General features: G+C 46.1%; 96 protein-coding genes, 2 tRNA genes and 2 pseudogenes (1 of these 100 only partly in view). 68 read left to right on the top strand and 32 right to left on the bottom strand.

The annotated features are described in order from the left end of the window. Positions 1 to 1092: the 3' portion of a glutamine--tRNA ligase gene (gene glnS, locus VCHENC03_RS06115; protein WP_009707217.1), read on the top strand. It extends 579 nt beyond the left edge of the window; the window shows 1092 of its 1671 coding nt (coding positions 580-1671); the start codon falls outside the window, past its left edge; its stop codon occupies positions 1090 to 1092. A gap of 53 nt (positions 1093 to 1145) precedes the next feature. On the opposite strand, the gene VCHENC03_RS06120 is transcribed toward glnS, so the two are convergent. Together VCHENC03_RS06120 and fcrX are read right to left on the bottom strand one after the other, a co-directional pair. Beyond that, positions 1146 to 1733, bottom strand: a complete 588-nt coding sequence (locus tag VCHENC03_RS06120) for a type II secretion system protein (RefSeq protein ID WP_009707216.1) — start codon at positions 1731 to 1733, stop codon at positions 1146 to 1148. 72 nt (positions 1734 to 1805) lie between these two features. Beyond that, the gene (gene fcrX / locus VCHENC03_RS06125) at positions 1806 to 2255 is read right to left on the bottom strand and encodes a ferric iron uptake transcriptional regulator FcrX (protein ID WP_005436964.1); all 450 of its coding nucleotides are present in this window, start codon (positions 2253 to 2255) and stop codon (positions 1806 to 1808) included. 199 nt (positions 2256 to 2454) lie between these two features. Between fcrX and VCHENC03_RS06130 the strand changes: the two genes are divergently transcribed. Beyond that, a complete protein-coding gene (locus VCHENC03_RS06130) occupies positions 2455 to 2958 on the top strand; it encodes a DUF4442 domain-containing protein (protein ID WP_009707215.1) in 504 nt (167 codons plus the stop codon). Positions 2959 to 3012: 54 nt separating this feature from the next. Here the strand turns inward: VCHENC03_RS06130 and fldA are convergent, their stop codons facing one another. The 3 genes from fldA to VCHENC03_RS06145 form a co-directional block, all read right to left on the bottom strand. Beyond that, positions 3013 to 3546 (bottom strand): flavodoxin FldA, encoded by a 534-nt coding sequence (gene fldA, locus VCHENC03_RS06135; RefSeq protein WP_005436966.1) that lies wholly within the window; start codon positions 3544 to 3546, stop codon positions 3013 to 3015. Positions 3547 to 3594: 48 nt separating this feature from the next. Beyond that, entirely contained in the window at positions 3595 to 3816 is a 222-nt protein-coding gene (locus tag VCHENC03_RS06140) for a DUF2788 domain-containing protein (protein ID WP_005446406.1), read from the bottom strand. A gap of 112 nt (positions 3817 to 3928) precedes the next feature. Beyond that, positions 3929 to 4696, bottom strand: coding sequence for an alpha/beta fold hydrolase (locus tag VCHENC03_RS06145; RefSeq protein WP_009707214.1), 768 nt, complete (start codon positions 4694 to 4696; stop codon positions 3929 to 3931). A 92-nt stretch (positions 4697 to 4788) separates the two neighbouring features. Between VCHENC03_RS06145 and seqA the strand changes: the two genes are divergently transcribed. Further along, entirely contained in the window at positions 4789 to 5331 is a 543-nt protein-coding gene (gene seqA, locus VCHENC03_RS06150) for a replication initiation negative regulator SeqA (RefSeq protein WP_005436968.1), read from the top strand. Positions 5332 to 5423: 92 nt separating this feature from the next. After that, a complete protein-coding gene (gene pgm / locus VCHENC03_RS06155) occupies positions 5424 to 7070 on the top strand; it encodes a phosphoglucomutase (alpha-D-glucose-1,6-bisphosphate-dependent) (protein WP_009707213.1) in 1647 nt (548 codons plus the stop codon). Between the two features lie 266 nt (positions 7071 to 7336). On the opposite strand, the gene VCHENC03_RS06160 is transcribed toward pgm, so the two are convergent. Beyond that, the gene (locus VCHENC03_RS06160; RefSeq protein WP_009707212.1) at positions 7337 to 8089 is read right to left on the bottom strand and encodes a DUF1853 family protein; all 753 of its coding nucleotides are present in this window, start codon (positions 8087 to 8089) and stop codon (positions 7337 to 7339) included. A gap of 132 nt (positions 8090 to 8221) precedes the next feature. On the opposite strand from VCHENC03_RS06160, the gene VCHENC03_RS06165 reads away from it, so the two are divergent. Beyond that, positions 8222 to 8980: a Nif3-like dinuclear metal center hexameric protein gene (locus tag VCHENC03_RS06165; RefSeq protein WP_009707211.1), complete on the top strand. Its 759-nt coding sequence runs from the start codon at positions 8222 to 8224 to the stop codon at positions 8978 to 8980. Between the two features lie 175 nt (positions 8981 to 9155). Here the strand turns inward: VCHENC03_RS06165 and VCHENC03_RS06170 are convergent, their stop codons facing one another. Beyond that, on the bottom strand, positions 9156 to 10445 hold the full coding sequence (locus VCHENC03_RS06170) for a citrate synthase (RefSeq protein WP_005436975.1): 1290 nt from the start codon (positions 10443 to 10445) through the stop codon (positions 9156 to 9158). A 395-nt stretch (positions 10446 to 10840) separates the two neighbouring features. On the opposite strand from VCHENC03_RS06170, the gene sdhC reads away from it, so the two are divergent. From sdhC to sucD, 8 genes are all read left to right on the top strand, one after another. After that, the gene (sdhC, locus tag VCHENC03_RS0126150) at positions 10841 to 11233 is read left to right on the top strand and encodes a succinate dehydrogenase cytochrome b556 subunit (RefSeq protein WP_005446421.1); all 393 of its coding nucleotides are present in this window, start codon (positions 10841 to 10843) and stop codon (positions 11231 to 11233) included. Beyond that, complete coding sequence (gene sdhD, locus VCHENC03_RS06175) at positions 11227 to 11571, top strand: succinate dehydrogenase, hydrophobic membrane anchor protein (protein ID WP_005426689.1); 345 nt, start codon at positions 11227 to 11229, stop codon at positions 11569 to 11571. The genes sdhC and sdhD overlap by 7 nt, the downstream gene beginning before the upstream one ends. After that, positions 11572 to 13338, top strand: coding sequence for a succinate dehydrogenase flavoprotein subunit (gene sdhA, locus VCHENC03_RS06180; RefSeq protein ID WP_009707209.1), 1767 nt, complete (start codon positions 11572 to 11574; stop codon positions 13336 to 13338). Positions 13339 to 13356: 18 nt separating this feature from the next. Next, on the top strand, positions 13357 to 14067 hold the full coding sequence (locus VCHENC03_RS06185; protein WP_009707208.1) for a succinate dehydrogenase iron-sulfur subunit: 711 nt from the start codon (positions 13357 to 13359) through the stop codon (positions 14065 to 14067). A 92-nt stretch (positions 14068 to 14159) separates the two neighbouring features. Further along, positions 14160 to 16985, top strand: a complete 2826-nt coding sequence (gene sucA, locus VCHENC03_RS06190; protein WP_009707207.1) for a 2-oxoglutarate dehydrogenase E1 component — start codon at positions 14160 to 14162, stop codon at positions 16983 to 16985. A 28-nt stretch (positions 16986 to 17013) separates the two neighbouring features. After that, a complete protein-coding gene (gene odhB, locus VCHENC03_RS06195; RefSeq protein WP_005436986.1) occupies positions 17014 to 18222 on the top strand; it encodes a 2-oxoglutarate dehydrogenase complex dihydrolipoyllysine-residue succinyltransferase in 1209 nt (402 codons plus the stop codon). 202 nt (positions 18223 to 18424) lie between these two features. Next, a complete protein-coding gene (gene sucC / locus VCHENC03_RS06200) occupies positions 18425 to 19591 on the top strand; it encodes an ADP-forming succinate--CoA ligase subunit beta (RefSeq protein ID WP_005426700.1) in 1167 nt (388 codons plus the stop codon). After that, complete coding sequence (gene sucD / locus VCHENC03_RS06205; RefSeq protein WP_005436989.1) at positions 19591 to 20463, top strand: succinate--CoA ligase subunit alpha; 873 nt, start codon at positions 19591 to 19593, stop codon at positions 20461 to 20463. The genes sucC and sucD overlap by 1 nt, the downstream gene beginning before the upstream one ends. Positions 20464 to 20590: 127 nt before the next feature. Here the strand turns inward: sucD and znuB are convergent, their stop codons facing one another. Both znuB and znuC read right to left on the bottom strand, forming a co-directional pair. Beyond that, entirely contained in the window at positions 20591 to 21376 is a 786-nt protein-coding gene (gene znuB / locus VCHENC03_RS06210; protein ID WP_009707206.1) for a zinc ABC transporter permease subunit ZnuB, read from the bottom strand. Then, positions 21369 to 22157 (bottom strand): zinc ABC transporter ATP-binding protein ZnuC, encoded by a 789-nt coding sequence (gene znuC / locus VCHENC03_RS06215; RefSeq protein ID WP_005436991.1) that lies wholly within the window; start codon positions 22155 to 22157, stop codon positions 21369 to 21371. Before znuC ends, znuB begins: the two co-directional genes overlap by 8 nt. 78 nt (positions 22158 to 22235) lie before the next feature. On the opposite strand from znuC, the gene znuA reads away from it, so the two are divergent. The 5 genes from znuA to VCHENC03_RS06235 all read left to right on the top strand — a co-directional run bounded on the left by znuA (position 22236) and on the right by VCHENC03_RS06235 (position 30235). After that, positions 22236 to 23114 (top strand): zinc ABC transporter substrate-binding protein ZnuA, encoded by an 879-nt coding sequence (znuA, locus tag VCHENC03_RS06220; protein WP_032802955.1) that lies wholly within the window; start codon positions 22236 to 22238, stop codon positions 23112 to 23114. A 212-nt stretch (positions 23115 to 23326) separates the two neighbouring features. Further along, positions 23327 to 26704: an AraC family transcriptional regulator gene (locus VCHENC03_RS06225; RefSeq protein ID WP_009707204.1), complete on the top strand. Its 3378-nt coding sequence runs from the start codon at positions 23327 to 23329 to the stop codon at positions 26702 to 26704. Between the two features lie 800 nt (positions 26705 to 27504). Next, complete coding sequence (locus tag VCHENC03_RS0126145) at positions 27505 to 27732, top strand: FeoA family protein (RefSeq protein WP_032802953.1); 228 nt, start codon at positions 27505 to 27507, stop codon at positions 27730 to 27732. Continuing rightward, positions 27732 to 30008 carry a Fe(2+) transporter permease subunit FeoB gene (gene feoB / locus VCHENC03_RS06230; protein WP_009707202.1) on the top strand — a complete coding sequence of 759 codons (2277 nt, stop codon included), beginning with the start codon at positions 27732 to 27734 and terminating at the stop codon, positions 30006 to 30008. The genes VCHENC03_RS0126145 and feoB overlap by 1 nt, the downstream gene beginning before the upstream one ends. Then, the gene (locus tag VCHENC03_RS06235) at positions 30005 to 30235 is read left to right on the top strand and encodes a FeoC-like transcriptional regulator (protein ID WP_005426709.1); all 231 of its coding nucleotides are present in this window, start codon (positions 30005 to 30007) and stop codon (positions 30233 to 30235) included. Before feoB ends, VCHENC03_RS06235 begins: the two co-directional genes overlap by 4 nt. 111 nt (positions 30236 to 30346) lie before the next feature. On the opposite strand, the gene VCHENC03_RS06240 is transcribed toward VCHENC03_RS06235, so the two are convergent. Then, the gene (locus VCHENC03_RS06240; RefSeq protein WP_005446436.1) at positions 30347 to 30775 is read right to left on the bottom strand and encodes an HIT family protein; all 429 of its coding nucleotides are present in this window, start codon (positions 30773 to 30775) and stop codon (positions 30347 to 30349) included. 139 nt (positions 30776 to 30914) lie between these two features. After that, on the bottom strand, positions 30915 to 32648 hold the full coding sequence (argS, locus tag VCHENC03_RS06245; RefSeq protein ID WP_005446437.1) for an arginine--tRNA ligase: 1734 nt from the start codon (positions 32646 to 32648) through the stop codon (positions 30915 to 30917). Between the two features lie 220 nt (positions 32649 to 32868). Between argS and VCHENC03_RS06250 the strand changes: the two genes are divergently transcribed. Continuing rightward, complete coding sequence (locus VCHENC03_RS06250; RefSeq protein WP_009707201.1) at positions 32869 to 33465, top strand: VOC family protein; 597 nt, start codon at positions 32869 to 32871, stop codon at positions 33463 to 33465. Between the two features lie 314 nt (positions 33466 to 33779). On the opposite strand, the gene purU is transcribed toward VCHENC03_RS06250, so the two are convergent. Further along, positions 33780 to 34613 carry a formyltetrahydrofolate deformylase gene (gene purU, locus VCHENC03_RS06255; protein ID WP_005428723.1) on the bottom strand — a complete coding sequence of 278 codons (834 nt, stop codon included), beginning with the start codon at positions 34611 to 34613 and terminating at the stop codon, positions 33780 to 33782. Between the two features lie 217 nt (positions 34614 to 34830). Here purU and VCHENC03_RS06260 point away from each other — a divergent pair, with 217 nt between their 5' ends. From VCHENC03_RS06260 to rnd, 7 genes are all read left to right on the top strand, one after another. Beyond that, positions 34831 to 36756: an ATP-dependent DNA helicase gene (locus VCHENC03_RS06260; protein ID WP_009707200.1), complete on the top strand. Its 1926-nt coding sequence runs from the start codon at positions 34831 to 34833 to the stop codon at positions 36754 to 36756. Positions 36757 to 36801: 45 nt separating this feature from the next. Then, positions 36802 to 37503, top strand: coding sequence for a tRNA (adenosine(37)-N6)-threonylcarbamoyltransferase complex dimerization subunit type 1 TsaB (gene tsaB / locus VCHENC03_RS06265; RefSeq protein WP_009707199.1), 702 nt, complete (start codon positions 36802 to 36804; stop codon positions 37501 to 37503). A gap of 60 nt (positions 37504 to 37563) precedes the next feature. Next, entirely contained in the window at positions 37564 to 37869 is a 306-nt protein-coding gene (locus VCHENC03_RS06270; protein ID WP_005437006.1) for a hypothetical protein, read from the top strand. Positions 37870 to 37894: 25 nt separating this feature from the next. Further along, positions 37895 to 38452 (top strand): Slp family lipoprotein, encoded by a 558-nt coding sequence (locus VCHENC03_RS06275; protein ID WP_009707198.1) that lies wholly within the window; start codon positions 37895 to 37897, stop codon positions 38450 to 38452. 6 nt (positions 38453 to 38458) lie between these two features. Further along, a complete protein-coding gene (locus tag VCHENC03_RS06280; RefSeq protein ID WP_032802952.1) occupies positions 38459 to 39313 on the top strand; it encodes an alpha/beta fold hydrolase in 855 nt (284 codons plus the stop codon). Between the two features lie 106 nt (positions 39314 to 39419). Continuing rightward, on the top strand, positions 39420 to 41111 hold the full coding sequence (gene fadD, locus VCHENC03_RS06285) for a long-chain-fatty-acid--CoA ligase FadD (protein WP_005437015.1): 1692 nt from the start codon (positions 39420 to 39422) through the stop codon (positions 41109 to 41111). Between the two features lie 87 nt (positions 41112 to 41198). Beyond that, complete coding sequence (gene rnd, locus VCHENC03_RS06290; RefSeq protein WP_005437016.1) at positions 41199 to 42317, top strand: ribonuclease D; 1119 nt, start codon at positions 41199 to 41201, stop codon at positions 42315 to 42317. 110 nt (positions 42318 to 42427) lie between these two features. Here the strand turns inward: rnd and minE are convergent, their stop codons facing one another. Genes minE through minC form a run of 3 tightly spaced genes read right to left on the bottom strand, consistent with a single transcriptional unit; the run spans position 42428 to position 44186 of the window. Next, positions 42428 to 42691, bottom strand: a complete 264-nt coding sequence (gene minE, locus VCHENC03_RS06295; protein WP_005437690.1) for a cell division topological specificity factor MinE — start codon at positions 42689 to 42691, stop codon at positions 42428 to 42430. A 2-nt stretch (positions 42692 to 42693) separates the two neighbouring features. Beyond that, a complete protein-coding gene (gene minD / locus VCHENC03_RS06300) occupies positions 42694 to 43506 on the bottom strand; it encodes a septum site-determining protein MinD (RefSeq protein WP_005437688.1) in 813 nt (270 codons plus the stop codon). A 17-nt stretch (positions 43507 to 43523) separates the two neighbouring features. Then, complete coding sequence (minC, locus tag VCHENC03_RS06305; RefSeq protein WP_005437686.1) at positions 43524 to 44186, bottom strand: septum site-determining protein MinC; 663 nt, start codon at positions 44184 to 44186, stop codon at positions 43524 to 43526. 197 nt (positions 44187 to 44383) lie between these two features. On the opposite strand from minC, the gene VCHENC03_RS0126140 reads away from it, so the two are divergent. From VCHENC03_RS0126140 to VCHENC03_RS06320, 4 genes are all read left to right on the top strand, one after another. Continuing rightward, complete coding sequence (locus VCHENC03_RS0126140) at positions 44384 to 44665, top strand: YcgL domain-containing protein (RefSeq protein WP_012127285.1); 282 nt, start codon at positions 44384 to 44386, stop codon at positions 44663 to 44665. Positions 44666 to 44713: 48 nt separating this feature from the next. Further along, the gene (locus VCHENC03_RS06310) at positions 44714 to 45685 is read left to right on the top strand and encodes a lytic murein transglycosylase (RefSeq protein WP_005430863.1); all 972 of its coding nucleotides are present in this window, start codon (positions 44714 to 44716) and stop codon (positions 45683 to 45685) included. A gap of 71 nt (positions 45686 to 45756) precedes the next feature. After that, positions 45757 to 46701, top strand: coding sequence for a LysR family transcriptional regulator (locus tag VCHENC03_RS06315; protein ID WP_009707196.1), 945 nt, complete (start codon positions 45757 to 45759; stop codon positions 46699 to 46701). Positions 46702 to 46937: 236 nt separating this feature from the next. Then, entirely contained in the window at positions 46938 to 48137 is a 1200-nt protein-coding gene (locus VCHENC03_RS06320; RefSeq protein WP_009707195.1) for a NupC/NupG family nucleoside CNT transporter, read from the top strand. A 203-nt stretch (positions 48138 to 48340) separates the two neighbouring features. Here the strand turns inward: VCHENC03_RS06320 and folD are convergent, their stop codons facing one another. Next, on the bottom strand, positions 48341 to 49201 hold the full coding sequence (folD, locus tag VCHENC03_RS06325; RefSeq protein ID WP_009707194.1) for a bifunctional methylenetetrahydrofolate dehydrogenase/methenyltetrahydrofolate cyclohydrolase FolD: 861 nt from the start codon (positions 49199 to 49201) through the stop codon (positions 48341 to 48343). Positions 49202 to 49405: 204 nt separating this feature from the next. Here folD and VCHENC03_RS06330 point away from each other — a divergent pair. The 4 genes and pseudogenes from VCHENC03_RS06330 to VCHENC03_RS06345 all read left to right on the top strand — a co-directional run bounded on the left by VCHENC03_RS06330 (position 49406) and on the right by VCHENC03_RS06345 (position 52308). Further along, positions 49406 to 49482, top strand: a tRNA-Arg gene (locus tag VCHENC03_RS06330). Between the two features lie 160 nt (positions 49483 to 49642). Next, positions 49643 to 50227, top strand: a pseudogene (locus VCHENC03_RS06335) (class I SAM-dependent methyltransferase); the annotation flags it as partial. A gap of 20 nt (positions 50228 to 50247) precedes the next feature. Beyond that, a complete protein-coding gene (locus VCHENC03_RS06340; RefSeq protein WP_009707192.1) occupies positions 50248 to 51375 on the top strand; it encodes an HNH endonuclease in 1128 nt (375 codons plus the stop codon). A 210-nt stretch (positions 51376 to 51585) separates the two neighbouring features. Next, positions 51586 to 52308 (top strand): transglycosylase SLT domain-containing protein, encoded by a 723-nt coding sequence (locus tag VCHENC03_RS06345; RefSeq protein ID WP_009707191.1) that lies wholly within the window; start codon positions 51586 to 51588, stop codon positions 52306 to 52308. A gap of 23 nt (positions 52309 to 52331) precedes the next feature. On the opposite strand, the gene VCHENC03_RS06350 is transcribed toward VCHENC03_RS06345, so the two are convergent. Then, a complete protein-coding gene (locus tag VCHENC03_RS06350) occupies positions 52332 to 53123 on the bottom strand; it encodes a 2,3-dihydro-2,3-dihydroxybenzoate dehydrogenase (RefSeq protein WP_009707190.1) in 792 nt (263 codons plus the stop codon). A 92-nt stretch (positions 53124 to 53215) separates the two neighbouring features. Here VCHENC03_RS06350 and VCHENC03_RS06355 point away from each other — a divergent pair, with 92 nt between their 5' ends. The 6 genes from VCHENC03_RS06355 (at position 53216) to VCHENC03_RS06380 (ending at position 63332) form a co-directional block, all read left to right on the top strand. Beyond that, positions 53216 to 54322, top strand: a complete 1107-nt coding sequence (locus VCHENC03_RS06355; protein ID WP_032802951.1) for a hypothetical protein — start codon at positions 53216 to 53218, stop codon at positions 54320 to 54322. A 290-nt stretch (positions 54323 to 54612) separates the two neighbouring features. Continuing rightward, entirely contained in the window at positions 54613 to 55833 is a 1221-nt protein-coding gene (locus tag VCHENC03_RS06360; protein ID WP_050554388.1) for an isochorismate synthase, read from the top strand. Then, positions 55830 to 57449, top strand: a complete 1620-nt coding sequence (locus tag VCHENC03_RS06365) for a (2,3-dihydroxybenzoyl)adenylate synthase (protein ID WP_009707187.1) — start codon at positions 55830 to 55832, stop codon at positions 57447 to 57449. The genes VCHENC03_RS06360 and VCHENC03_RS06365 overlap by 4 nt, the downstream gene beginning before the upstream one ends. A gap of 68 nt (positions 57450 to 57517) precedes the next feature. Beyond that, positions 57518 to 58408 (top strand): isochorismatase family protein, encoded by an 891-nt coding sequence (locus VCHENC03_RS06370; RefSeq protein ID WP_009707186.1) that lies wholly within the window; start codon positions 57518 to 57520, stop codon positions 58406 to 58408. A 33-nt stretch (positions 58409 to 58441) separates the two neighbouring features. Beyond that, positions 58442 to 62389: an enterobactin synthase subunit F gene (locus tag VCHENC03_RS06375; RefSeq protein WP_009707185.1), complete on the top strand. Its 3948-nt coding sequence runs from the start codon at positions 58442 to 58444 to the stop codon at positions 62387 to 62389. Further along, the gene (locus VCHENC03_RS06380; RefSeq protein ID WP_009707184.1) at positions 62382 to 63332 is read left to right on the top strand and encodes a hypothetical protein; all 951 of its coding nucleotides are present in this window, start codon (positions 62382 to 62384) and stop codon (positions 63330 to 63332) included. The genes VCHENC03_RS06375 and VCHENC03_RS06380 overlap by 8 nt, the downstream gene beginning before the upstream one ends. Positions 63333 to 63338: 6 nt before the next feature. On the opposite strand, the gene VCHENC03_RS06385 is transcribed toward VCHENC03_RS06380, so the two are convergent. Then, positions 63339 to 63974, bottom strand: a complete 636-nt coding sequence (locus VCHENC03_RS06385; protein ID WP_009707183.1) for a 4'-phosphopantetheinyl transferase family protein — start codon at positions 63972 to 63974, stop codon at positions 63339 to 63341. A 227-nt stretch (positions 63975 to 64201) separates the two neighbouring features. Here VCHENC03_RS06385 and VCHENC03_RS06390 point away from each other — a divergent pair, with 227 nt between their 5' ends. Then, positions 64202 to 66163: a TonB-dependent receptor domain-containing protein gene (locus VCHENC03_RS06390; protein WP_009707182.1), complete on the top strand. Its 1962-nt coding sequence runs from the start codon at positions 64202 to 64204 to the stop codon at positions 66161 to 66163. 74 nt (positions 66164 to 66237) lie between these two features. On the opposite strand, the gene VCHENC03_RS06395 is transcribed toward VCHENC03_RS06390, so the two are convergent. Beyond that, positions 66238 to 67563, bottom strand: a complete 1326-nt coding sequence (locus tag VCHENC03_RS06395; RefSeq protein ID WP_032802962.1) for a hemolysin family protein — start codon at positions 67561 to 67563, stop codon at positions 66238 to 66240. A gap of 183 nt (positions 67564 to 67746) precedes the next feature. Here VCHENC03_RS06395 and VCHENC03_RS06400 point away from each other — a divergent pair, with 183 nt between their 5' ends. Continuing rightward, a complete protein-coding gene (locus tag VCHENC03_RS06400; protein WP_009707180.1) occupies positions 67747 to 68982 on the top strand; it encodes a DEAD/DEAH box helicase in 1236 nt (411 codons plus the stop codon). A gap of 97 nt (positions 68983 to 69079) precedes the next feature. Here VCHENC03_RS06400 and VCHENC03_RS06405 read toward each other — a convergent pair whose 3' ends face one another. Next, on the bottom strand, positions 69080 to 70687 hold the full coding sequence (locus VCHENC03_RS06405) for a BCCT family transporter (protein ID WP_009707179.1): 1608 nt from the start codon (positions 70685 to 70687) through the stop codon (positions 69080 to 69082). A gap of 412 nt (positions 70688 to 71099) precedes the next feature. On the opposite strand from VCHENC03_RS06405, the gene VCHENC03_RS06410 reads away from it, so the two are divergent. The 8 genes from VCHENC03_RS06410 to VCHENC03_RS06445 all read left to right on the top strand — a co-directional run bounded on the left by VCHENC03_RS06410 (position 71100) and on the right by VCHENC03_RS06445 (position 82385). After that, positions 71100 to 71762 (top strand): potassium channel family protein, encoded by a 663-nt coding sequence (locus tag VCHENC03_RS06410; protein ID WP_005437626.1) that lies wholly within the window; start codon positions 71100 to 71102, stop codon positions 71760 to 71762. After that, positions 71759 to 73126 (top strand): TrkH family potassium uptake protein, encoded by a 1368-nt coding sequence (locus VCHENC03_RS06415; RefSeq protein ID WP_005437625.1) that lies wholly within the window; start codon positions 71759 to 71761, stop codon positions 73124 to 73126. Before VCHENC03_RS06410 ends, VCHENC03_RS06415 begins: the two co-directional genes overlap by 4 nt. A 228-nt stretch (positions 73127 to 73354) precedes the next feature. Continuing rightward, on the top strand, positions 73355 to 76345 hold the full coding sequence (locus tag VCHENC03_RS06420) for a M6 family metalloprotease domain-containing protein (RefSeq protein WP_009707178.1): 2991 nt from the start codon (positions 73355 to 73357) through the stop codon (positions 76343 to 76345). Positions 76346 to 76529: 184 nt separating this feature from the next. After that, the gene (locus VCHENC03_RS06425; RefSeq protein WP_009707177.1) at positions 76530 to 77345 is read left to right on the top strand and encodes a hypothetical protein; all 816 of its coding nucleotides are present in this window, start codon (positions 76530 to 76532) and stop codon (positions 77343 to 77345) included. Between the two features lie 183 nt (positions 77346 to 77528). Further along, complete coding sequence (locus tag VCHENC03_RS06430; protein ID WP_009707176.1) at positions 77529 to 78998, top strand: protein adenylyltransferase SelO; 1470 nt, start codon at positions 77529 to 77531, stop codon at positions 78996 to 78998. Between the two features lie 236 nt (positions 78999 to 79234). Beyond that, positions 79235 to 80230, top strand: coding sequence for a TRAP transporter substrate-binding protein (locus VCHENC03_RS06435; RefSeq protein WP_009707175.1), 996 nt, complete (start codon positions 79235 to 79237; stop codon positions 80228 to 80230). A 118-nt stretch (positions 80231 to 80348) separates the two neighbouring features. Next, a complete protein-coding gene (locus tag VCHENC03_RS06440; protein WP_009707174.1) occupies positions 80349 to 81020 on the top strand; it encodes a TRAP transporter small permease in 672 nt (223 codons plus the stop codon). A 3-nt stretch (positions 81021 to 81023) separates the two neighbouring features. Continuing rightward, entirely contained in the window at positions 81024 to 82385 is a 1362-nt protein-coding gene (locus VCHENC03_RS06445) for a TRAP transporter large permease (RefSeq protein ID WP_005437607.1), read from the top strand. Between the two features lie 57 nt (positions 82386 to 82442). Here VCHENC03_RS06445 and VCHENC03_RS28040 read toward each other — a convergent pair whose 3' ends face one another. The 3 genes from VCHENC03_RS28040 to VCHENC03_RS06455 all read right to left on the bottom strand — a co-directional run bounded on the left by VCHENC03_RS28040 (position 82443) and on the right by VCHENC03_RS06455 (position 85850). After that, positions 82443 to 82625, bottom strand: coding sequence for a hypothetical protein (locus tag VCHENC03_RS28040; protein ID WP_020196008.1), 183 nt, complete (start codon positions 82623 to 82625; stop codon positions 82443 to 82445). A 77-nt stretch (positions 82626 to 82702) separates the two neighbouring features. After that, positions 82703 to 84040, bottom strand: coding sequence for a sigma-54-dependent transcriptional regulator (locus VCHENC03_RS06450; RefSeq protein ID WP_009707173.1), 1338 nt, complete (start codon positions 84038 to 84040; stop codon positions 82703 to 82705). 4 nt (positions 84041 to 84044) lie between these two features. After that, complete coding sequence (locus tag VCHENC03_RS06455) at positions 84045 to 85850, bottom strand: sensor histidine kinase (RefSeq protein ID WP_009707172.1); 1806 nt, start codon at positions 85848 to 85850, stop codon at positions 84045 to 84047. 41 nt (positions 85851 to 85891) lie between these two features. On the opposite strand from VCHENC03_RS06455, the pseudogene VCHENC03_RS28175 reads away from it, so the two are divergent. The 8 genes and pseudogenes from VCHENC03_RS28175 (at position 85892) to VCHENC03_RS06490 (ending at position 95234) form a co-directional block, all read left to right on the top strand. After that, positions 85892 to 86104 (top strand): annotated as a pseudogene (locus VCHENC03_RS28175) (hypothetical protein). A 274-nt stretch (positions 86105 to 86378) separates the two neighbouring features. Beyond that, positions 86379 to 87683, top strand: coding sequence for a trigger factor (tig, locus tag VCHENC03_RS06460; RefSeq protein WP_005437602.1), 1305 nt, complete (start codon positions 86379 to 86381; stop codon positions 87681 to 87683). Positions 87684 to 87788: 105 nt separating this feature from the next. Then, on the top strand, positions 87789 to 88415 hold the full coding sequence (gene clpP / locus VCHENC03_RS06465) for an ATP-dependent Clp endopeptidase proteolytic subunit ClpP (RefSeq protein WP_005430931.1): 627 nt from the start codon (positions 87789 to 87791) through the stop codon (positions 88413 to 88415). 71 nt (positions 88416 to 88486) lie between these two features. Further along, on the top strand, positions 88487 to 89767 hold the full coding sequence (gene clpX / locus VCHENC03_RS06470; protein WP_005430932.1) for an ATP-dependent protease ATP-binding subunit ClpX: 1281 nt from the start codon (positions 88487 to 88489) through the stop codon (positions 89765 to 89767). Positions 89768 to 89897: 130 nt separating this feature from the next. Next, complete coding sequence (lon, locus tag VCHENC03_RS06475; RefSeq protein WP_005437599.1) at positions 89898 to 92249, top strand: endopeptidase La; 2352 nt, start codon at positions 89898 to 89900, stop codon at positions 92247 to 92249. Between the two features lie 191 nt (positions 92250 to 92440). After that, positions 92441 to 92713, top strand: a complete 273-nt coding sequence (locus VCHENC03_RS06480; RefSeq protein ID WP_005430934.1) for an HU family DNA-binding protein — start codon at positions 92441 to 92443, stop codon at positions 92711 to 92713. A gap of 215 nt (positions 92714 to 92928) precedes the next feature. Beyond that, on the top strand, positions 92929 to 94788 hold the full coding sequence (gene ppiD / locus VCHENC03_RS06485; protein WP_009707171.1) for a peptidylprolyl isomerase: 1860 nt from the start codon (positions 92929 to 92931) through the stop codon (positions 94786 to 94788). A 146-nt stretch (positions 94789 to 94934) separates the two neighbouring features. Next, the gene (locus VCHENC03_RS06490) at positions 94935 to 95234 is read left to right on the top strand and encodes a ComEA family DNA-binding protein (protein ID WP_009707170.1); all 300 of its coding nucleotides are present in this window, start codon (positions 94935 to 94937) and stop codon (positions 95232 to 95234) included. Positions 95235 to 95356: 122 nt separating this feature from the next. Here the strand turns inward: VCHENC03_RS06490 and rrtA are convergent, their stop codons facing one another. Continuing rightward, positions 95357 to 95908, bottom strand: a complete 552-nt coding sequence (gene rrtA, locus VCHENC03_RS06495; protein WP_009707169.1) for a rhombosortase — start codon at positions 95906 to 95908, stop codon at positions 95357 to 95359. A 3-nt stretch (positions 95909 to 95911) separates the two neighbouring features. On the opposite strand from rrtA, the gene VCHENC03_RS06500 reads away from it, so the two are divergent. Then, complete coding sequence (locus tag VCHENC03_RS06500; RefSeq protein WP_009707168.1) at positions 95912 to 96529, top strand: tRNA-uridine aminocarboxypropyltransferase; 618 nt, start codon at positions 95912 to 95914, stop codon at positions 96527 to 96529. Between the two features lie 20 nt (positions 96530 to 96549). Here VCHENC03_RS06500 and VCHENC03_RS06505 read toward each other — a convergent pair whose 3' ends face one another. The 3 genes from VCHENC03_RS06505 to VCHENC03_RS06515 all read right to left on the bottom strand — a co-directional run bounded on the left by VCHENC03_RS06505 (position 96550) and on the right by VCHENC03_RS06515 (position 99770). Further along, positions 96550 to 97884, bottom strand: a complete 1335-nt coding sequence (locus VCHENC03_RS06505) for an anti-phage deoxyguanosine triphosphatase (protein ID WP_198158293.1) — start codon at positions 97882 to 97884, stop codon at positions 96550 to 96552. A 3-nt stretch (positions 97885 to 97887) separates the two neighbouring features. Further along, positions 97888 to 98472 carry a 5'-deoxynucleotidase gene (gene yfbR, locus VCHENC03_RS06510; protein WP_009707166.1) on the bottom strand — a complete coding sequence of 195 codons (585 nt, stop codon included), beginning with the start codon at positions 98470 to 98472 and terminating at the stop codon, positions 97888 to 97890. 83 nt (positions 98473 to 98555) lie between these two features. Then, positions 98556 to 99770 carry a pyridoxal phosphate-dependent aminotransferase gene (locus tag VCHENC03_RS06515; protein WP_005437583.1) on the bottom strand — a complete coding sequence of 405 codons (1215 nt, stop codon included), beginning with the start codon at positions 99768 to 99770 and terminating at the stop codon, positions 98556 to 98558. A gap of 217 nt (positions 99771 to 99987) precedes the next feature. Here VCHENC03_RS06515 and VCHENC03_RS06520 point away from each other — a divergent pair, with 217 nt between their 5' ends. From VCHENC03_RS06520 to menE, 6 genes are all read left to right on the top strand, one after another. Continuing rightward, the gene (locus tag VCHENC03_RS06520; protein WP_005437582.1) at positions 99988 to 101295 is read left to right on the top strand and encodes an isochorismate synthase; all 1308 of its coding nucleotides are present in this window, start codon (positions 99988 to 99990) and stop codon (positions 101293 to 101295) included. Further along, on the top strand, positions 101292 to 103010 hold the full coding sequence (gene menD / locus VCHENC03_RS06525; RefSeq protein ID WP_009707165.1) for a 2-succinyl-5-enolpyruvyl-6-hydroxy-3-cyclohexene-1-carboxylic-acid synthase: 1719 nt from the start codon (positions 101292 to 101294) through the stop codon (positions 103008 to 103010). Before VCHENC03_RS06520 ends, menD begins: the two co-directional genes overlap by 4 nt. Beyond that, on the top strand, positions 102997 to 103791 hold the full coding sequence (gene menH / locus VCHENC03_RS06530; protein WP_009707164.1) for a 2-succinyl-6-hydroxy-2,4-cyclohexadiene-1-carboxylate synthase: 795 nt from the start codon (positions 102997 to 102999) through the stop codon (positions 103789 to 103791). Before menD ends, menH begins: the two co-directional genes overlap by 14 nt. Positions 103792 to 103817: 26 nt before the next feature. Then, positions 103818 to 104684, top strand: coding sequence for a 1,4-dihydroxy-2-naphthoyl-CoA synthase (gene menB / locus VCHENC03_RS06535; RefSeq protein ID WP_009707163.1), 867 nt, complete (start codon positions 103818 to 103820; stop codon positions 104682 to 104684). Positions 104685 to 104813: 129 nt separating this feature from the next. Continuing rightward, complete coding sequence (gene menC, locus VCHENC03_RS06540; RefSeq protein ID WP_009707162.1) at positions 104814 to 105803, top strand: o-succinylbenzoate synthase; 990 nt, start codon at positions 104814 to 104816, stop codon at positions 105801 to 105803. Next, positions 105788 to 107221 carry an o-succinylbenzoate--CoA ligase gene (menE, locus tag VCHENC03_RS06545; RefSeq protein WP_009707161.1) on the top strand — a complete coding sequence of 478 codons (1434 nt, stop codon included), beginning with the start codon at positions 105788 to 105790 and terminating at the stop codon, positions 107219 to 107221. The genes menC and menE overlap by 16 nt, the downstream gene beginning before the upstream one ends. A gap of 50 nt (positions 107222 to 107271) precedes the next feature. On the opposite strand, the gene nagE is transcribed toward menE, so the two are convergent. Beyond that, entirely contained in the window at positions 107272 to 108726 is a 1455-nt protein-coding gene (gene nagE, locus VCHENC03_RS06550) for an N-acetylglucosamine-specific PTS transporter subunit IIBC (RefSeq protein WP_009707160.1), read from the bottom strand. A 156-nt stretch (positions 108727 to 108882) separates the two neighbouring features. Here nagE and VCHENC03_RS06555 point away from each other — a divergent pair, with 156 nt between their 5' ends. Further along, positions 108883 to 109764 carry a LysR substrate-binding domain-containing protein gene (locus VCHENC03_RS06555; RefSeq protein ID WP_009707159.1) on the top strand — a complete coding sequence of 294 codons (882 nt, stop codon included), beginning with the start codon at positions 108883 to 108885 and terminating at the stop codon, positions 109762 to 109764. A 96-nt stretch (positions 109765 to 109860) separates the two neighbouring features. Continuing rightward, on the top strand, positions 109861 to 110061 hold the full coding sequence (locus VCHENC03_RS06560; RefSeq protein WP_032802948.1) for a hypothetical protein: 201 nt from the start codon (positions 109861 to 109863) through the stop codon (positions 110059 to 110061). On the opposite strand, the gene VCHENC03_RS06565 is transcribed toward VCHENC03_RS06560, so the two are convergent. The 3 genes from VCHENC03_RS06565 to VCHENC03_RS06575 all read right to left on the bottom strand — a co-directional run bounded on the left by VCHENC03_RS06565 (position 110047) and on the right by VCHENC03_RS06575 (position 113592). Then, complete coding sequence (locus VCHENC03_RS06565; RefSeq protein WP_009707157.1) at positions 110047 to 110952, bottom strand: YeiH family protein; 906 nt, start codon at positions 110950 to 110952, stop codon at positions 110047 to 110049. The two genes, VCHENC03_RS06560 and VCHENC03_RS06565, sit on opposite strands and share 15 nt — an antisense overlap. A 161-nt stretch (positions 110953 to 111113) precedes the next feature. After that, entirely contained in the window at positions 111114 to 112988 is a 1875-nt protein-coding gene (locus VCHENC03_RS06570; RefSeq protein ID WP_009707156.1) for an MFS transporter, read from the bottom strand. A 13-nt stretch (positions 112989 to 113001) separates the two neighbouring features. Then, the gene (locus VCHENC03_RS06575) at positions 113002 to 113592 is read right to left on the bottom strand and encodes a TetR/AcrR family transcriptional regulator (protein WP_005437561.1); all 591 of its coding nucleotides are present in this window, start codon (positions 113590 to 113592) and stop codon (positions 113002 to 113004) included. A gap of 256 nt (positions 113593 to 113848) precedes the next feature. On the opposite strand from VCHENC03_RS06575, the gene VCHENC03_RS06580 reads away from it, so the two are divergent. After that, positions 113849 to 114724 carry a Tim44 domain-containing protein gene (locus VCHENC03_RS06580; protein WP_009707155.1) on the top strand — a complete coding sequence of 292 codons (876 nt, stop codon included), beginning with the start codon at positions 113849 to 113851 and terminating at the stop codon, positions 114722 to 114724. Positions 114725 to 115131: 407 nt separating this feature from the next. Here the strand turns inward: VCHENC03_RS06580 and VCHENC03_RS06585 are convergent. Continuing rightward, positions 115132 to 115216 (bottom strand) — tRNA-Tyr (locus tag VCHENC03_RS06585). Positions 115217 to 115343 lie beyond the last annotated feature (127 nt).

The following is a 115343-nucleotide window of genomic DNA, read 5'->3' as shown; positions in this document are numbered from 1 at the left end:
GTACGTTTTGCGACTCACCACCAGACTGGTGATAAGTGGTGCATTTACCCAATGTACGACTTCACACACTGTATCTCTGATGCGCTAGAGGGAATTACGCACTCTATCTGTACTCTAGAGTTCATGGATAACCGTCGTCTGTACGACTGGGTTCTAGACAACATCACGATTGATTGTCGTCCACACCAGTACGAATTCAGCCGCCTAAACCTTGAATACACAGTGATGTCTAAGCGTAAGCTAAACCAACTAGTGACTGAGAAATTGGTTGATGGTTGGGATGACCCACGTATGCCAACAGTTTCTGGTCTGCGTCGTCGTGGCTTCACATCAGCATCTATTCGTGAATTCTGTAAGCGTATCGGTGTAACGAAGCAAGAGAACATGATTGAGTTCGGTTCACTAGAATCTTGTATTCGTGATGATCTAAACGAAAACGCACCACGTGCGATGGCCGTTCTAGATCCAGTTAAGATCGTTATCGAGAACTTCGAAGAAGGCGCGGTAGAGACGCTGACTGTTGCTAACCATCCAAACAAACCTGAGATGGGTGAGCGTGAAGTGCCATTCACTCGTGAAGTTTGGATCGAGCGTGAAGACTTCCGTGAAGAAGCAAACAAGAAATACAAGCGTCTTGTTCTAGGTAAAGAAGTACGTCTACGTGGCGCATACGTGATCAAGGCTGAGCGCATCGAGAAAGACGCAGACGGCAACATCACAACAATCTTTTGTACTTACGATGCTGAAACGCTAGGTAAGAACCCAGCAGATGGCCGTAAAGTGAAAGGCGTAATTCACTGGGTATCAGCAGACAAAGCATTGCCTGCAGAAATCCGCATGTACGATCGTTTGTTCACAGTACCAAACCCAGCGGCTGCGGATGACTTTGCTGCGACAATCAACCCTGAATCACTAGTGGTTCTAAACGGTTTTGTTGAGCCAAGCCTAGCAACGGCAGAAGCAGAAACAGGTTACCAGTTTGAGCGTATGGGTTACTTCTGTGCAGATTCAAAAGATTCTTCAGCAGATAACCTAGTATTCAACCGTACGGTTGGTCTACGTGATACTTGGGCGAAAATCGAGAACCAATAATCTCTATTCTTCGCTAACAAAAATGCCAGCATCATTGCTGGCATTTTTTATGATTAATCTAATCGAGTCGGTTTGGATGTAGTGACACTACCAGTTTTTGAGTCGTACCATATAACGAAGGTTGAACGCTCAGGATCTCGTTCGTAACCTTTCTTGGTATACGTGTAGTAGCAAACAGATTGATGAGAGTCTTTGTCTTGAACTCGACGAGTAATAAAGTCAAATTGATCGTTAGCGTTACGATTATTTGATAGAGAGTATTCATTTCCAATCAGAGCTTGCCATACTGCAATGCAACCTGCATTTCCCTGTCCTATATTGTAGGGATTGCCAATGACGCCATTACGGTTACCTTTGTCAGTGCCAAGTGGAAAGCCAAACTCATTTACATCCAATTCTCCACCACCATAACCGTCAATGTTTTGCTGTGCCTCAGGTGTGCCACCATTCACTAGCCATTGACTTTGTGTAAACCGAACAGCTGTTTCAAATTGGTCTGCGATCGCTTCCATTTTTGCTTCGTAGGCGTCATCCTGAAGGTTTAGGAATCGCGGTGCGGCTACAACAGCAAGTATCCCAAGAATAACAATCGCAATAATCAGCTCAAGTAGGGTAAAGCCTTTAGAATTCCTTTTCTTCATCGTTTTTCTCCATAAAAAAACGCCAGCCTTAGCTGACGTTTTACTATGTTTATGAGTAAAAAGAAATACTTCTTACTTTGTTGGCTTGTGTGCGTTTGGGTTGTCTTTACAAGAACTGTCCGTGCATTTGCCGTATAGGTACAAGCTGTGGTTAGTTAACGTCACGTTGTACTTAGCTGCGATTTCTTTTTGACGTTGTTCAATCACATCGTCAGAGAATTCAATCACTTCACCACAGTCTAGACACACTAGGTGATCGTGGTGGTGTTGAGTAGACAGTTCAAATACTGACTTACCACCTTCGAAGTGGTGGCGAGTTACAATACCAGCATCATCGAACTGGTTTAGTACACGATAAACGGTTGCTAGACCGATCTCTTCACCTAGATCAATCAGCTTTTTGTACAAATCTTCAGCACTGATGTGCTGGCAGTCTGGCTGCTGAAGTACTTCTAGAATTTTTAGCCTTGGAAGGGTTACTTTTAAGCCCGCATCCTTCAGCGCCTGATTATTATCTGACATATACTTTCCCGTTGGATCATCTGCAGCGATTTAACAGAATTCAATATTCCTACCATTATAGGCGAAGCGTACTGAACATTAAACCACGAACTTCAAAGGGTTAATAGATTCTTTTTGTAAATTGGAAACAGGTCGATTATATTACAGATCAGACCAGTTACAAATTGATAACATTAGAACGCAAAGACTACGGATAGTTATGAATAAGCGACTTGCTAAGATATATAAACCGGGATTTGTGAAGTTTGCGCTCAATATTTGGCCGCCATTTTGGGGCGCAGGTATCAAAATCTTACATATTTCTGAAGATTTTCGAACGGTTAAAGTCCGCTTGAAGCTTCGCTGGTGGAACAAAAATGCCAATCGAACCCAATATGGTGGCAGCATTTTCTCGTTGACCGACCCGATCTACTCACTGATGTTGATGGGGATTCTGCGTGAGGAATATTACGTCTGGGACAAAGAAGCCAGCATCAATTTCATTAAACCTGGGCAGAGTGATTTGTTTGCTGAGTTTGAAGTAACCGAAGGCATGTTAGACGATATTTACCAAATGACTCGTAATGGTGAAAAGTGCTTTCCGGAGTTTATTACTCACGTGAAAGACAAAGACGGCAATGTTGTGTCCGAAGTGCAGCGCAAGTTGTATGTGAGGAAGAAACCTCAATACAGAGAGGAAGAGGTAGCAACGGAAGCTTCCTGATAGACAGATACAAAAAGACCTCCAATTAGGAGGTCTTTTTTAATGAATGCGTTATTAGCCTTCAAGCTCTGCTAGGCACATCTCTTCGTAGATTTGCTTAACCCAGTTTTCAACGCGCTCGTCAGTCAATTCTGGTTGGCGGTCTTCGTCAATACATAGACCAACAAACTGGCTATCATCACCTTCTACTAGAGCTTTAGACGCTTCGAACTCGTAACCTTCAGTTGAAGTGTGGCCCAGGATAGTGCCGCCTTTTGCTTCAACGATGTCACGTACTGTGCCCATTGCGTCACAGAAGTACTCTGCGTAATCTTCTTGGTCACCACAACCGAAGATAGCAACAAGCTTCGTAGAGAAGTCTACTTGCTCAAGCTCTGGGAAGAAATCGTCCCAATCACATTGTGCTTCACCGTAGTACCAAGTTGGGATACCTAGAAGTAGAAGATCAAAGTTATCAATGTCTTCTTTGCTGCTTTTTGCGATGTCTTGAACGTGAACTAGTTGTTTACCTAGTTGCTTTTGAATCATCTTTGCAACGGCTTCAGTATTACCTGTGTCGCTACCGAAGAAGATACCTACACTTGCCATAGAGTCTATACCTTTACATTGTTTGTTACTGGCGATGGGGAGAGGAGCTTAACCTAGCCCTGTGCCTTCCCAACTGAGCTGAATCAGGCCTTTAGCGATGAAACCAGCACAGCCTAGGAAAAGAACTAACCATACAATACGACGACCAAAAACAGGTACATTGCCTTGCTTTAGTACATCTTTTATCGCCATCCCGATGAAAAAGAAGATAGCAGCAAAAAGAAGATCGAGCCCGATCGACTCGAGCATGTCCATATAGTCGTATAGCATTGTCGTCCTTCATGCCAAAAATTCTTGGGCGCACTATACCACTGTTAAACGGTAAAGTTAATGCACAACAAGAAGGGTTATTTCAATAATCTGGCGTTGTTTTTCGAATTTGTTAACTCGAAATATATTTCCTGATCACCCGCATGACTTCTGCTGGTTTTTCAGCGTGTAGCCAGTGTCCTGTATTAGCAATAATGTGCGCTTTCGCATTGTTAAACTGTCGCTTAACGGCTGGCTGGTGCTCAGGCATCAAGTAATCAGAATCACCACCTTTGACAAATAAAGTTGGGATGTCTGTTGGTGTAATTTCTTGCCAACCAATGATGTTGTCGTAGTTGTTGAGCAAGCTAGCAACGTTGAAGCGCCAATCCATTTTATCGCCGTTTTTGTATAACGATTTCGATAAGAATTGTCTTACACCATCCATTTCAATATGTTGAGCAAGAATGTCCATGGTTTGTTGGCGGTTAGTTGGTTGTTCTTTTACTACGGCTTGCAGACCATTAAAGACGTTGTCATGGCGATTAGTCTGGTAAGCCACTGGCGCCATATCTAAGACAATAAGTTGTTTTACGAATTCAGGAGCGATATCTGCCAGTTTCATCGCAACTTTTCCACCCATAGAGTGGCCGATGACAAGTGCTGGCTCGGTGCTTAAATAGCGAAGTAAATCAGCAACATCTTGTGCCATCACTTCGTAATTGTGTGTGTCTGAATGAAAAGAGAGGCCATGATTTCGTAGATCAATACTGATCACACAGTGATCTTGAACGAGGTCGCGAGCCAGTAAACCTAGATTACTGAAACTGCCAAACAATCCATGAATCAAAACAACCGTTTGGCCTTGCCCTTCCTGCTTATAGTTGAGTAATGCTGACATTTTATCTTATTCGTGATGGGTTTAACGTGGAGTATCCGCGAGGATCTCGTTATAATCCCCCAGAGTTTAAACATTGAGAATGTGAAAAGCGAATGAAAACAATTGAGGTTGATGAGGATCTATACCGTTACATTGCGGGTCAAACCAAGCATATCGGTGAAAGTGCCTCGGATATTTTACGACGCCTTTTGAACCTTGATGGCCAGTTGCAGGAAGCAGTTGTTGCACCTGTAGTAGAACAGCCACAAGGGATTGTAGTAAGTAAAGATGCTGGCAAAGCAGAATCAGTAGATATCGTAAAAGAGATGCGTTCTCTACTTATCTCTGATGAGTTTGCTGGTCTTAAGAAAGCGATTGATCGCTTCATGTTGGTATTATCAACCTTACACAAACTGAATCCAGAGAGTTTCTCTCAAGCGACAAAAGTGAAAGGACGCAAACGCGTTTACTTTGCTGATAACGAAGAGACTCTGCTAGCAAACGGTAACACTACCAAACCTAAAGCAATTCCTGGCACGCCATTCTGGGTAATCACCAACAACAACACCAGTCGTAAGCGACAAATGGTGGAGCAGGTGATGACTCACATGGAATTCCAGCCTGACTTAATAGAGAAAGTAACAGGTTCAATCTAAGAAACCTGATAGAAGCCTCATAATGTGTAGCGTTTAGCGGATATTATGAGGCTTTTTTGATTTTATTTGTTTTTAAAGAAAGGATGTCAAACATGGCTATGCACCCTCGTGCTGGGCAAAAAGCGCAGCAGGAAGATCTTCACAATATCCCAGCACTCGTTGCTAACTACTTCTTACTTCAACCAGACGCAGCAAACGCAGAACACAAAGTTCAATTTGGTACTTCTGGCCACCGCGGTACTGCAGACAAGCACACTTTTAACGAAAACCACATTTTAGCGATCGCTCAAGCGGTAGCAGAAGTTCGTGCTGAGCAAGGTACAACAGGTCCATTGTTTGTGGGCAAAGACACGCACGCGCTATCTGAACCAGCGTTTTCAAGTGTGATTGAAGTATTGATTGCAAACGGTGTGAAAGTGATTGTCCAACAAGACAACGGTTACACGCCAACGCCAGGTATTTCACACGCGATTCTGACTTACAACATCAAGCACGATGATAAGGCAGACGGCATTGTGATTACTCCATCTCATAACCCACCACAAGACGGCGGTATTAAATACAACCCGACTCACGGTGGTCCTGCAGAAGCAGAACTGACTCAAGCGATCGAAGATCGTGCGAACGCTCTGATTGCTGAAGGTTTACAAGGTGTTAAACGCCTACCATTAGCAGAAGCTAAAGCATCGGATCTGTTTGTTGAGATGGACTTGGTGAAACCATACATCGATGATCTAGTGAACGTTATCGATATGGAAGCAATCCAAAAAGCAAACCTGAAGATTGGTGTAGATCCATTGGGTGGCAGCGGCATCGATTACTGGCGTCAAATTGGTCAGGCATACAACCTAGACCTAACGCTAGTAAGTGAAGCGATTGACCCTTCTTTCCAATTCATGTCATTAGATAAAGACGGCGTTGTACGTATGGACTGTTCTTCTCCATACGCAATGGCAGGTCTATTGGCACTGAAAGACGAGTACGATCTAGCATTTGGTAACGACCCTGACTACGACCGTCACGGTATCGTTACGCCAAAAGGTTTGATGAACCCGAACCACTTCTTAGCGGTTTGTATCGACTACCTATACCGTCACCGTGACGCGTGGGGTAAAGATGTCGCTGTTGGTAAAACGCTAGTTTCAAGCGCCCTGATTGACCGTGTTGTTGCGGATCTAGGTCGTGAGCTATGTGAAGTACCTGTTGGCTTCAAGTGGTTTGTGGACGGTCTGTACACTGGTAAGTTTGGTTTCGGCGGTGAAGAAAGTGCAGGTGCGTCTTTCCTTCGTAAAGATGGTACGCCTTGGTCAACAGACAAAGATGGCATCTTGCTATGTCTTCTAGCTGCAGAGATCACTGCGGTAACGGGTAAGAACCCTCAAGATTACTATGAAGAGCTAGCGGCGAAGCATGGTGAGTCTAAGTACAACCGTATTCAAGCTGTCGCAAATGGCCCACAAAAAGACGTATTGAAGAAGTTGTCACCAGAAATGGTTGCGGCTGAAACTCTAGCTGGTGATGCAATCACTGCTCGTCTGACGCACGCTCCAGGTAATGGTGCTGCGATTGGTGGCCTTAAAGTAACGACAGCGAATGGTTGGTTCGCTGCACGTCCATCAGGCACTGAAGACATCTACAAGATCTACTGTGAAAGCTTCAAAGGTGAAGAGCACCTAAAACAAATCGAAGCTGAAGCACAAGAAATCGTTAATCAAGTATTTGCAGCCGCTGGTTTGTAATTCAAACGATTAAAGTTCGAAAGGGTCGACATTGCGTCGGCCCTTTTTGTTTGTGAAGAGGAAACGCTGCGCTTCGAGAGTCGGGAGCGCTTAGCTTTAGGAATCGAGAGGTGCTCGTTGAGAGTATAGTGAAAAGGTATTTTGATTAAGAAGGTGTTGACCGAACTTATTCCCAGAAAAGCAAAATAAAATCGTTTCCTGTTTCCTGTTTCCTGTTTCCTGTTTCCTGTTTCCTGTTTCCTGTTTCCTGTTTCCTGTTTCCCGTTTTAGTTCGGCCAAGTATCCGGTACAACAAACCAAAATTGACCGCTCTTTGTTTGAGCGTGAACAAACCTATCTGATGGTTTATCGATAGGCTCTAAGAACTCCTCATTACCAATTGCCCATAGTGGTTTGGAAAGAGCATATAAAGGTTCTTTGATCTCTTCCCATTGGCTTTGATAACACCAATTGCCGGATATTTGGCTTTGGTTTAGCTCGTAACCTAAACAGGTTGTAGGGATTGGTTCGGCCGAGAAAGGATTTACATAGAGGCGACCTTGCATCAGCAAGTGTTCACTCGGTGTGGCGTCTAACGGTAACTGTTGGTGGAACTCTTCTCTCTGGCTCATTTTTAGTTGGTGAGTGAGCATGCGGTCGAGTTTCTTGTGCAGTTGGTCGTGTGCATTCGGGCCATACCAAATGCCTTCATGCAGTAAGTAGAATTTAATGGCGACTTCCCAATGCTCGTGTTGGTTTGTTTCCTGATTTTCGAGGATCAAATCGACGGCGCCAATTGTGCGCCCAGTAGTGTCATTAAGTTGGATTTCTTCGGCTATAAGTTCATATCGTGAAGAGCAAGTCAGCAACTTGGTACAAAGGTGTTGATAGAGGAATCCGAGTCGAGGGTTGCCATCATAGTCTTCGTTGTCCGATAGAGGTAAGGTCGGAATATCTTCAACAGTGACGAAAGGTTCCTTAAGTGTGAAAAGAGGTGGGGTGTTAGCAATCCATTGATGGAAACGTTGTAGTGAATTCATCCATTATCCTTGTTGTCACCGGCAAAGCCTTTCTATTGTATCGAAATTTATTCTGGTTGGGGATGCCACAACTAGCATCCTAATCGCGGTTCGATATACACTTTGTTCAAGCCACAAGTATTGGAAGTAACAATGAATAATTTACAGCTGGAAAAGATCCTTAACGAGAAATTATCGCCGCAACTTATTAAAGACTATGCACCGAATGGAATGCAAGTTGAAGGCAAATCTGAAATCAAACGCATCGTGACAGGCGTAACAGCTTCACAAGCATTGATCGATAAAGCCATCGAGTTAGAGGCTGATGCATTGCTTGTTCACCACGGCTATTTTTGGAAAGGTGAACCAGAGCCAATTCGTGGTATGAAAGGAAAGCGTATCCGCAGTTTGATCAAAAGTGACATCAACCTTTACGGCTACCATTTACCGTTAGATATTCACCCAGAACTCGGCAATAACGCCGAGCTTGCTCGTTTGTTGAATATCTCGGTTGAAGGTGGGTTAGAAGGTCACCCTCAGTCCGTGGCGATGTTTGGCCGCTTGAAACAAGCAATGACTGGCGCTGACTTCGCGAACAAAATCAATCACGTATTAAACCGTGAACCTTTGCATATCGCGCCTGACAATGCAGAAAAAATGATTGAGACAGTTGGTTGGTGTACCGGCGGTGGTCAAGACTTCATTGAGCTTGCTGCTCAGCATGGATTAGATGCGTTTATTTCGGGCGAGATCTCAGAACGTACGACTTACACGGCTCGCGAATTGGATATCCATTACTTCTCTGCAGGTCATCACGCAACTGAACGTTACGGCATTAAAGCGTTGGGTGAATGGTTAGCGCAAGAGCACGGTTTAGACGTTACGTTTATTGATATTGATAACCCAGTATAGAAGGGACGGGCTTTGTCCTTTGAGATGCGAAAGTGTTACGCAATTATCTCTCTCATCTCTTCAAAATAGAAAGGGTTGACGCTTTCACGTCAACCCTCATATTTATTCGATTCTCGATTCTCGATTCTCGATTCTCGATTCTCGATTCTCGATTCTCGATTCTCGATTCTAACGCTTATTCGCGCTCATGCAGTGGAGAAAACTCGCGTTGAGTTTCACCAGTGTATAGCTGACGAGGACGACCGATTCGGTTTAGTGGATCGCTATGCATTTCGTTCCAGTGAGCAATCCAACCGATAGTACGAGAAATCGCGAAGATTACCGTAAACATAGATACAGGAATACCGATTGCTTTTAGGATGATGCCTGAGTAGAAGTCTACGTTCGGGTATAGCTTCTTAGACACGAAGTATTCATCAGAAAGCGCAATACGCTCAAGCTCCATCGCTACGTCTAGTAGTGGATCTTTGATGTTTAGCTCTTTTAGAACTTCATGACATGTTTCACGCATTACCGTTGCACGTGGGTCGTAGTTTTTGTAAACGCGGTGACCGAAGCCCATTAGACGGAATGGGTCATCTTTGTCTTTTGCACGCTCTACGTACTCAGGAATGTTGTCTACGCTGCCGATCTCTTCAAGCATCTTCAGACATGCTTCGTTTGCACCACCGTGTGCAGGACCCCATAGAGAAGCAATACCTGCGGCAATACATGCGAATGGGTTCGCACCAGAAGAACCAGATAGACGAACCGTCGACGTTGATGCGTTTTGTTCGTGATCTGCGTGAAGCGTGAAGATCTTATCCATCGCACGCGCAACAACAGGGTTTACTTCGTATTCTTCACATGGGTTTGCGTACATCATGTGTAGGAAGTTTTCTGCGTAGCTTAGGTCGTTACGAGGGTAGATAAATGGCTGACCGATTGAGTATTTGTAACACATCGCCGCCAAAGTAGGCATTTTCGATAGCAGACGGTACGCCGCGATTTCACGGTGTTCGTCGTTGTTGATATCTAGTGAATCGTGGTAGAAGGCCGCTAGTGCACCAACCACACCACACATTACTGCCATTGGGTGAGCGTCGCGTCGGAAGCCGTGGAAGAAGCTTGCGATTTGCTCGTGCACCATAGTATGGCGAGTAACCGTTGTTTTGAATTGCTCGTATTGCTCACGGGTAGGGGCTTCACCATAAAGCAGGATGTAACATACTTCCAAGTAATCTGCGTTATTGGCTAATTGATCAATCGGGTAACCGCGGTGCAAAAGAATACCTTTGCCGCCATCGATGTACGTGATTGATGATTCACAAGATGCAGTGGCAAGAAAACCTGGGTCAAAAGTAAAGTAACCATTGGCTCCCAGTTTACGAACATCAATCACAGGTGTACCTAGCGTACCGTCCATAATTGGCAGTTCGATTGGCGCATGACCTTCGATGTGAAGGGTAGCTTTCTTATCCGCCATAACAATCTCCTTTGTTTATTATTTAATCCGTCCAGGATGTTTATGTGCCATTTTTGTACTGTTGTTAAAGCTTAAAGTCAATTTTTCTCCATTTTTGTGTGCACTTGTTATGATTTTTCTCATGAAAATCGTTAAAAATCTGTTCTATGTAGCATAATTTGTTACATCAATTGTATTAGAATGTTGCTGGCCGTATATTGGCACAGAAAATTTTAGTTAAATCCTTATAAATTCGGGGCTAGAAACAAAAGTGAGGTTTGTTTGTGGACTCCGTTTGTTAACAAAGTGTTTACAATTATCTCCGAGCTTATTGCGAGTATTTGTTAATCAAATGTTAACTTTTGTACGTTTGGAAGCTGAAATTGGTTATAACAATAAATGCTCAATGGAGCTGAGTGAGCAAGCCCGTGAAAGAAAGAAAGTCAAGACCTGTTAATTTAGATTTACAGACCATCCGCTTTCCCATCACAGCAATCGCGTCAATCCTGCACCGTGTGTCGGGTGTGATTACGTTTGTTGCGGTGGGTATATTACTTTGGTTACTGTCCATTTCTCTGTCATCCCCGATGGGTTTTATGGAAGCCGCTGACATCGTCGATAGCTTCTTCGTGAAATTCATTCTGTGGGGCATTCTAACTGCACTTGCCTACCACATTGCTGGTGGTGTTCGTCACTTACTGATGGACCTAGGCCACTTTGAAGAACTAGATTCAGGCGCGATGAGCGCTAAAGTCGCGTTTGGTGCTACTGCAGTGTTATCACTATTGGCGGGGATCTTGGTATGGTAAAACACGTTTCTTCATTCGGTCGTAATGGTGTTCACGATTTCTTATTGATTCGTGCGTCCGCCATCATTATGACTCTATACACGATTTATCTGGTGAGCTTCTGTGCTTTCTCAGACATCTCTTACGCATCTTGGACCCAGTTCTTTGGTGGCACGTTCACTAAAGTCTTCACCATGTTGGCACTTGTTTCTATTTTGATCCACGCGTGGATTGGCTTATGGCAAGTTTTAACGGATTACATTAAGTGCGCGAAACTTCGTGGTGCACTTCAACTTGGTGTTATTGCCGTGCTATTCGGCTATGTCTTCTCTGGTCTATTTATTCTGTGGGGTGCGTAAGTGTCTATTCCAGTTCGTGAGTTTGACGCCGTAGTAATCGGCGCTGGTGGTGCGGGCATGCGCGCTGCACTACAAATTTCGGAGCAAGGCCTTTCTTGTGCGTTGCTATCTAAAGTTTTCCCAACACGTTCACACACTGTTTCTGCTCAAGGTGGTATTACGGTTGCGCTAGGTAATGCGCACGAAGACCATTGGGAACAGCACATGTACGATACGGTTAAAGGTTCTGACTATATCGGTGACCAAGACGCAATCGAGTACATGTGTAAGAACGGTCCTGAATCTGTTATCGAGCTAGAGAAAATGGGTCTTCCTTTCTCTCGTTTTGATAACGGCACTATTTACCAACGCCCGTTTGGTGGCCAGTCAAAGAACTTTGGTGGTGAGCAAGCGGCACGTACCGCGGCAGCGGCTGACCGTACTGGTCACGCACTTCTGCACACGCTTTACCAACAAAACATCAAGCACAAAACAACGGTATTCTCTGAGTGGTATGCTCTTGATATCGTTAAAAATGAAGATGGTGTTGTTCTAGGCTGTACAGCGCTATGCATGGAAACGGGTGAAGTGTGCTACTTCAAATCGAAAGCAACCATCTTAGCTACTGGTGGTGCAGGCCGTATTTACGCATCAACCACTAACGCACACATCAATACTGGTGATGGTGTTGGTATGGCACTTCGTGCGGGTGTTCCGATGCAAGATATGGAAATGTGGCAGTTCCACCCAACGGGTATCGCTGGAGCAGGTGTGCTTGTAACCGAAGGTTGTCGTGGTGAGGGTGGTTACCTTCTCAACAAAGATGGTGAACGCTTCATGGAGCGTTATGCACCAAACGCGAAAGACCTTGCTGGTCGTGACGTGGTTGCTCGTTCAATGATGATTGAAATCCGTGAAGGCCGCGGCTGTGACGGTCCTTGGGGTCCACACATTAAGCTGAAACTTGATCACCTGGGTAAAGATACTCTGGAGTCTCGTCTACCAGGCGTTTGTGAGCTTTCTCGTACATTTGCGCACGTTGATCCGGTCAAAGAGCCAATCCCTGTAATTCCTACGTGTCACTACATGATGGGTGGTATTCCTACTCAGGTATCAGGCCAAGCGATTCGCCAAGACGAAAATGGCGCTGACGTTGAAGTTCAAGGTCTATTTGCTTGTGGTGAGATTGCTTCTGTATCGGTACACGGTGCAAACCGTCTAGGTGGTAACTCTCTGCTTGACCTTGTGGTATTTGGTCGTGCGACGGGTCTTCATCTGGGTGAAACACTACTTAAACAAGCTGACGCGAAACCTGCGACAGAAGCTGATATTGAACGTTCACTAGAGCGTTACAACCGTTGGGAAAATAGCACTGGCGGTGAAGATCCAGCGCAAATTCGTAAAGATCTACAACAGTGTATGCAAAACAACTTCTCGGTATTCCGTGAAGGTGATGCAATGGCAAAAGGTCTGGTAGAACTGAAAGCTATCCGTGAACGTCTGAAAAACGCTCACCTTGCTGATAAGTCGACTGAGTTCAACACACAACGCATTGAGTGTCTTGAACTAGAAAACTTGATGGAAACTGCTTATGCGACGGCGGTTGCGGCTAACTACCGTACAGAAAGCCGTGGTGCGCATGCTCGCTTTGACTTCCCTGATCGTGATGATGAACAGTGGCTATGTCACTCTATCTACAACCCGGAAACGGAAGCAATGACGAAACGTGGTGTAAACATGGAGCCAATCCATCGTGAAGCATTTCCGCCAAAAGCACGTACGTACTAAGGAAAGGAGGGTAATATTATGAAACTGAATTTCTCTTTGTACCGCTACAATCCGGATGTCGACCAAAAGCCGTACATGAAAGACTACACGCTTGAGGTGGAAGAAGGATCAGACATGATGCTTCTGGATGCATTGATCCTTCTGAAGGAGCAAGACCCTAGCATTGCATTCCGTCGTTCATGCCGCGAAGGGGTATGTGGCTCTGATGGCCTAAACATGAATGGTAAGAATGGTCTAGCGTGTATTACACCGTTATCTGCACTACAAGGTGACAAGATTGTCATTCGACCTTTACCGGGCCTACCAGTAGTGCGTGATCTTATCGTTGACATGACACAGTTCTACGATAACTATGCGAAAGTTAAGCCTTTCTTGATTGATGATGGTGCTCTACCTCCATCTCGCGAGAACTTACAATCGCCAGATGAGCGTGCGCATTTAGATGGATTGTACGAATGTATTATGTGTGCATGTTGTACAACTTCTTGTCCATCATTCTGGTGGAACCCAGATAAATTTATCGGCCCTGCTGGTCTTCTAGCAGCTTACCGTTGGCTAATTGATAGCCGAGATACGGCAACTGATGAACGTTTGTCCGATCTTGATGATGCATTTAGCGTTTTTCGTTGCCATGGCATCATGAATTGTGTAAGTGTTTGTCCTAAGGGGCTAAATCCAACGAAAGCCATCGGTCACATCAAGTCGATGCTGGTGAATCGTTCGATTTAATTAACAACAAAAATTGCCGACCCAAATGGGTCGGCTCTTAATAGCTCGGCGCAGACCGAAGCAAACGTGAAAACTACTGGTTAAGGGAAAATATGCACAACGGCGTGATGAAGGCATGGCTCGAGTCTTCACACTTGGCTGGCGCCAATGCAACGTATGTAGAGGACCTCTACGAACTGTATCTAAGTGACCCCGATCTGGTAAGTGAGGAGTGGAAACGCGTATTTGATGAGCTGCCTAAAAGCTCAGAAGAAGTGGCTGAACAGCCGCATTCGCGTGTCCGTGACTACTTCCGACGACTCGCTCAAGAAACAAAGCATTACAGTGTCCAAGTTAGTGATCCAGATGTCGACGCTAAGCAAGTAAAAGTTCTCCAGCTTATCAACGCATACCGCTTCCGCGGTCATGAAGCTGCAGAGCTTGATCCTCTAGGTCTATGGCAACGTCCACCTGTGGCGGAGCTAGACCCTGCATTCCACAATCTCACCGAAGATGACTTCGAAGAAACTTTCAACGTAGGTTCTTTTGCCATTGGGCAAGAAACCATGCAGTTGAAAGACATCTACTCAGCACTAAAGAAAACCTACTGTGGTTCTATTGGTGCAGAATACATGCACATGACAGATACAGAGCAAAAGCGTTGGATTCAGCAACGTTTAGAGTCTGTGGTTGGTCAGCCATCTTTCGATAAAGACGAAAAACGTACATTCCTTGAGGAGCTTACGGCTGCTGAAGGTCTCGAGCGTTACTTGGGTGCTAAGTTCCCAGGAGCAAAACGTTTCTCGTTAGAAGGTGGTGATGCACTGATTCCGATGACAAAAGAACTGATTCGTCATGCAGGTACTAGCGGCATGCGTGAAGTGGTCATCGGTATGGCTCACCGTGGACGTTTGAACATGTTGGTCAACGTTCTTGGTAAGAAGCCACAAGATTTGTTTGATGAGTTTGCGGGTAAGCATGATGAAACATGGGGTACGGGCGATGTTAAGTACCACCAAGGTTTCTCGGCAGACTTTGCAACGCCAGGTGGTGATGTTCACCTAGCGCTCGCATTTAACCCATCTCACCTTGAGATTGTAAACCCAGTAGTTATCGGTTCAGTTCGTGCACGTCAAGATCGCCTTGGTGACTTTGATGGTAGCCGCGTACTACCAATCACTATTCACGGTGACTCTGCGATTGCGGGTCAGGGTGTTGTAGCTGAGACGTTCAACATGTCTCTTGCTCGTGGTTTCTGCGTCGGCGGTACAGTGCGTATTGTTGTGAACAACCAAGTTGGTTTCACAACCTCTAACCCTCGTGATACGCGTTCTACCATGTACTGTACTGATATCGCTAAGATGGTACAGGCTCCGATTTTCCACGTTAACGCTGACGATCCAGAAGCGGTTGCTTTCGTAACGCGTATTGCATTGGATTACCGTAACGAGTTCAAACGTGATGTTGTGATTGATTTGGTTTGTTACCGTCGTCATGGTCACAATGAAGCGGATGAGCCAAATGCGACTCAGCCGTTGATGTACCAAAAAATCAAGAAACACCCAACGCCACGTAAGCTATACGCTGATGTGTTGATTGATAAAAATGAATCGGACATCGAAGTAGCAACTCAGCTTGTAAACGAGTACCGCGACGCACTTGATAAAGGTGAAGTTGTGGTGAAAGAGTGGCGTCCAATGGCTCTTCATTCAGTAGACTGGTCTCCATACCTAGGTCATGACTGGGATGTTGAGTGGGACAACAAGTTCGATTCAACTCGCTTGAAAGAGCTTGGTCAACGCCTAATCCAATACCCAGACAGCCATAAGCTACAAAGCCGTGTAAACAAGCTATACAACGACCGCTCTGCAATGATCAGCGGTGAGAAGCCTCTTGACTGGGGTATGGCTGAAACACTGGCGTACGCAACCCTAGTTGATGATGGTAAGCGTATTCGTATCTCTGGTCAGGACTCAGGTCGTGGTACTTTCTTCCACCGCCACTCTGTTCTGCATAACCAAAATGATGCGAGTACTTACATCCCGCTAGCGAATATTCATGACAAACAAGGGCCATTCCAAGTGTTTGACTCAGTGTTGTCAGAAGAAGCGGTATTGGCATTTGAGTACGGTTATGCAACTGCAGAGCCAAGCGGCTTGACTATTTGGGAAGCTCAGTTTGGTGACTTCGCAAACGGCGCGCAAGTTGTGATTGACCAATTTATCTCGTCAGGTGAGCAAAAGTGGGCTCGTCTGTGTGGCCTAACTATGCTGTTGCCACACGGTTATGAAGGCCAAGGTCCAGAGCACTCATCAGCGCGTCTAGAGCGTTACTTACAATTGTGTGCTGAACAAAACATGCAAGTTGTAGTGCCATCTACACCTGCGCAGGTTTACCACATGATCCGTCGTCAGGTGGTGCGTCCTATGCGTCGTCCACTGATTGTTATGTCACCTAAGTCGCTACTGCGTCATCCACTTTGTACGTCTTCATTAGAAGAGCTTTCTGAAGGCACATTCCAGCCAGCGATCCCAGAGATTGATAATCTGGAGCCAAGCAAAGTGAAACGTGTTGTGTTCTGTTCAGGTAAGGTTTATTTCGACCTTCTAGAACAGCGTCGCAATAACGAACAAGATGATGTTGCTATTGTGCGTATCGAGCAACTGTACCCATTCCCTCTGGATGAAGTACAAGCGGCGATTGCGCAATACACGAATGTTGAAGATTTCGTTTGGTGTCAGGAAGAGCCTCAAAACCAGGGCGCTTGGTACTGTAGCCAACACAACTTCCGTGCTGCTATTCCAGCAGGTGCAGATCTTAAATACGCAGGTCGCCCAGCTTCTGCTTCGCCAGCAGTAGGCTACATGTCGGTGCACTTGAAACAACAAAAAGCGTTGGTTGAAGACGCTCTGAACGTGAACTCAAAAACTTCGAATTAAGAACTAGAAGTTAAAGGAAGAAACAGATATGACAATTGAAATTCTGGTTCCAGATTTACCTGAATCAGTTGCTGACGCAACCGTAGCGACATGGCACAAACAACCAGGCGACGTAGTCGAGCGTGATGAAGTTCTGGTTGATATCGAAACCGATAAAGTAGTGCTTGAAGTACCTGCTCCGGAAGCCGGCGTTTTAGAAGCCATTATTGAAGAAGAAGGTGCAACAGTACTTTCTAAGCAGTTGATCGCGAAGCTTAAGCCTGGTGCTGTAGCGGGTGAGCCAACAACCGATTCAACCGAAGACAAAGAAGCGTCTCCTGATAAGCGTCATAAAGCAGCGCTGACAGAAGAAAGCAACGATGCGCTAAGTCCAGCGGTTCGTCGTCTTCTAGCTGAACACGGCCTAGAAGCAAGCCAGGTGAAAGGCTCTGGTGTTGGCGGTCGCATAACTCGCGAAGATATCGAAGCTCACCTTGCAAGCGCAAAAGCTGCGCCAAAAGCAGAAGCTCCAGCAGCAGTTGAAGCACCTGCAGCCGCACGTAGCCAAAAACGTGTTCCTATGACGCGTCTACGCAAGACAGTAGCAAACCGTCTTCTAGAAGCGAAAAACAACACGGCAATGCTAACTACGTTTAACGAAGTAAACATGAAGCCAATCATGGATCTTCGTAAGCAGTACAAAGACCAGTTCGAAGAGCGCCACGGTATTCGTCTAGGCTTCATGTCTTTCTACGTGAAAGCTGTAACAGAAGCACTGAAGCGTTACCCAGAAGTGAATGCATCTATCGATGGTGATGACATTGTTTACCACAACTACTTCGATATCAGCATGGCGGTTTCTACGCCACGTGGTCTAGTGACGCCAGTACTTAAAGACTGTGACACGCTAGGTTTTGCAGATGTTGAAAAGGGCATTAAAGAGTTAGCAATTAAAGGTCGTGATGGCAAGCTAACCGTTGATGAGCTAATGGGTGGCAACTTCACTATCACTAACGGTGGTGTATTTGGTTCATTGATGTCTACTCCAATTATCAACCCACCACAATCAGCAATCTTGGGTATGCACAAAATCCAAGAGCGCCCAATGGCGGTTGATGGCAAAGTAGAAATCTTGCCAATGATGTACCTAGCACTATCTTACGACCACCGTTTGATCGATGGCCGTGAGTCAGTGGGCTTCCTAGTAACCATTAAAGAGCTACTAGAAGACCCAGCGCGTCTGCTATTAGACGTTTAATATCGCTAAAACGTCGAGTTGTCCCTGATAGCTCGACGTCTACAGCATCCAAGGCTAGACTGGCTCAGCGTCTGGCCTTCACTTGAACTGCCCCCGATATATCTATAAGCAGTTGATTTGAGAAGACCCTACAGACGTACCGCATCAAGCGGCGTTATGGAAATAATAAATCCCTTAAGGGATAAACAAACGGAATATCAAAATGAATTTGCATGAATACCAAGCCAAACAGCTGTTTGCAGAATTCGGTTTGCCTGTACCGGAAGGCTACGCATGTGATACGCCACAAGAAGCTTTTGAAGCTGCGGGTCGCATCACTACTGAAAAGAAAGTTGTAAAGTGTCAGGTTCACGCTGGTGGCCGCGGTAAAGCGGGCGGTGTTGAGCTACACGATACAAAAGACGGCGTAAAAGAATTCGCACAAAAATGGCTAGGTAAGAACTTGGTTACTTACCAAACAGACGCAAATGGTCAGCCTGTTACTAAAATCCTTGTGGAAGAAGCGTCTAACATCGCTAACGAACTTTACCTTGGTGCGGTTGTAGACCGCGCGACTCGTAAGATCGTTTTCATGGCTTCTACTGAAGGTGGTGTGGAAATCGAAAAAGTTGCGGAAGAAACGCCGGAGCTAATCCACAAAGCAGCAATCGATCCACTAGTAGGCCCTCAGGCTTACCAAGGTCGCGAGCTAGCATTCAAACTTGGTCTTGAAGGTGACCAAATCAAACAATTCGTTAAGATCTTTATGGGTCTTGGCACTATGTTCTCTCAGTACGACCTAGCGCTACTAGAGATCAACCCGTTGGTTATTACTGGTGAAGGCAACCTGCTATGTCTTGACGGTAAGATCAACATCGACTCAAACGCGCTATACCGTCAGCCTAAGCTTCGTGAAATGCACGATCCTTCACAAGAAGACGAGCGTGAAGCACACGCAGCTCAGTGGGAACTGAACTACGTAGCACTAGACGGTAACGTTGGCTGTATGGTTAACGGCGCAGGTCTAGCGATGGGCACAATGGACATCGTAAACCTACACGGCGGCAAGCCAGCTAACTTCCTAGACGTAGGTGGCGGCGCAACCAAAGAACGTGTAGCAGAAGCATTCAAGATCATCCTATCTGATGACAACGTGAAAGCCGTTCTAGTAAACATCTTCGGCGGCATCGTACGTTGTGACATGATCGCTGAAGGCATCATCGGTGCAGTGAAAGAAGTTGGTGTAACGGTACCTGTTGTTGTTCGTCTAGAAGGTACTAACGCAGACCTAGGTCGCGAAGTTCTTGCTAATTCTGATGTTGATATCATTGCTGCTGAGTCGCTAACAGATGCTGCTCAGAAAGTTGTTGCTGCTGCGGAGGCTAAATAATGTCTGTACTAATTAACAAAGACACTAAAGTAATCTGTCAGGGCTTCACTGGTGGTCAAGGTACTTTCCACTCAGAGCAGGCAATTGCTTACGGTACACAAATGGTTGGTGGTGTATCTCCAGGTAAAGGTGGTCAAACTCACCTTGGTCTTCCTGTATTCAACACGGTTCGTGAAGCAGTAGAAGTGACTGGCGCAACAGCAACAGTTATCTACGTTCCAGCACCATTCTGTAAAGATGCAATCCTAGAAGCGATCGACGCAGGCATCGAGCTTATCGTAACGATCACTGAAGGCATTCCAACAACAGATATGATCGACGTTAAAGTGAAGCTAGAAGAAACTGGTGTTCGCATGATCGGTCCTAACTGTCCGGGTGTTATCACGCCTGATGAGTGTAAGATCGGTATCATGCCTGGTCACATCCACAAGAAAGGTAAAGTGGGCATCGTGTCTCGCTCAGGTACTCTAACGTACGAAGCGGTTAAGCAAACGACAGACGAAGGCTTTGGTCAGTCAACGTGTGTTGGTATCGGTGGCGACCCAATCCCAGGTTCAAACTTCATCGACATCCTGAAACTTTTCCAAGAAGATCCAGAAACTGAAGCAATCGTAATGATTGGTGAAATCGGTGGTACTGCGGAAGAAGAAGCGGCGGCTTACATCAAAGAAAACGTAACGAAGCCAGTGGTTTCTTACATTGCTGGTGTTACCGCTCCTCCAGGTAAACGTATGGGTCACGCAGGTGCAATCATCTCAGGTGGTAAAGGTACTGCAGAAGACAAATTCGCAGCACTAGAAGCGGCTGGCGTTAAGACTGTGAAATCTCTAGCTGAGATTGGTAAAGGTCTACGTGAAGTGACAGGTTGGTAATCATCCAAACCATTGTATAAGCATTAAAAAGCCTGCGATTTCGCAGGCTTTTCTTTTTCTGTTTCACAATGGTTTGTGTTTAATCTTTAACGCGATTTAGCGATTTAGCGATTTAGTTATTTCGTTACTAGGCTTTGCGTTTAATCAGCTGGCTAAGCATAAACAGGAATGTCGCGCTAATCACAACTGAAGGGCCTGCTGGTGTATCGAAATGCCACGACAGGCTTAGGCCCATCATTACCGCGATAGAGCCAATAATTGAGGCAAACAAGGCCATCTGCTCCGGTGAAGACGACACTTTACGTGCAGTTGCGGCTGGGATAATCAATAGAGAAGTCATGATTAGAGCACCCACAAACTTCATCCCTACAGCGATAACCACACCGACCATAAGCATTAGCACTAAGCGCACTAAATCGGTATTCACACCCTCTACGGCAGCTAGCTCTTCACTTACAGTGCTTGATAAAAGCGGTCGCCAGAATGCATACAGACAAGCACTGACACCGATCACTCCAGCGTAGATGAACATAAGATCCTGTGGTGAAACTGCAAGCAAATCACCAAACAGGTAGCTCATCAAATCCACGCGAACGTTCTCTAGGAAACTGACCGACACCAAGCCAATCGATAAGGCGCTGTGTGCCAGAATACCTAGCAGCGTGTCGGTAGCGACAAGCTGTTGTTTTTGCAAAGTAACCAATAGTACAGCAAGTGCTAAGCAACAAACCAACAATGCAAGGTAAAGGTTTATGTTGAGCAAGAAGCCTAGTGCCAAGCCCATTAACGAGGCATGGGCGAGCGTATCGCCAAAGTAAGCCATTTTTCGCCAAACCACGAAAGAACCAAGTGGGCCAGCAATGATTGCGATACCGATACCGGCCAAAATTGAAGGCAATAAAAACTCAATCATGATGGTGGTGTCCGTGAGAGTGGTTAGAACATGATGTCGCGTCCCCCGTCACTGGAGAGCCTGCTAAGTCGTGGTGATGATGGTCGTGGTCATGGTGATAGAATGCCAATGACTCACGAGTCGCATTACCAAACAGTGCGATATAAGACGGGTGCTGAGTGATGGTCGCCGGTGAGCCAGAGCAGCATACGTGATGATGCAAGCAGATCACATCATCGGTCTTAGCCATGACCAAATGTAGATCATGCGATACCATAAACACGCCACAATCGAAGCGATGGCGAATGCTCTCAATCAGATCGTATAAGTCGATTTGACCTTGAACATCAACACCTTGAGCTGGTTCATCAAGCACGAGCAATTCAGGACGTTGAAGTAGGGCGCGAGCAAGCAGCACACGTTGATTCTCACCACCAGAAAGACGGTGCATGTTACTTTTGATGAGGTGTTCAGCGCCAACAAGACGCAACGCGTCGAGGCATTCCTGCTTGCTATACTTGCCAGCAAGGTTTAGGAAGCGAATGACATTCAATGGAAGAGAATCGTTGAGTTTCAGCTTCTGGGGTACATAACCAATTTTCAGCTTACGCTGCTTGGTTAATTTACCACTGGTTGGTTTTTGGAGACCTAGAATGACTTTAACTAACGTCGATTTTCCCGCTCCGTTGGGACCAATTAGGGTAGTGATCTTGCCCTTTTCTAATTCCATTGTGACATTGTCGAGAACTCTGCGTTCGTCAAACTCGACGCACAGTTGCTCAAGACGGACTAGTGAAGACATGAATGAAACTCATTTGCAAATTGTTAATGTTATAATGTAACATCATCTCACTTTCCACGCTATACCCCAAGTAAAACTATGAAAAGAGCTATAATTCTTGCTGTTTCAGCAATGTTAACCTTACCTGCTCATGCGGTAACCGTGTTGACTAGTATTAAACCTATTCAAATGATCACAACCGAGCTGACGGAAGGCGTTACGAAGCCAGACGTTCTGCTACAAAACAATGCTTCGCCACACGATTACGCTTTGCGTCCATCGGATGTGAAGAAGGTAGCTGCTGCCGACCTTGTGATTTGGTACGGCCATGACCTTGAACCTTTCCTAGAGAAAGTGGTGACGGATAAAGGTAACACGCTAACCGTTAGCGAAATTCCGGGCCTATCGTTACGTGCATTTAGTGGTGAGCATGACCACCATGATGGTCACGATCACGGCACACACGATCCACATTTCTGGTTGGGTGTTGAAACCGTAAAACAAGTTGCCAACGCTATCGCTCACAAACTTGCAGAAATCGATCCTACGAATGCAGACACTTACGCAGCAAACTTGAAGAAGTTTGAAGCGGAGTTAAAAGCTACGGATGCGGAGATTAAGCAACAACTGACACCAGTGCAAGACAAAGGTTATTTTGTTTTCCACGATGCTTACGGCTATTTTGAATCACGTTACAACCTAAATCAACTCGGGCACTTTACGGTTTCTCCAGATCGTAAACCGGGAGCAAAAACATTGATTCATATCCGTAAAACATTGGGCTCGGGTGATGTCGCTTGTGTGTTCTCAGAACCACAATTCACCCCAGCAGTGGTTGAAAGTGTAATGCGTGGCAGCGATGTCAATGCTGGCGTTCTTGACCCATTGGGTAGCAGTGTTGATGTGAAATCAGGCAGTTACTTTGTATTCTTGAAAGGAATTTCAAACAGCTTTAGTCAGTGTTTGAGCGAAAAGTAACGATTGTGTTGTTGTTCTCTACTCTGAACACGTGTTTAACGTGATCTGGCAGTAAGAATTACAAACCTTTGGCGCAGTGAGTCTTTTCTATCAATGGAATTGAGATATCATTATCAATAATTAGCGGCTCAAAATAACCATATACGTACTCAGCTATGGAAGGCATGAGTAAACCATGAGTCGCACGTATTGATACATGTAAGGATTTTATCTTGCTGCGCCAACTAGCCCTATTTTTTGGGGCTTTTATCCTCTCATTTCAAGCGTTTGCTTCAAGTGAAGCGAATGCGATCTTCTACCCTTTGCCAAATCAGGTTAAGGGCACTTTTATTGCGGCGAAAAAATTGTTTCCTGGTGAGCATGGTGGGCTTTGGATCCATGATGTTCATGGCCGAGTACTGTTCTACAATGGGCAGACAACCTTGCCTAAATCAGGAAGTTTTCTGCAAACAAAAGCCGAGCAACTGGCCTACCATAAAGGCTCATTCTGGACGTTTGTCGAAAATGAAGTGTACCGAACTTATCCTAACCAAGAGCGTCGCTTGGTTTTTAGCCTCAATCCTGGTTCGCAGATTCGAAAGATTGGTTCATCGGGTAACTTTATTTGGGTGAGCGATGGCGCGCACTTCTATACCTACAATATTGAAACCAGCGAACTGAACTCTTTCTCTTTGCTTCAGCTCTATCAGCACAGCAACAACAGTTACGTCTATATTAATGACGCTATTTTTGTAGAGACAAAATGGGCATTAGCGACCACGTCAGGCGTTTATTTATCTGAAGGAAGTAAATTCAACCACGTGGTTTCTTCTGGTAAGCACTACATTGAAAAAGTGTATTATTCCCATACAAGGCGAGAGATTTTAGTTGGCACGCTCAAAGGGGCGCTCATCTTCAATATCTATGAACCAAATAAACCGGTTATAAGAATCGGTGCTTCGCATGTGCTGACTTTTGCGGAAACCAACCAAGAATACTGGGTAGGAACGGAGCAGGGGCTCTACTTGTATTCTTTCTTGAGTGGAGAGGTGACTCAAGTAACACCAGCAAGCTTCCTTGAGTTGGAATTAGCGAGCACTAAAATCTACTCGTTATTGAACGACAATATGGGTGGTATGTGGATAGCAACCAACCAAGGTATTCGCTATTACTCATTATTCAGTAAAAAGTTTGAGCGAATTACCTTCAGTAGCTATGACCAACAAACACTGACCGGACGTATACGACAAACGTTAACAGGGCCGGATGGCGCATTATGGTTTGCTGACGACCACAAGTTGTATCGTTCAGGAAGTTCAGAGATTACTGAAGTCTTACATCTACCATCCCAGATAAATGAATTTGCTTTTCAAGGTGAAAAACTCTGGATAGCCACGTCTTCCGGTTTAGAGATTTACAACCTAAATAACTTACAGCGTGTGACGTTTCCATACCTTCGTGTCATTGCTGGAAGGGAAATTGATCATATCGTCTCTGATGGAACCGACCGACTTTGGGTTTCCAGCGGCTATCAACTATTTAATATCGATGCTGCGAATCAACAGATGAGAAACTTTGGCAGCAATTGGTTAGTCAGTCAGTTTTTGCCTGCGAAAATCACCCGTTTATATGACAAAAAAGATTTGCTTTTGATTGGTACTGACCACGGCGTCTATGAATACGATGGTGAGCGAATTCGGTTTAACCGCTTCTCAGAAAAGTACGGTGAGTCACTCGATATCATTACCGCGATTGATGGTTCTCATTGGTTTGCTTCTGCTTATGGTGTTTTCAAAACGGTACCGGGTAGCGATGCAAAAGAAGTGATGGAAATGAGCGTATCAAACTCTCGCCCGGCCTGTTTACTTAGTGACTCAGAGGGTGTGTGGCTTGCTTCATCAGTGGGGCTCAGCTATTACCATCTCTCAGGGCAGTTGATGAAGCATTATTCTTCAGCATCCGGCCTCATTAATAATGAATTTCTTCCGGGTGTTTGTAATGTTATTCGTCGCTCAGAAGATAGTGACCGCCAACTTATCTTTGGCTCTCAATATGGTTTAGTCAAAGCTGATTCGTCAAAGTTACTCGTATCCAACACGCCAGAATCCCAACTGATCGTTAGTCAAGTCATGCTGGAAAATGAGGTGGTTCAAGTTGGTAGTGCTGACCTAGAAAGTATGAAGCTACCTTATGGCTCTTCGTTAAGCTTTCTTTTTGGGGTGATGCCGAAACCAGATAACCAAAACCTCTATTATCGCTTGAACGAGAGCGACCAGTGGCAATCGCTTGAAGGTGGTCAATTAACACTAGAACACCTCAACTCAGGTGATTATCACTTGCAGGTAAGTAATGATTCGCAGCTCGCGTCTGGCTTAATCGGTTTGGAATCAAAATTCACGGTATTAAAACCTTGGTATTTGTCCAAGCTGGCGATCTCTGGATTTACTTTGGTTACCATCGCCATTATCGCTCTTTTGATGTATTGGCGCTCACGGTATGTGTTGCAAGCGAACCGTGACTTGGCAGCACAAGTGACGTTAAAAACCAACCAGCTTCGCCATCAAAGTCGAGTTTTATTGACCAGTAACCAGCAACTAAGAAAGCAGATTCAAGTGAGAAACTTGCTGGTGGACCATGTTGCACAATCAATTAAGTCGAGCGTTGACTCGATAGCGCATAAGTTACCTGTTGATTTAGATTCAGTGACTCAAGATCATCTATCGAAAACGTACTGGCAGTTAAACGAACTAAAGAGCTCTCCGGGAGATACGAGTAACGGAAGTCAAAACTATAACCTGAGTCAGATAACGCAATCTGTTGTGGATGTTTGGCGTGAGGACTTTTCTAAAGCCGGTATCAGTGTTGAGCTGCAAGACAATCACAAAGCAAGCCGTATTTCATTAGAAAGCTTTAACCTTGATGTCATATTCAACAGTATTTTCGCCAATATCATCAAACGCTCTTTCCGAGGACAGTCGGTTAAATTGATATTGGACGAGGCTAATGACATCGTCTCATTGAGTTTTATTGACTACGGAACGCAATTACCAAGTAAAGCGGCAGTAATGCGCCCAACCAATGCCAGTAATGTAGATTTGAGTATGGATAACTTACCTCAACTTGTTGCCGCAAGTGGAGGGCATTTGTCTATGTTTGCTTCTGATGCTCAAAATAAAATAGAGATTACTTGGCCATGTGCTCAAGAACCGAGCCATGTTGAAGAAGTATTGCCCGAGTTTACGGAAGTTGAACCACAGCAGCAAACTACCTCACCAGAGCAAGAGTGGTTGATGAAAGTTTACCAACTGGTTGCTGAGCATTATCACGATCCGGAGTTTGGTACGGCATCTGCTGCGAAGATGCTTTATATGTCTGAGCGAAGCCTACAGCGGCGCTTTAAGTCGGCTTCGTCAAGAACGCTAAAAGACTACGTGACAGAAGTAAGATTAGAAACAGCCTGTGAACAGCTACTAGCAGGAGAGAAAATCAGTGAGGTTGCGTTTAACTGTGGTTTTAATGACCCATCGTACTTTAGTCAGAAGTTTAAGTTGCACTTTGGCTTGCCTCCTTCTAAGTTTGCCATGACTCAAGATAGTCAGACGAGCCTTTAGCTCTTAATTTGACATTAGCTAGCCCAGCCTTAGTGCTGGGCTTTTTCATGCCTGTGAGACGAACGGTGTCGTAAATAACGTCATATAGATATTGGACAGAAGGGCATGACATTTAAGCTTGCAGGATAAGGGATAAGGGATAAGGGATAAGGGATAAGGGATAAGGGATAAGGGATAAGGGATAAGGGATAAGGCGCACAAACCATCTAATGAAGAACAAGTGCAGTAAAACGGTTATGAAAAATGGTGATAGATAATTGGGCTTTGTTTGAGAAGAAGGTTGAGAAACTAGAAGGAGTTAATTGAGAGCGAATCAAGAAAGAGAAGAAAAAAATATCGTGGTATAGCCGGGGGGACTATACCACGGGTGTCAATGACACCTTCGCTTGCTGCCGGAGTGACATGTTGCCATGCCACCTCTGGAATTCTTTTGAGAGGCTGTTGTCTCTCGATGGGTTAACTATACGAGACCTCACTTATTTTTCTTATAAAAATAACGACAGCTTTATGTGAGAAAAGCGACAAGTTGTATTTTTGTTCATAACTAACTGTATTTAATGTATTTTTTACTGTTGCTAGGTTTAAATGTTACGTTTGTGTTAATCCGCATTTGCCTGAAAATATTCGATTTTGACGAAAATGACGTGAGATTAATTAACGGAGTTGACGTTTCATTTCGCCAAAAGCATTAATGAAATCTTTGATTTCACACAATGAATGAGAGGGTATAGAAGGGTAACATTAGCGCCCTAAACTATTAATAATAATATTTATCATTTGCACTACTCTTAAGGGCCACTATGAAACTATCAGAAATCAAACCTGGCGAAACAGTGACAATTCGGTTGTTAGAAGGACTTACATCGGACGTAAGAAAAAAGCTAATGGTTATGGGGCTACTTCCTAATACTGAAGTTAAAGTTATTCGACGTGCACCAATGGGAGACCCACTGCAAGTTGAAGTTCGTGGTGTTTCTGTTGCACTAAGAGTGGCCATTGCACAGAACATTGAAGTGGAGCGAGCATAATGCAATACCAAATTCTTACTGTTGGTAACCCAAACAGTGGTAAAACGACACTTTTTAATGGCCTTACTGGTGCAAAACAACAAGTCGGCAACTGGGCTGGTGTAACGGTTGAAAAGAAAACTGGCCAGTTCAAACACGCTGGCGATGAATTTCTGCTGACAGACCTTCCGGGTATCTACTCTCTAGATAGTGGTAATGACAGTAATAGTATCGATGAGTCTATCGCGTCTCGTGCGGTTCTGACGCACCCTGCTGATCTGATCATCAACGTAGTCGATGCAACAAGTCTTGAACGTAGCTTATATATGACACTGCAGCTGCGCGAGCTTGGTCGTCCTATGATTGTTGTATTAAACAAAATGGACGCACTTAAGCGTGAACGCCAAATCATCAATGTTGCAGAACTCGAAAAAACGTTGGGTTGCCCGGTAGTTAGCCTGTCAGCGACAAACAAAGAACAAGTAGCCGAATTTAAAGAGAAGTTGCACAAGTCTGTGGTTCAAGGTGTCGCGTTAAAAGAAGTCGCTTTGAATTACGGCGAACAAATGGAAGCGGCGATCGGCAAAGTTTCGGCTCTTTTCAATGATCAAACCGTTTCTCACCGAGCATTGGCGATTCGCGCACTAGAAAAAGATGCACTGGTTCTTAACAGCATGTCGGATACAGAGCGCAATAGTGTTGAAAATACGATTGCCGAGCTAGATCTTGATGTTGACCTTCATGTGGCTGACACCAAATACACACATCTTCATGAAGAGTGTAAGAAAGTACGTCGTAGCGAAGGCAAGCTAAGCCGCAGCGTGACTGAAAAACTAGACCAATTCATTTTGAACAAGTGGGTGGGCATCCCATTCTTCTTTGTTGTGATGTACCTAATGTTCATGTTCTCTATAAACATTGGTAGTGCGTTCATCGACTTCTTCGATATCGGTGTTGGTGCTCTGTTGGTTGATGGTGGTCACCACTTGTTAGACGGTCATTTGCCTGTGTGGTTAGTGACGGTTCTTGCTGATGGTATCGGTGGTGGTATCCAGACGGTTGCAACCTTCATTCCGGTTATCGCGTGTTTGTACCTGTTCCTAGCGGTACTTGAGAGCTCAGGTTACATGGCTCGTGCAGCATTCGTACTAGATAAAGTGATGCAGAAGATCGGTCTACCGGGCAAAGCATTTGTACCGTTGGTTCTTGGTTTTGGCTGTAACGTTCCGTCAATCATGGCAACTCGTACTCTAGACCAAGAACGTGAGCGTAAACTAGCTGCCTCTATGGCGCCATTTATGTCATGCGGTGCTCGTCTGCCTGTATACGCACTATTCGCTGCGGCATTCTTCCCTGGTTCTGGTCAGAATATTGTATTCGCACTTTACTTACTTGGTATTGTGGCAGCGATCTTCACAGGTCTTTTCCTTAAGCATACGCTTTACCCAGGTAGCAGTGACAGTCTAGTAATGGAAATGCCTGATTACGAGCTTCCGACGCTACAAAACGTGGTGATCAAAACTTGGCAAAAGCTAAAGCGCTTTGTACTTGGTGCAGGTAAAACCATCGTTATCGTTGTTGCTATTCTGAGTTTCTTCAACTCATTGGGTACTGATGGCAGTTTTGGTAACGAAGACAGCGAAAACTCTGTGCTTTCTAAAGCAGCGCAAGTAGTGACTCCAGTATTCTCACCAATCGGTGTTCAAGAAGACAACTGGCCAGCGACGGTAGGTATCATTACTGGTATCTTCGCAAAAGAGGCGGTAGTTGGTACGCTGAACAGTCTATACACTACGCCAAGCGACGGTGAAGACGCAGAATTTGATCTAATGGGCAGCCTAGAAGAGGCAGTAATGAGTATCCCAGAAAATCTAGCCGGTTTGAGCTACTCAGATCCACTAGGTATTGAAGTGGGTGACTTAACTGACTCAAATGCAGTTGCAGAAGAACAAGAAGTCGATGCTTCTATCTTCGGTAACATCAAATCGCAGTTTGCTTCTGGCAATGCCGCATTTGCTTACCTAATCTTTATCCTACTGTACACACCTTGTGTGGCGGCGATGGGTGCTTACGTACGTGAGTTTGGTCATAAGTTCGCACGTTTTATCGCGGTTTGGACAATGGGCTTGGCTTACCTATGTGCGACGTTCTACAACCAATTGACGCATTTCGCAGATAGCCCGGTAACAAGTGGCATTTGGATGGCAGTGATCGTAGCTATCTTCTTTGGCACATACCGTGTGTTCAAACGAGTTGGTAAGAAGCAAAACGGTGCATTAGAGGCGCAAGTAGCATGATTTTAAAAGAGCTTTATCAATACATTGCAGACAAAGGAACCGTCTCCCAGTCAGATCTGGCTAAGCAGTTTGGGATGAGTGAAGATGGTGCCGACGCGATGTTAAGCGTGTGGATTAAGAAGGGTAAAATTAGCCGCTTAGTTGACACCAATAAAGCTCATGACGTGACTCGAGTTCGCTACTCAGTGACTAAACAAGATGGTTTGTCTCTGACAGTCACCATGTAGCGATTATCAAAATTAGTCATCTAAAAATTATCACGTAAAAACGACAAAGCCGCATCAGCAATGATGCGGCTTTTTTCAACTTATAAGCTCAGATTTTGCAAAGTTTCCCTGTTAAGCTTTTTGGAAAATAGAGCTCAGTGACAGCACATTTTTAATGCGACCAAGTAATTCGTTTTGCTCTTCTTCTGTACGGAATTCACCTTTGGTGTTACCCCAAACTGGTCCCGGCCATGCTACGTCATCTTTGAAGCGAGCAATATGGTGAATGTGCAGCTGCGGCACCATGTTACCTAGTGCGCCTAGGTTTAACTTGTCTGGACGGAATGTTGCTTCCAGTGCTTGGCTTACTGCCTGAGACTCTAGCAAAAACTGTTGCTGTTCTTTCATCGGCAAGTGGTGAAGCTCTTTTAGGTTTGCACGTTTTGGTACCAAGATAACCCATGGCACTGCATTGTCTTTATGTAGAAGTGCTACGCACAGTGGGAAGTGACCGATAACGGTGGTGTCTTTTGCCAATTGAGGGTGCAGTTCAAAACTCATTATATTATCCGATTTGAATTGAATGACATCAGTATACGCCAGATAAAACAAAAGGTTGACGCTTTCACGCCAACCTTTCGAAATCATCTCGATTCTCGATTCTCGATTCTCGATTCTCGATTCTCGATTCTCGATTCGCTTACATACGCTCTAGAGTATCAATACCTAGTAGAGACAGACCTTGCTTGATGGTCTTCGCTGTTAGCGCTGCTAGTTTCAGACGGCTTTGTTTCACTGCTTCGTCTTCAGCAACTAGGATAGGGCATGCTTCGTAGAAGCTAGAGAACTGACCTGCTAGTTCGAATAGGTAGCTACACATGATGTGTGGTTGACCTTCGCGAGCAACAGATTGAACCGCTTCTTCGAACTGCATAAGTTTTGCGATAAGCGCTTTTTCTTTCTCGTCAGTGATCTTAATTTCACCTTGTAGATCATCCATAGAAACGCCAGCTTTAGCGAATACAGATGCTACGCGAGTGTAAGCGTATTGCATGTACGGTGCAGTGTTACCTTCGAACGCTAGCATGTTGTCCCAATCGAACACGTAGTCCGTAGTACGGTGCTTAGAAAGGTCTGCGTATTTAACCGCTGCCATTGCAACTGTGTTTGCGATCGCTTTCTTCTCGTCTTCTGCTAGTTCTGGGTTCTTAGATTCGATCAGCTGTGCTGCACGAACTTCTGCTTCATCAAGAAGATCAGCAAGACGAACTGTACCGCCTGCACGAGTCTTGAATGGCTTACCATCTTTACCTAGCATCATACCAAACGCATGGTGTTCAAGAGATACTGACTCTGGCACATAACCCGCTTTACGAACGATAGTCCAAGCTTGCATTAGGTGTTGGTGTTGACGAGAGTCGATGAAGTAAAGTACGCGGTCTGCGCCTAGTTCTTCGTAACGGTATTTCGCACATGCGATGTCCGTTGTTGTGTATAGGAAGCCGCCGTCGCGTTTCTGAACGATAACGCCCATCGCTTCGCCGTCTTTGTTCTTGAATTCTTCAAGGAACACAACTTGCGCGCCGTCATCTTCAACCGCAAGACCTTGTGCTTTAAGGTCTGCTACGATCTTAGGTAGCATGTCGTTGTACATGCTCTCGCCCATTACGTCATCACGAGATAGAGATACGTTTAGGCGATCGTAGTTGCGTTGGTTTTGGATCATAGTTACGTCAACCAGCTTCTTCCACATTTCTGCGCAGAACTCGTCGCCGCTTTGCAGTTTCACAACGTAGTTACGTGCTTTCACTGCGAATTCTTCGTCTTCATCGTACAGTTTCTTAGACTCACGGTAGAAGCCTTCAAGGTCAGCCAGTTCCATAGAAACTTCGCCAGACTCTTGCTGTACACGCTCAAGGTTTGCGATAAGCATACCGAACTGAGTACCCCAGTCGCCGATGTGGTTCGCACGGATCACTTTGTGACCTAGGAACTCAAGAGTACGTACTACCGCATCACCGATGATGGTTGAACGTAGGTGACCAACGTGCATTTCTTTAGCAACGTTTGGTGCAGAGTAGTCAGCTACGATAGTTTGAGCTTCATCTGCTGCAACGCCAAGACGTGAGTCAGCCAATGCTGCTTCCGCTTGTTTTGCTAGGAACTCTTCGCTTAGGAAAATGTTGATGAAACCTGGACCTGCGATTTCTGTCTTGCTCGCAATACCGTCTAGGTCTAGAACATCCAGTACTTTCTGTGCAAATTCTCGTGGGTTAGTACCCAGTTTTTTAGCAACGCCCATTACGCCGTTTGCTTGGTAGTCACCAAATTGTGGCTTTGCTGATTGGCGTACTGCCGCAGGACTGCCTGCAGGTGCGCCAGCGGCTTCTAGAGCCTGAGATACTTTGTCATTAATAAGTGCTTGGATATTCACACGCGTTTCCTTCAATTCAAGGACGAAGAACTCGGCGAAGTAAGTGCCGAGTTCTGTTGGAGTTCACAAAAATGGGGCTAATGATAACAACTTTATTGCTTTTCATACAGAGAGGAATTGGGGAAATTTATACTTTTTCGATTGAATGGAAATGTGGCTTGGTTTGCGTTTACTATTGCGCTCAGAGTAATGAGATAAATCGCCCCATGAGAGAGCCACAATGACGACTCAACTAGTTGAAAAACGCCTAGCGCCTGAATTGATGATCCAAGATCTGGATGCATTTATGGCGAAGATTGAAGAGCTTGCATCCCTGTTAAAACTGGATCTGAGCTTTGCTCAAGCTGACCATATTGCGTTACGTATTAATGATATTGAAACCGCGAAAGCTGCGCATGAGGCTTGGAATCAATATGGCAAAGTGATTTCACAAGCGAAAATCAACGGTCGCCCAATTATTGTTATCGAATTCGACAAAGCGTTGGAAAGCCGTGGTTGGAAGATTGAGTGTCTGGAGCTGCCATACCCTGCGGAAGGCAAAATCTACCCAACTGAAAGCTGGGAACATGTGGAGTTCGTGATTCCATCTCATGCCGAAACCGCAGATGAGTTTCTTGCTGATTTGAAACACACTTACCCAGCGTTTGGCGCGCGTTTTGACGAGTTGGAAGAGCTAGGTGTGAAGATCAAACTGTCAAGCCCGAAAGGGGAAGGCGAACGCTTGAACAACCCAACCGTGGCGTTTAAATATCAAGGCATTTGTATCAAGCTACATCCACATTCACTCAAGCGTATTGTGGAGTCTGAGCAGGCTTAACTTGCTTTACGTCGTGCGCTGTTAGTCAGAGGGGTCACTTAAACTCACAGTGTGCGGATATGAGATTCCTGATCTCGCTTAAGCTCGTCGGAATGACGCGCTTGAGTTGTTTGCGTTTGGTTAAGTGATGCGTACTAATTAGCTTTCATGCTCATGCCTCATTTACGTCATTCCCGAGAGCGACGAAGGAGCGTAGTCGGGAATCTCTTACAAGCACTTCAATAAAACATCCACCGACAGATAAAAAACGCGTAACGAAAAGACAATGCCTTCTCAAATTACGCGTTTTTAGCAGCTAGCAATCAGCTGCGAATTTAAAGAATAACCGTCTTATTGCCGTAAACAAAAACGTGGTCATTGATCACTTTATTCAAAGCCTTGCTCAATACGTTCTTCTCTACATCGCGACCTGCTTGTGCCATATCTTGTGCGCTGAACGTGTGATCCACTGGAATAACGTCCTGCTTGATGATTGGACCCTCATCCAAGTCATTCGTTACAAAGTGCGCCGTTGCACCGATGATCTTCACACCGCGGTCGTAAGCCTGCTGATATGGCTTAGCACCGATGAAAGCGGGTAAGAAACTGTGGTGAATGTTGATGATCTTGTGACGGTATTTCTCTACGAAAGTCGGAGTGAGAACACGCATGTACTTCGCAAGTACGAGGTAATCGGCATCGTATTGATCAATCACTTCAAGCATCTTCTGCTCGTGCTCTTCACGGCTAAGATCTTCGTGAGTAACGTGATGGTAAGGGATATCAAAACGTTCAGTGAGTGTTTGAAGTTTGTCGTAGTTACCAACAACCGCAGCAATTTCAACATCTAAGCTGCCATCGTAAGTCTTCATCAGAATATCACCTAAACAGTGCGCTTCTTTGGTTACTAGGATAACGATGCGTTTGCGGCGAGAGCTAATGAGTTTGCGTTTTGCGCCTTGCGGCAGTGCTTGGTCTAAATCGGCGAGTAGCGTTTGATCGTTGAAGTAACCCTCCAACTCGGTTCTCATGAAAAAGTGCCCACTGGTGTTATCAACAAACTCGTTATTATGAACGATATTCAGCTGATGCTTATAACAGATATTGGTGATTTTTGAGATCAAACCCGGTGCGTCAGAACAATGGGTTAACAGTGTTTTCTTTTCCATAAATCAGATACTTCCATGCATTATTTTTCTAGCGTACGAATAAAAGGGTCACGTCAGAAGCGTGAATCGTACTGCAATCTGACTTCATAAATAATCTATTCTCGGCGCGGTTTCAACAAATTATCCGCGCGATGCTAAAACCTAGTGCTTTTGTTGGCTGATGTTTACGCTCAACTCCTGATATACTCTCGACAATTTTTCCAATCAGATGTCAGGCATGATCGCAAAAACATTCTCCTCTGAGGGCGCGTTAGGCAAAGCCATTCCGGGCTTTCAAGCTCGCCAGCCACAAATCGATATGGCAGAAGCTGTCAGCAGTGCGATCAAAGACCAAACTCAGCTGGTGGTTGAAGCAGGGACGGGAACGGGGAAGACCTTCGCTTACCTTGTGCCTGCGCTCTTGAGCGGCAAAAAAGTCATCATCAGTACCGGGTCAAAGAACCTACAAGAGCAGTTGTATCACCGTGACCTGCCGTTGATGGTCAGTGCTTTAGGCTTTTATGGACAAGTCGCGCTATTAAAAGGGCGTTCCAACTACCTATGTTTGGATCGTCTTAGCCGCCAAATGGTCGAGAGCCATACTAATGAAGCCGATCCAACATTGTTGACTCAATTGGTGAAGGTCCGCACTTGGTCGTCAGAAACCAAAACGGGCGATTTAGGGGACTGTGATGACCTGCCAGAAGACAGCATGATTATCCCGACCATTACTTCAACCAACGACAACTGTTTGGGTAAAGAGTGCCCGAGCTACACCGATTGTTTCGTCTTAAAAGCACGCAAACGCGCAATGGATTCAGACATTGTTGTCGTTAACCACCACTTGTTCCTTGCAGACCTTGCGATCAAAGAAACCGGTTTCGGTGAATTGATCCCAGAAGCTGACGTATTCATTTTCGATGAAGCCCACCAGCTTCCTGACATTGCCAGCGAATACTTCGGACAATCGATTTCTAGCCGCCAGATCCAAGAGCTCGCCAAAGACATTGAGATTGCCTACCGCACTGAAGCAAAAGACATGCGCCAGCTACAAAAAGTCGGTGATAAGCTGATGCAAAGTGCCATGGATATGCGCATAGTGTTGGGTGAGCCAGGCTTTCGTGGTAACTGGCGTGAAGCGTTGCAATCGGAATCGATCAAACGTGAATTGGTGCGTTTAACCGATAGCTTAGATCTTGCCATCGACGTATTGAAATTGGCGCTAGGTCGAAGTCAATTGCTGGATACCGCCTTTGAGCGTGCCAACCTGATCAAAGGACGAATTGATCGGGTTTGTGATGTCGATATTACCGGTTACTCATACTGGTACGACACATCTCCCCGTCATTTTGCGTTGCACATTACGCCGCTATCGGTAGCGGATAAATTCCATGAGCAAATAGAAATCAAACAAGGCGCGTGGATTTTTACCTCAGCAACCCTAGCGGTATCGGGTGACTTTAAACACTTTACCGACCGGCTTGGATTGAAGCCTAAACAGCAGTTTTCGTTGCCATCTCCGTTCGATTACGAGAAGCAAGCACGTTTGTGTGTGCCTCGTTATTTACCAGAACCAAACAGCCCAGGCTTAGCCGACAAACTGGTGCGAATGCTTGCGCCTGTGATTGAAGAGAACGACGGGCGTTGTTTCTTCCTGTGTACTTCGCACAGCATGATGCGTGAGCTTGGTGAACGCTTCCGTGAAGTACTGGATCTGCCTGTGCTGATGCAAGGTGAGATGAGCAAACAAAAGACCCTTGCCGAGTTTATGGACCTGGGTAATGCACTGCTGGTGGCGACGGGTGCATTTTGGGAAGGGATCGATGTTAGAGGTGATGCGCTGAGCTGTGTTATCATCGACAAATTACCGTTTACTGCCCCTGATGACCCGCTACTCAAAGCCCGAATCGAAGATTGTCGATTACGTGGTGGTGAGCCGTTTGCAGAAGTGCAAATCCCTGACGCGGTTATCACGTTAAAGCAGGGCGTAGGACGTTTGATTCGAGACCAAAAAGATCATGGTGCCTTAATCATTTGCGACAACCGTTTGGTAACGCGTGATTATGGTGGCATCTTCCTCGGCAGTTTACCGCCAATCCCAAGAACACGGGATTTGGAACGAATCAAAACATTCCTAAAAACAGAACAAACTGCCGCAGACTAATGCGCTGCGGCATCAATAAATTAAAGAAGAATTGTAGAGAGTTACATGAGCGCAAAAATTCTTGCTATCGATACGGCAACTGAGAACTGTTCAGTTGCGCTACTGGTTAATGACCGAGTGATTTCACGCAGTGAAGTGGCTCCTCGTGACCACACTAAGAAAGTACTGCCTATGGTGGACGAAGTACTGAAAGAAGCCGGTCTGACTCTACAAGATTTAGACGCATTGGCGTTTGGTCGTGGTCCGGGCAGCTTTACTGGTGTTCGTATCGGTATTGGTATCGCGCAAGGTTTGGCGTTTGGTGCTGACTTACCAATGATTGGCGTTTCAACGCTGGCTGCGATGGCACAAGCAAGCTACCGCCTACACGGTGCTACAAATGCCGCTGTTGCGATTGATGCGCGCATGGGTGAAGTTTACTGGGCACGTTACACTCGCCAAGAAAACGGTGAGTGGGCAGGCGTGGATGCAGAATGCGTTATTCCACCAGCGCGTCTAGCGGAAGAGGCGCAAGCAGACGACAAAACGTGGACTAAAGCGGGTACTGGTTGGGATGCTTACCAAGAAGATCTTGGCAAACTGCCATTCAACGTCACCAGTGGCGATGTTCTTTACCCTGATTCGCAAGACATTGTGATTCTTGCTGAGCAGGAACTTAAGAAAGGCAACACAGTCCCAGTAGAAGAATCGAGCCCGGTTTATCTGCGTGATAATGTGACGTGGAAGAAACTTCCGGGTCGCGAATAATCGGACTTTCAATGACATGACAAAGTGCAGGGCGTTTGCCCTGTATTTTTATGGAGCGTTATGGCGTCTATCAATGGTTTACCTCCTGCGTTAATACCGGGTGCAAATCGCACCAATAAAGTCGGTAAAAAAGGGCAGGTAAAGAAAGCTCAAGATAAGCAGCCCGTTGGTCAACCTTCTAAGGTGGCGAACGCTGTCGCGCACTCCATTAAGCAAGTGGATGAGTCTCAGATTCATCGCGCTCAAGTGCAATATGATTTGCCCGAGGGTCATGCTCGCAAAGCAATGGAACAGTATATGGACGTCATGAATCGAGCGAAGAAAGAGGAACTTGCTCAGTTACTTGGTGTCGATATCTATGTGTAAAACAACGAATTTATAGTGGGGGTTTATGAAACTTTCTGGACGTATTTTTCTGGTTATTATCGCGGCATTCGGGCTTTCTGCCTGTAGTTCTCTTCCTGAAGAGCTGAATGCAAGCACCGAGCAGGTTTTGACGGATTACAAAGCCTTTGCTGAAGACCAAGGACAGGCTGCTAACGATGTCCGTCTTGGTGGTGTTATCGCGAAAGTGGATAACTTGAAAGACCAAACGCGTCTGGAGATTGTAAACCTACCAATCAGCAAATCAGGCAAACCGGACATCGACCAAGAACCAACGGGTCGCTTCGCGGTTTATTTTGATGATTACCTAGAGCCAGTCGCTTTCAGTAAAGGTCGAATCATTACTGTGGTGGGTAAAGGTGCGGGCGAAGAAGAAGGCAAAATTGGTGAACACCAATACATCTTCCCAGTCATCAAAGGCGATGGTTACCGTTTATGGAAGATTGAAGAGCGCGTACGTATGTACGACACGCCAACCTATTACTACCCTTGTTACTCCATTAACTGCCGCATGTGGCGAAATGATTTCCCTCAAGACGGCAAGGTGATCAAGAAGGTTAAATAATCTGTGATGAATGAGCGCCGTTTCGAACTCCCAAATGGGAGCATGGCAGCCTTAGAGATCGGAAACGAAAAAACGACTGCTTGCTCAGTCGTTTTTCTTCATGGGTGGATGGATAACGCGGGTAGCTTCAAAACCTTGATGAACGCCATCCATCAGCACAACCCTGATCTTCATTTACTAGCAATTGACCTATTTGGTCATGGCTTATCCAGTCATAAATCCTCAGACAATTACTACCCCTTCCACGACTACATTGCTGATTTACACCAATTATTGGATGAATTATCGCCAAACAGACTGGTGTTAGTAGGGCATTCACTAGGCGCTTTAATCGCAAGTTGCTATAGTGCTGCCTTTCCTGAACAGGTCGAAACGTTAGTGCAAATTGAAGGGGCGGGTCCACTCGCAGAACAGCCTTCCAATAGCGTAAAACGACTGCGTGATGGCGTCCTTAACCGACAACGTCAACGCAGCAAACCGGAGCGAGCTATCGCTTCTTTCGATCTGGCGTTAAAGCTACGCATGCAAGCGAATCACCTGACCGCCGAGCAGTTGATGCCAATCGTAGAGCGCGGAACTGAATGTCGTGAGAACCAGTGGTTTTGGCGACACGATGCCAAATTAAAATGCGATTCTCTTTATCGCATGGCACAGGATCACGCGAACTCGATCACCAGCCAAATACGCTGTCCGCACCTAATCATATTGGGTGACAAAGGATTTCAGCATTTACAGTCTAACCAAGTCGATTGGGGCGAAAATCCACCGAAAGTGGTTTCTGTCGCGGGTGGGCATCATTGCCATTTAGAGCAAACACTCGAGGTCGCTAAGCGAATTCTTGGTGTAGTTAACAAAATTTAAACAAGTGTTTGAGAGTTACGTGCTCAAGCACGTTTGCTGTGCTGTAATAGTGCTCAAAATAAAAAGGACGCTATTTTTTAGCCAGTTATAAACGAGGAGTAACATCGTGGATAAACCATGGCTTTCACGTTATCCAAGTGACGTACCTGAAACCATTAATCCAGAGCAATATGAGTCTTTGGTAGAAATGTTCGAGCAGTCTGTTCAAAAGTACGCAGACCAACCGGCATTCATGAACATGGGCTCGGTCATGACCTTCCGCAAATTGGAAGAGCGTAGCCGCGCATTCGCCGCATACTTACAAAACGAACTTAAGCTGAAGAAGGGCGACCGCGTTGCTCTTATGATGCCAAACCTGCTTCAATACCCTGTCGCGCTATTTGGTATTTTGCGTGCAGGCTGTATCGCTGTGAACGTGAACCCACTTTACACTCCTCGTGAGCTTGAGCACCAGCTAAACGATGCTGGCGCAACGGCGATCGTTATCGTTTCTAATTTCGCGAACACACTAGAGCAAATCGTAGAAAACACGCCAGTGAAACACGTGGTTCTGACCAGCCTTGGTCAAATGCTGCCACGTGCGAAAGGTACGCTTGTCGACTTCGTGGTTAAGTACGTGAAGGGCATGGTGCCTAAGTACGATCTACCGGGTGCAATCTCAATGCGTAAAGCACTGCACAAAGGTCGTCGTCTTCAGTACGTGAAGCCATTTATGTCTGGCGATGATATTGCATTCCTACAGTACACTGGTGGTACAACGGGCGTAGCGAAAGGCGCAATCCTGACGCACCGCAACATGATCGCCAACGTAATGCAGGCGAAAGGTGCTTATGGTCCTGTATTGTCTCCGGGTCGCGAGCTTGTTGTTACGGCACTGCCGCTTTACCACGTATTCGCGCTGACGGTGAACTGTCTACTGTTCGTTGAAATGGGTGGCAACAACCTGCTTATCACTAACCCGCGTGATATTCCGGGCTTTGTGAAAGAGCTGCAAAAATACCAGTTCACTGCGATTACTGGCGTAAACACGCTGTTTAACGCACTAGTGAACAACGAAGATTTCCATGAGCTAGATTTCAGCAATCTTCGCCTAGCAGTAGGTGGTGGTATGGCAGTACAACGTGCCGTCGCTGAAAAATGGCAAAAGACCACGGGCTGTTATCTACTAGAAGGTTACGGTCTAACAGAATGTTCTCCATTGGTGGCGGCTTACCCGCACGACTTAGTGGAATACAACGGTTCTATCGGTCTGCCTGTGCCATCAACTGAAGTACGTATTGTTGATGAAGAAGGTAACCCACTAGCAAATACTGAGACAGGTGAGCTTCAAGTTCGTGGTCCTCAAGTGATGCAAGGTTACTGGCAGCGACCTGAAGCGACTAAAGAAGTGATCAACGAAGACGGTTGGCTATCGACGGGTGACATCGTTAAGTTTGATGATGAAGGCTTCCTGCATATTGTTGACCGTAAGAAAGACATGATTCTTGTGTCTGGCTTTAACGTTTACCCGAACGAAATCGAAGACGTAGTCGCACTGCACGGTAAAGTGCTAGAAGTCGCGGCAATCGGTCAGCCTCACGAAGTGTCTGGCGAGTTGGTGAAGATCTACGTTGTAAAACGCGATCCAAGCCTAACTAAAGATGAAGTGATTGCACACTGTCGCCAACACCTAACTGGCTACAAAGTGCCGAAGTTGGTTGAGTTCCGTGAAGACTTACCTAAGACCAACGTAGGTAAGATCCTTCGTCGCGTACTGCGTGAAGAGAACGACGCAGAACTAGCGAAGAAGAGCGCATAAGCGGATTTCTTTGTGCAACAATCATTTATTGCCAAATAGTGTTAGAATGCCAGCGTTTTGCTGGCATTTTTTTATAGCGAGAAGCATGTGAACTATCAGATCATTACGAAAAACAAAGACCTAGAAGAAGTCTGCGCTCTAGCAAGAGAAGCAGACGTAGTTATGCTGGATACCGAATTCGTGCGAATCAGGACTTACTATCCGCAACTAGGTTTGATTCAGCTTTTCGATGGCAAACAACTTTCCCTTATCGACCCGACCGAACTGACTGACATGACATCGTTCGTCGAGTTGCTAAAAGACACCTCAGTGCTAAAAGTACTGCACGCGTGTGGTGAAGATTTAGAAGTCTTCCAAAATGCCTTTGGCTGCACACCATTCCCAATGGTGGATACTCAGTTGATGGCGGCATTTTTGGGTCACGGTCTGTCGACAGGCTTTGCAACGCTGGTGGAAGAATACCTAGGCGTGGAGCTAGACAAGAGCGAGTCTCGCACCGACTGGATGGCGCGTCCACTGACTCAAAAGCAGCTTGATTACGCCGCGGCTGACGTGCACTACCTAATGCCTCTTTACGAGAAGCTATTAGATAAAGTCAACGAAGCTGGCTGGTGGGAAGCGGTTCAACAAGAGAGTGACCTACTGGTATCAAAGCGTATTCGTAACTTAAATGAAGAAACTGTCTACCTAGACATCAAAGGTGCATGGCAGCTAAGACCGGCTGAACTTGCGATTCTTAAGCCTTTAGCGACTTGGCGTTACCGCGAAGCGATCAAGCGCGACCTTGCATTGAACTTCATTTTCAAAGAAGGCGACTTGCTGACGGTGGCTCGCCTTGGACTGACAAACTTTAAGAAGATGGAGGCGGAAGGCATCGACATTCGTGCGATTAACCGCCACGGTGCACGAATTGCGGCCATTGTGAAAAGTGCAAAGCAAACACCTGCCGATGATTACCCAGCTAAAATCGAACGTTTGATGGATTACCCAGGCTACAAGCAAATCTTCAAGAACATGAAAGATGTGGTGAAAGTAGCATCGCAAAAATCAGGCTTGGCGACCGAGTTCTTGGCGTCTAAAAAGCAGATCAACCAAATCATCAGTTGGGTATGGAAGAAAGACCGCGACCCAGCGCGTCTACCGGATGTGATGCAAGGCTGGCGTCTTGAATTGCTCGGCGAGAAGATGAATAAGGTGCTGAAGTAAGTACCAAATAAAAAAGGTTGGCATTATCGCCAACCTTTTTTGTAACACGCATTTGTCTTTTGTTTTGAGTGCTTAAGTGTTTATAGCGCTCAAGCAAAGTCGAAAAGTAATTACTTCTCGTCTTCTGGCAACTTCACATTTAGCTCAAGAACCGAAATATCATCGTCCTTGTGTTCAAACGTCAAATCCACCATGTTTGGATCAATCGCAACGTATTTGCTGATCACCTTCAAGATGTCCTCTTTCAATTGAGGTAAGTAAGAAGGCGCAGGATCGTTCTGGCTACGACGCTCAGCAACGATGATCTGCAAACGCTCTTTGGCTAGATTCGCAGAAGTTTTCTTTTGTGGGCGGAAAAATTCTAGTAGTGACATGTCTAGCCTCCGAATAGTCGTTTAAAGAGTCCTTTCTTCTCCTCAGTAAGGAAACGAAATTCAACCTGGTTGCCCAGTAGGCGATCTACCGTATCTGAGTAAGCCATGCCTGCGTCAGTGTTCTCGTCAAAGATCACTGGCACACCTTTGTTTGATGCGTTTAGAACTGCTTGGCTTTCTGGGATCACGCCCAGTAGAGAAATGTGTAAGATCTCTTCTACGTCTTCAACGCTTAGCATCTCACCTTGTGTAACGCGAGATGGGTTGTAACGCGTCAGTAGCAGGTGCTGCTTAACTGGCTCAAGACCTTGCTCAGCTCGTAGCGACTTAGAATCCAAAATACCTAGAATGCGGTCAGAGTCACGCACCGAAGACACTTCTGGGTTTGTCGTTACAATCGCTTCATCTGCGTAGTACAGCGCCATCAGAGCACCTTGTTCGATACCTGCTGGAGAGTCACAGATGATAAAGTCGAAGCCCATTTCATCCAACTCAGTGAACACACGTTGCACGCCATCTTTGGTTAGCGCGTCTTTATCACGTGTTTGAGAAGCTGGAAGAATGAATAGGTTATCTGTGCGCTTGTCTTTGATCATCGCTTGGTTAAGCGTTGCTTCACCGTTGATGACGTTAACAAAGTCATACACCACGCGGCGTTCACAGCCCATGATAAGATCGAGGTTACGCAAGCCGATATCAAAATCGATCACCGCAGTCTTTTTGCCCTTAAGAGCCAGACCCGAGGCGATGGCTGCGCTTGAAGTGGTTTTACCAACGCCACCTTTACCAGACGTTACTACAATAATGCGTGCCATTTTATTTCCTTTTTAGACTAAATCGTGAGTGTTTCTAGATGTAATGATTCTTCGGCTTTACTGATCATTACTTTCTTTTGCCAATACTCACTCTCAATTTGATCGCTCAACCAGTAATCTCCTGCAATGGAAACCAGTTCAGCTTGTAAATCGTGACAAATAATTCGTGCTTCTTGCTGGCCGCTCGCCCCAGCAATGGCGCGTCCGCGTAGGGTGCCATGAATGTGGATAGAGCCATCAGCAATCACTTCTGCACCAGCACTTACGTGTGCCAGTACAACCAAGTCACCGTCTTTGGCGTAAATTTGCTGACCAGAACGTACCGGTGTACGAACGATTTTGGTCGGTGCCATTTTCGCTGGTGCTTGAGTTGGAGATTTGCTCGCAGACATGATGGCGAAGCCCGCTTCTGAGGCAAGGTTTTGAACGCGCTTATCTTTACAGCCAGTCACACCAACCGGAATAAACCCTGCATCGGCGATGCCTTGTTTAAGTGCGGTGAAATCAATATCGCCTTCTACTTTTGCTATATTGATAACCAGAGGTGCGGATGCGAAGAAAGAGGGTGCTTGAGAAACCTTTTCTTGCAAAAATTCGACAGTCTTAGCGATCTCGTTGTCAGAAAGGTGTAAAACTGACAATGTAAAACTGCTACCTTTAAGGTCAGGTGAATGGGTCATCGTGGACTTCTTGCCTTTATTGAAAGAGCGTTGCCTTAAACTAGGTCTGTCATGTTATATTTCATCCTTTAGCGCAGCAAGTTCTCAAGCGGGCAAATAAGTGAATTAATCTCAAATTTGCTATCAAGTTTGCGAGAATTTTACGTTTTCAACAAAATCCGCATTCAAAGCGGGTAAATCAGCACAAAAGGCTCGTCATGCTTTGTTCTATTTATAAAAGTTCCAGAAAAGAAGGCACTTATCTCTATATTCCGAAAAAGGATGATTTCTCACAGGTTCCTGACACGCTAATGCAGATGTTCGGTAAGCCTATGCCGGTGATGACAATCAAACTTGATGGTCGTACTTTGGCACAAGTTGATGTCGAGAAAGTGAAAGCGTCATTAATTAATGATGGTTTCTTCCTACAGGTTCCGCCTCCGCCGGAAAACCTACTAGAAAAATACAAAGAACAAAAAGCCCAGCAGAAAGGCGAATAACGTCACCGCTTTTCATCTGGGAATTCTGCCTCGCTCAAGGAGGGCGATATGAAAAAGATACTGGCAGCAATGCTCAGCGTTGGTATGTGCACTTCAGCCTTTGCAAGCAGCGATGGCTTTGATGAATACCTAAATAAATTGCGTGCAGAAGCGCGTGATAAAGGCATTTCCGAACAGGTGATCAGTGCCGCTTTTGCTGATGTGGAATACAAACCACGCGCGGTAAAAGCCGATCGTAACCAACCTGAGAAGAAACTGACGTTAGACGAATACATTCCGCGCGCGGTACCTGAGTGGAAGGTAAAACAAGCGAAGCAACTGTATAAAGAACACTACGCTGAACTTAAACGCATTGGTGATGAGTTTGGCGTGCAGCCACGCTTTATCGTTGCACTTTGGGGCGTGGAAAGTAACTTCGGTAAGTTTACTGGTAACTTTCGCGTGATCGACGCGTTGTCGACCATGGCATTTGAAGGTCGTCGTGAAGAGTTCTTCCGTAAAGAAACCATGGCGGCGCTACAAATCCTAGATGAAGGTCATATCGAGCTAGAGAACTTCAAAGGTTCTTGGGCTGGCGCGATGGGTCAATGTCAGTTTATGCCAAGCTCATTCCTACGCTTTGCTGCGGATGGTAACGGCGACGGCAAGAAGGACATCTGGCAATCAGAAGCGGACGTGTTTGCGTCTACTGCGAACTACCTAAGCAAATCTGGCTGGGATGATAAGTTCACTTGGGGTCGTCAGGTTAAGGTGCCACACGGTATCGACCATAACCTGCAAGGTCGCGAAGCGGAAAAAGGTAAGTACCTGCAAGAGTGGAGCAAGCTTGGCATCACCAAATACGATGGCAGCCCACTTCCTAAGCTGGACGAAGACATCAAAGCTTGGCTGATCATGCCAGACGATGAGAACGGTCGTACTTACTTGGTGTACAACAACTACAATGTGTTGATGAAGTGGAACCGCTCTTACTACTTCGCACTGGCGGTAAGTCACTTAGCTGACCGCATCACATTCTAGATTGAATGTATAAACGAATAAAAAGGGGCTCTTCGGAGCCCTTTGTTTTCTCTATTTGAAACGAGGTTTGCGTGTTATCTGAACGTGCTGCACAAATGGTGATCTTCTCAGCGTTGATCAAACATAAGAACTTTACCGCTGCGGCAAAGAGCCTAGGTGTGTCTGTTTCTCACGTTAGTAAACAACTCAGCCAGTTGGAAGCGTCACTAGGCATCAAGCTTGTGCAACGTACCACGCGCAGTTTCACACCAACCGAAGCCGGTCAAACCTTCTACCATCATTGTGAGCAAGTGGTGCAAGCCGTTAGCAGTGCCACGTTAGAGATGGAAAGCCAACGCGATGAAGTCGCTGGTTTGGTTCGTCTTGGTTTGTCGCAGTCTTTTGGCACGCTGCACATCATTCCTGCCATTCAAGAACTTCGTGAGAAATACCCGCAACTGCAAGTCGAAGTGCATTTGTTCGATTACAAAGTCGATATGCTCGAAGAAGGCTTGGATTTGTGGATCACCAACAATGAACACCTACCAGAAGGCTACATTGCTCAGCGCTTAGCGGATTGCCAATTCGTAGTTGCTGCATCGCCGGATTACCTACTCAAGTACGACACGCCAACCGAACCGAATGACTTGTCGCAGCATAACTGTCTTATTTACCGCAGTTGGGAGCGTGACTACACCAGTTGGGCCTTCACCAATCGCGAGCAAGAGCTCAACGTGAAAGTCTCTGGCAACTACTCGGTCGATTTAGCAGAAGCGGTGCGTGATGCCGCAATCGCAGGGTGGGGGATTGCTTACTTAGCCACTTATTTGCTGGGGGATGAATTCCGTTCAGGCAAATTGATCCAGCTTCTACCTGATTGGAGAGCCAGCCAATCCATGCCGTTTTATGCGGTGTACCCAAGTCGTCAGCATATGCCGAAAAAGATCTCAGCAGTGATCGAATTCATTAAACAAAAGATCGGATCGCCTTGCCATTGGGATCAGCGATTAGCGTCGTATATTTCGATTCCGAAGTAGGGAATACATAAGGTGATTTGAATCACAAAATTTTTCCAAATTCAGAAACATCTTTTCCATTTGGAAATAATAACTTTAGGCAAACGTTTATCTTTATTTAATTCAATGAGTTATTTTGCTGGTTAAAGAGTGAGCAGACGAGATTCTCAGCCTGTTAACATCCCCAACTTGCAGCATTTCTTTCACTCTATACAATCCGACGCCTTTCCTGTTCCCCCTTTTGTCGGATTCATTTTATGAACTCAATTCTTGGTATCGTAGCCATCCTATTCGTAGCATGGCTGCTTTCGACTAACCGTAAGAACATTCGTCTACGAACGGTGTCTTTGGCTTTTGCTCTGCAAGTAATCTTCGCGCTATTGGTACTTTACGTACCAGCGGGTAAAGAAGCACTTAACGCAGTAACTGGCGCGGTTTCTAACCTAATCAACTACGGTCAAGAGGGCATCGCGTTCCTATTTGGCAACCTAGCAACAGGTGGCTTTACCTTCGCGATTAACGTACTTGGTATCATCATCTTCTTCTCGGCGTTGATTTCTGGTTTGTATCACATCGGTCTAATGCCAAAAGTGATCAACCTAATCGGTGGTGGTCTTCAGCGTTTGCTAGGTACAGGTCGTGCAGAGTCGTTATCTGCAACAGCGAACATCTTCGTTGGTATGATTGAAGCGCCGCTAGTAGTAAAGCCATACCTGAAGCACATGAGTGATTCTCAGTTCTTCGCAGTCATGACTGGTGGTTTGGCATCGGTTGCTGGTGGCACGCTGGTAGGTTACGCATCACTGGGTGTAGATCTTAACTTCCTAATCGCGGCAGCATTCATGTCAGCACCTGCAGGTCTTCTGATGGCAAAAATCATGATGCCAGAGACTGACACCACAACACCAGATATCGACCTAGACCAAGTAGAAATGCCACGCGCAACCAACGTGGTTGAAGCAATGGCAGACGGCGCAATGTCTGGTTTACGCATCGCAGTGGCGGTAGGTGCAACCCTATTGGCGTTCGTGAGCGTTATCGCGATGCTAAACGGCATTCTAGGCTGGTTCGGCGGTCTATTCGGTATGGAACTGAGCTTCGAGCTAGTACTTGGCTACCTATTCGCACCAATCGCATGGTTGCTAGGTATTCCTTGGAATGAAGCTATCGTGGCTGGCTCACTGATCGGTAACAAGATTGTGGTAAACGAGTTCGTAGCCTTCATCCAACTGATGGAAGTGAAGTCTCAGCTAAGCGCACACTCACAAGCTATCGTAACCTTCGCTCTGTGTGGTTTCGCAAACATCTCAACCATGGCGATGCTAATTGGCGGCCTAGGCTCACTCGTACCAGAGAAGCGTTCATTCATCTCGAAATACGGTTTCCGTGCAATCGCAGCAGGCGTAATGGCAAACCTGATGAGTGCATCAATCGCTGGCGTGATTCTGAGTTTGTAACCTATTAGAGCGCTGCGCTTCTGGAATCGGGAACGCTTCGCTTCGAGAGAGTAGAGGGCTTTGGCTCAAGCACTTCCTCTTACTCTCTTAAAAAGCAAAAGGGTTGACGTTTATCGTCAACCCTTTTCATTTCTTCGAATCTCGAATCTCGAATCTCGAATCTCGAATCTCGAATCTCGAATCTCGAATCTCGAATCTCGAATCTACTTCTTCGTATGGAACTGCTCGCAAGCCAGCATTGTGTTCTCAATTAGGCTTGCTACGGTCATTGGGCCCACGCCGCCCGGTACCGGTGTAATAAAGCTCGCGTTCTCACGTGCTTTATCGTATTCCACGTCACCTACTAGCTTGCCCGACTCAAGACGGTTGATGCCTACATCGACCACAACCGCGCCTTTCTTAATCCACTCGCCAGGAATGAAGTTCGGCTTACCAACTGCGACCACAACAAGGTCTGCTTGACGAACGTGACCTTCTAAGTCTTTGGTAAAGCGGTGACAAGTTGTTGTCGTACAACCAGCAAGAAGCAGCTCAAGTGTCATTGGGCGACCAACAATGTTTGATGCGCCAACCACTACCGCATGCTTACCGCGTAGCTCGATGTTGTAACGATCAAGCAGCGTAATGATGCCTTTTGGCGTACAAGAACGAAGCTTAGGAATGCGCTGCGCTAGACGACCCACGTTGTAAGGATGGAAGCCATCCACGTCTTTCTCTGGGTGAATACGCTCAAGAACGTGTGTTGCATCAATGCCAGCAGGAAGCGGCAATTGAACAAGAATGCCGTCGATTTCTGTGTCGTTGTTCAACTCATCGATAAGTGCCAACAACTCTTCTTCCGACGTTGTCGCAGGAAGGTCAAAAGACTTAGAGACAAAGCCAACTTCTTCACACGCACGGCGCTTACTGCCAACGTAAACTTGAGAAGCTGGATCTTCACCAACTAAAACAACTGCAAGACCTGGAGCACGAAGGCCAGCCTCAACGCGAGCTTTCACACGTGCTGCAACTTCGGATCGAACAGTTTGGGAAATGAGAGTTCCATCTATATTTTGAGCAGTCATGACTTTCCTTTTTAAATTGAGAAGGCAAATTATTTGCGGCGCATTGTCGCAGAAAATCTATTTAACATCCATACGCAAACGTTTGCTTTGTGGTGTTTTTGAACATTTATCGTTTTGGTGCCCTTTTTTTAGGCATTCAGATCAGAATGTTATGAAAACCCGTTGATTTAAGCGCTTGAACTCGTATAATCCTGTCCCTGTAGCGCGCCCTTAGCTCAGCTGGATAGAGCACGTCCCTTCTAAGGATGTGGTCATAGGTTCGAATCCTATAGGGCGTGCCATTTATTTAAAAGCCCCGATAGCTCCCCGAGTTATCGGGGTTTTGTCGTTTTAGGCGACAGCACTTCTAACGTACCGTTTCCTACAACTTTTGCACTACCTTCTAGTCTTTGCAATCAATAGCACTTACTATGTGTTCATTTCAATTGCAGCCTTACCTTTATGTCCTCAACCACCAATTTCTATAACCAAAATGCGAGCTCATTAGCGGAGCAATATAACTCGACGACGTTTGAGAACGTTCACGCGAGCTGGCAGGCTTTTTGGCCTCATGCTGGCGATCGGGTATTGGATGTGGGAGCGGGGTCTGGGAGAGATGCAAAATGGATGTCAGAACAAGGCTGTGAGGTGATTGCTCTTGAGCCTGCTGCATCTCTACTAGAGCTTGGGAAAGTTAAGACAGGTGATTCGGTTACTTGGCTTGACGATTCCTTGCCTGCGCTTGAGAAAACCACCAACCTAGGGCTTCGCTTTGATCTTATTTTAGTGAGTGCGGTATGGATGCACCTTGCGACGTCTCATCGTGAGCGTGCCTTCCGCAAGCTCTCTAATCTGCTGGCACCAAATGGTCGATTGGTTATAAGCCTTCGCCATGGTGAGTTCACCGATGGACGCAAAGCTTATCCTGTCTCTGTTCAAGAGTTAGAACAGCTGGCAAAGAACAGTGCGCTTATGGTTAGGCATGTTTCTGACAGTGACGATCAACTCAAGCGTGATGACGTTCATTGGCAGACTGTGGTTGTGTCAAAGTAAGAGAAGGATTAGTTGTGTCTCTTCAACATTATGTAGATAAATTCAGTAATTTGAACGTGAATAGTTCAAACGGAAAGAAGAGTCCTCACAAAGTATGTATGCTTCTTACCGTTATGGATTTGATGCAGGCTGGACATATCGTTTCAAACAAGATTGAACTTAATTCTGTTCTTAAAGAGCGATTCACACATCACTTCGAAAACTTAGCAATAGGAAATGATCGAAACACACCTGAGAACCCTTTTTTCTTTTTGAGAAGTGAGGGGTTCTGGCATCACTCTTATAATGAAGGCTATTCCATAGAAAATACAAAAAGATACTCATCAAAGGCCATTTCATACGCTTACGTTGATGATGAGCTATTCGAATATATGAATAGCTACATAGTCTCGAATGAATTGAAAGAAGCGCTTGTTTCCAACTTATCAGACTTATCTTCATTGTTTTATCGATGGTTACTTGATTTGGGCAAATCAGAGAAAACGGCAAAGAACTATTTAGGAGCAGTCCGTGGTTCAATTTCTAACTGGTTGATGGATGCCGGAAAAATAGAAGCATCTATCACAGAAATAAAGTCTTATTCAGACTTTAAGAGTTATAAGAAACAAGCGGTGCAGTTACCAGAGTTTCAAGTGCGCGATATAAAAGGCAAGGGTATGTATAGTGCAGCATTGTCTCACTACGACACCTTTCTCGCTGACTTAGCCCAAATTGATATGAATGCAGATATCCGGCATGTAATGAATGACAAGCAACTAAGCACAACTGAAAAGACAATTTTGGTAAACACCAGAATGGGACAAGGTCATTTTAGAAACAAGCTCATTGATATGTGGGGAGGTTGCGCTGTTACCGGGTTTAAGAATACCCAATTACTGTTAGCGTCGCATATTAAACCGTGGCGAGATTCCAACAACGAAGAACGATTAGATAAGTTCAACGGACTATTGCTACTTCCTAATCTAGATAAAGCATTCGATCTCGGTTTCATATCATTTGATGATAAAGGAAAAGTTTTAATATCACGCTACCTAGAAAAACCAGAAGTTCTTGGTCTACGCGAAGACATGTCTTTTCACGTCCATAATAGCCATAAATATTACCTTGGCCATCATAGAGGGGTGCTGTTTAAGGGGCGCTAGACTCGGAATGAACACTACTCATTTTAGCTTGAACTCATAAACAAATCTCTCATTGTTTTCAACGTACAGAAAAACGCTGAGTATACTTTTCCAACAACTCCATTTATTGATGTGATGTTTTCTATAAAGCTCATAGATCTATCTCACACTTTTGTGCTTCACAATTGATACTGATATTAAAAAAGTAAGAAATGGATTACAGTTTGGGAAATGTTTTCCAATTGTGGTTGTATCGTGAAAACGGTTTCTAAGCGCTTGTATAAGCTACTAAAAATAACAAAGCTTAAGCACAAAAAAGATAAGGTTTTTTCCTTTCCTAATAGCCTGATACGTAAGAATCAGAAATTCCTGAAAATTTTCTCACCTTCGTCTTTATCCCTTAAGAAAAGTGATGTTTCTCATGCATCTTTTTCGCTCTCTTCTGTCGATGCTCTCGCTTGGGGAAATCGAGTTTCGCCTGAGTTCAAAAGTAAAGTGAACGACATTTCTCAAGAGCTCAATATTGATCCAAACTACTTGATGGCTTGCATGGCGTTTGAAACGGCAGAGACATTTAGTCCGAGCATCAAAAATGGTTCTGGGAGTGGGGCAACAGGGCTTATTCAGTTTATGCCATCGACGGCAGAGGCGCTGGGAACCAGCACTAAGAAACTGGCCAAAATGAGTGCTATTGAACAGCTCGATTATGTCAAAGCGTACTTTATGCCTTACCGAAATCGTATGGCTTGTTTAGAGGATGTTTATATGGCGATCCTCTATCCGGCGGCAATTGGAAAGCCATCTTCGCATGTATTGTTCAAACAAGGGTCGATCGCCTATCGCCAGAACGCGGGGATCGACCGTAAAAAGACAGGCAGGATTACCTTGGGTGATGTCTCTTACAAGGTGCGACGCAAACTAGAGAAAGGCATGCACCCTAACTTTCACGGTTAATCCTTTCATTTTATGGCGGAGGATCAGAACGTTGCTCCGCCATCTACTCTCAAATCATGCATGGTGATATGACCTGATTTGTCACTGAGTAAAAATTCAATCGCGTTAGTGATGTCTTTGGTTTCGGCAATCTTGTTTAACGGAATACCGATGCGATGGGATGCTAAGTTGCCTTGAATCGTTTCTCGCTCGCCATAAGATTCATTCCACATCTGCTCTTGCATTGGCGTTCTTGTCGAGCCGGGGCTAACGATGTTGCAGCGAATACCATGCTCTGCCAGTTCTAACCCCAAACATTGCATCCACATGTGCAGGCCAGCTTTGGATGTGCAGTAGGCGGACATCTTCACGCGTGGTGTATCGGCCGCATTGGAGCCGACTGCCACGATTGCACCTTGCTTGCCGTGTTTCACCAGCATTTTTGCCAGTTGTTGGGTGAGCAGCATCGTACCTTTTAAATTGACGTCCAAGGTTTTGTTTAGTGACTCTAAAGGCAGATCTAAAACGGATTCAAGGTGCAAAGTGCCGGCACAAGTGACAATGTAATCGGGGATCAGTTGGTCTTGTTCTAGCTTTCGGCAGGCATTTTGAATAGCAGTGGAATCGGCCAAATCGAAAGGGAGCAATGTGGCTCGCTGTTGTTGATCGCTTGGCAAAGATTGTTGCAACGCATCGAGTGCCTTTTGGGTCACATCGCAAGCGATAACACGTGCGTTTTGAGCTAATAAGCTTTTGGCACATGCTAGGCCAATCCCTTGTCCAGCACCCGTGACGAGACACAATTTGCTGTCGAATTCTGAGCGGTTTTCACTCATCCCCATCTCCTTTCGCGATACAAATATCAAATCAAAGTTGGCTAGATGATAATGATTTTTGTTATCGTTGTCATGATATTAACAAGGAGGTCATGAAATTGATGAATAAATTAGGCTGGAAAATCAAGCCATTGCTTCTCGCTGTGGGGCTCGTTGGAATGGCAGGGTGTGAATATTTACCACACTTTGCCGAGGTGGATTTGCCAGAGCAAAAAATCGAACAAGTGGTTGCGCAAGCTAAGCCTGCTGAGGCGGCCATTCTTGACGCATTTAAGCAACACAATTTTGTTGGGATAGGTGATTATCACTGGAATGATGCTTTTCTGCGTTACGCCACGGAATTGGTTTCTAGCGAGGCGTTCTCTGACCAAGTGACACACATCGTAGTGGAGTTTGGCAACGCAAAATATCAGTCTGTATTAGATGATTATCTCGCAGGAGGCGATGTCAGTGAGGCGCAGTTGAATCAAGTGTTGCGCGGTTCGATCTATTTTATGGCTTGGATGCCAGACGCGTACACTAATTTCTTCAAAACGATCAGAGTGCGTAACGAAGCATTACCAGAAGGGAAAAAGATTCAGGTGCATTTAGCGGAAGCAGCATTTGATTGGCAAGGTGTCCAAGACGAGAAAGTGTGGAAGCAGGCAGCAAAAAATAAGACGGATCATTTCTATCAAATTGCGGCAGAGCGGATGGCGAAAAAAGAAAAAGCGTTGTTGATTTTTGGCGCTTTTCATCTGGTGAATGCACCGAAGGACTATGTTGCTAAAACGCAGGACAGTGCTTGGCCACTGGCGACGCGTTTGGAGCAAGCGTATCCAGATAGCACGTATTTAATTTGGCCAATGACTGAACCGGAAGTCGTGGAAACTTTTCACAGTGTGCAGGCTCCAGCTTTGCTCGAAGTCGCGCAGAGCCCGATCGCGGAGTTAAGGTTTATCGATCTTCTACCAAAAGCACGATACAAGCTTGCGGCGATGGACAAGATGGACGCTCAGGTGGGGGAGTTATTTGATGCGTTTCTTTACCTTGGAGATAACCAACGCACAACGGTATTTCCTCGTGATGTGATGGCAGACCGAGATTGGGTGAATGAGATGCAAAGACGCGTCGATTTGATTGGTGGCAAGATGCAAGATCGTTTTAACGAAATCCGATCTCAGAGTGACGAAAAGTACGGCTTCAGCGACAACAGCTAAACTCTTCTTTGTTGTGCTGTTAGATTGATGAAAAGAATGGATGATGGCTGACCCTACAAGGGGTTGGCCATTTTTTGTCCACCAGTTTTTACGGTGAAATCAACGCTAACTATAAGTAATTATTTGCTTTTTACCGTATTACTACTAAGGAGTTAATTTATAAAATTGCAAATAATACGAATGATAATTATTATCAAAAGTATTTGATAAATTAAATCTGTATGTGTAGTCTCATTTCTCAAATGAGAAGGAATCTCATTTGGAACGCTATGTTTAATACAGTTTGAGAGATGATTATGCTTCGTAACTCAATGGGAAGCGGCGCTATGCTCACAGAGTTTCTTAACGCTCATACGGATGATGCTTCGTTCTTCTTTAGCTCACCCACTGTGACGTTGCTTACTCAAGGCATTGCTGCAGAATTTACCCAACAAGTCAGATTCTCAGAGTTAGATACTCACATCAGCCAATTACTTGAATCGGCGAAGGAAGAGGGGAATGAGAACCCGATTGCCGTTGGTGTGATCCCATTTTCTGAATACAATCCGGTGCACTTTATTGTCCCAGAACGTCTCATCACGACGTCACCGATCAGGCCGGATAAGATCTCTGATGTCGATGGCTTTGCCGATTGCCCTCCATCATCCATCCAACCGATTCCAGACCCAAGCGAGTACAAACGTAGTGTCGAACTGGCAGCAAAGCAATGCCAACGAGAAGACGCTGAACTCGACAAAGTGGTGTTATCACGCACCATGCAAGTGGATACAGAAGAAGAGATTGACCGCGCGCGCTTTTTGAAAACCTTACTGAAGCAGAATCCCGGTGGTTACACATTTTCAACCCGCATTGGTGGCAGTCAGTCCGATGCTTATTTGATGGGTTCGAGCCCTGAGCTTCTTGTCTCTCGTAAGGGGCCACATGTTTGCTCTAATCCTTTGGCGGGGTCTCGTCGACGCAGCGAAAATGCTTCAATGAATCAACAGCAAGGCGAGCTGATGATGGAGAGTGCAAAAGATCTTCATGAGCACGCTGTGGTGGTGGATGCCGTCGAAAAAGCGCTACAACCTTGGTGTCATAACTTGTACGTGCCAATGGTGCCGTCAGTGATTGAAACCAAAGCCATGTTGCACTTATCAACCCGAATCGAAGGCACTGTGTCTGATGCCAACACGAGTGTGCTGAAGTTGGCAAGTGCACTGCACCCAACACCCGCGGTGTGCGGCTATCCTACTGCCCAAGCTTACGATTTTATCAGCAATGTTGAGCCCTTTGACCGCGGTTACTTCACCGGACTTGTCGGTTGGGTTGATGCTCGTGGCAATGGCGAATGGGTGGTGGTTATTCGTTGCGCCGAGGTAGAGAAAAAACGTCTCCGAGTTTATGCCGGAGCAGGCATTGTTGCCGGATCTGAGCCGCAAAGTGAGCTCGAAGAAACGGGTAACAAGATGCGCACTGTGCTTAATGCGTTAGGTATTGAGATCCGCGAAAATATGGAGGTGGTGCAATGAGCTGCCAAGCCATGAAAGTGTCAGGATTTACGCCTTGGCCAGAAGCGCGAGCAGAGCAATATCGTCAAGCCGGCTTTTGGACAGATCAAACTATCCCGCAAATGTTGCAAGCGAGTGCAAACCAATTTCCAAATCAGACTGCGTTAGTCGAAGGCGAACGTCAGTGGACGTATCAATCCCTAGTGGAACAAGTTGATCAGCTTGCTGCAGGATTCCAAGCCAATCTAAACCTTAAGTCGGGTGATAAAGCGGTATTGCATTTACCCAATATCGGCGAATTCTATCTGAGTTTCTTCGCGTTACTCAAAATTGGTGTTCAGCCTATTCTGGCACTGCCAGCGCACCGTTACTCGGAGATTCGATACTTTTGTCATTTTACTGAGGCAAAAGCGCTGATTACCGCTCCTCAAATGGGGGTAAATACCGCAGAAATAGCCCAGCAAGTTGCGGCTGAGCTACCGAGTTTAAAGCATATCGTTTGGGCGGGTGAAACGAGCTTAATGCCTATTGGTGGTCAAGAGCTAACAAGCTTGTTTTTAACGGATGCTGAGTTGAGCGAGAAACAGGGTGAAGATTTCGCGTTCTTCCAACTATCAGGTGGAACGACGGGAACGCCAAAGCTGATCCCTCGCACTCACACCGATTACCTCTACAGCGTTCGCGCCAGTAACGAAGTTTGTCAGTTCTCTGAGCAAACTCGGTATCTTTGTGTCTTGCCCGCTGCGCATAATTTTCCGCTTAGTTCGCCAGGCGCGCTAGGTTGCTTGATGGCTGGTGGCACAGTGGTTCTCGCGCCGGATGCCACACCTCAAACCGCGTTTGCTTTGATTGAGAAACATCAAATCACTGTTGCGGCTTTAGTCCCACCGTTAGCTTTATTGTGGCTTGATGAAGCGGGTCGCACTCAGCATGACATTCGTTCACTGGACGTTCTGCAAGTGGGCGGGGCGCGCTTTAGTGAAGAAGCAGCAAAACGCATCAAACCGGAACTTGGTTGTACGTTGCAGCAAGTGTTTGGCATGGCAGAAGGGCTAGTGAACTACACCCGTTTAGATGATCCAGAGCCTGAAATTATTTCTACTCAAGGCCGTCCGATGTCTTCTGCAGACGAGTTGTTAATCCTCGATGAAATGGGTAATCCAGTTCCACAAGGAACAGAAGGCATCTTGTTTGTTCGAGGACCTTACACTATTCAAGGTTATTACCAAGCACCAGAATACAATCAACGTTCATTCAACGAGCAAGGTTACTACCGCACTGGCGATATTGTTGTGCTCACAAAACTGGGCAACTTACAGGTGGTTGGGCGCGACAAAGACCAGATCAATCGTGGCGGAGAAAAGATTGCTGCTGAAGAGGTAGAGAACCACTTACTTGCACACGATTCGGTGCACGATGCCGCGGTGATTGCGATTCCCGATGATTACCTTGGTGAGCGAAGCTGTGCAGCCTTGGTTTGCCCACAACAAAACCCCAAGCCGATTGAAATCAAACGTTTTCTAAGAGGCCGCGGACTTGCCGATTTCAAGATTCCCGATCGGGTGATTTTTGTTGATGTGTTGCCTAAAACGCCGGTTGGCAAAATCAATAAAAACAAACTTCTAGAACTCGTTTAACTGACTCTGCGTCGCCAACAACGTTTTGGCGTGCCGAGCTATTTTTGAATATTTTGGAGAGAAGCCCAATGGCCATTCCATCTATCTCTGGTTATCCGTTATCTAAAGCGATTCCAGAAAACCGCGTTAACTGGTCTGTAGACCCGCAACGCGCTGTGTTGTTGATTCATGACATGCAGCAATACTTCCTTAACTTCTACGATGTGGAAAGCGATCTGATCCAAACGCTAACTCGCAACATTCAAACCATCAAACAGACGTGTATTGATGCTGGCATTCCTGTGGTTTATACCGCGCAGCCCGGTGACCAAAAACAAGAAGATCGCGCGTTATTGACCGATTTCTGGGGACCTGGTTTAAAAGCCGATGACAGCATTACACGCATCTTTCCTGCTCTTGCACCAACCGAGCAAGACATTGTTTACACCAAGTGGCGCTACAGTGCATTCCAGCGCACTCCACTCAAAGCCATGATGGATGAAACAGGTCGCGATCAGCTGATCATCGTTGGTATTTACGCGCACATTGGCTGCTTGCAAACCGCAGCAGAAGCCTTCATGACTGATATCCAAGCCTTCATGGTGTCTGATGCGGTGGCGGATTTCTCTGAAAGCGACCACGAAATGGCACTCAACTACGTTGCAGGTCGATGTGGTTATGTTCTGGATAAGCAGCAATTGCTTTCTCAAGTCGAGAGCGCCAACGAGTTCGCCGCTGGTGATTACAGCATTCCTCAATCTCAACAGCACCTTACCCAGCAATTGGCCGCGCTACTGGAAGTTCCGGTTGATGAAATGACGCCTGATGACAGCTTGCTCGATTTTGGTTTGGATTCGGTGCGCATGATGTCGCTGGTGGGTGATTGGCAGCAAGCGGGGCTGGATGTGAGTTTTATGGAACTTGCCGCCAAACCCAGTTTGCAAGATTGGTGGCAACTGATCGAGAAGAAGCTGACTTAACAGCCCAAGAGGAAGAGTGACAAAGGAATGAACATGTACGATTTACCTTATACAGCGGAGCAATTGCTGCCGTTGACGGATGCCCAAGCAGGGATTTGGTTTGCCCAACTGCGTGACCCAGAAAACCCAATTTACAAGACAGGCGAATACCTAGTGATTGATGGCAAAGTAGACGAACCTTGCTTTGTTGAAGCCGTAAAAACCGCCATTGATGAAGTTGAATCATTACACGCTAAGTTTGTTACCACCACCGAAGGTCCTCGCATGGTGATTGATAGACAAAACTGGCAAGTAGAACGAGTCGATTTCTCGAATTCTAATGCACCGCTAGATGCAGCTGTAGAATGGATGAAAGCAGAGCTAAAACAACCGGTTGATTTAGAGCAAGGCCCGTTGTTCATTATGGCTTTACTTAAGCTTTCAGAAGACCAGTTTGTCTGGTTCTTATCACTCCATCACATCGCCATTGATGGCTACAGCATGTCGCTAGTCGCGGGACGTGTGGCACATATCTACGGCCAACTGGCTAAGGGCGAGCACTTCGACAAGATCGAATTTGTCGACCAACAAGCCTTACTGAAAGAAGACGACGACTACAAAGCTTCAGAAAAATACCAAAAAGACCGCGCGTTCTATCTGCAACGTTACGCCGATCACTCAGATACGGTGAATTTGGCAGGCAAACCAACCGTCACATCTGACCATTTCTTGCGCTTAAAAGGTGCGATGGAAGTGAGTGATTTCCAACGTATGGAATCACTGGCAAAACAGTGTCGCACCCACTGGTACAGCGTGCTTATCGCATCTATTGCAGCTTATGTTCACCGCATGACTCGTTCTAATGAAGTAGTACTTGGTGTGCCGTTGATGGGGCGTTTAGGTTCTGTAGCGATTCAAACCCCAGCAATGCGCGTAAACATTTTGCCTGTACGCGTGAGCTTTGAACAAGGGTTGGATATCAAGACGCTGGTGAAACAGGTTAATCAAGAGTTTTCCTCAGTACGTCGTCATCAGAGCTACCGTTATGAAGAGCTGCACCGAGAGCTCAACTTGGTAAAAGACAACCGTAACCTTTTCGGTCCGCTGGTCAACATTATGCCGTTTGAGTATGAGCATAAATTTGGTGAGCTAACGTCAAAGGCGCACAACTTGTCAGCGGGTCCGGTAGATGACATTTCGTTCTACTGTTATGAACTTGGCGGCCAACTTCATATCGATATGGATGCCAACCCGGAGCTGTATTCCGAGAAAGACATTCACGAGCACCAACAGCGCTTGTTCCACTTTATGAGCGACTTCTTTGCAAGCGCGCAAGCTCAAGACCCATCGTTATGCCAAATCAGTGACGTGAATATTCTTCTCTCTGGGGAAAAAGAAAAGGTCATCGAAACTTGGAATGATACTGTGCACGACGTCCCTGAAACGACGCTAGCGGCACTGATGGCGAGACAGCGAATTCTTACCCCTCATTCACCTGCGTTGATTTTTGAAGGTCAAACGCTGAGCTATGAGCAGTTAGCAAAGAAAGTCTACTCGTTGACTAACTGGCTGACAGCTCAAGGCGTTGAATTGGGTGATCGCATTGCGGTGTGTGTACCAAGAAGCGAAGAGCTGATAGTCGTGCAACAAGCCATTCTGGCGGCAGGCGCGGTTTATGTGCCAGTCGATCCAGATTATCCAGAAGGCCGAATCCATTACATGTTGGCGTCTTCTTCACCTAAGTTCGTCTTTTCTACCACGGCGCTGCAGGACAAGTTGCCAAAAGACGTTGAGGTGAAGATAGTCGATGATGAAACGTTGCCTACCATTTACAAAGTGGTGGAGCCGTTACCACCCCAAGTTCAGCCAGAGCCTTACTCTCCGGCTTACATGATTTACACCTCTGGCTCCACAGGTAAACCAAAAGGGGTTGTGGTTACCCATGACGCTATCGTCAATCGACTGCTGTGGATGCATGACCAATACCCAATTGATGGAAAAGACCGCGTTTTGCAGAAAACGCCAGCAGGCTTTGATGTGTCTGTGTGGGAGTTCTTCTGGCCGATGATCGTTGGTTCATGTTTAGTGGTTGCCAAACCAGATGGGCATAAAGATCCCATTTATCTACAAGATCTTATCCAACGCGAGAAGATCACTACGCTGCACTTTGTTCCGTCTATGCTGCAAATCTTTGTTCAGCAAGCAGACGCCAATTTGTGCCAAAGTTTGCGCCAAGTTTTCTGTAGTGGTGAAGCACTGCCTATCGAGTTAGTGAACCACTATTACCAAGAATTCAACGCTCCGCTACATAACCTGTATGGTCCAACAGAAGCCGCCGTGGATGTGACTTACTGGCCGAGTGAAGCCAATACAGAAGGTAACTCGATACCTATCGGTCGTCCGGTGTGGAACACACAAATCTATATTCTTGATGATGCGCTTAACCCAGTACCACCGGGTGTGGTAGGGCACCTATACATTGCGGGTCGACAGCTAGCACAAGGCTACCACGGGCAAGAAGCGCTAACGGCAGAGCGTTTCATCGACAATCCATTTGGTCCGCAGGGCAGTCGAATGTATCTATCGGGTGATTTGGCTCGTTGGCGTGAAGATGGGGCGATTGAATACTGCGGTCGAAGTGATTTTCAGGTCAAGATCCGAGGTTTCCGGATTGAGTTGGAAGAGATCGAGAACGCCTTAGCTAATCATCCAAGTGTTGCTCAAGCTGCCGTACTGGCTCAGGAATACAGTGATGGCGACAAGCGTCTGGTCGCTTACGTTACCGCAGAGGATGCAGAGCAGGGCATCGATAGTAACGCTCTACAAAAATACCTTGCGGAACCGCTGCCAGAGTACATGGTGCCGAGTTACTTTGTTGAGCTTGAAACCTTCCCGCTAACGCCGAACGGCAAGCTGGATCGTAATGCGCTGCCTAAGCCTGATTTATCTGGTCAAGTTGGTACGAAAGGACCAAGTAACTTGGTGGAAGAGCGCTTATGTAAGCTGTTCTGTCAGTTGTTGGATCTGCCTGCTGTTGGTGTAGAAGACAACTTCTTTGAACTCGGCGGCCATTCATTATTAGCCGCTCAGTTGATTGCGCATGTGAAAGAGATCATGGGTGTTGAACTGTCACTGGCTGCTGTGTTTGAGTCGCCAACCGTTTCTGGCATTGCTGCCAAGTTAAACGGCAGTGAGAGTGATGATGCGCTGAGCATTCTGTTACCGCTGCGCAAGCGTGAAGGTAAAGCGGCGATTTTCTGTGTTCACCCTGCTGGTGGTCTAAGTTGGTGTTATGCGGCGCTGACGCCAATCATCCCATCCAATGTTCCGCTTTATGGCGTACAGGCTCGTAATCTTGGCGACCCTTCTGCACCACTGCCGAAGAGCATGAAAGAAATGGCAGAAGACTACGTGGCTGCCATTCGTGAAGAGCAACCCTTTGGTCCTTACCATCTTCTAGGTTGGTCGATTGGCGGCATGATTGTTCACTTGATGGCGGGCATCTTACAAGAGCAAGGCCAAGAAGTAGGGCTAGTAACGCTGCTGGACTCTTACCCTGCTGAGCAGTGGCAAACCATCCATCCACCGGGAGAAGAGCAAGCGCTAGGAGCACTAATCCGTATGGCCGGTGTTGAGTTTGATGAAGCGGCGCATTCAAGCATCACTAAGCCAGAGGTGATCGATATCTTGCAAGATGCAGGTTCGTCCATGGCGCACCTGAGTACCGAAACCATCACGGCCATGATCGAGGTGGTGATTAACAACAACCAGCGTGTGCGCGATGCGGTGGATTACCAATACCAAGGTGATGTGCTGTTCTTCAATGCTGAGAAGCCGCCGGAAGAGGCCTTCCTTGACCGCAATGGTTGGTTCAAATACATGGATGGCGATCTCAAAGTAGTGGATGTGGCCTGTATTCACCGCGACATGATGCGCCCGGATATGCTTCGTCTGATTGGTACTCACATGGTTGAAGAGTTAAGAGAGAGATTCGATGTTTGATTCATCCACTCAAGCTAAATCGAACGCTCAGTTGGAGGGGATGATTTCCCCTTTGACTTTCCTTAAAACCAAACTGGCCTCTGGCTGCGTGGTAGCGATTGGTGAGGCGCATTGGTACGCCGAGCTGTTCGAACAAATGACCAGCACTCTGCTCAATCCAGAGTTGGACGGCGTGTTTTCCCACTTATTTATTGAGTTTGGCAATGCGAAGCATCAGGCACTACTCAACAATTATTTGATGGGGGAAGCGGTGACCGACGCTGAGTTGGCCGCTGTCTGGCTGGATTCTGTTGCGTTTCCTGCTTGGATGCATCCTTGTTACGGTGATTTCTTCAAACGGTTAAGAGTGGTGAACGCACAGCGTAAAGTCCCGATCAGAGTCGTGCTGACGGAGCCTTCTTTCCACTGGCAAGACATTACCCATGCCGGAGAGCTGGTCAAGCTCAATGCACAGCGTGATCAAGCGTTAGTCGAAGGGGTCGAAAAGCAGTTTGCTAAGAACGAGCAAGGAGTCGTGGTTTTAGTTGGTGCGAGACACATCCTAAAGCGTTCTCCTACGTTAGGTTTTATGTCTAAACACAAGACATTTGGCGATCTGGCGAAACAGAAGTTCACTGATCGCTACGTGTCCGTGTGGCCCCACATTTTACCGACTGACCTCGATGAGACGGAGCATGGAATCTATGCCACCACTCAACCGCAACTGAGTAAAAAAACGTTCCTTGATTTGATCCCGAAGAAGCCACCAGTTAACCCTTACGCGTTTATCTCACTGGATAAACTGGTGGATGCTTATTGGTATCTAGGACCACAAAGCCGTCAGCTCGATGCACAAGGTGTGAGTGTGCCGCAAATGTGGAAATCACGCTTGGAACAACGACTGCCGCTGGTCAACGAGCGGCAGCAGATGGTGATCAAAAAGGTCATCGAACAAAAAACATAAACAGATTCATCTGGAAAAGTAGCACAGCGAGAAAACGTACTGCTGGTCAAAGCAGTAGTAACCATGAAACCCGAGATTCGGTAATTTTTCGCGTAATGCGGCTTGGTTGCGGCCAATCAGCTCAAAGCGAAATTGCCCCGAATATTCGGTCGCTGGCTCTAACGTAATTTGTGCATCAAGAAAGTCGAAGTACACCTGAACAAAAGGAAAGCAGCACTTAAAAAGGCTTTCTTTAATGCTGAAGATAAGCGTATCGGGAATGTTGTTCGTGCTTGCAAGTAATTGCTGCTCATCACGAGTGTAGACCGTTGCAAAGAGGTGAGAGGCAAGCGGCTTGTTGGTTTCAATATCGATGCCCAAGCTCGCGATGTTGCTTTTTAGCGCGCAAGCCGCAAGGCAAATGTTATCCGTGTGACTGATGCTACCACTGATGGTCGCGGGAAATAGAGGCTCTCTGGCATTGCCAGACAAAATCGGCACATTCGCATCATTGCTGGTTGATGGTATGAGTTTCTTGATCGCGGAGCGGGCAGCATGGCGACTTGCTCTGAATTCTTGTTGGCGTTTCGTTACCGCCTTTTGGATGAGTTTTTCTTCCTCGGGAAAGCCGTTTTGGCAATACATGTCCGCAGTGGCTTTCACGATGTAAACCTTTGGACTTAGACCTTCTAAGTGAAGACAGACAGGGGGAAGGGAATTACCTAGCTCTTTGTTTTTCAATGGCGTCACTTTGCAATGAGTTGCAGTTCAAAAATATAACTTAGCTCAAAATTGAATGTTAATGCGAATAATAATAATTGTTATTTATACATTCGTTCTTTACAGTTTGCGAGCTCAAATTATTTATAAAATAGATATAAGGAAATGCAGTGAAAAGTTTAGTTAACAAGCCCACGTTTATGCCCTCTGTGCTGACAGGTGCACTTTTGACAGCGCTTAGCGGTCAGGCAATTGCAGACGACAAAGAAGAAGTCGTAGCAATGGAGCGCATGGTGGTAACCGCGTCTCTTACTCAACACTCGGAGTTGACTGCACCCGCATCGGTGTCGGTCATTACCGCAGAAGATATTGCGAAGATGCCGGTAAAAGACATCTCAGAAGCGGTACGTAGTGCGACGGGTGTCAGTGTATTGAGCAGCACCGCTTATGGCCGTAACACCATTCGTATTCGTGGTCTGGATTCTAAGCACACCTTGGTTCTCATTAATGGTCGCCGTATCAACTCTCAAGATGCGCTGATCCGAGGTAACGATTTCGATCTATCGAGTATTCCTCTTACCGCGATTCAACGTATTGAAGTGGTGCGTGGCCCGGTATCGTCTCTGTATGGTTCAGAAGCGATGGGTGGCGTGGTGAACGTGATCCTGAAATCACCGACCGAAGAGCTATCTGGCTCGGTTGGTCTTGAATACGAAAGCATTCTTGAAGGTGATGGCGGTGATGGTTTGAAAGGTCACGCCTATGCAAGTGGCACGCTGACGGAAAATGTCGAAGGCAGCATTATTGTTGAAAGCTCTGCGCGTGACCCTTGGCGTACTGACACTAACCCAGATTTCGATGCATTAGAGCAGAAAGACACCACCAATGTTTTTGGTGAGCTTGCTTGGCAACTGACAGAAGAACAACGCCTGATCGCGGATGTGATTTACACCAACGACGAGCGTGAAGCGGATTGGGTTCACCCTCGTTCAGGTCCACAAACGAACACTCAAGATTCAACTCGTTGGAATTACGGTCTGACCCATGAAGGTGCTTGGGATACCGTTGATTCACAAGTGCGTTTATACGGCGAAAACATGCAGTTGGATGACGCAAGTACGGCCTATACCAATGGCGCAGCAGACGTTGAGCTACAAAACAACACACTTGATTTTAAACTCTCTGGTTTGTGGCGTGACTCGCACGAGTGGGTATTCGGCGGTGAATACCGTACTTCCGAGCTGAAAAACAGTCGTGATGTGCCTTCTGGCGACATCGATAACTACCAAGGTGCGGTGTTCGTACAAGGTGAGTTTGACCTAGATAAGTTGGCGTTGACACTGGGTGGTCGTCAAGACTTCCATGAAGTGTATGGTAGCCACTTCAGTCCACGTGCTTACGCGGTTTACAGCTTCACCGATGAGTTTGTATTGAAAGGCGGCGCTGGTGGCGGTTTCCGTGCTCCGGGCATGATGGAAAGCAGTGATCAAGTTCGCGTGATCAGCTGTGGTAATCGTTGTTGGCTCACTGGTAACGAAGATTTGAAACCGGAAGAGTCAGAAAGCTACGAAGCTGGCCTCGCGTACGAATCGACGTCTATGGGTTTGGGTTTGATGCACTACTACACAGACTTGAAAAACAAGATCGAACGTGACCTAACTCAGGTTGTTGGTATGGATGGCCCAATGCCTATCTTCACTTACCAAAACATCGGTAAAGCAGAAATCAAAGGTATTGAGCTAGAAGGTTGGTACGACGTTACCGACAGCATCAATCTAAAAGGTAACTACACCTACACAGATGCAAAAGACAAGAGCACGGGTGATACGCTAACGCAAACTCCTGAGCATTTGGCGAATCTTGATGTTAACTGGGAAGTGTTTGATTCATTTACTACCTTCGCTCGCGTCAACTACATTGGCGAACAGGTGATCACGAACCAAAGCCGTGAAAACGTAACAGTCGATGGTTACACGCTAGTCGGTCTGGGTGTGGCTTATGACTTCCAACAGCTAAACCTGAAAGCGGGTTTGAACAATATCTTTGATGTTGAGTTGGATGATGAAGACGATTACTACGGATACTCAGAGAAAGGTCGCAGTGCTTACGTAAGTGCAACGTACCTGTTCTAACTGAGCTCTTAAATGTAATGAGTTAAAAATAGCCTCCGTATAGAGGCTATTTTTTCGTTTCTAGCGAATGACCTCTAGCACTCGGCTTCAAGTGCCGTGGCTATTTCGGTTACTTTGACCTGAACGATACGATTGCTCTTCACATGCAGTATTTCGAATCGCCAATGCTGATACTCAACAGTTTCGCCTTGAGTTGGCACCCGTCCGATTAACCACGTCAAAAAGCCGTTTAAGGTTTGAAAACCTTCGCTCTCTTCACCTTCAATAGTATTGAGTTCAAGTTTGTACTTCAGCTCGTTAAGCGGGATAAGCGCATCCATCAACCAACTGTCATCTTTTTGCTTTTTCGCCCAGACATGCTGAGGTGCCATACCTAATTCACCGGCGATGGATTTGAGTAAATCGTGGTGAGTCACTAAGCCTTGCACATCTCCATACTCATCGACAATGAAGACCATTTCTGTACTGGTTTGCTGCATGTAATTGAGCAGCGGTAAGCCTTTCATAGACTCTGGTACAAAGCGTGAACGTTTGAGCAACTTGGCCAAGCGAGAAATCGACAGCTCGTCATATTCATCTAACAAGACCTTGGAAGAAATCGTACCTATGATGTTATCCAGCCCGCCTTTACACACAGGCCAAACGGAATGCTGCGTTTGGCGCAAGTTTCTGAGCGTTTCTTCAAGCGGTAAATCGAGGTCGAGGTAATGCATATCGCAGCGAGGCGTCATCAGCGAAAGCGCAAGGCGATCATTAAGGTGCAGTAAATTGCGAATCATCAGTTGTTCTTGCGGTTCGATTGCGCCGCATTCAGACCCTTCGCTCATCACGGCAAAAATGTCTTCCTCTGTGACGACTTCCCCAGTGTTGTTCTGACGCAACAGCTTGAGTAAAGCATCGGTCGATAAGGTTAGCAATAGAACAAACGGCGTAGTCAGTTTGGCTAACCAATGAATAGGGTAGGCAACGATAACGGCAATGCGCTCGGCATTATTTTGAGCAAAGCGTTTTGGGACCAATTCGCCTATCACAATAGCGAAGTAGGTGATGACGACAACGACAATCGCGGTGGCGAGTACAGTGGCAACTTCGCGCTCAATACCTTGAGTCACGAGCCAGTGTTCAAACGGAACCGAAAGCGTAGCCTCACCAAAGATACCGCTAAGGATACCGATCACTGTGATGCCGATTTGGATAGTAGAGAGGAATTGAGTGGGATTGTTTTTCAGTTGTAGAGCGAGGCGGGCAGAAGCGCTGTGTTCGGCAAACTTTTTCAGTCGGCCGCTTTTGGCGGTGACTAACGCAATCTCAGACATGGCAAACACGCCATTGAGAGCGATTAATCCAACCAGTAATAAAATGTCCATGAAGTTTTCCAGTGATGCACACGCTAGCAGCATAACGAGCTTTGCAGGAGAGAAACGTGAAGTGGCGAATAATTCATCACGCTGTAACAATGAAATGCGTAATGAAAAGGATAGAATTTGATTATCGAACCTGCTGTTGCTTGCGCGATGATTGATTCTGTTACTTAGGGCGGATTCTGATACACTACGCGCCCATTTCTTCGTTGAGACGTTTCTATGCCATTTTCTAAGCTTGGTTTAAGCGCTCCTATCACAGATGCTGTGAAGGCGCTGGGTTATGAAAAACCGACTTCTATCCAACAAAAAGCCATTCCAATTGTTCTGCGTGGTAGCAACCTAATTGCCGCAGCACAAACCGGTACGGGTAAAACTGCCAGCTTTGTATTGCCAATCTTAGAAAAACTGAGCCAAGGTGAAACGCAACGTAAAAAGCGTGCACGAGCGATCATTCTAACGCCAACGCGCGAGCTTGCACTTCAAGTACACCAAAGCATTGAAGCTTACAGTAAGAACTTGCCTTTGCGTTCAATGGCGATGTTTGGTGGTGTGGATTACGCACCGCAAAAACAAGCGCTAATCGAAGGTGTCGACATTGTGGTGAGCACACCAGGACGTTTGATTGACCTATACGGCCAACGCGCGATCCATTTTGATGAAGTAGAAATGCTGGTTCTGGACGAAGCCGACAAGATGTTGGATATGGGCTTCATCGATTCAATCGATAAGATCGTCGATTGCATGCCAGAAGACATTCAGAGCTTGTTGTTCTCTGCGACGCTATCTAACCCAGTGCGTGACTTAGCGAAGAACGCGATTGTCGATCCTGAAGAAATTTCGATTGCGAAACACAGCGCATCAAAATCAAACATCAAGCAGTGGATCACTACAGTCGATAAAGACATGAAGTCTTCACTATTAAGCCACATGCTGAACGAGAACGACTGGTCACAAGTGTTGGTATTTATCGAAACCAAGCACGGCGCAGCGAAACTGGTTACTCAGTTAGAGAAGCGCGGCATTGTGGCAGAAGCGTTCCACAGTGGTCGTAACCAACGCGTTCGCCAAGAGCTGATTGAACAGTTTAAAGCGGGTGAAATTCAATACTTGGTTGCGACGGGTGTTGCCGCACGCGGTATCGATATCGACAACTTGCCAGTGGTGATCAACTACGATTTGCCGTTCCCAGCTGATGAATATGTACACCGCATTGGTCGTACTGGCCGTGCTGGCGCGCAGGGTGAAGCGATCTCATTGGTATCGAAAGATGACTTCAAAAATCTGTGCATGATTGAAAGCCGTCTTGGTCATTTGCTAGAGCGTGTAGAAATTGAAGGTTTCGCACCAAGAAAACCAGTGCCAATTTCTATCTTGAACTACGTGCCGAAGAACAAGCGTAAACCGCAAGATCAGCGTCCTCGTCGTGACAACGGTGATAAGCGCAACGCGAAGTGATTACGCTTGAACTCTAGCGTATAAACTTGAATAAAAAAGAAGCCGCATTTGAATGCGGCTTCTTTGTTTTTCGCTTTAGTATTTAGTGCAGTTCAGATTAGCTCGCCTTAGCTTTGGCTAAACGTTGCTGAACATACTGAGGCTCAGTGCGCATGCCCATCACCAAACTCACACACATCACCAATAGAATGATGGTGAAAGGTAAACCGGTTGAAATCGTACCTGCTTGCAGGGCTTGAATCGCTTCTGTCCCGCCAATCCAAAGTAGAACCGCTGCAATTGCACCTTCTACGCTTGCCCAGAAAATACGTTGTGGAACGGGCGCATCTACTTTACCGCCAGCGGTAATACTATCAACAACCAGTGATGCAGAATCTGAAGACGTGATAAAGAACACCATGATCAAAACGATAGAGATAACCGATAACACAGTGCTCATTGGCATCGCTTCGTATGCGTAGAACAGAGACAGCGTAATGTCCGTTAGGCCGTTTGTGCCTAGCTCACCGACTTTATTCATGACTTGCTCAATCGCGATGCCACCAAATGCTGACATCCAAATCAGAGTAATTGTGGTTGGAATCAAGATAACTGCGGTAATGAACTCGCGAACAGTACGACCTTTAGATACGCGCGCAATAAACATACCGACACATGGTGACCATGAAATCCACCATGCCCAGTAGAATACCGTCCAGCCGTGCATCCAAGCTTCGTCTTCACGACCGTAAGGGTTACTCAGTGGAAGAATGTTTTCTACGTATCCCATCAGTGTGGTTGGGATCGTGCTCAACGCTGCGGCAAGGCCTGCCAGAATCACGAACACAAGTAGAGCAAATGCGACGGTTAGGTTGATGTTACTCAACACTTTCACGCCGCCATCAATACCGCGTACAACAGAGAAAATTGCCAGAGTAGTTACGAAGGCAATGACCGCCAACTGCATACCCAAGCCACTTTCGATACCAAATACATGACCTAAGCCACTTGCCGCTTGCTGTGCACCCAGACCAAGAGAAGTCGCGAGACCAAACAAGGTTGCCAGTACGGCCAACACATCAATCACGTGACCAAACCAACCCCAAGTGCGATCGCCTAAAATAGGGTAGAACACAGAGCGAATAGACAGCGGCAAACCTTTGTTAAAGGCGAAGAAGGCCATAGAAAGTGCAACTACTGCGTAAATTGCCCAAGGGTGTAGACCCCAGTGGAACATGGTTGCACCTAACGCGACTTGTTTGGCTTCTTCGGTAAATGGCGTTACACCAAGTGGCGTTTCATACCAACCAGTGAAGTAGGCTACTGGCTCTGCGACGCCCCAAAACATCAAACCGATACCCATGCCCGCGGCAAACAACATCGCAATCCACGAGATGTTCGAGTGCTCTGGTTTGGCATCTTCACCGCCAATACGGATCTTACCAAAAGGAGAAAAAACAAGACCGATACAGAAGATCAGAAAGATATTGCCAGCCCACATAAAGAGATCATCAAAAGAACCGATGATCTGCCATTTGACGCCATCAAGAGCGGCTTTTGCTGTGGCAGGATCGACTAAAAGAAGTGCGATTAAAAAAACGATGATCAGACCCGCGCTAGTACCAAAAACAGGGTTGTGAACATCAAATCCCCATTTCTGTACGTTGTCTTGGCCGACCGTATAGTCAGTATTCTCGATACTGTACTTATCCTTAGTTGTAGACATCATCCCTCTCAAACTACTTAGAGTACAAACTAATTTGTCGGCGCGCACTATAACAAAACTCAGATTAAATGGCTAATTTGCTGATTAATAGATCAGTAATGTCAGTTTTTATGCATATAAAAAGCAAAGAACACGAAATAATTTTTGGTGTGGATAAGCAAGTAATGCAAATCATTTGTCAAAAAAATGCATCGATAAATTTGTCGATAAGTGAAGTGTGAAGTCCGTGGCTATTCTTTTGATTTAATTGCCAATAATTAGGAAAACTTGGGAGATGTGTCTTACGCTTTACACAGATCGTGCGCGAAGGTTTGAGTTAGGGTTTTGTCAATTTTTTGTCGTCTTGTTTGCAGATGATGAGGAATAGGCGCAGACTTTCGCGCCTGCTATTCAACGCATAAATGAGGCACGAATGAAAACTGGTGATAAGCAATTTGCTGTAATTGGCTTGGGTCGTTTTGGCTTAGCCGTTTGTAAAGAACTGCAGGATTCCGGTTCACAAGTTTTGGCGGTAGACGTTAATGAAGACCGTGTGAAAGAAGCGGCAGGATTTGTTAGCCAAGCCATCGTGGCGAACTGTACTCAAGAAGATACGGTAGCTGAATTAAAACTCGACGATTATGACATGGTCATGATCGCCATTGGTGCCGATGTGAATGCCAGCATCCTCGCAACGCTGATCGCAAAAGAGGCGGGTGTGAAATCGGTTTGGGTAAAAGCGAACGATCGCTTCCAAGCGCGAGTGCTGCAAAAAATCGGCGCAGACCACATCATCATGCCTGAGCGTGATATGGGTATTCGTGTTGCACGTAAGATGCTCGATAAACGTGTTCTTGAGTTTCACCCACTAGGCAGCGGCTTAGCGATGACAGAGTTTGTTATCGGTTCTCGTTGGATGGGTAAAACCTTGGGCGATTTGGCTTTATGTAAAGTCGAAGGCGTACAGGTGCTTGGCTTTAAGCGCGGCCCGGAAATCACTAAAGCACCTGATCTCAATTCAACGCTAGAAATCGGCGACCTCATCATTGTAGTTGGTCCTCAAGACAAACTTGCGAGCAAGTTGAAATCACTATGAAGCAATTTCATCAGAGAGGCGTTTTTTACGTCCCAGATGGCAAACGAGATAAAGCGAAAGGTGGTGAGCCGCGCATTATATTGCTGAGCTTTCTCGGTGTGTTATTGCCTTCTGCTGTACTGCTTACTTTGCCTGTATTTTCTGTTACTGGCTTATCATTGACGGATGCGTTGTTTACTGCAACGTCTGCCATCAGTGTGACGGGGCTTGGCGTGGTCGATACGGGCCAACACTTCACATTGGCGGGTAAAATCCTGTTGATGTTTTTGATGCAAGTCGGTGGGTTAGGGCAAATGACCCTTTCAGCCGTTTTGCTGTACATGTTTGGTGTGCGGTTAAGTCTGCGCCAACAAGCACTCGCGAAGGATGCCCTAGGCCAAGATCGCCAAGTGAACTTGCGTAAGCTGGTGAAGAAAATTGTCATCTTCGCCCTGATTGCAGAGGCCATTGGCTTTATCTTCCTATCGTTCCGTTGGGTTCCTGAAATGGGTTGGCAAACAGGCATGTTCTATGCGCTGTTCCACTCTATCTCGGCCTTCAACAACGCGGGTTTTGCGCTTTTCTCCGATAGCATGATGAGCTTTGTGAATGACCCAGTGGTTATCTTTACGCTGGCGGGCTTGTTCATCTTCGGCGGTTTGGGTTTTACGGTCATCGGTGATTTGTGGCTGCATTGGCGCAGAGGTTTCCACTTCTTGCACCTGCACACCAAAATTATGCTGATTGCCACACCGGCATTGCTCGCTGTGGGCACAATCATGTTCTGGTTATTGGAAAGACACAATCCGAATACGATGGAGTCTCTACCAGTTGCGGGGCAGTGGCTCGCCGCCTTCTTCCAATCAGCCAGTGCGCGTACAGCGGGTTTCAACAGTGTCGATTTGGCGCAGTTCACTCAACCAGCGTTACTCGTGATGATTGTATTGATGCTTATCGGTGCGGGTTCTACCTCAACCGGTGGTGGTATTAAGGTATCGACCTTTGCTGTGGCATTTATGGCAACATGGGCATTCTTGCGTCAGAAGAAACATGTGGTGATCTTCAAACGCACTGTGAACTGGCAGACGGTAACTAAATCGTTGGCGATCATTGTGGTCAGTGGCGCTATCTTAACGACCGCGATGTTCTTACTGATGATCACTGAGAAAGCGGCCTTTGATAAGGTGATGTTTGAAACCATCTCTGCTTTTGCAACCGTAGGTTTGACTGCGGGTCTGACCGCAGAACTGTCTGAGCCGGGTAAATACATCATGATTGTGGTGATGATCATCGGACGTATCGGGCCTTTGACGTTGGCGTATATGCTAGCGCGTCCTGAACCAACGTTGATCAAGTACCCAGAAGACAATGTCTTAACTGGCTAATAATAGATCTATTACCAGCAAACGATTACGCGAGTATGACGGTTAAACCGCTGCTCGCGTTTTTTATAAATACATCAGCAAAATGAGAATAATTTCGATTTATTTGCCATCGCAGTATTTCAATCTTTAACGATTTCTGTACTATCCCATAGTTCTTTCATATACAACTTGTTGTTTTTATTTGCGTATGGAATGCGTAATCGCGCATCGAACTCATGGAGCCGTAGTTTGAAGTTCAAGACTCTAGCACTCACCATGCTGGCCACCGTTATCTCTGGTCAAAGCATGGCAACCACACCCCCTTCTCCTGTTTGGCAACCCGTTACCCTCAGCGATGGAACATCCAGTGATATTATTTTACGCGGAACCGCTGCGTTTCACTGGCATGAAGACAAGCAAGGCAATGCCCTGATCAAAAAAGATGGACATTGGTTCTTTGCAGAGATTAAACGTGAATCCGATTCTCCAATTTTGGTTTCAACGGGTGTAGAGAAAACACAATCAACGTCAGCACCAGAAGCTTCACAGCTTCGTCCGAGTGTGTTGGTTAAGCCTGCTTTGTCTTCGTTAAGAACGATTGAGCCAAGAGCGCGTGCAAACCTGATGCGTCAACAAGCCCAAGGTTACCAAGCAATGAACTCGTCAGGCGTGACAGAGCAACCTTTGCTGGTGGTTGAAGTGTCGTTCAATGACCAGAAAATGGTGCATGATTTTCAACAGCTTGTGTTTGGTGAGAACCGTCAAAGTGTTGTGGATTTCTACGATAAAAACTCAAAAGGTCAGTACCGAGTTGTACCAGCAAACGAGAACTATGGTACGACAAATGATGGTGTGATTAGCGTTACTGTGAATCAAAACCACCCGGACTGTAACAGTAATCGTCGTGGTGACGAGTGTGACGTAAAAACCAACGCAGTTTTTGCCGAGGCATATCAAAAGCTCGATCAATACATCAACTTGGCGCAATACGACACGAACAACAGCGGCAGTGTTGATCCGACTGAGCTGTCAGTGATGTTTATTTTTGCAGGCGGTGATTTAGCCGCTAACCAAGTCGATCGTCCTTCTATTTGGCCGCATAAGTTTTCTCATGATGACGTGACGATTGATGGTACTGTCATCAGAGATTACTGCGTATTTGCTGATTTTCAGCTAACGCACCAATCGACACTGGGTGTGATAGTGCACGAGCTTGGTCACCTAATGCTGGGACTACCTGACTTGTATTCATACAGTGGCTCAGGCTCTATTGGTGAATGGGGTGTCATGGGCGGCGGTTCATGGGCAATGAAGCCTGGTGATAGCTACGCGGGTGATACGCCTGTAAACATGAGTGCTTGGAGCAAACATGCGGCTGGCTTTGTTGTTCCTCAGGTGGCTCATGGTAACGAACCTTTTTCATCGATTAAAAATGGCGAAGTGAAGCTAGTTTATCTCGACCCATATTTAAAAGAGCATGGCCCTCGAGTTTATCTTGAGAACCGAACTTATTCTGGTTACGACCGAGCGCTTGCTGGCGAAGGTATGTTGGTTACATCTGTCAACATCATGAACCGCTTCAATGACACGGGCGAGATGCAGGTTCAGATCATGCAGGCAGATGGCTATGGTGAGCTAGAAAGCCGTTGGGGAACCAGTGAGAGTGGTGACTTGTATCCGAACGGAGGCATGTTCATTACAGACAGTACTAATCCGGGTTTTTATGACATTGCTGGTTTCAATACTGATGTAGCCATTTTGAACTTTGTCAGTAATGCCACCGATGCGGCTTTCTCATTAGAGATGCCAAGCGAGCCAAATAAATCGGCATGGAAGAACTCATTTTACCGTGGTTTTATCTACCCGGGTTCTGATGATGCATTAGCGATTACTGTTGACCTTGGCGTTGACTCAGAACTGGATGGTTTACAACTGTTTGCTTCAACTAATATTTGGAGCAACACGATGAGCTACAAAGTATGGCGTTTCCCCGCTCCTGCATTTGAAAATTACAGTTTGTCGTTACAAGAAAGCGACGCTCAATTGCTGCAAGAGGGGACGTTAGATTCGTCTTCACGCATTATCTTTGATCAGCCAAGTCAGTTAAGTGCGGGTAAACACCTTCTTCTCGTTGAAATTGAGGGTGGTATCTTCGAGACCAACTTCAACTTTGACAGTGAGTTAGCGACGGAGATTTCACCTTTGCCAACCATGTGGGCTGGCAGCAGCAGTGATATTTACTCTTCAGGCTTATCACGACAAGGGTTCTCTTTTGTTCCTTTCGCGGCGCTGTTTGATGTCGATGCCAGCAGCATTGTTGAAGCAAAATCGGATGCGATTGAAACCGACAAGAACATGCCTGCCGAGCTTAACCTGATGTCCAACGACTTTATCGCACCAGGCTATCAGTTTAGCGTTGAGTACACGCAAAAACCGACACATGGCACCATCAATGATGATCAATATGTGCCTAAAACTAACTTCGTAGGCAGTGATAGCTTCCAGTATCGTTTGGTGTCTTCGGATGGCTCTCTCTCGTCTCAACCTGTTACTGTTCAAGTTACGGTGAATGGACAAAACGAAGCACCAACTGCAAGTGTGGAAGCTGACACGAGCAGCATGAGTACCAATGGCCAAGGAAGCCTGTCTGCGGCATCAAGCACTGACCCTGATGGTGATGCGCTTGAATACGCTTGGCAGCAAACCGCAGGTACGGATGCGACGCTTTCTGACGCAAACACGGCAGAGGCGAGCTTTACGGTTGCACAGGGCACCAAAGCCGGTGAGATTCTGACATTCCAAGTAACGGTCAAAGACCCAAGCGGTTTGTCTTCAACCGCCAATGTGGATGTCGAAGTGGTCAACACTGCTCCAATCACCACTCAAGATGTTGCAAGCGTGGAGGAAGGTAAGAGCATCACCATTGATGTGTTATCGAATGATTATGACTTCAACAACGACTCTCTAACACTTCAGTCGGTAAACAATCCGTCTGGTGTGGGTACTGCCAGTGTGGTTAACGGCAAGGTTCTTTACCAAGCACCTGAAGAGGGTGTGGCAAATGTACAACTGCAGTACACCGTGTCTGACGGTAATGATGGCACTGCGACAGGTTCAGTGAATGTCTCGGTGGTTGCTTCAGTTAACAGTGTGAGCTTCGAAAGCTCTGATAGCGGCGGTAGTGTCTCTTACTGGTCGCTCGTGTTGTTGGCATTGTTAGGTTGGCGTCGTCGCGCTTAAGCTTTAATTTCTAATATTGTTAAGCCACTCATTTGAGTGGCTTTTTCTTTGGTTTATTCAAACCTCAATAATTCACGCATTAATCTTTTTGTTATGAGATGAGTTTCAACTTTATTTTTGTACGCTTTGTGCTTTTGAGGCGTAGTCTATGGCTAAATCATTTATAAAAAGTAAGGATATTTTTATGTCTGATAATTCGTTGTCTGTTGCTGCTATTTGCCAAGAGGCAGTGGGCATGGTCAGGGCAAACTTACTCGCGATTGTGGTTGCGTGTATTCCTTTGATCGTGGTTCATACGATATTTATTACTCAATATCAAGGAGCCTTGGTTCAAGGATCGCAAGAACCTGACTTTTCCAACGTTGGTGCCGGCTTCTTTGTGACGACGTTTCTGCTGTATCCACTGGTGGCGGCAATGGCGGTAGTACGCATCCATCGTATCTACCTTGCACATGAGTACATGCATTCTGCTCTAGATGTGATGCGATTATCGATGCGCGAGCTGCGCTTTATTGGTTGGTGGATTTTGTTTGGTTTGTCGATGATGTTTACATTGGCGCTTCCTATATTCATCGTCACCTTTTTGTATGCGGCAGAAGGTGGAGAAGCGAGTGAGTTAACTTTCACTATCATTACCTTACTTGCCAGTATCCCGGGTCATTGGATCCTTTCGCGTTGGTCGTTAGTTTTGCCAGCGACGGCGCTAGATCGTGAACCTAGAAGCCTTGGCGACGCATGGAGAAAGAGTAAGCCTTATAACAAGCAGATATTTGTCTTGATGGGGCTCATTCCTCTGATAGTTGGCGCTGTTAACCAGTTCATTTTTGCCGAGTTTAATCACATATTGGCATTTGTTGTGTCTGGTGTGATCTTCGGTATTTTTGGTGCTTACCAAATCGCACTATTGTCTTTAAGCTACCGAACTATTCTGAACATTGAGCGCGCCAAATTCAAAGGTGTGCCTGACTCTCAAAGTGATGCTTATGAGTTTCGTGGTTAATTGAAACTCATACTTGCCCCATGATTACTGATGGTTCGTGGGGCATGCTTCCAACTTCTTTTTCTCTCCTAATAACCCAAACCTCTTCGTGAATCGTAAATACCCATGAATAATTCGTGGCTGAAGGTGACCTTGCACACAGCTTATACTGTTGGTTAGGAAGTCGTTTATTAAGGAACTGCTATGTCCGTTTGGGAAGGTGTGAATTTTACCCATCGATTCAGTGAACTGCCGTCGGCATTTTTTACCTATGTTACGCCGCAGTTTTTAGATAACACTCGCTGGGTGGTGTGGAATGGTGAGTTCGCGCAGCAATTTGGTTTACCAGCAACCGAAAACGAAGAGTTGTTGAATGTGTTTGCCGGACAAAAAGAATTTGCGCCATTTGCTCCTCTGGCAATGAAGTACGCGGGCCATCAATTTGGTGTGTACAACCCGGACTTGGGTGATGGTCGTGGCTTGCTGCTCGCTGAAATGCAGCACCAAGATGGCACTTGGTTCGACATTCACCTCAAAGGGGCCGGTCTTACGCCTTATTCTCGAATGGGTGATGGTCGAGCGGTATTGCGTTCTACGATACGTGAATATCTGTGCAGTGAAGCCATGGCAGGGCTTGGCATTCCTACGACCAGAGCGTTGGGTATGATGGACAGTGATACACCCGTTTACCGCGAGAAGATGGAATACGGCGCACTACTGATTCGTGTTGCAGAAACCCACATTCGTTTTGGTCACTTCGAGCACTTCTTCTACACCAATCAACTTGCTGAGCAAAAGCTGCTCGCTGACAAAGTGATTGAGTGGCATTTCCCTGAGTGCTCCCAAGCGGAAAAGCCATACGCAGCCATGTTTGAGTCTGTTGTGGAGAAAACCGCAGAGATGATTGCGTACTGGCAAGCTTATGGTTTTGCCCATGGTGTAATGAATACTGACAACATGTCGATTCTAGGACAAACCTTTGATTACGGGCCGTTTGGTTTCCTCGATGACTACGATCCTAATTACATTTGCAACCATTCGGATTACCAAGGTCGTTACGCCTTTGAACAGCAACCGCGTATCGCATTGTGGAATCTCTCTGCTTTGGCGCACTCCTTGTCGCCTCTTGTACAGAGAGAAGATCTTGAGGCTGCACTCGGGAAATTTGAAGTGCGTCTGAGTCAAAAATTCAGTGAACTAATGCGTGCCAAACTTGGTCTTCATACCAAAGTGGACGAAGACGGCCGCTTGTTCGAAGCCATGTTTGAACTGCTGAACCAAAATAAAGCTGACTACACTCGCTTCTTCCGTGAGTTGTCTAACCTTGATGTTAAGGCGCCTCAAGCTGTGATTGATTTGTTTATTGATCGAGAAGCGGCAAGTGCATGGGTAGACTTATATCTCGCTCGCTGTGAATTAGAAGTGGACGAACTCGGCGAGCGCGTATCAGCACAAACTCGCTGTGAACAGATGCGTCGAACGAATCCGAAATACATTCTACGTAACTACCTAGCTCAACTTGCCATCGATAAGGCAGAGGAAGGAGACTTCAGTGAAGTAAACCGACTGGCTGAGCTATTAAAGCGTCCTTATGATGAACAACCCGAGTTTGATGATTATGCCAAGTTGCCTCCTGAGTGGGGTAAGAAGATGGAAATCAGCTGCTCTTCCTAATGTGTCATTTTCCACCCATCTCGTTGGTTCGTGTGGGTGGATTTGCCCCCTTTATCTTCACCCATGATTTCTCATTGTTATTTAAGTGTCTGACTAATAAAGAATAATTAACTTGGTCTGCAACTTGCTCTTTGTTGAACATCCGTACCCATTACCCATTACCCATTACCCATTACCCACTACCGATTTAGGTACTCATGGAAAGGATGGGATGTGATTCAACAAGGAGAATAATAATGTTTAAGCCTCTAACCCTATTGTCTGTTTCTGCTCTGGCTACCACTAGCTTTAACGCTGCCGCAAACTGTGACCCTGGTGAAACCGTGATTAAGTTCAGCCATGTAACCAATACAGATAAGCATCCAAAAGGCATTGCTGCTTCGTTACTGGAAAAGCGCGTGAACGAAGAGATGAATGGCAAAGTCTGTATGCAGGTTTTCCCTAACTCGACGCTGTACGATGATAACAAGGTGCTTGAAGCGCTACTTAATGGTGATGTTCAACTCGCTGCCCCTTCTCTTTCAAAGTTTGAGAAATTCACCAAGAAGTACCGCATCTTTGACCTTCCTTTCCTATTCGAAGATGTGGCGGCTGTTGACCGTTTCCAAAACTCGGAATCAGGTGAAAAGCTGAAAAACGCAATGAAACGACGTGGTCTACAGGGCTTAGCTTTCTGGCATAACGGTATGAAGCAAATGTCTGCCAACAAGCCATTGATGGTGCCGAGCGATGCAGAAGGCTTGAAGTTCCGTGTACAAGCTTCAGACGTATTGGTTGCTCAGTTCGAACAGCTTGGTGCAAACCCACAAAAGATGTCTTTCAAAGAAGTATACGGTGGCCTTCAAACTAAGGTTATCGATGGCCAAGAAAATACGTGGTCCAACATTTACGGTAAGAAATTCTTCGAGGTACAAGATGGCATTACCGAAACCAACCACGGCATTCTGGACTACCTAGTGGTGACATCGAACGATTTCTGGAAAAACCTGCCAGACGATCAGCGTGAACAGCTAAACACCATCATTCAAGAAGTGACGGCTCAACGTAACGCAGAGTCAACCCAAGTGAACCTAGCAAACAAGAACAACATCATCGAAGCAGGTGGTGTGGTACGTACCCTAACGCCAGAACAGCGCCAAGAGTGGGTAACTGCACTGCAACCTGTGTGGAAGAAGTTCGAGAAAGACATTGGTTCAGACCTTATCGATGCAGCACTCGCATCCAATCAATAATCCGCTCGCCCAAGCTCTTTGGGTGAACAAGTAAAAATACAAAGCACTACGATTGGCGCTCGTGTACTCATTCATGGGGAAGAGGGCCCTTTTCTCCCAATAATGACGTGATGTAATTATGGAACAGACTTTTTTTGCCAAGGTTGGGCGAATCACCGACGCCATTGAAGAAACGTTGATTGCGTTCTTTCTTGGCGCGATGACGTTGCTGACGTTTGCCAATGTGATTTTTCGCTATGTCTTCAACGACAATATTCTTTGGGCACTGGAACTGACGGTGTTCATGTTCGCATGGATGGTGTTGGTCGGCGCATCTTATGGTGTGAAGAAGCATTTTCACATCGGTGTCGATGTCATTATCAATATGGTGTCTGAGCCGAAACGAAAAATCCTCGCACTGCTCGCAGCCGCTGGTTGCCTAGCGTTTTCTATTCTGCTTTTAGTTGGTTCTTGGAACTATTGGTATCCGTTTGTCACCGAGCGAGCGTGGTATGAGACCGATGATATTCCGATGCCTGAGATGTTTCAGTTTCTCGCTGATTGGCTCAATGAAGGTGAGCGCTATGAGAAGCTGCCTCGCTTTATTCCTTACTTTGCTTTGCCCCTTGGTATGGCGCTACTCACTTTCCGTTTTGTGCAAATCACTTGGCAGATCGCAACAGGCAAATTGGATCGCTTGATTGCAGGCCATGAAGCAGAGGAAGAGTTAGAAGCGTTAAAAGAAGAACTCAGTGAAGCCGCAGACGCGATTCCGAATGGTTCTTCATCATCAGATCGCAAGGAGCAATAAATCATGGATATTCTGTTTTTATTCTTGATGGTGATTGGCTTCATGCTGATCGGTGTGCCAATTGCTGTCTCGCTGGGTCTTTCCAGTATTCTTTTCTTACTAATGCACTCGGATGCGTCTTTGGCTTCCGTTGCCCAAACACTGTTTAACGCGTTTGCTGGCCACTACACTTTGTTAGCGATTCCTTTCTTTATTTTGGCCTCAAGCTTTATGTCTACCGGCGGTGTTGCCAAGCGCATTATCCGCTTTGCAATTGCTATTGTCGGCTGGTTCCGCGGCGGTTTAGCCATGGCATCGGTCGTGGCATGTATGATGTTTGCTGCGCTATCGGGGTCATCCCCTGCAACCGTAGTGGCGATTGGTAGCATCGTTATCGCTGGTATGATCAAGAATGGTTACTCGAAAGAGTTTGCAGCGGGTGTTATCTGTAATGCGGGTACGCTGGGCATTTTGATCCCACCTTCGATCGTGATGGTAGTGTATGCCGCCGCAACGGATGTGTCGGTTGGACGTATGTTCCTTGGTGGCGTCATTCCGGGCTTGCTGGCGGGTGTGATGTTGATGATCGCGATTTACATTGCCGCGAGAATCAAGAACCTGCCAAAACAACCTTTTGTTGGTTGGAAAGAAACCTTCGATGCCGCCAAAGACGCAAGTTGGGGTTTATTGCTGGTGGTGATCATCCTTGGTGGTATCTACGGCGGTATCTTTACGCCAACAGAAGCGGCGGCAGTGGCGGCGGTGTATTCATTCTTCATTGCTAACTTTGTTTACAAAGACATGGGACCTTTTGCCGACAAGCAGAATACCAAACCTGCATTGGTTAAAATCTTCCAAACGTTTGTTCATAAAGATACCAAGCATACGCTTTATGAAGCAGGCAAACTGACCATCATGCTGTTGTTCATCATTGCTAATGCCTTGATTCTTAAGCACGTGCTTACCGAAGAACGCATCCCGCAAATGATCACCGAATCTATGCTGTCAGCAGGTCTTGGGCCGATTACCTTCTTAATTGTGGTTAACGTCTTGCTGCTGATTGGCGGTCAGTTCATGGAGCCATCTGGCTTGCTCATCATCGTCGCGCCGTTGGTGTTCCCAATCGCGATTGCACTGGGTATTGACCCGATCCACCTTGGCATCATGATGGTGGTGAACATGGAGATAGGCATGATAACGCCACCTGTAGGGCTCAACTTATTTGTGACTGCTGGGGTAGCGAAGATGTCGATGATGAATGTGGTGAAAGCGGCTCTACCATGGGTAGCGGTGATGTTCCTCTTCCTCATTATCGTAACGTACGTGCCTTGGGTCTCCACTTGGTTACCAACGACGTTGATGGGACCAGAAATCATCACTAAGTAGCGACATAGAAAGTAAACCTAATTCGCTGTTGGTGAAAACCAAAAGAGGTGTGATTAGTCACACCTCTTCGTCTATTGATTTGTAGGTAGGTCTGCGCGGGTCAGGCTTTACTCTACGCTCGTAACCATGCCACTTCTTTTTGTTCTTACGCCGGTCTTCTCCCGAACGCCTCTCTTCTTGATAATGCCCATCGATCATCACGGTATCGGTGATAACGGGGATTCTAATTTTCTCTGTCATATCCGTATGAACCATCAATCCGTTGTTACAAAAAGTATGATTCAAGTTGGATATAACGACAAACCGTAAACGGCGTTTTATTTATATAGATCCTTATCTATCTGATAGCGTTGCATTTTGTCATACAGGGTTTTTCGAGGCACATTCAATTGTTCCATGGTTTGTTTGATACTGCCGCTGTTCTCTAGTAATGCACTTTCTATCGCGGCTTTTTCAAATTCTGCCACTTGTTCAGCAAGGCTAGATGAAGGTGGTGAGGTCGAGGCGGTATCTCCCAATTGGATTAGTTTACCGAGTAGGACAAATCGTTCAGCCGCATTTCGTAGTTCGCGCACATTACCCGGCCAATCATGCGCCATTAATTGAGCCAAATCTTGTGAGGAGAGGCTAGGAGAGGTTTTGCCGTAACGAGATGCGGCAACCAATAAAAAGTGATGGAACAGCGCAGGAATGTCCTCTTTGCGCTGGCGCATTGGTGGTAGATCGAGAGTGACCACATTAAGGCGATAATAGAGATCCTGACGAAATGCACCTTCCTCTGCGGCTTGTTTTAAGTCGACCTTGGTTGCGGCAATGACGCGAATATCCAACGGCAGCAATTCGTTAGAGCCGACACGCTCAATCACTCTTTCTTGAAGCACCCGTAGCAAACGGATTTGTGCCTGAATCGGCATAGATTCGATTTCATCCAAAAACAGTGTGCCGCCCTGAGCAAATTCAAACTTACCAATTCGACGACTTTCCGCTCCAGTAAACGCGCCTTTCTCGTGCCCGTACAACTCGCTCTCAATCAGGTTTTCCGGCACGGCGCCGCAGTTTACGGCGACAAAGTTATGGTTGCGACGAGCGCTTTGCTCATGCAATGAACGGGCAATCAGCTCTTTACCTGTGCCCGTTTCTCCAAACAGCAAGATATCCGCATCGGTATCGGCAATGTGAGTGATAGTTTCACGCAGCATTTGTATACTCGCGGTTTCGCCAATGATTCGCGGACCAAGGGTTTTACTGGCTTTGAGTGATTGGCGCAGTTTTTCATTTTCATTGGTGAGTTTGCGTTTCTCGATTGCCCGCTTAACGGTTTCTACCAAATGTTCTGGCGCAAAAGGTTTCTCAATAAAGTCGTAAGCGCCTTGATGGAGGGCTTGCACTGCCATAGAAATATCACCATGTCCGGTGATCATGATGACGGGTAGGTGTGAATCGCGCTGACTGAGTGTGGTCAGCAAATCCATACCAGAAATGCCCGGCAAACAGATATCGGTGACCACGACGCCAACTTCTTCGCCTTGCTGCATGGCAATCAAAGCCGATTCTGCATCCGCAAAAAACTTGGCATCGATGTCCGCCAGTTCAAAGGTTTGCTCGATGGCGAGTCTGAGATCGGCTTCGTCGTCAATAAAAAACACCTGACACATGGTCTCATCCTTCTGGTTGTGCGGCGATTGGTGAAACAATAGGTAAGCAGAGTGAGAATCGAGCACCGCCTTGTTCTCGATTCTGAGCGCTTAATTTGCCGTTCATTCCGGCTAAGATTTGTTGTGAGATAGATAGCCCCAACCCCAAGCCGTTTTGTTTGTTGGTGAGGAAAGGTTCACACAGCTCTGAAAGGGTAAAAGCGCCAAGCCCTGTGCCGTTGTCATCCACATGAATCCAGACGAGTTTGGCCTCGCTGTCTTGCTCTACAGAGAGCACAACTTGTTTGTCGTCATGCTCCTTAAGTGCCTCTATCGCATTGGTGAGCAAGTTTACTAACACTTGTTCTAACTGGATGGTATTGATCTGCACCTCTACATCCTGATGTAGCAAATTCGTATCCAAGCTTACGCGAGCTGATTTCAGTGCTGGCTTCATCAACTCTTTTACTGAAGCGATAACCGGCAATAGGTGAGTGTGTACCAATTCATTGCCACTGGTTTTCTTCGCGAATGAGCGCAACTGCTGACTGATGTTCGCCATCCGGTCGGTAAGGGCAGAGATGCGAGTGAGGTTGTCCTCGACACGTTCGAACTTTTCTTTTTCTAGGAACAATTTGCCGTTCTCAGCAAAACTGCGAATGGCTGCTAATGGGTTGTTGAGCTCATGGCTGATGCTGGCTGACATTTGCCCTAAAACCGCCAGTTTCGCTGCTTGCACCAATTCATCTTGAGTTAGGCGAAGGGTTTGTTCGGTTTCAATCCGTTGAGCAATCTCTGCTTGTAACTCGGCCGTTCTTGCCATCACTTGGTATTCCAGCTTTTGATTGGCTTCTTGTTGAATGCGTTCAAGTTGAAGGTGACGTTGTTGACGGTGATAGATAAGTTGACCAACCAAAAACAATACAGTGAAGACAAGCGTCAAGACGAGCAAATAACCCATCGTTATCCAAACCACGGACTGCTTTGGAGACAATACTCGAATCGTGAGTTTGAGCTCTTTCAAAGGAAGAGAAGAGATCACCAAGGTTCCTTTGTTGTAAGGGTAGCCTTGCTTCGCCTCTGTGTGGGTTAACCCCATATCGCCAACAAAACCCAAAGATTCAATCGTCGTATCTAAATATTGGCGACTTGCCCAAACTTCAGCAGCTTTTGGTTCGTCGAGTGGCTGTAAGCTTTTGAATAGCCAATCACTACGACTGCTCATAAAAATAATGCCGTTTGGATCACTCGCAACAAAGATGCTTTTCGGCTGCTGCCAATTGTCTTCTATCTTGCTCAAATCCATTTTGACTACAACGACGCCTAAAACGCCTCCTGCATACACAAGAGGATAGGAATAGTAATAGCCTCGCTTTCCTGAGGTAGAACCCAGTGCATAGTATTCCGCTCGCTGACCAATAATCGCCTGTTTGAAGTAAGGGCGGAAAGCGAAGTTGCGGCCAATAAACGAACGCTCTTTACGCCAGTTACTTGCTGCGATTGTTGTGCCCCATTTGTCGATCAAATAAGTGTCCGCTGCAGCAATAACATCATTGACGGACTCTAAGTACCGATTAGTGATTTCTAGCTGTGCACTGTTGTTCGGATTGAGCAGCGCTTCAACCAAAGGTTCGTCTTTTGAAAGTAGGTGAGGGATGTGGGCGTACTTGTCTAACTTGTTTTGAATGTGGCTAGAAAAACGTTCTAATTGGGATTGGTGTTTATCGAGCAAGGACTGGTAGCTGGCATTCCAAACCCAATGTCCGCCGGCGAACGCGCAAAGGAAATAGAAGGCGAAAAAAATCAGTAGAATACGGTTTCTTTGCGACATCCTTACGCTCCTTGCTACCTTCCCTTTTACCACATAAGAAAATGTTAATGGTTTGTAGGAATGAATAGGGATTTAGTTTCCAACTCTGTGGAGTAAAACAAGAGCAAGATCTCTTTTTAGGCTTTTCAATAAAAAAAGCTGTCGATTCTCTTGAAAAAGTCGCTATTGTCCCCATTCTAGATATGCTGGCAGCGTTGAAGCGGTATTCAAATCGCATTTTTCGCTATTTTTTGAGTCGGTATTCGAGAATTTAGCGCAGACAATGTCCACATAGTGGCTATTGGCTCGACAGGGTTGCGACAGATCGCTAGAATGTCGCGTCTAAAAATTCTGTCCTGAGGCTAATAGGAGATACCTTTGGTGATGACGCCGAAGATATCACTGATTAGTCCGGTGTTGAGATTCAGCATCGATACTCGATTTTAAATTAGGTGTTCGGACAGGACACTACACAAGGATGAAGCGTGAACTCAAAGAGTCTCGCTCATACGCTCGGGAAGACCGGGCCACTTTAGAGGTTTATATATAATGCAAGTTACTGTTGAAACGCTAGAAGGCCTAGAGCGCCGTCTAAACATTACTGTTCCAGCTGCAAACATCGAAGACGCTGTAACAGCTGAACTACGCAACATCGCTAAAAACCGTCGTTTCGATGGTTTCCGTAAGGGTAAAGTGCCTCTAAAAATGGTTGCTAAGATGTACGGCAAAGCAGTACGTCAAGACGTTCTTGGTGAAGTTATGCAACGTCACTTCATCGAAGCGATCGTAAAAGAGAAAATCAACCCAGCTGGCGCACCAACTTTCGCTCCAGTTGAAAACAACGAAGGCGCAGATCTAGTATTCACTGCAACTTTCGAAGTTTACCCAGAAGTAGAACTAAAAGGCCTAGAAAGCATCACTGTTGAAAAACCAACAACAGAAGTTAACGATGCAGACGTAGAAGAGATGATCGAAACTCTACGTAAGCAACAAGCTACTTGGGCAGAAGTTGAAGAAGCTGCAGAAGCTGGTAAGCGCGTAAGCATCGACTTCGTTGGTTCTATCGACGGTGAAGAGTTCGAAGGCGGTAAAGCTGAGAACTTCCCACTAGAAATGGGCGCAGGTCGCATGATCCCAGGTTTCGAAGACGGTATCGAAGGTAAAACTAAAGGTATGGAATTCGAAATCGACGTAAACTTCCCAGAAGATTACCACGCTGAAAACCTAAAAGGTAAAGCAGCTAAGTTCGCAATCAAAGTGAACAAAGTTGAAGCTCGTGAACTACCTGAACTAAACGACGAGTTCGTTTCTAAGTTCGGTGTTGCTGAAGGTGGCGTTGAAGCACTTAAAGCTGAAGTTCGTAAGAACATGGAGCGCGAACTTAAGCAAGCTGTTAAGAACCGCATCAAAGAGCAAGCTATCGACGGTCTAGTTGAGCAAAACGAAATCGACGTACCAGCTGCACTTATCGACCAAGAAATCCAAGTTCTTCGTCAACAAGCTTCTCAACGCTTCGGTGGCAACCCAGAAGCAGCTGCACAGCTTCCACGTGAACTGTTCGAAGAGCAAGCTAAACGTCGCGTTGTAGTTGGTCTTCTTCTAGGTGAAGTAATCAAGTCTGAAGAGCTAAAAGCTGACGACGAGAAAGTGAAAGCGCTAATCGAAGAGATGGCAACAGCTTACGAAGATCCATCAGAAGTTATTGCTTACTACGAGCAAAACGAGCAAATGATGAACAACATGCGTAACGTTGCTCTAGAAGAGCAAGCAATCGACGCGATCATCGCTAAAGCACAGGTTACTGAGAAAGAAGTAAGCTTCAACGAGCTACTTAACCAACAACCTGCTGCTTAATAAGCAATATCTTGCGTAGAAGGTTGACTTAACGTCGACTATTCTGCTAACAATGGTCCGTATGATACACATCATCCGGGCCATTTATTTTAGGGACATAAGAATATGAGCTACCAAGAAAAAAATGCAATGTCGCCAATTATTGACGCGCTAGTGCCAATGGTGGTTGAACAAACTTCCCGCGGCGAACGCTCTTACGACATTTACTCACGCTTGCTTAAAGAGCGCGTGATCTTTTTAACCGGTCAAGTGGAAGACCACATGGCAAACCTTGTCGTGGCTCAGCTACTTTTCCTAGAATCTGAAAATCCAGATAAAGATATTTTCCTATACATCAACTCACCAGGCGGCAGCGTAACAGCAGGTATGTCTATTTACGACACCATGCAGTTCATCAAACCAAATGTGAGCACAGTATGTATGGGTCAAGCTTGCTCAATGGGTGCGTTCCTGCTTGCAGGTGGTGCGCCGGGTAAGCGTTACGTTCTGCCTAACTCACGTGTGATGATCCACCAACCACTAGGTGGCTTCCAAGGTCAGGCTTCTGATATCCAAATCCATGCTCAGGAAATCCTGACCATCAAGCAGAAGCTAAACAACCTATTGGCAGAGCATACAGGCCAGCCTCTTGAAGTGATTGAACGCGATACTGATCGTGATAACTTCATGTCGGCAGATCAGGCTGTAGAATACGGTATTGTGGATGCAGTGTTGAGCCACCGCGGCGAGTAATTTAGCCAGCGCATTTTGGCTAAATTTGATATACACTCATTCATAAAGAGTAAAGGCTAAGAGGTTAGCGAATGACAGATAAAAGCAAAGAAAGCGGCAGCGGCAAATTGCTGTACTGCTCTTTCTGTGGCAAAAGTCAGCACGAAGTTCGCAAGCTAATCGCAGGTCCGTCAGTTTACATTTGCGACGAGTGTGTCGACTTATGTAACGATATCATTCGCGAAGAAATCAAGGATGTTCTCCCTAAGAAAGAATCTGAAGCGTTACCAACGCCAAAACAGATCCGTGAACACCTTGATGACTATGTGATCGGACAAGATTACGCGAAAAAAGTGCTCGCAGTTGCGGTATATAACCACTACAAGCGTTTACGCAATGGTGATACAACGAGCGAAGGTGTGGAGCTTGGTAAGAGTAACATCCTTCTAATTGGTCCAACGGGTAGTGGTAAAACTCTGCTTGCTGAGACGCTAGCTCGATTCTTGGATGTGCCATTTACAATGGCCGACGCTACCACACTAACCGAAGCTGGTTACGTAGGTGAAGACGTTGAAAACATCATCCAGAAGCTTCTGCAAAAATGTGATTACGATGTAGCGAAGGCTGAACGCGGCATTGTATACATTGACGAAATTGACAAAATTTCTCGTAAAGCTGAAAACCCATCTATTACGCGTGACGTATCTGGTGAAGGTGTTCAGCAGGCGCTACTAAAACTTATCGAAGGTACGGTTGCATCGGTTCCACCACAAGGTGGTCGTAAGCATCCACAGCAAGAATTCCTACAAGTGGACACGTCTAAGATCCTGTTCATCTGTGGTGGTGCATTTGCTGGCCTAGATAAAGTGATTGAACAGCGTGTAGCGACAGGCACAGGTATTGGTTTTGGCGCAGAAGTGCGCTCTAAGAACGAAACCAAAACAGTCGGTGAACTATTTACTCAGGTAGAGCCTGAAGACCTAGTGAAATACGGCCTGATCCCTGAGTTTATCGGTCGTCTACCAGTAACAACAACACTGACAGAGCTTGATGAAGAAGCGCTAATTCAGATCCTATGTGAACCGAAGAACGCACTGACCAAGCAATACGCAGCATTGTTCGAACTAGAAGACGCTGAACTTGAGTTCCGTGAAGACGCGCTACGTGCTATCGCTAAGAAAGCAATGGAGCGTAAAACGGGTGCTCGTGGTCTACGTTCAATCTTAGAAAGCGTTCTACTAGAAACCATGTATGAACTGCCATCAGCGACGGACGTAAGTAAAGTCGTGATTGATGAATCAGTGATTAACGGTGAATCAGAACCATTGCTCATTTACAGCAACGCCGACAATCAGGCCGCTGGAGCAGAATAAATTCAGCCATGAATAGAAAGGAGGTAAGTAATTACCTCCTTTTTTTATTTCTCTTATTGAATCCAAATAATTAGACCCCATATACTGCCTTAAGTAATACGTTAAACGTGAAAGCGGAAGAGAGAATTATATGAACTTGGAACGTTCCGAGCGTATCGAGATCCCGGTATTACCTCTACGTGACGTAGTGGTCTACCCACACATGGTTATTCCATTGTTTGTTGGTCGTGAAAAATCGATTAGCTGTCTAGAAACAGCGATGGAAACAAACAAACAAGTTCTGCTTGTGGCACAAAAGCAAGCGGACACTGATGAGCCGACGGTTGACGACCTATTTGAAGTAGGTACGGTTGCAACCATCCTCCAACTTCTTAAGCTACCTGACGGCACGGTTAAAGTGCTGGTTGAAGGTCAGCAACGCGCGAAGATCAACCACTTTAAAGAAAGCGAATTCTTCCTTGCTGAGGCGGAATTTGTGGTAACGCCTGAACTTGAAGAGCGTGAGCAAGAAGTGATTGTTCGCAGCGCTATCAACCAATTTGAAGGCTTCATCAAGCTAAACAAAAAGATCCCGCCAGAAGTGCTCACTTCGCTAAGCGGTATTGACGAAGCGGCGCGCCTAGCAGATACCATTGCAGCGCACATGCCTCTTAAGCTTGTAGACAAACAACAAGTACTTGAAATCATCGATGTAACTGAGCGTCTAGAGTTCCTAATGGGCCAGATGGAATCAGAGATCGATCTTCTTCAAGTTGAGAAACGCATCCGCGGTCGTGTTAAGAAGCAGATGGAAAAATCTCAGCGCGAGTACTACCTGAATGAGCAAATGAAAGCGATTCAGAAAGAACTTGGCGAGATGGAAGATGCTCCTGACGAATTCGAGACACTGAAGCAAAAGATTGAAGAATCTAAAATGCCTCAGGATGCGCGTGAAAAGACAGAACAAGAGCTGCAAAAGCTTAAGATGATGTCTCCAATGTCTGCAGAAGCGACAGTGGTACGCAGCTACATCGATTGGATGGTAAGCGTGCCTTGGAATAAGCGCTCTAAAGTGAAGAAGAACCTTGCGAAAGCAGAAGAAATTCTGAACGAAGACCACTACGGCCTAGAGCGCGTAAAAGAACGTATTCTTGAGTACTTAGCGGTACAAAACCGTATCAACAAACTGAAAGGTCCAATCCTTTGTCTTGTTGGTCCTCCTGGTGTTGGTAAAACATCGCTAGGTCGCTCTATTGCAGCGGCAACGGGTCGTAAGTACACGCGTATGGCACTGGGTGGTGTACGTGATGAAGCTGAAATCCGCGGTCACCGTCGTACATACATTGGTTCGCTACCAGGCAAACTTATTCAGAAGATGTCGAAAGTAGGCGTTAAAAACCCACTGTTCCTTCTGGACGAAATCGACAAGATGTCTTCAGACATGCGTGGCGATCCATCCTCAGCGCTGTTGGAGGTTCTAGACCCAGAACAAAACAACGCGTTTAACGACCATTACCTAGAGGTAGATTACGATCTATCTGACGTTATGTTCGTTGCGACGTCTAACTCGATGGATATTCCTGGTCCTCTACTAGACCGTATGGAAGTGATTCGTCTGTCTGGTTACACAGAAGATGAGAAACTAAACATCGCAAAACGTCACCTTGTTGATAAACAAGTTAAGCGTAATGGTCTGAAACCAAACGAAATTACCATCGAAGATTCTGCAATCATCGGTATCATTCGTTACTACACGCGTGAAGCGGGTGTACGTAGCCTAGAGCGTGAGATTTCTAAGATCTGTCGTAAAGCAGTGAAAAACATCCTGCTGGATACGAGCTTGAAGTCAGTGACAGTTACGATGGAAAACCTAAAAGAATACTTAGGTGTTCAACGTCATGATTTCGGTAAAGCGGATGACAGCAACCGTATCGGTCAAGTAACTGGCCTAGCTTGGACACAAGTGGGCGGTGACCTTCTTACGATCGAAACGGAAGCGATGCCGGGTAAAGGTAAGCTAACGCAAACCGGCTCTCTTGGCGACGTTATGAAAGAGTCTATCCAAGCAGCAATGACGGTTGTTCGTTCACGTGCCGAGAAACTGGGTATCAACTCAGACTTCTACGAGAAACGTGATATCCACGTACACGTACCTGAAGGTGCGACACCAAAAGATGGCCCAAGTGCGGGTATCGCAATGTGTACAGCACTGGTTTCTAGCTTGACGGGTAACCCTGTAAAAGCAGAAGTGGGTATGACAGGTGAGATTACGCTACGTGGTGAAGTTCTACCTATCGGCGGTCTAAAAGAGAAGTTACTTGCGGCACACCGTGGTGGCATCAAAACCGTACTGATTCCGAAGGACAACGAGCGTGATTTGGAAGAGATTCCAGAAAATGTTATCGCGGATCTGCAGGTTATCCCAGTACAGTGGATCGACGAAGTTCTTAAAGTTGCACTAGAGCGAGACCCGACAGGCGTTGAGTTTGAGTCTCAAAAATAGTGATGTGCAGCAAAAATAAGTAAAACTTTACGCTGATAGGCCTAAAAAGGCTTGTCAGCGTTTTTTTTGGACGCTAAGTTAAGTTCGATAGCTTCCAGCCCTTGAAGAATAAGGGGTGGAGCATATTTTCTTAATTATGGAACGAACGTCATCACAAAAATAATCACAGATGACACAAAGGGGAAATCACAGTGAATAAAACTCAACTAGTAGAACAAATCGCAGAAAACGCAGACATCTCTAAAGCATCAGCTGGTCGCGCTCTAGACGCATTCATCGAAGCAGTAAGTGGTACGCTTCAGTCTGGTGACCAAGTTGCTCTTGTTGGCTTCGGTACGTTCAGCGTACGTACTCGTGCAGCACGCACAGGTCGTAACCCAAAAACTGGTGAAGAAATCCAAATCGCAGAAGCTAAAGTACCTTCTTTCAAAGCTGGTAAAGCTCTAAAAGACGCTTGTAACTAATTCTTTGTGTCACTGACACAAGAGCTGGTTCAGCTGACGGCCATTGCATAACTTTTGCTCAAATAGTCAAATTTGAACAAAAATTTACAAACTAAGAGCCGAACTTTTTTAAATTATGCGCATCCTACTGATGCGCATTTCTTTTTCTGATATTATCGCGACATTACATTTTCTATTAGAAGCAGTCGGCTTCAATTGTGGAGAGCAGTTAAATTATGATGGATCGACTACGCGAAGGCGTGAACAGCATCGCGGTCAAAATTATCCTTGGACTTATCATCCTATCTTTCGTATTTGCAGGTGTAGGTAGCTACATCGTTGGTGGCAACAACAACTCAGCAGCGAAAGTAGGTAACACCGAGATTGCTCGTGGTGAGTTTGAGATGGCATACCAAAATGAGCGTAACCGCATGCAAGCTCAATTGGGTGATTACTTCTCTCAAATGCTGGCTGACCCTGCATACGTTGAATCGTTCCGCAAATCTGTTCTAGACCGCATGATCAACGATGTGCTACTTGACCAACAAGCTGAAGCTCTAGGTCTACGCATTAGCGATGCACAAGTTCGCAGCATGATTCTAGACATGCCTCAGTTCCAATCTAACGGTAAATTCGACCAAGAGATCTACCAAGCGTCTCTACGTCGCGCAGGCTTCTCTCCAGACTCATTCGCAGAGTACATGCGCCGTGAATTGGTTCGTGAGCAACTGCTGAACGCACTGCAAACAAGTGAATTCACGCTACCTGGCGAAGTTCAGGCAGAAGGTAAACTGTTCACTCAAACTCGTGACGTTCGCACAATTACTATCGATTTGAATGAGTTTGCTAAGAAAGTAGATTTGACTGATGAAGAAATTCAAGACTACTACAAAGCAAACCCAGACATGTTCACTCGTCCTGAGCAAGTTAAAGTTGCATACATTGAGCTTTCAGCTGAAGAGCTTAAGAAGCAAGTTCAAGTTTCTGACGAAGACGTTAAGAAATACTACGACGAGCACCTAGACAAGTATTCTACAGAAGAGCAACGTCGCGTAGCGCACATCCTTGTTGAGGGTGATGACGAAGCGAAAGCACAAGCGATTCTTGACGAGCTAAACGCAGGCGCTGACTTCGCAACAGTAGCGAAAGAAAAATCAGACGACTTTGGTAGCGCAGAAAACGGCGGCGACCTAGGTTGGATTGAGCGCGATGTAATGGACCCAGCATTCGAAGAAGCGGCATTTGCTCTTAAGAATCCAGGCGATATGACTGGTCTAGTGAAGTCTGACTTCGGTTACCACATCATCAAGCTTGAAGAGTTAAAAGGTGCGGTTGCTAAGCCTTACTCAGAAGTTGCGGCTGAAATCAAACAAGAGATGATTGACCAGAAAGCGGTTGATCAATTCTACGAACTACAAAACGAACTTGAAAAAGTGGCGTTTGAGTTCCCTGATTCTCTAGATGACGCATCTAAAGCTGTTGGCCAAAAAGTGAAGACAACAGACTTCATCTCTCAAGCTGATGCTCCAGAAGTGCTGAAGAACCAAGCGGTAATGCAAGCGATTCTAAGCCCTGAAGTGAAAGAAGATGGCCTAAACTCTGAAGCAATCGAAGTTGCACCAGAGCACATCATCGTTGTTCGCGTTGAAGATGCTCGTGATGAGACTGTACTTCCTCTAGACGAAGTGAAAGACCAAGTGGTTGCTGAGCTATCTCGCGTTAAAGGTGAGCAAGGCGCAATCGAACTAGGTACTAAAGTTGTTGCGGCTCTGAAAGAAGGTAACAAGGACATTCTTGCTGAAAACAACCTAGCGTTTGGTGAACAAGAGTCTGTAGACCGTCGTTCTCCGCTAGCATCAACAGTATTTGCGATGGCGAAACCAGTCGATGGTAAGCCTGTTTACGGTCAATCTAAAGACCTAGAAGGTAACATCGTGGTTGTTGAACTAGACGCGGTTCACGCAGAGCTAGACAGCGCTCTAGAAGAGCAAGTGGCGACACAAATGCAACGTGCTTCTTCTCAGCTAGATCTTTCTTCAGTAATCGCGGTACTGCGCGCAAACACTGACATCGAATACTTTGTTGTGAGCAACTAAGCATTACTGATGTAATTTGCATGTTAACTAAAACGGGTCGCATTAGCGGCCCGTTTTATTTTTGTCTGAACCAACTTCTATGACAGCAACACTTTTCCTAGAGTGATCCTTGTTTTTGATAATTCGATTTAGGGGAGAACACTCAAATGAAATGGATGTTAACACTGTGCTTGCTGCTATTGGCGCCAATGAGCTGGGCGGAAGAAGGCAAGTCGGCAACGACAAAAGCGGCCAAATATGAAGGCATTGAAATCACCGTTAATGTGAATACGGCTACTGCGGAAGAAATTGCGACACTATTGAATGGTATTGGGAAGAAAAAAGCGCAAGACATTGTTGAGTACCGAAATGAACATGGCCCATTTAAAACCGCAGCGGACTTAAGCAAAGTGAAAGGCATTGGTGAAGCGACGGTGAAAAAGAACCAAGATCGTATCTTACTTTGATCCACGCTTTGATTTGAAAAGCGAAGTTCTATTTCCTATTACTGCTTTCCCGAACCAAAGCGTTTTTCTGGTTCGGGATTTTTTGTTTTATCGAGGCTTGTGCGCACTCAGATTGAAGCGCATTAACCGAATATACGACGATGCGTTAGCTTCTCTAACCAAGCCATGCCCATCCCCCCGATAGCACCAAATAGGTGAGCATCCACAGCGACTCGAGCACCAATCATTGCCGCCGTGCTTGTTGAAGGGCCGTAGAACTGCTCCCAAGCGACTTTTGCAATTAAACCGCCTACCAGTACTAAACTGCTTCTTCTACCGTCGAAAACCTCTGCCAGAGCCCAGAAACCAAACAATCCGTGTAGAACTCCAGACAATCCAACGTAAACCGACATGTTGGTGAATAAGTTCATTGCACCGACGAAGGTACATAGGACAAGAAAGGCGATAGAGAAGTTACGCACCGAAGGGCGAAAGATGAATCCAATTACCCATAAGCCCGCTAAATTCATCCCTAGGTGAGCAAAGTTGGTATGCGTCAGATTTCCTGTTACGATTCGCCACCATTCGCCATGGCGTATATTGTAAGCGTGCCATTCGGTTAGGCTTGCCATTGGTTCGAATTGCAGTATTAAACAGATAACGCTGATGATGCTCAGCAATGTATAAAGGTTCACTCTATGTCTCGTTATTGTTCTCAGTGTGGAAAGTCGCGCAAAGCTTGTATTTGCCAATGGATTGTTCCGCTAGCAAACGAGGTTGAACTTATCATCCTTCAGCATACGAGTGAAGAACATCGTCCTCTTGGTACGGCACGGATTCTCAATTTAACCCTAAATCATTGTACTTGTCTGATTGGAGAAGACTTTTCTAACAATGAAGCGTTGAATACGTTGCTTGAGGACAGCGCTTACCAGCATTTCATTCTTTACCCTTCAGAACAATCGTTGTGCCTTTCAGAGTTGGCGACGGTTGGAGCGACGGCAGATAAGAAAATACGTTTGATTTTACTCGATGGTACTTGGAAGAAAGCGTACAAAATGTGGCAACTTTCGACCAACTTGCATGCTATCCCAACGGTTAAACTGCCAGAGGATCTGCAAGGGCATTACACCATTCGTAAGGCTCCATCGAACAACAGCTTGTCAACAGTGGAAGCCGGCTTTCATGCACTGAGCCTGATGGAGTCTGGTAAAGATTTCACGCCTTTGCTAACGGCGTTTGAGAAGATGATTGAATTTCAAATCGCCCAGATGCCTCCAGGCGTATTTGAAAAGAACTATCTGAAAGAAGAGTAACGAATCGATAGAGTACTTCTCTATAGGACTATTGAAGAGAACAGCTGACGATGTAGCTTTTGTGCGTGACCATCGGTCATTGCTGAGATGTAATCTGCAATCACGCGCATCTTTGCACTTTCGCAGCTTGCTTCTTGCCATAGTGAGCGAGTGTGCGGTGGCAGCAGACGCCCAGGGTCCGCACTTAGAGCTTCAAACAAATCCATGATGATCTGCTGGCCTTTGTACTCTACGATCTGTACTTGATGCACTTGAATCACATATTGGCTCACGAAGTGTTTGAGTACTTCTAGTGCTTTGGCCATGTGTGGCTCTAAACAGGCATTCCAAGCTAAGAGCGGGTTATTAAACGGTTCAACCACCACTTTGATTGAAATACTGGTCAACAGCGCATTGACCATGCCACCAATCGCATCTTTGCGTTGGTGATGTTTGCCGCTAAAGAGCATTTGTCCGATAGAACCAATATGCTCTTCAAACCACGGGTCACCACAATCTGCTAATTGACTGGCTGCACCTTCTTGCCATTGCTGGCGAGTGACCATGCCAAGCACTATCGCATCTTCCAAATCATGCACGCCGTAAGCGATATCGTCCGCAAGTTCCATGATCGAACAGTCGAGCGATTTAAAGCGGGTTTTACAGTGTTCTAGATCTGACTCTGGACGACAGCGCATTTGACTCAACAGAGCTTTGTCATTGTCCGTTAGTGGTGCAATGACCCAATCAAACAAGTCTTTATCACAGTCATACAGGCCTTTTGCAGGGCTCCAGTCTTTGGCTTTCAGTTTGCGTTGATGCTCGACAGGCTCGGGCATGCAAAGCGCTCTTGTTTGACTCAGCAGAGCAGGGTATTTAATCAAACCGAGTAAGGCGCGGCGTGACAAGTTCATGCCAAAGTGTTCGGTGTAAGGTTCTAGCTTGGTGACAATACGAAACGTCTGGGCATTGCCTTCAAATCCGCCATGTTCACGCATCATGTAGTTCAGCGCGACTTCGCCACCGTGACCATAAGGCGGATGACCGATATCGTGTGCCAAACAGAGCGAATCAATCAAACTGTCTGAAGGCAGCAAATCTCGGAATTCTGGTTGTTTCTTTTTCAGTTGAGCGACAATGCCCGTGCCCAGTTGTGCGGCTTCAAGGGAATGGGTCAAACGGGTACGGTGGAAATCTTCTAAGCTGTTGCCGTGGACTTGAGTTTTCGCTTGTAGGCGACGAAATGCCGCAGAGTGCAGTATACGAGCGCGATCTCGCTGGTAAGGACTACGATGATCGTCACGGCGGATTTTATGTTCATCATCATGGCGTTCTTGCCACAAGGCATCTAATTCAAACGACACTTTTCTCTCCATCAACTAACTGATTTCATCCAGCGATAATTCAAAACTTGGGGCAAAGGTATGAAGGAAGTATTCCATTTCTGGTGTTTTGCGTTCTTGCAGTGTGATGTCTAGCCGCTTTTTAGCCAAGGCAAACTCGTGGTTACCTGCGCTCAGTTCTTCGAGACATTTTAAGTACGCGCAGATGGAGTCGGCTTGCTTAACGATCAAGGCATCTTCTTCATGTGCAGAGTGCGAAAGCAGATACGGTGCAAAATCGTCTTGGAATTCTTCTGGCAGCATGGATAGTAGTTTTTGCTCGGCTGCGGCTTCTATCTTTTTATATTCTTTAGAAATTTCTGGGTTGTAATACTTAACTGGGGTTGGAAGGTCACCCGTTAATACTTCACTGGAGTCGTGGTACATCGCAAGAATAGCAATGCGTTCGGGATTCAGTGTACCGCCAAACTTTTTGTTTTTGATTAGGGCAAGGGCATGAGCAACAAACGCGACTTGCAAGCTGTGTTCAGAAACGTTTTCTGGTGATACTGAGCGCATTAAGGGCCAGCGTTGGATTAGCTTCATTCGTGCCAAGTGGGCGAAAAAATGGCTTTCTTTCATTGCTGTCTCCAATTTTGATTCTGATACAAAAAAAGGAGCTCACTAGGAGCTCCTCTAAGCATATGAGAGATCAGCAGTAATTACTACTGGCTATACGTTGATAGGAAACGCTCAAAGCGGCCAATCGCGGTTTCAAGATCTTCTACGTGCGGCAGGGTAACGATACGGAAGTGATCCGGTTTCGGCCAGTTAAAGCCTGAACCCTGTACGAGCAGCACTTTTTCTTGCTTCAAGAAATCCAGCACCATTTGCTGGTCATTCTTAATGTTGTACATCTTGGTGTCGATTTTCGGGAACAAGTACATCGCGCCTTTCGGCTTCACACAAGAAACCCCAGGGATCTGGTTGATCAGCTCGTAAGCACGGTTACGTTGTTCAAGCAAACGACCACCCGGCAAGATCAGCTCATTAATACTTTGGTAGCCACCCAATGCGGTTTGAATCGCGTGTTGCATCGGTACGTTGGCACATAAACGCATTGACGAAAGCAGTTCAAGACCGTTGATGTAACCTTGCGCTAGATGTTTAGGGCCGGTTAGGAACATCCAGCCGCCACGGAAGCCACAAACACGGTATGCTTTTGATAAACCGTTGAAGGTCATCACTAGCACATCTTCTGTTAGTGTCGCGACTGAGGTGTGTGTTGCTCCGTCGTAAAGCACTTTGTCGTAGATTTCGTCAGCGAAGATGATCAGGTTGTGTTGACGAGCAATCTCGATAACTTCTAGTAGAAAATCACGACTGTATACGGCACCCGTTGGGTTGTTCGGGTTGATCAGAACAATACCACGCGTTTTTGGGGTGATTTTCTTTTTGATGTCTTCGAGATCAGGATACCAGTCTGCGCCTTCATCACAGATGTAATGCACCGGTTTACCACCAGACAGAGCAACAGATGCCGTCCACAATGGGTAGTCTGGTGCCGGAATCAGCATTTCATCGCCGTTGTTCAGTAGCGCTTGCATTGCCATCACGATTAGCTCTGAAACGCCGTTACCTACGTATACATCTTCAACATCGAGTGAGCGGATGCCTTTACGTTGGTAATGTTGTACAACGGCTTTACGCGCAGAGTAGATGCCTTTGGAATCACAGTAGCCTTGAGAAGTTGGTAGATTGCGGATTACATCTACTAAAATCTCATCAGGGGCGTCAAAACCAAATGGGGCGGGGTTACCAATGTTTAGCTTTAGGATTTTATGCCCTTCTTCCTCCATGCGCTTAGCATGTTTGAGTACAGGACCCCTAATGTCGTAGCAGACATTGTCGAGTTTTGACGACATCCCGATATTTTGCATTGTATAATTCCTAAAAAATCGTTAATTTCTTTATTAAAGTACAATAATTTGTTTTTTATTAGAATAAAAATCTGTAAATTATCCGTTTAGTGGCTAACTTTTGTCCTGTTGGTATCACAGGATTTTGCAAAAGATCGCATACGACCTTGATTTGCTTTGGGTCTAAACTTAGAGTAGCCGTCAGTTATCCCTTATCCTCATAGACTTCGAGGTTGATTTGTCACAGTTCCATCAAGCCGTAAAGAGAATTATCGAGCGAGTTCAGCAAACGGAAGGCAATCAAACACGTTTAGTCGAGCCACTCAGCGAGAAACCCAATTTCGCGTTTATTGACTGGCTTGAAGCACAACCACTTTTTCCCAAGTTTTACTGGCAGTCCCGTGATACTCGTGAAGAAGTTGTTGCCCTAGGTCAGCTCCATTCATTTGTTGAGCCAGGACCTGCCTATACGATCCTTGGCGAAGGCCAACGCGTATGGGGTGGGCGTTCATTCGATGGTCAGCACGAGAAAAACCGCCGCTGCATGCCGTCTTTCTTCTTTCTGCCGCAAATCGAGTTGATTCGCTTCGATCAGCAATGGTCGCTTGCAGTGAATATCTCAGAAGATAAAACCCGTACATTAGCAGGCTTGAAAAAGCTGGTTTGTGATGTGCCTATGCTTGCGCCAATTTCTTCTCATATTCGTTCTATTGATCATGCGCCAACAGAGCCTCAATGGAATGATTTGGTAGAGAAAGTACTGACAGGTATTGAGAACGACGATTTTAAAAAAGTCGTTTTAGCTCGCAAATCAACCGTTCGCTTAGATTCGACACTTTCTGCTGCGCAACTCCTGAAAGCGAGTTACCTAAATAACCACCACAGTTTCCATTTCCTACTGAGCTTAGACAGCAAGCACAGCTTCATGGGCTCTACCCCTGAGCGTCTGTATTCGCGTGTTGGGCATGAACTCCACACTGAAGCATTAGCAGGCACGATTGGTCGTGGTGACAATGCTACGCAAGATATGGAACTAGCGAACTGGTTATCTCAAGATTCAAAGAACCTGAACGAAAACCAGTATGTGGTGGATGACATTGTTGATCGCTTGTCGCCACATTCAGAGAGCGTTGAAGTAGAAAAAGAGCCTCGACTTGTTCGCCTGAGAAAAGTCCAACATCTTAAGCGTAATATTCATGCGGATCTGAAAGCAGGCATCAACGGTGTTCAATTGCTTTCAGCTTTACAGCCAACCGCCGCGGTAGCCGGTTTACCGCGTAAAGAGTCGATGCAATTTATTTTGGATAATGAGCCGTTTGCACGCGGCTGGTATGCAGGCTCTATGGGTTACATTAGCCATGAGCGTGCAGAGTTTTGTGTCGCAATCAGAAGTGCTTTGATCTTGGGCGATCAAGTCCAACTGTTTGCTGGCGCGGGTATTGTTCCAGGCTCCATTGCAGAACATGAATGGGCCGAGTTAGATAAAAAAATGTCGACGTTACTATCTCTTATTTCAGACCACCCACCGCTTGGGGTTGCATCATGAAGGCAGATCAAGCTGTATTGAATCGCATCTGGTCTGAAACCATCCTGACAGAATTGAACCGCTTTGGTGTGAACCACGTTTGTATCGCACCCGGTTCCCGCTCTACACCTTTAACGGTAGAGGCGGCAGATAACCCAAATTTTACTATTCACACGCACTTTGATGAGCGTGGCTTAGGCTTTATGGCTCTTGGGCTTGCAAAGGCAAGTAAACAGCCGGTTGCGTTGATCGTGACCTCTGGTACCGCTGTCGCTAACCTTTTACCTGCTATTGCTGAAGCAAAACTGACGGGTGAAAAGCTGGTGGTGCTAACTGCAGACCGTCCGGTTGAACTGGTAGGTTGTGGTGCAAACCAAGCTATTAATCAATTGGGTATTTTTTCAGGACATGTCTCTGACAGTCTTAACCTGCCGAGTCCTACGCTATCAACTCCGTTGAACTGGTTGCTTACTTCTGTTGATGAAGTGATGTTTACTCAGCGCCTAAGAGGCAGCGCGGTTCACATTAACTGTGCGTTCCCAGAACCTTTGTACTCCAATACAGAAAAGAGCACCTATCAGGACTACCTTGATACCGTTGCCGGTTGGCGAGATAGCAAGGTGACGTATTGCCAGCGTTTTAACCCGAAAACCAGCAGCGCAATTCCAAGCTGTGGGGATAACAAAGGTGTGGTGGTCATTGGTAGTTTGCCACTGGTTCAGGCGCAAGCTGCACAAGCGTTTGCAGAGCAAATGGGCTGGCCAGTGCTTGCTGATCCGCAAAGTGGTGTGAGCTCGGATTGGGCGCATTTTGATTTATGGTTGCAGAATCCGAAATTGGCAAGCCAACTGGATGGTTGTGACTTAATCGTGCAGTTTGGTAGTCGAATCATTTCTAAACGTTTCAATCACTGGTTAGAAAAACACGTAGCGCGCAATCAGCAAGGTGGTGACATTCAATATTGGTACGTATCGCCTCGATTAGAGCGAGATAACCAAAGTCACCTACCACAATGGCACTGGGCAGAGCAGCCAAGCTCATGGGTTGAACGTACGACGGAGTTTTCATCAGAACACGCTGGTTGGGCAAATGAACTTGCCGCGGACATCAAACAGGTCACGCAACACGCGAAAGGCTTGTTTGCATCTGACCCTAAGAGTGAGCTGAGCGAGATTGCGTTAGCGATTGATGTGGCTGAGCGTGCTCAAGGTGTGGATCTGTTTGTTGGCAACAGTCTGTTTGTTCGATTGATCGACATGTTCGGCAAGCTTGATAACACAGAGGTTTTCACTAACCGTGGTGCGTCTGGCATTGATGGGCTGTTTGCCACAGCAAGCGGGGTACAACGCGCGCGCCAGAACCCGATGTTAATGTTTATTGGCGATACTTCTGCCTTATATGGGCTGAACTCATTGGCACTGTTTACGCACAACAAGTTGCCTTCGGTGTTGGTGATCACTAACAACGATGGTGGTGCGATTTTTGACTTACTGCCTGTACCGCAAGAGCATCGCGAGTCGTTCTATCAAATGCCTCATGGCTATGAATTTGAACATGCAGCGAAACAGTTTGGTTTACAGTATCGCAAACCGAATACGCTTGCTGAGTATCAATCTATAGTCTCTGAGCATTTTGCTAGCGGCGAAGGGGCGTTAGTGGTTGAAGTTCAAACGCCATCGAACCAAGCGGTAGAGCAGCTAAAATCCTTCAACAAGAATTTGCATGCTCTATTCTAAACGCTTCCCAGCAACGGAAAAGCACCAAAGTAGTACTTTGCCTACTCTGGTGTTTTTGCATGGCTTGCTTGGTAGCGGTGAAGATTGGCAAGCGTGTATCAACGCGTTACCCGAGTATGAACGTGTTACGGTTGACCTCCCTGGTCATGGGCACAGCCAATCTATTTCTTGCAGCGATCTGAATGATTGCTGCAAATTACTTAATTCCGCACTATCTTTATTATTTCCTTCGCAACAACCGCTTATCCTGATTGGTTACTCAATGGGTGGACGCATTGCTATGCACGGCCTTGCTCACCAATGTTTTCCAGATCTCAATATTTGTGGAAGCATTGTGGAAGGAGGAAACTTCGGGCTTCAAAGTGAGTCAGATAGACAGGCTCGATTCGAAAACGATTCGCGCTGGGCAAAGCGTTTCAAAACTGAGCCTCTTGCCTGTGTTTTGAACGATTGGTACCAACAGTTGGTCTTTTCTTCACTAAACCATGAGCAAAGACAAACATTGATTGCGAAACGAAGTGCTAATCTTGGTTCCGCGGTAGCGGATATGCTGATTGCAACGTCATTAGCGAAGCAATCTTATTTGCTCCCAGCTCTGCAACAACAAGCGGTTCCACTGCATTATATCTGCGGCGAAAAAGACAAAAAATTTAGCCAACTGGCTGAGACAAGCGGGTTGGCGTATCGACAAATCGAAGGTGCTGGACATAACGTTCACCAAGAGCAACCACAGCGATTTGCGAGGCAAGTTAATCAAATAATTCATTCTCACTTTGAGTGAGAGCAACGAGAACAATGGGAATCACCATGGCTAAAACAGTAGGCATTTCTGAAGAAGAACTTTACGCTCCGGTTCAATGGAAAGATTGCAGCGAGAAATACGAGGACATTCATTACCACAAGTCTGTAGATGGTATCGCGAAAATCACTATTGCACGTCCTCAAGTGCGTAACGCGTTTCGTCCTCAAACGGTAAAAGAGATGATTGATGCGTTGGCAGATGCACGCTACGACTCTGGTGTTGGCGTGATCATTCTGACAGGTCTAGGTGAAGACGCATTCTGTTCTGGCGGTGACCAGAAGATCCGTGGCGACTACGGCGGCTACAAAGACGACCAAGGTACGCACCACCTAAACGTATTGGACTTCCAACGTGATATTCGCACTTGTCCAAAACCAGTGATCGCATCGGTAGCAGGTTGGGCTGTGGGCGGTGGTCACGTACTGCACATGATGTGTGACCTAACGATTGCGGCTGACAACGCTCAATTTGGTCAAACAGGCCCTAAAGTGGGTTCATTTGACGGCGGTTGGGGCGCATCTTACATGGCTCGCATCGTAGGCCAAAAGAAAGCTCGCGAAATCTGGTTCCTATGTCGTTTCTACAACGCTCAAGAAGCGGTAGACATGGGCCTAGTAAACACAGTAGTGCCACTAGCGGATCTAGAGAAAGAAACCGTTCGTTGGTGTCGTGAAGTTCTGCAACACAGCCCAATGGCACTGCGTTGCTTGAAAGCCGCATTGAACGCGGACTGTGATGGCCAAGCGGGTCTGCAAGAACTGGCGGGTAACGCGACTATGATGTTCTACATGACAGATGAAGGCCAAGAAGGTCGTAACGCATTCAACGAGAAACGTCGCCCAGACTTCGACAAGTTCCCTCGTAACCCATAATCCGTATAGAAGAGGAGCCTTTGTGCTCCTCTGTTTCGTTTTTCGTCCTGAGCGTCTCGCCCTCTGGGAGACTAGCGAGTTCTCTCGTTAAAAAGCTCAGAATATACGGCATTACATAGGATTCGAATTATGCGTAAAGCGAAGATTTACCGTTACTGTTTACCAATGGACAGTGGCGTAATACTACGTGATAACAAGCTGACGGAACGTAAAGGTTATATCCTTGAATTAACGGACGGTGACAAGGTTGGTCGCGGTGAAGTTGCCCCTTTGGTTGGCTTCAGCCTTGAAGGCACTGAAGAAGCGGGCATTCAGTTGCAAGCACAAGCAGAACGCTGGGGGGCAAACTTGCCTTTAGATTACAACCACATGTACCCATCGGTTGCATTTGGTCTGTCTATGGCACAGTTGGAGCTTGAAGGCGGTTTACCTGCGCAAGGTAAGTACCAAGTCGCCCCTTTGTGTAACGGTGATCCAGATGAACTGATCCCGAAACTGAACGAAATGGAAGGCGAAAAAGTCGCGAAAGTAAAAGTGGGTTTGTATGAACCTATTCGTGACGGCATGTTGGTGAACTTGTTCCTTGAGTCGATTCCACAGCTGACGCTTCGTCTTGATGCTAACCGTGCTTGGACGCCAGAAAAAGCCCAGCAGTTTGCTAAGTACATTGCACCATCACTACGCCAGCGTATTACCTTCTTGGAAGAGCCATGTCGCTCTCCGGGAGATAGCCTGTCTTTTGCAATCAATACGGGTATTGCAATCGCGTGGGATGAGACACTGCAAGATGCGGTTCGCCGTGAAGACTTCAGCTTAGAAGATCTCACTGGCGTGAAAACCATCATCATCAAGCCAACGCTGATCGGCTCAGTTGATTTCTGTATTAAGCTGATTGAAAAGGCGAAGACGTTAGGTATTAAAGCCGTAATCAGTTCAAGCATTGAATCAAGCCTTGGCCTGAACCAACTTGCTCGCTTAGCACAATGGCAACTACCTAATGAGATCCCAGGTTTGGATACGATTGGTTTATTCAAAGCGCAGCTAGAGCAAGGTTGGCCTAAATGTGAACTTCCAGTTCTTCCGCTATCTGAGCAGGAGTTAGTGTGGCATTCAGCGTAGATACTATTGCGATTGCACCATGGAAATATTGGGCTCAAGTGAGCCCTTTTTCTATTGCGCTTGAGACAATCAAAGAGCAAGTTAACTGGCAGCAATTGACTGCTCGTGTTGACTTGTATTCTCGCTACCTTCAACAACGAGGTGTCGCGAGTGGAGACGTGGTGACGCTAGTCGGTAAGAACCAAGTTGAAACCTTGTGGTTTTATCTTGCCGCTCAGCAGATAGGTGCAATTGCTGCGTTGACCATGCCGCAGCCTTTTGAGGCTCTTTCAGGTAAGTTAACGACGCTATATAAGCCAGCTCAACAACGTTTTGTGTGGTTTGCTGATAGTGTTGCCGCTAGCTACTCTGAACAGCAGTTATCGCAACTATGTATCATCCAACTTTCGACTCTGGATAGCGAATCGCAATGTGGCACTGGCAGTTCAAGTGAAGGATACGCACATGATGCTTTAGCGTCTATTGTGTTTACCTCTGGCTCAACAGGCACCCCTAAAGCCGTGGTACATACTCATCGTCAGCACCTTTCTTCAGCTCAAGGTTTGTTGGCTGAGTTCCGATTCAACCATGAAGATAGCTGGCTGCTTTCTTTGCCGCTTTACCACGTGTCAGGCTTGGCAATTGTCTACCGTTGGTTGTTTGCAGGCGCAACGCTCAAAGTAGGAAACGGAAATCTTGCTGATGATATTCTTGGTGTCTCTCATGCCTCTCTAGTTGCGACGCAGCTTAAGCGTTTACTGGATGAACAAGTCGCATTGTCTCTCACGCATGTCTTACTTGGCGGCAGTCATGTTGCTCATGAGTTGGCACTGCGAGCAACACAGCAAGGCATTGAAACTTGGCTGGGTTATGGCATGACAGAAGCGGCCTCTACCGTAACTGCAAAGCAAATCGATAGCATCAGTAACGCGGGTCACCTATTGCAAAATCGCGATATTAAGCTGGTGGAAGAGCGTATTTATATCGGCGGGCAAACACTAGCAGCAGGCTATTTCAAGCAAGGCTCAGTTACCTCACTTCTGAATGAAAACGGTTGGTTCGACAGTAAGGATCTCGGAGAGTGGCAAGGCGATGAACTTAAGATCATTGGCCGAGCAGACAACCAATTCATTTCTGGCGGTGAGAATGTTCACTGCGAAGAAATTGAAGCGGTACTGAACCAAATCGAGGGTATTTCGCAAAGCATTGTTGTGCCAGTAGAAGATGTTGAATTTGGCCACCGACCAGTAGCTGTGATTCAGACAGAGTTATTAATGGACAAAGCTCAATACGAGCAACATCTGCAAACTAAGCTAGAAAAATTCAAATGGCCAATAGCGTATTACGCAATGCCTCAAACCCTGTTGGGTGGGGGAATCAAAATCTCGCGTAAAGCGGTGAAAGACTGGTTAAAAAATGAAGTGCAAAACGGTGACTAAGCGTTATTGCACTTCAGGGGGATGTGGTGATGGTGAGTCACCACAATTCTTTAGTTAGCGAGCGCGAGTTTCATCTGCTCAGCTACCTTATCTACTTTTCCTAGACCGATAATCACTTGTAAGCCGCCTTTACCAATCATCACTACGCCAGCAGCACCCAACTGTTTAAGCTTAGCTTCGTCAGCTAGGGATGAATCTTTCACGGTTAAACGAAGTCGAGTAATACAGTTGTCCACTTCTAGGATGTTGTCTGCACCGCCAATTGCTGCGATGTAGTCTTTTGCTAGCTCTCCAATATTCTCGGTGACTTCCTTTTCCATGTCCTCACCACGACCCGGCGTACGCAAGTTGAACTTGATGATCGCGAAGCGGAATACGCTGTAGTAAATCGCAAAGAAGACTAAACCTTGTGGGATCAGCATGTACCATTTGGTTGCCAATGGGTTTTGGCTTGACAGTACGAAGTCAACAAAACCAGCTGAGAAACCAAAGCCCGCCATCCACTGCATGCTTGCTGCAATGTACATTGAGATACCAGTCAGCACAGCGTGAATCAGGTACAGCACTGGCGCTAGGAACATAAAGCTGAACTCTAGAGGCTCTGTAATACCAGTGAAGAAGGACGCCATCGCTGCAGCTAGCATGATTGAGAACACTTTGGTTTTGTTTTGCTTATCAGCGCAGTGATAAATCGCAAGAGCAGCGCCCGGTAGACCAAACATCATGATTGGGAAGAAACCTGCTTGGTACATACCCGTCTGGCCAACTACAGCTGTGCCGTTAGCAATAGACTGTGCGCCACCTAAGAAGTTTGGAATGTCGTTGATACCAACCACATCAAACCAGAAGACAGGGTAAAGCGCGTGGTGCATGCCAATAGTTAGCATTAGACGGTTAAAGAAGCCAAATAAACCCGCGCCAACCGCACCCATGGATTCAAGTTTGGTTCCGAAAATAATTAATGCATCGTAAATCACAGGCCATACGTAAAGCAGAACAAACGCCAGCGCCATACCTGCGATAGAGGTGAGAATAGGTACTAGGCGTTTGCCGCTAAAGAACGCCAGTGCTTTTGGTAGTTCGACACCTGAATAACGGTTGTAGATTTCAGCGGAGATAATCCCCACCAAGATACCGATGAACTGGTTGTTGATTTTGTTGAAGGCATCCGGCACTTCATCTGCAGCCACATCCATTAATTGTGTGACGGCTCCCGGCGCCAGTAGCGTCGTCAGCACCATAAAACAGATAAACCCAGACAGTGCTGCTGAGCCGTTTTTGTCTTTGCTCAGCCCAAATGCAACGCCGACGGCGAACAGTACCGCCATGTTGTCGATGATTGCTCCGCCTGATTTAATGAGGAAGGCCGCTAAGACACTTTCAGAACCCCAGCCAACCGGATCGATCCAGTAGCCAATCCCCATCAAGATTGCCGCAGCGGGTAAGGTCGCTACCGGAACCATTAATGCCTTACCGACTTTTTGCATGTAGCCGAGTATATTCATATTTGCCCCTATAATTTTAATGCCACCTAAAACATGATCTATGTTTGAAAGTGACGTTTTTATTTAGTTTCTAAGGGCTATTTGAAACTTAATTATCGACGCAAACAAACGAATTCACTACTATCATGAATTAATATTTTTAATGCATGGTCGATCATGGCAAATCAACAGTTACTGCTTCGAAACCTTCATACCTTTAGCATCGCAGCGAAGCATCTCAGCTTTACGCAGGCGGCAAAAGAGCTGCACTTGACTCAAGGCGCCGTGAGCCATCGCATCAAAGTGCTAGAACAGGAGTTGGGTTTCTCTCTGTTTGTTCGAGGCACTCGAAAGCTCGAACTGACATCAGAAGGGCACCGATTTCAAAAAACGTTATCTACGTCACTCAGTACTATTTTTAATGAGATTGAAGAGATCAAGTCGACGGACTTGGTGGGTGAACTCAACATTGCTGCGTCCCCTGGGTTTTTGAATGGGTGGTTGATGCCTCGCATTGCGGATTTCCAACGCCATTTTCCGGGTTTTAACCTCAACCTTTTCGCTCAAGAAAACCAACTCGATTTGGTGACCAATCAGATTGATGTAGCGATCTTTTACGATACTGATCATATGGTTGATGTGTATCGTCAGCGGTTATTTGGCGAAAAATACATTCCGGTCTGTACACCTCAGTACATGAAGGAACTGAATATCTTGGAAGATGGCACTGAGTCTCTCAATCGCATCAACTTTATTCACGCACTTGGTTCTGATGTTTGGCAGCGCTGGGTTGCTTATATGGGACTGGACGAGGATGTTTTTCAGCATTTTTACTGTGTGAGCCATCGTGATATGGCAGTGCTAGCGGCAAGGAATAACGTTGGCGTTGCGATGGGGCGATATCGATTCGTCAAAGATCTCTTAGACAAAGGTGAGCTGGTTAGTCCTTACCCAGCGATGGATACCCAGTTAGGGTACGATTTGATTTGTCCCTCAGGCTACGAGCATCGACCTAAAGTGAAAACCTTTATCTCGTGGGTAGAAAGCCAACTTAGTTGATTTCGCAATGTATTAGTCGAAAACGGAATTTCGCATCCTTATAACTCTGAATCATAATCATGCTCAAAGATTAAGGAATAAAGTATAAGGTTCAGGATGATCAAGTTAGTGTTAGCGGCAGCGGTGTTGCTACAAATTGGCGTGGCGATGAGTTCGCAGGGGTTAACGCGCTCATTGGCTGAGTTAACTGCTTTTCTGGTCGCGATCGCATTAGTGTTGGTACACAAAAGCCAAAGCACACGAAAAGTTGAGCCAACCCAGCCTCAGAAAATCAATCAAGGTTTAGTCGAGAAGTAACCAGCCTAAAGACGTAGTAGAAATCAGTACCCACAATGTGACACCAAACAACAATGGTTTAGCGCCTGCCGACTTCAGCTTCGATACTGAAATGCTACAACCAATCAAGAACAGACACACCACAAGCGCTTGCTTAGCAATAGCAAAGATACCTTGATACACCACTTCAAATTGCGGGAAGAAGTCGCTGAATGCAATCGCAGCGCAGTACCAGAAAATGAAGTAAGGAATCACTAACTTACTCTTGCCTTCCTCTCCGTTACCGCGAGAAAAAATCACAGCACTCACTAGCGCGACAGGAATGATCCACAATGCGCGAGCAAGCTTCAATGTTGTTGCGGTAGTCAATGCTTCTTCACCGTAAGCTGATGCTGCACCTACCACAGAAGACGTGTCATGAATTGCAATCGCAGCCCACGTACCGAACGTATGCTGATCCAAGCCAATAGCGTGACCAATAACAGGGAAGATGAATAGCGCCAGTGAGTTCAGAACGAAAACCGTCGCTAGAGCCAGACCAATTTGCTCGTCCTTTGCTTTAATCGCTGGAGCGACCGCAGCAATCGCGCTACCACCACAAATAGCAGTACCAGAAGCAATCAGATACGCCGTTGTGCGTTCAAGTTTTATTGCTTTGGCGATCATCATGCCGATCACAAGCGTGCCAAGGATGGTTGCGATGATCAGACCAATGCCGTCAGAAGTGACCGCGAGTGCTTGGTCAAAGTGAATCCCAAAGCCCAAACCAATAATGGAATAAGAAAGCAGCTTCTTGGTGAATGAAGCAATAGGAAGCTCTGTCGGTACTAGGCTAAAACTCGCCAAAAGAAAACCGATCACAAGCGCGATAGGAGAGGACACAAAAGGGGTTAAACAAAACAGCAGTGCCAATCCAAAGGGGATATTCTTTGTATTCAAGGGTGTCGTTCGTTGTTATGAGTTAAAGCGTGGAGTATACAGTAACGCTTTTGGTCAGAAAGTATTAATGAATTGAACATGCGTTCAGTAAAACTAAACGTATGTTCAACATTCTCAAATTCACTGGTTTGAGTTTAGCGCCAGTCGCCACGCAGTGCTTTCACTTTTTCAAACATCACTTGTGAGGTTGCTTGCTTTGGATCGACAGGCGTTCCTGCTTCAATTTCTAGTTTTGACCAGAAGCGAGTTGGTAACCCTTTACAAGCACGACCTTTTGCTCGGCTGAAATAGCTGCCCCACAAGCCTTTTAGGGCGATTGGAATCACTGGAACAGGGCTGCGACGAAGTATGATGTCGATACCGCGCATGAACTCGTTCATTTCACCATCTGATGTTAAACGCCCTTCTGGGAAGATGCACACGATATGGCCTTCATTCAATGCTTTTTCAACATCATTAAATGCACGGCGAATAGACGTTCGATTACTTGCTGAAATAGGGATTACTCCAGCTCGACGAAGGAAACGTCGCAAAGGAGGGAGGTTTGCGTAGTCTTCTTCCATCACAAATCGAATCAGGCGAGGACAGACCGCACTTAACAGTAGTGAGTCCATATAGCTGACATGGTTGCAGACGATCAACGCACCACCATGTTCTGGAAGGTGATGTAGGTTCTTATGTTTGACACGGTAAATGGTGTGAGTGACCACCCACATCGCAAAGCGCACCACAAAGATAGGGATCTGCAGGAAGATGTATGCGGCAACCAAGAAATTCAGGATAGCCAAAAGAGCGAACAGTTGAGGAATGCTCATCTCAAGCACACTTAAACAAACAATGCCTAATACAGCACTGCCTACCATGAACAATGAGTTAAAGATGTTCAAGCCAGCAATCACTTGTGCACGTTCTGTTTCTTTCGCTCTGTGTTGCATTAAGGCGTAAAGGGGAACGATAAACAAACCACCCGAAATACCAATCATCAATAGATAGGAGAACAGTGGCCAGAAAGCGTCATAGCTGACGAATTCTGCGAATGTATGGAATCGAGGTAAGTCCGTTGGAATCGATGTCGCCATCAAGAAGCCGAAAATGGTTATCCCTAAAGCACCAATCGGTACGATACCCACTTCAATGCGATGATTGGACAGCCAGTTACATGCCATAGAGCCGACCGCAATCCCAACAGAGAAGAGCGCTAACAGGAACGAAACTGCGCTTTCGGTGCCATTCAAATACACCTTAGTGAAGTTCGGGAACTGAGTCAGGTATGCTGCGCCCAAGAACCAGAACCAACTGATTGCCATGATGCATTGGAAAACGATGCGGTCAGACTTGGCAATAGAAAGTGTGTGTTTGGTTTGCTTATAAGGTTGCCATTTGAATTGAATGTCCGGTGCGCTTGCTGATGCAAATGGAATAAAACGACTCGACAAGTAACCAAGAACAGCAAAGATAACAACGCAGAAGGCAGCAAGATATTTCGCATTGTCGGCCGAAGCAATAAGCCCCGCGCCAAGCGTACCGACCAGAATTGCAATAAAAGTACCGGCTTCGACCAATGCGTTGCCAGGAACCAACTCTTTTTCATTGAGTTGTTGAGGAAGTAAAGCGTATTTGACGGGACCAAAGAATGCGGATTGCGTTCCCATCAAGAAAAGCAGCAAGAGCAACACGCCGTAGCTTTCAGTGATAAAGCCAATCGCCCCTAAAAGCATGATGCCGATTTCGAAAAGCTTTACCTTACGAATAAACCAAGACTTCTCGTATTTATCAGCTAATACGCCCGCAGACGCCGAGAACAAGAAGAAAGGCAGAATAAATAAACCAGCAGCCAAGTTAATAAACAGGTTACTAGAGATCGGTAATGCGCTGGACCCAGCAAAGGCCACAAACAGCAGCAGTACGTTTTTGAATATGTTGTCGTTGAAAGCTCCGAAAAACTGGGTGACAAAATAGGGGAGGAACTTTCGCTGCCTAAGCAAAGACGACTGGCTGTCTGATGACATGAATAATCCTTTATTACCAGCTGATCAGATAGTTTGAAATCAGGTTATCAATAAGCTCTTTACCATCAATAGGTTCACTAGAGAAAAACTTATCATCAACGCTAAGAAGCGTGATTCCATGTACACCTGACCACAATACGCGACTCGCTTGAAGTACTTCAGATTCAGTACGGTGCGGTGCGATTTGAGCAAGTAAGGATTCTAGCATGCCAGTCATACCGTCGATGCGTTTTGCGTGCCACTCTGGTAGCTCGGCACCATTCATGTTGTGCTCGAACACAAGTTGCCAGCGGTATGGGTGCTTTTGCGCGAAGTCGTGGTAGCAGTATGCCAGTTCAAAAAGTGATTGATGAGCATCCTTACTGTTTTTCGTCGCGGCTACGGCTTCTTGTTGCAACTCATCCAATGTCTGTGCAACGGCATGTAAAAGCAGTAGGTTGTAGTTACCAAAGATATTAACTAGCGTACTTGGCACGTAACCTATCATGTTAGCGATCTTGCGAAGGCTAAGGTCGTGGTAAGAGTTTTCGTCTAAAAAGTCTTTGACTGTGGAAAGAGTCAAGTTGACCAACTCTTCTCTGGTGTGATCGTTTCTGCGCGCCATAATTTAAAACTACTTATTGAACAACGTTCAATATGATAGTCAGCTACCGATTGACCGTCAATAACGCAAACAAGTCATAAACCTATTGCTTGGCAATATTCTGATACATGTCTTCTATTGTGGAATGTTTCATTGTTGAATCTGACGGAGTATGATGGTCACATCTCATATTTAGCGTGCTACTGATATTGGATGCTTGTTCATCTTGTTATCTGGCAGCATGATTAAGTACTTATCGTCAATTTTAAGGATAACGATGAAACGTTTATTTTCGATTGTCGCCCTACTGATGTTTACCGTTGCTGTAACGCCTATCGCGGAAGCGAAGAAGTTTGGTGGTGGTAAGTCGTTCGGTAAGAGCTATAAAACGGCTCCTGCTCCTAAACAGCAGCAACAAAACACAAACACCATTGGTAAAGAACAAGGTGCTAAATCTTCAAGCAAGAAAGGCTTGATGGGCGGCTTACTTGGTGGTCTTCTTGCTGGTGGTCTATTGGCAGCATTCTTTGGTGGTGCATTCGAAGGTATCCAGTTTATGGATATCCTGATCATTGGTTTGATTGCGTTTGTTATCTTCAAGCTGATGCGCGGCATGCTTGGTGCTAAGCAGGGCAGTATGAATCAGCATCGTCAGCAGCCAGCATTTGGTGGTAACGCTTCTAAGTTCGAGCAACCAAACATGCAGAACTTTGAACAACAGCCTAACAACACAAATGCAGGTGGTTTTGGCGGTTTCGGTGCACAAACTGATATCCCGCATAACTACCCACCGGGTTTTGACCAAGCGGCATTCATCAACGGCTCTCGCGAGCACTACCGAATCCTGCAAGGCGCGTGGAACCACAACCAACTTCATACAATTGAAGAGTACGTTTCACCAAGCCTGTTCGAAGATTTGAAAGCAGAACGTGCGAAGCTAGATGGCGAGCAACATACTGATGTGATGTACGTAGATGCGGAAATTGTTCGTGCTGACTACGATGCGAACAAAGCACAGCTTAGCCTGCAATTTAGCGGTCGTTACCGTGATGCAGAAGAAGGTATCGAAGAAGACATCGAAGATATCTGGCACTTAGAACGTGACCTAACGGTACCAAACGCACCTTGGTTGATTGTTGGTATTCAAGGTTAATCACCAACAGCGTTCAATTTAGTCTTAGTAAAATCCCGCTTTCGAGCGGGATTTTTTATATCTGAAGATCAGGGACTCTAAATCTATCGGGGCAATACGAGTGGTTGAAGTCGACCTTAATAGGGTTGTTATGAGACAACGATGAGTCGCATAGTAGGGAATGGTGAAGATTGAGCTAATAGGGTGATCAATGGCTTGACTCCATTAGCAGAGGTAAAGGGACTTAGACTTGGATTCTCTTACAAATAGAGGTAGATACAAGAGCTTAGTAGTCTACTACTTAACGAAAGATCACTAAGAATCGCGCTGTGAGTGAGGCTAGATTTATCCAGAGAGTTGGGTAAGTCATTGAAAAATGGTAGTTATAGAACGAAAAAAGCCAGCTCAATGAGCTGGCTTTTTCAATATGGTGGAGGGGGACGGATTCGAACCATCGAAGGCAGTGCCGGCAGATTTACAGTCTGCTCCCTTTGGCCACTCGGGAACCCCTCCAGGGTATTTTTATACTTAAAAAGTGTTTTCCCAACACGCTTTTCAAGTTGTTCTCATGTTTAAAGGAAAAACATAAGAAAGAATATGGTGGAGGGGGACGGATTCGAACCATCGAAGGCAGTGCCGG

Source organism: Vibrio sp. HENC-03 (assembly GCF_000305755.2).
Lineage (GTDB): Bacteria > Pseudomonadota > Gammaproteobacteria > Enterobacterales > Vibrionaceae > Vibrio > Vibrio owensii.
The sequence above is the reverse complement of the archived record's forward strand: the minus strand, read 5'-3'. Positions and strand labels throughout refer to the sequence as shown.

Excerpts from the sequence above, each read along its gene's own strand:
- VCHENC03_RS06120 (WP_009707216.1), bottom strand. The coding sequence starts at position 1,733 with ATGAAGAAAAGGAATTCTAAAGGCTTTACCCTACTTGAGCTGATTATT.
- fcrX (WP_005436964.1), bottom strand. The coding sequence starts at position 2,255 with ATGTCAGATAATAATCAGGCGCTGAAGGATGCGGGCTTAAAAGTAACC.
- VCHENC03_RS06130 (WP_009707215.1), top strand. The coding sequence starts at position 2,455 with ATGAATAAGCGACTTGCTAAGATATATAAACCGGGATTTGTGAAGTTT.
- fldA (WP_005436966.1), bottom strand. The coding sequence starts at position 3,546 with ATGGCAAGTGTAGGTATCTTCTTCGGTAGCGACACAGGTAATACTGAA.
- VCHENC03_RS06140 (WP_005446406.1), bottom strand. The coding sequence starts at position 3,816 with ATGCTATACGACTATATGGACATGCTCGAGTCGATCGGGCTCGATCTT.
- VCHENC03_RS06145 (WP_009707214.1), bottom strand. The coding sequence starts at position 4,696 with ATGTCAGCATTACTCAACTATAAGCAGGAAGGGCAAGGCCAAACGGTT.
- seqA (WP_005436968.1), top strand. The coding sequence starts at position 4,789 with ATGAAAACAATTGAGGTTGATGAGGATCTATACCGTTACATTGCGGGT.
- pgm (WP_009707213.1), top strand. The coding sequence starts at position 5,424 with ATGGCTATGCACCCTCGTGCTGGGCAAAAAGCGCAGCAGGAAGATCTT.
- VCHENC03_RS06160 (WP_009707212.1), bottom strand. The coding sequence starts at position 8,089 with ATGAATTCACTACAACGTTTCCATCAATGGATTGCTAACACCCCACCT.
- VCHENC03_RS06165 (WP_009707211.1), top strand. The coding sequence starts at position 8,222 with ATGAATAATTTACAGCTGGAAAAGATCCTTAACGAGAAATTATCGCCG.
- VCHENC03_RS06170 (WP_005436975.1), bottom strand. The coding sequence starts at position 10,445 with ATGGCGGATAAGAAAGCTACCCTTCACATCGAAGGTCATGCGCCAATC.
- sdhD (WP_005426689.1), top strand. The coding sequence starts at position 11,227 with ATGGTAAAACACGTTTCTTCATTCGGTCGTAATGGTGTTCACGATTTC.
- VCHENC03_RS06185 (WP_009707208.1), top strand. The coding sequence starts at position 13,357 with ATGAAACTGAATTTCTCTTTGTACCGCTACAATCCGGATGTCGACCAA.
- sucA (WP_009707207.1), top strand. The coding sequence starts at position 14,160 with ATGCACAACGGCGTGATGAAGGCATGGCTCGAGTCTTCACACTTGGCT.
- odhB (WP_005436986.1), top strand. The coding sequence starts at position 17,014 with ATGACAATTGAAATTCTGGTTCCAGATTTACCTGAATCAGTTGCTGAC.
- sucC (WP_005426700.1), top strand. The coding sequence starts at position 18,425 with ATGAATTTGCATGAATACCAAGCCAAACAGCTGTTTGCAGAATTCGGT.
- sucD (WP_005436989.1), top strand. The coding sequence starts at position 19,591 with ATGTCTGTACTAATTAACAAAGACACTAAAGTAATCTGTCAGGGCTTC.
- znuB (WP_009707206.1), bottom strand. The coding sequence starts at position 21,376 with ATGATTGAGTTTTTATTGCCTTCAATTTTGGCCGGTATCGGTATCGCA.
- znuC (WP_005436991.1), bottom strand. The coding sequence starts at position 22,157 with ATGTCTTCACTAGTCCGTCTTGAGCAACTGTGCGTCGAGTTTGACGAA.
- znuA (WP_032802955.1), top strand. The coding sequence starts at position 22,236 with ATGAAAAGAGCTATAATTCTTGCTGTTTCAGCAATGTTAACCTTACCT.
- VCHENC03_RS0126145 (WP_032802953.1), top strand. The coding sequence starts at position 27,505 with ATGAAACTATCAGAAATCAAACCTGGCGAAACAGTGACAATTCGGTTG.
- feoB (WP_009707202.1), top strand. The coding sequence starts at position 27,732 with ATGCAATACCAAATTCTTACTGTTGGTAACCCAAACAGTGGTAAAACG.
- VCHENC03_RS06235 (WP_005426709.1), top strand. The coding sequence starts at position 30,005 with ATGATTTTAAAAGAGCTTTATCAATACATTGCAGACAAAGGAACCGTC.
- VCHENC03_RS06240 (WP_005446436.1), bottom strand. The coding sequence starts at position 30,775 with ATGAGTTTTGAACTGCACCCTCAATTGGCAAAAGACACCACCGTTATC.
- VCHENC03_RS06250 (WP_009707201.1), top strand. The coding sequence starts at position 32,869 with ATGACGACTCAACTAGTTGAAAAACGCCTAGCGCCTGAATTGATGATC.
- purU (WP_005428723.1), bottom strand. The coding sequence starts at position 34,613 with ATGGAAAAGAAAACACTGTTAACCCATTGTTCTGACGCACCGGGTTTG.
- VCHENC03_RS06260 (WP_009707200.1), top strand. The coding sequence starts at position 34,831 with ATGATCGCAAAAACATTCTCCTCTGAGGGCGCGTTAGGCAAAGCCATT.
- tsaB (WP_009707199.1), top strand. The coding sequence starts at position 36,802 with ATGAGCGCAAAAATTCTTGCTATCGATACGGCAACTGAGAACTGTTCA.
- VCHENC03_RS06270 (WP_005437006.1), top strand. The coding sequence starts at position 37,564 with ATGGCGTCTATCAATGGTTTACCTCCTGCGTTAATACCGGGTGCAAAT.
- VCHENC03_RS06275 (WP_009707198.1), top strand. The coding sequence starts at position 37,895 with ATGAAACTTTCTGGACGTATTTTTCTGGTTATTATCGCGGCATTCGGG.
- VCHENC03_RS06280 (WP_032802952.1), top strand. The coding sequence starts at position 38,459 with ATGAATGAGCGCCGTTTCGAACTCCCAAATGGGAGCATGGCAGCCTTA.
- minE (WP_005437690.1), bottom strand. The coding sequence starts at position 42,691 with ATGTCACTACTAGAATTTTTCCGCCCACAAAAGAAAACTTCTGCGAAT.
- minD (WP_005437688.1), bottom strand. The coding sequence starts at position 43,506 with ATGGCACGCATTATTGTAGTAACGTCTGGTAAAGGTGGCGTTGGTAAA.
- minC (WP_005437686.1), bottom strand. The coding sequence starts at position 44,186 with ATGACCCATTCACCTGACCTTAAAGGTAGCAGTTTTACATTGTCAGTT.
- VCHENC03_RS0126140 (WP_012127285.1), top strand. The coding sequence starts at position 44,384 with ATGCTTTGTTCTATTTATAAAAGTTCCAGAAAAGAAGGCACTTATCTC.
- VCHENC03_RS06310 (WP_005430863.1), top strand. The coding sequence starts at position 44,714 with ATGAAAAAGATACTGGCAGCAATGCTCAGCGTTGGTATGTGCACTTCA.
- VCHENC03_RS06320 (WP_009707195.1), top strand. The coding sequence starts at position 46,938 with ATGAACTCAATTCTTGGTATCGTAGCCATCCTATTCGTAGCATGGCTG.
- folD (WP_009707194.1), bottom strand. The coding sequence starts at position 49,201 with ATGACTGCTCAAAATATAGATGGAACTCTCATTTCCCAAACTGTTCGA.
- VCHENC03_RS06345 (WP_009707191.1), top strand. The coding sequence starts at position 51,586 with ATGTTTTCCAATTGTGGTTGTATCGTGAAAACGGTTTCTAAGCGCTTG.
- VCHENC03_RS06350 (WP_009707190.1), bottom strand. The coding sequence starts at position 53,123 with ATGAGTGAAAACCGCTCAGAATTCGACAGCAAATTGTGTCTCGTCACG.
- VCHENC03_RS06355 (WP_032802951.1), top strand. The coding sequence starts at position 53,216 with ATGAAATTGATGAATAAATTAGGCTGGAAAATCAAGCCATTGCTTCTC.
- VCHENC03_RS06360 (WP_050554388.1), top strand. The coding sequence starts at position 54,613 with ATGATTATGCTTCGTAACTCAATGGGAAGCGGCGCTATGCTCACAGAG.
- VCHENC03_RS06365 (WP_009707187.1), top strand. The coding sequence starts at position 55,830 with ATGAGCTGCCAAGCCATGAAAGTGTCAGGATTTACGCCTTGGCCAGAA.
- VCHENC03_RS06370 (WP_009707186.1), top strand. The coding sequence starts at position 57,518 with ATGGCCATTCCATCTATCTCTGGTTATCCGTTATCTAAAGCGATTCCA.
- VCHENC03_RS06375 (WP_009707185.1), top strand. The coding sequence starts at position 58,442 with ATGTACGATTTACCTTATACAGCGGAGCAATTGCTGCCGTTGACGGAT.
- VCHENC03_RS06380 (WP_009707184.1), top strand. The coding sequence starts at position 62,382 with ATGTTTGATTCATCCACTCAAGCTAAATCGAACGCTCAGTTGGAGGGG.
- VCHENC03_RS06395 (WP_032802962.1), bottom strand. The coding sequence starts at position 67,563 with ATGCTGCTAGCGTGTGCATCACTGGAAAACTTCATGGACATTTTATTA.
- VCHENC03_RS06400 (WP_009707180.1), top strand. The coding sequence starts at position 67,747 with ATGCCATTTTCTAAGCTTGGTTTAAGCGCTCCTATCACAGATGCTGTG.
- VCHENC03_RS06405 (WP_009707179.1), bottom strand. The coding sequence starts at position 70,687 with ATGTCTACAACTAAGGATAAGTACAGTATCGAGAATACTGACTATACG.
- VCHENC03_RS06410 (WP_005437626.1), top strand. The coding sequence starts at position 71,100 with ATGAAAACTGGTGATAAGCAATTTGCTGTAATTGGCTTGGGTCGTTTT.
- VCHENC03_RS06415 (WP_005437625.1), top strand. The coding sequence starts at position 71,759 with ATGAAGCAATTTCATCAGAGAGGCGTTTTTTACGTCCCAGATGGCAAA.
- VCHENC03_RS06425 (WP_009707177.1), top strand. The coding sequence starts at position 76,530 with ATGTCTGATAATTCGTTGTCTGTTGCTGCTATTTGCCAAGAGGCAGTG.
- VCHENC03_RS06430 (WP_009707176.1), top strand. The coding sequence starts at position 77,529 with ATGTCCGTTTGGGAAGGTGTGAATTTTACCCATCGATTCAGTGAACTG.
- VCHENC03_RS06435 (WP_009707175.1), top strand. The coding sequence starts at position 79,235 with ATGTTTAAGCCTCTAACCCTATTGTCTGTTTCTGCTCTGGCTACCACT.
- VCHENC03_RS06440 (WP_009707174.1), top strand. The coding sequence starts at position 80,349 with ATGGAACAGACTTTTTTTGCCAAGGTTGGGCGAATCACCGACGCCATT.
- VCHENC03_RS06445 (WP_005437607.1), top strand. The coding sequence starts at position 81,024 with ATGGATATTCTGTTTTTATTCTTGATGGTGATTGGCTTCATGCTGATC.
- VCHENC03_RS28040 (WP_020196008.1), bottom strand. The coding sequence starts at position 82,625 with ATGACAGAGAAAATTAGAATCCCCGTTATCACCGATACCGTGATGATC.
- VCHENC03_RS06450 (WP_009707173.1), bottom strand. The coding sequence starts at position 84,040 with ATGTGTCAGGTGTTTTTTATTGACGACGAAGCCGATCTCAGACTCGCC.
- VCHENC03_RS06455 (WP_009707172.1), bottom strand. The coding sequence starts at position 85,850 with ATGTCGCAAAGAAACCGTATTCTACTGATTTTTTTCGCCTTCTATTTC.
- tig (WP_005437602.1), top strand. The coding sequence starts at position 86,379 with ATGCAAGTTACTGTTGAAACGCTAGAAGGCCTAGAGCGCCGTCTAAAC.
- clpP (WP_005430931.1), top strand. The coding sequence starts at position 87,789 with ATGAGCTACCAAGAAAAAAATGCAATGTCGCCAATTATTGACGCGCTA.
- clpX (WP_005430932.1), top strand. The coding sequence starts at position 88,487 with ATGACAGATAAAAGCAAAGAAAGCGGCAGCGGCAAATTGCTGTACTGC.
- lon (WP_005437599.1), top strand. The coding sequence starts at position 89,898 with ATGAACTTGGAACGTTCCGAGCGTATCGAGATCCCGGTATTACCTCTA.
- ppiD (WP_009707171.1), top strand. The coding sequence starts at position 92,929 with ATGATGGATCGACTACGCGAAGGCGTGAACAGCATCGCGGTCAAAATT.
- VCHENC03_RS06490 (WP_009707170.1), top strand. The coding sequence starts at position 94,935 with ATGAAATGGATGTTAACACTGTGCTTGCTGCTATTGGCGCCAATGAGC.
- VCHENC03_RS06500 (WP_009707168.1), top strand. The coding sequence starts at position 95,912 with ATGTCTCGTTATTGTTCTCAGTGTGGAAAGTCGCGCAAAGCTTGTATT.
- VCHENC03_RS06505 (WP_198158293.1), bottom strand. The coding sequence starts at position 97,884 with ATGGAGAGAAAAGTGTCGTTTGAATTAGATGCCTTGTGGCAAGAACGC.
- yfbR (WP_009707166.1), bottom strand. The coding sequence starts at position 98,472 with ATGAAAGAAAGCCATTTTTTCGCCCACTTGGCACGAATGAAGCTAATC.
- VCHENC03_RS06515 (WP_005437583.1), bottom strand. The coding sequence starts at position 99,770 with ATGCAAAATATCGGGATGTCGTCAAAACTCGACAATGTCTGCTACGAC.
- menD (WP_009707165.1), top strand. The coding sequence starts at position 101,292 with ATGAAGGCAGATCAAGCTGTATTGAATCGCATCTGGTCTGAAACCATC.
- menH (WP_009707164.1), top strand. The coding sequence starts at position 102,997 with ATGCTCTATTCTAAACGCTTCCCAGCAACGGAAAAGCACCAAAGTAGT.
- menB (WP_009707163.1), top strand. The coding sequence starts at position 103,818 with ATGGCTAAAACAGTAGGCATTTCTGAAGAAGAACTTTACGCTCCGGTT.
- menC (WP_009707162.1), top strand. The coding sequence starts at position 104,814 with ATGCGTAAAGCGAAGATTTACCGTTACTGTTTACCAATGGACAGTGGC.
- nagE (WP_009707160.1), bottom strand. The coding sequence starts at position 108,726 with ATGAATATACTCGGCTACATGCAAAAAGTCGGTAAGGCATTAATGGTT.
- VCHENC03_RS06555 (WP_009707159.1), top strand. The coding sequence starts at position 108,883 with ATGGCAAATCAACAGTTACTGCTTCGAAACCTTCATACCTTTAGCATC.
- VCHENC03_RS06560 (WP_032802948.1), top strand. The coding sequence starts at position 109,861 with ATGATCAAGTTAGTGTTAGCGGCAGCGGTGTTGCTACAAATTGGCGTG.
- VCHENC03_RS06570 (WP_009707156.1), bottom strand. The coding sequence starts at position 112,988 with ATGTCATCAGACAGCCAGTCGTCTTTGCTTAGGCAGCGAAAGTTCCTC.
- VCHENC03_RS06575 (WP_005437561.1), bottom strand. The coding sequence starts at position 113,592 with ATGGCGCGCAGAAACGATCACACCAGAGAAGAGTTGGTCAACTTGACT.
- VCHENC03_RS06580 (WP_009707155.1), top strand. The coding sequence starts at position 113,849 with ATGAAACGTTTATTTTCGATTGTCGCCCTACTGATGTTTACCGTTGCT.